We start from the raw sequence: 110950 nt of genomic DNA, 5'->3' as shown, positions 1-110950 counted from the left end.
CCGATCAAGCGATGAAACCCGTACACGTCGTCGGCGGCGGCATGGCCGGCTCCGAAACCACCTGGCAGCTCGTCAGCCAGGGTGTCCCCGTCATCCTGCACGAAATGCGCGGCGTGAAGGAAACCGACGCCCACAAGACCGATGGTCTGGCCGAACTGGTCTGTTCCAACTCCTTCCGTTCCGACGATCACCGCACCAATGCGGTCGGTCTGTTGCACGAGGAGATGCGGCGTCTCGGCTCGATCATCCTGGAAGAGGGCGACAATAACCGCCTGCCCGCCGGCGGTGCCCTGGCGGTCGATCGCGACGCCTTCTCCCAGGCTGTCACGAAACGCCTGAGCGAGCATCCGCTGGTCACCATCGAACGCGGCGAGATTGCCGGCCTGCCGCCGGAAGACTGGGACAGTGTGATCATCGCCACCGGCCCCCTCACCTCGGACAGCCTGTCCAAGGCCATTCTGGACGAGACCGGCGAAGGCGAGCTGGCCTTCTTCGACGCCATCGCCCCGGTGATCCACCGCGAGAGCATCAGCCTGGAGAAGGCCTGGTTCCAGTCGCGCTACGACAAGGGCGAGACGGAGGCGGAGAAGAAAGCCTATCTCAACTGCCCGATGGACAAGGAGCAGTACGAGGCCTTCATCGACGCGCTGCTCGACGCGCCGAAGACCGAGTTCAAGGAATGGGAAGCCGACACGCCCTATTTCGACGGCTGCCTGCCGATCGAAGTGATGGCCGAACGCGGCCGCGAGACACTGCGCCACGGGCCGATGAAACCGGTCGGGCTGACCAATCCGCACAATCCCACCGTGAAGCCCTGGGCCATCGTGCAATTGCGCCAGGACAATGCCCTGGGCACGCTGTTCAACATGGTCGGCTTCCAGACCAAGATGAAATACGGCGCCCAGACCGATATTTTCCGCATGATCCCCGGCCTGGAAGAGGCCCAGTTCGCGCGCCTCGGCGGTATCCACCGCAACACCTTCCTCAACTCGCCGAAACTGCTCGACAGCCAGCTGCGTCTGAAGTCACAGCCGCGCCTGCGCTTCGCCGGCCAGCTGATCGGCGTGGAAGGGTATGTGGAGAGTGCCGCTATGGGGCTGCTGGCGGGGCGCTATGCTGCCGCTATGCGACACGGACGTCAGCTCGATGCACCGCCAGCGACCACCGCGCTGGGCGCGCTGATCGCTCACGTGACCGGCGGGCATCTGGACGGCGGCAAGGGTTCGTTCCAGCCGATGAACGTCAATTTCGGCCTCTTCCCGCCGATCACCCAGCCCACCCACGACGCCGACGGAAACCGCATCAAGGGCAAGGCCAAGACCCCGGCCCGCAAAATGGCCCTCAGCGCCCGCGCACTGGACGATCTCGCCAGCTGGGTCCGCGACAGCGAATAGTCTGCTCCCGTCTGCCTGTCTGGACTACCAGGGCAGGTCCTGGCCGGAGACGTGGAAGAAACGACCGGACATGGCCGGATTGCCATAGGCGCGGGCGATCAGGTCCAGCTGGCCTTCCACGCTTTCCTGCACCGTCAGCTGGCCATTCGGGCCCCCCATATCCGTGCGCACCCAGCCCGGGTGCAGGATCAGGACAACGATGCCACGGTCCGCCAGATCATGGCTCAACGACTTGCCGATGGCGTTCAGTGCCGCCTTGGACCCACGATAGCCATAACCCCCGCCGGACCCATTGTCGGCAATCGAGCCCATGCGCGAGGATTGCAGCGCGACAACCTTCATCTCCGAAGCGGCCACCTTGTCGGCGAACGCCTCGACCAGGGCCAGCGGCGCGATCGTGTTGACCCGGAATTCCAGCGCCATCGCCTCACCGCCCGCACTGCCGAAGCTGCGGGTTTCCGGCGACATCATGCCGGCATTGGCAAACAGGAGATCGACCGGGCTATCGATTTCGGCGGCCAGTCGTTTCGGCGATTCGAAATCCGTTGCGTCATAGGCGACCACGTCCAGCTTGCCCTCACCCTGCGGCAGGGCTTTCAGCTCGCTGGCCGCGTCCGGATCGCGCACCGCTGCCGTGACATGCCAGCCCCGCTCCAGCAATTGCCGGGCGTGCTCGAGGCCGAGACCGCGATTGGCACCGGTGATGAGGGCGTGAAACATGTCGTCTTCTCCGTTCTTCTCGATTCAGCGCTCCGTGATGAGCCATCCCGTGCGCCGCTTCAACTCTAGTGCTGCAGCCGGAAATGTCACCGTCCCGTCAGGGACAGCCAGGTCAGGCGCAATTGACGCGGCAAAAGCGGCCGTTCCGGCGCGATCAGGTAGGGGTTGTCCGGCAGGGTATCCAGATAGCCGCGCGCCAGAACCGCATAGCCGGTGGCCGGCAGCGCAGCAGCGGGTAAGGGGCCGGCGGCCTCGAGATCGGCCAGAGCCTGCTCGGCGGCGCGGCGCACCGGTATCACGGCGCGCTTCACCTTCTCCTCGCCCAGGCCCTGCGCCAGCATGGCCGGGGTCGCGCCTGCGTCCGACAGATCGTCGCCGCCGACCGGTGCGCGTCCGATCTTCGCACGAACCGGAAAGGCCCGCAGCAGGCCGGTCAGCCCCCAGGCGCGCCCGGCAGCCCGCAGCGTTTCGGGCGCGAGCTCCGCCTCGCACAGACGCAGCGCGAGGGCCATCAGCCGGCCGGCAGTCGCGTCGACATAATCCAGAATCGCATCCACCGACGCATAGGGCCGCGCGGAGATATCGTCGAAACGGGCGTCTATCAGCCCCTGCAGATCCTCAAGGGAAATCATGCCGGTCAGCCCGGCCAGCCCCTCGGTGACGGCGTGGCGGCGCACCTTCGGCGTATCGGCATACAGATCGGCGACCGCGTCATGCCACCATGTCAGCTTCATCTCGCCGATCATGCCTTCCGACGTGGATTCGGCGATCCGTCCGATCTCCTGATTGAAGGCATAAAGAGCGAAAAGGCGTGCGCGCACCTCTGCCGGCGCGAACAGCGCGGCAAGGCGCCGGTCCGGGTCCGAGGATTGCAGCATTTTGTCGAAATCAGTGTCCTGCATGCGACTTACCGGTAGACAGAGCCGCCGGCCACACCATATGTCCGGTCATAGAAAGACGGCCGAAAAGGCCACATAGTGTCCCACCACTGGTCCAACGAGAGGTTCTCATGGCTTTCACCCTGCCCGATCTGCCCTACGCAAAAGATGCGCTGGCCCCCCATATCTCGTCTGAGACGCTGGATTTCCACCATGGCAAACACCACAACGCCTATGTGAACAATCTGAACGGCCTCGTCGAGGGGACCGACATGGCATCCAAGTCGCTCGAGGACATCATCCAGGACACGGCCGGCAAGGCCGACAAGGCCGGCATTTTCAACAATGCCGCCCAGATCTGGAACCATACCTTCTACTGGCAGTCCATGCGCCCCAATGGCGGTGGCGCCCCGACGGGCAAGCTGGCCGAGATGATCGATCGTGATTTCGGCTCGTTCGACGCCTTCAAGGACGCCTTTGCCAAGGCAGGCGCAACGCAGTTCGGCTCCGGCTGGGCCTGGCTGGTCCTGGCTGACGGCAAGCTGGATGTGCGCAAGACGCTGAATGCGGAAACGCCGCTCACCGAAGCCGGTGTCACGCCGCTGCTGACGATGGATGTCTGGGAACACGCCTACTATCTGGACTTCCAGAACCGCCGTCCGGACTACATCTCCACCTTCCTCGATCACCTGGTGAACTGGGAGTTCGCGGCCGAGAACCTCGCCGCTGCCTGATCTGTAATTTCCAGGCGAATTCGGGGTCGCCAACCTGGCGGCCCCGCCCTAACCTCCCCCTCGGTCGATAATCATCATCCCGAGGGGGAGTTTTTAATGGCGTTCCGCACCGCTACCGCCGCGCTGGCCCTTGCCGCTTGCGGCTTCACCGCCCATGCTCAAACTGCCGAAGCGGTATCCGATCCGCGGGCGCTCGGCTTCGATCCTGCCGCCTTCGAAGCGCTGGATGCGCGGCTTGATGCCCTCGCCGCAGAACAGGCCCGGCCGGGCTATGCCGCGATCATCGCGCGCGGCGACCGGATTGCACATATCAGCGAAGCCGGCTTCATCAATATCGAGACTGGCGCCCCCTTCACGATCGACAGCCCGGTCCGCATCGCCTCGATGAGCAAGCCGGTAACGGCGGTGGCGACGATGATGCTCGTCGAAGACGGCACGATCGGGCTGGATGATCCGGTCAGCGATTACATTCCGGCTTTCGCCGATGTCGAGGTCGCCGTCAGCCTGATGGCAGACGAAGCCAGCGAGATACAGACACGGCCTCCCGAGACCGTCATGACGGTCCGCCACCTTCTCACCCACACGTCGGGCCTGGGCTATATCTTCGAGAACCAGAGCGATCTGGGCCGGCTCTACATCGAGAACTCGCTCTATTCCGGCGAAGGCAATCTGGAAGCGCGCATGGAGCAGCTGGCTGCCCTGCCGCTCTACAATGATCCCGGCGATACCTGGCAGTATTCCTACGCCAATGACGTGCTGGGCCGCGTCGTCGAGGTCGCCTCGGGCATGCCGTTCGAAGACTTCATGGAGACCGAGATTTTCGAGCCGCTGGGCATGCACGCGACCGGTTTCTTCTTCGATGATGTCAATTTTGACGAAGCCGACATGTCGCCGCTCTACGTCCATGCCGGGGACGGCGGCCTGGTCGAGCATGCCGAAGGCTTCATGCCGGACTGGGCATCCGGTGGCGGTGGCCTGGTCTCGACGGCCAGCGACTATATCCGCTTTGCGATGATGCTCGCCAATGACGGAGCCCTGGGCGATGTGCGGATCCTGGAGCCGGAAACGCTCGCCCTCATGGCGAGCCCGCAGGTCACGGCTGAACAGCTGGGCGAGGGCTGGCAGGGGCGCAGCTATGGCTTCGGTGTCGATGTGGTCCTGCCGCCGGCCGACGGCGCCAGTCCGGCCGGTGTCCCCGGAGATTTCAGCTGGAGCGGAATGTTCGATACCGACTTTTTCATCAGCCCGGCCACCGATGTCAGCGCTGTGATCATGACGCAGATCCAGCCGGGGCCGCACCGCGCAGAGCCGCGCACCAGCGCCGTCTTCCGCCCGATGGCCTATGCGAGCTTCGCCTTCGACTGACAAATTGCAGGACCGGGCGACGGAGTTTCCGGACAGCGGCGTTGAACAGGCGAGACGGACGCCCCTCCCTGTTCCCCTGTCCGTCTCGCTCACATGTCCCCCCTGACATGTCACAGGGCCCGCCATTGGCGGGCCCTGTTTGTGTCCGGATGATGCGAAAGAGGGGACGCTTTACTGGCCGGAGCTCTCGCCGCTGTCGCGTTGCACCTGGGTGAACAGCAGAAGCGGCGCAGCCACGAAGATCGAGGAATAGGTGCCGATCACGATGCCCCAGATCATCGCGAAGGCGAAGCCTTCCAGCGACGCCCCGCCGATCAGGTAGAGCGAGATCAGCGCCACCAGCGTGGTGGCCGAGGTCAGGATGGTACGCGACAGCGTGTCGTTGATCGACAGGTTGAGCACTTCCGGAAGCGGCATCTTCTTGTACTTGCGAAGATTCTCGCGGATCCGGTCATACACGACCACGGTGTCGTTCATCGAGTAGCCGACAATGGTCAGGATCGCCGCAACCGTAGCCAGGTCGAAGGTCATCTGAGTGACCGAGAACATGCCGACCGTCGCGATGACGTCGTGGACCAGGGCAACGATGGCGCCGACCGAATACTGCCACTCGAACCGGAACCAGATGTAGATCAGCATCAGGAAGAGCGCGACGCCGATCGCGGTAAAACCGGTCACCACCAGCTCGCCCGATACGGCACCGCCGATGACGGTCGTTCCGCGCAGCTGCGCATCCGGGAAGTTCTCGGCAATAGCGGCTTCCAGCGTCTCGCGCGCGGCCTGGTTGGCGCGCTCTGCTTCTGCACCCTCGCCCGGCTGCAGCGGCAAGGCGATCAGGATCGTGTGGCGCGACTCCAGCGAATTGCCGGCCTCCTGGATACGCGGTTCACCGAGCTCAAGCGCCGACACAATAGTCCGCACATCCTCGATCGAGGTTTCCGGTGCTGTTTCCACTTCGGTCTGGATACCGCCGCGGAAATCGATACCGAAATTGATGCCGACATTGGCGAACTCGAACAGCGAGAACAGCAATACGAGCGCCGACAGGCCAAGCGCGATGAAGCGCATGCGGATGAAGGGAACATTGCCGGTGACCGGCAGGTATTTGACGAGAGCAAGCGACATCTCAGCCTCCCTTACAGCGGCAGCGACTTGGGCTTGAACGCCCGAAGCCAGAGAACCGCCAGCAGGCGGGAGAACACGAAGGCGGTGAAGACCGAAGTCACGATGCCGACGCCCAGCGTCACGGCGAAGCCGCGCACCGGTCCCGCACCGAGCATGAACAGCACGGCCGCCGCGATGAAGGTGGTGATGTTGGCGTCGAGGATCGCGGCCAGGGCCCGCTCATAACCGGCCTGGATGGCATTGGCCGGTGTCCGCCCGTGCCGGCTCTCCTCGCGTATGCGTTCGAAGATAAGCACGTTGGCGTCGACCGCCATACCGATCGTCAGGATGATACCGGCGATACCCGGAAGGGTGAGTGTCATGCCCAGCCCGGACAGGCCGCCGAGGATGAGCACCACATTGACCAGCAGGGCCAGCGTCGAAAAGATGCCGAAAATGCCATAGGCGGCCAGCATGAAGACGATCACGGCTGCAAAGCCGATGATGATGGCCAACGTGCCACTCTCGATCTGGTCTTGGCCCAGGCTGGCGCTGACGGTCCGCTGTTCCACAGGCGTGAGCGTGGCGGGCAAGGCGCCGGCATTCAGCAGGATAACCAGCTGCGACGCCGTCTCATAGGTATAGCCACCGCCAATGACCCCGGAACCGCCAAGGATCGGCTCGTTGATGCGCGGCGCCGTGATGATCTCATTGTCCAGCACGATCGCGAACTGGCGCCCGCGATTATTGCGGGTGATGTCGCCAAAGATCAGCGCGCCTTGCGTGTCCAGACGGAAGCCGACCACCGGGCCGACATAGCTGGGATGGTTGGTGACGTTCGACTGGGTGAGGTTCTCACCAGTCAGCAGCTGCCGTGTCTCTACTGCGAGATACTGCACCGGCTGGGTATTGGCGACCGGATAGATCGTCCGTCCCGGCGGCGTACGGGCCTGACCATTCGGTCCCGGATTGATGGTGTTATCAACGAGGTGGAAGCTCAGCGCAGCCTGCGTACCGACCAGATCGATGATTTCCTGCGGATCGTCGGCGCCGGGCACCTGAACCATGACGCGATCGGCGCCGGAACGCGCAATCGTCGGATCGGTCGTGCCCAGACCGTCGAGACGGCGGCGGATAACGGTGATCGACTGGCTCAGTGTGCGCTGGCGGATCGCGGTGAACTGTTCGTCCGTCACGGAAATGCGGATCGCGCTGGGATCCTCGCCATCACGGCGCATGTCGTACATCTGCGCCAGGCCGGGCTGGCCCAGCTCGGTGGTCACCGGGCCGTTCAGTTCGCGCAGGCGTTCGAATGCCTCGTCGCGCTGTTCCTCGCGGATCATCAGCACGACGACCTCCTCGCCCACCACCGCGACGGAACGCGGCAGGAGCGGCGGATCGTTGCGCAGCGTCTGGCGCACATCGGCAGCCAGGCTTTCCAGCTGGGCCGTGCGCACCTCGTTCATGTCAACTTCAAAGACGATGTAGGAACCGCCCTGAAGGTCGAGACCGAGATTGATGGTGCTGCTGGGGATATAGCGCCAGATCCCGCGCGGTTCGCGACTGCCGTCCGCCTCGTTGATCTGGTAGCGCACCGTTTCAGGCACCAGGTTCGGCAGGGTGTACAGCGCCCCGGCAAGAACCACGAGAAAAATGGTGAGGAGTTTCCAGCGCCCGAAATGCAGCATGGCAGCACGGCCTTTTCAGCTAGACGGTCTGAAGGTCAGTCGGACTTGGCGTCGTTGGCCGGCTTGGGCTCGGGACGTCCGCGCACCGTGGCGATAGTCTGGCGAACCACGCGCACTTTCACGCCCTCGGACAGCTCGATCGTGACTTCCTCGTCGGCGACCTTGGAGATCTTGCCGATCAGGCCGCCCTGGGTGATGACTTCGTCACCACGCTTGAGACCTTCCACCATTTCCCGATGCTCCTTGGCACGCTTTTGCTGCGGGCGGATGAGAAGGAAATAGAACACCAGGCCCATGAGGATGAGCATGGGAATCGGAGAGGCGAGAAAGGATTCCATGATAACGCGAAGACCCCGGATTGCTCGGCGACGGGGACCGGCTGGACCACCCGCGCCAGGAAAAGATTAGCGCGGGACTATATCGGTGCAGGGCTGTGTTGCAACAAGGCCTGACTGTAACCTTTCAGACCGGCACTCACTGCAGGTAGTTCATCGGGTCCACGGGATTGACGCCATTGCGGATCTCGAAATGCACCTGCGGCCTGTCGACCGAGCCGGTCGAGCCGGCTTCGGCGATCACCTGCCCCTGGCTGACCTGGTCGCCCTCGCTGACCAACAGCCGCGAATTGTGGGCATAGGCTGTCACGAAACCGTCGGTGTGGCGCACCAGAACGAGCTGGCCATAGCCGGCCAGTTCACTGCCGGCATAAACGACCTGACCCGCCGCCGAAGCACGGACGCTTTCACCGGCTCGTGCCGTGATGTTGATACCGTCATTGCGGCCACCATCGGGCTTGTTGCCGAAGCTGGAGAGGACCGCCCCGCGTACCGGCCAATCAAAACGCGGCGCACCAGAGGCCGCCGGCGGACGGCGTTGCTCGGGCGGCGGTGAAGACGCGGTCGAACGGGAACTGGCGGACGGGTCGCGGCTGGCCAGATTGACCACCGTCGCCCCCTGCGGCAGCCGGATCTGCTGACCGACTTCCAGATTGTAAGGCGCGGAAATACCGTTGTGGGCGGCCAGCTGCTGGAACGGAATGCCGTAGCGCAGGCCGATCCGGTAGAGGTTCTCGCCGCGCTGCACGACATGCATCTGCGGCCGCGGCATCGACAGGACCTGCCCGACATTCAGCGTGTAGGGCCGGTACAGACTGTTGGCTGCCGCCAGCTCCTCCATCGGCACGCTGCACACAACGGCGATCTCGGACAAGGTGTCACCGCGTTGCACGGTATAGGCGCTGCCACAGTCTCGCGGCGTCACCCGTGCCGGCGGCGTCGGACGCGTGTCGGCGCTGGTCGGATAGCGGTTCTCGACCCGTGCCGGTTCGCGCGGCGTCGTCGCGCAGGCGGCGAGCCCCGCACACAGGGCCGCAATCAGGCAAATCAATGTCGAAAGACGCATGGCGAGAATCCAGCTTCTGAAGCGAACCGTCGCCAACAATCCACGACAACGCTTAACCGGCAGTTATCCAAAGCTTCGGTTCAACCCCTGACGGCAACTATTATGGACGCCCCATCGCGAGCGTCCAGACTTGCCGGAAAATGGGGCAAAAAAACGGGCATCACTGTGGTCGCCCGGCCCTGAGGTCAGAGCGCCCTCGCCTCGCCCTTCACCAGCGGCACGAAACGCACATCCATGATGTCGGTCTCGACGATATCGTCGCCCTCGCGCACATAGCGCACCAGCACCTGCTTGATGTCACGATCAACCGGCGCCACGGCGATACCGCCATCCTTGAGCTGTTGGAGGATCGCGTCCGGACGCTGCGGTGCGGATGCGGTCAGGATGATGCGATCGAACGGCGCCTGTTCCGGCCAGCCGGCCGTGCCGTCGCCGATCCGCGTAACGATATTGGTCAGCCGCAGTGTCTCGAACCGGGCCTCGGCCTCGCGCGACAGCGTGCGATAGCGCTCGACCGTATAGACCCGGCGCGCCAGCCGGGCGAGCACGGCGGCCTGATAGCCTGACCCCGTTCCGATTTCCAGCACCTTGCAGCGATCGTCCAGCTTCAGGGCCTGGGTCATCAGGGCGACGATCAACGGCTGGGAGATGGTCTGCCCGCAATCGATCGGCAGCGCCCGGTCGTCATAGGCCTGGTCGCCGAAGCGGTCGGGCACGAAGAGATGACGCGGCGTGCGCTCGAGCGCGCCCATTACCTTCGCGTCGGTCACACCACCGCCACGCAGGCTCATGACCAGCTGGATCATGCGCGGGTCGGGCAGGTTCATCGGATCGTCCCTTCGATGCCGTGCGGTTACGCGCTGGCGGCTCAGCTCTTCGGCGGAACGCCGCCGAGCATCCGCTTCAGATTGCCCAGAGTTTCGCCGTGCGTGAGGTCCATGTGAAGGGGGGTGACGGAAATCTTGCCGTCGTAAACCGCCTTCAGGTCCACCCCTTCAGGCGGATTGGACAGGATGCCCTTGAAGGCGAGCCAGTAGTAATCCATTCCGCGCGGGTCGGTACGATGCTCGGCGTGCAGTATGTGCTGGTCGCGACGGCCCTGGCGGGTCACCTCGACCTCGGTCACATCCTCCGGCTTGCGGTCTGGGAAATTGATATTGATCAGTACGTCCTCGGGCCATTTCAGGTCGAACAGGCGGCGCAGGATCGGCGCGCCGTAAAGCTCGGCCGTCTCCCATTCGATCGGATCGCCCTTCTTGAAGCCATAGGCCTGCGACAGCGCAACCGACGGAATACCCAGCTGCATGCCCTGCATCGCACCGGCAACCGTTCCGGAGAAAGTCACGTCCTCGGCGATATTCTGGCCGCGATTGACGCCGGACAGCACGAGGTCCGGCTTCTTGCCCGGGATGATGTCCTGAACGCCCATCAACACGCAGTCGGTCGGCGTACCGGAAACGGAGAAACGCCGCTCATCGTACTGGCGCACGCGCAGCGGCGAATGCAGGGTCAGCGAACGCCCGGCCCCGGACTGTTCCTCGGCCGGCGCCACAATCCAAACATCGTCCGACAGATCCCGCGCGATCTTCTCCAGCACTTTGAGCCCGTGGGCCCGGATGCCATCATCATTGGTGAGCAGAATACGCGGATTGTCAGGGATCATGGGCTGGGCGTCCTTCGGCTTTCCTCCGGTCGCTTCTAGGGGGTTCCCGGCAAGGCGGCAATCAATGCATCAGTTCCGCGATCACATCCCCGCCAGACGGAACGTTTCACGAACGCATATTTCGTGATATCAAAAGCAGAGATATTCAGGAGTCGATCATGGGCCAGCCCCGGGAGCACTTTTCCGCAGATTTGGACGCCAGTCTTCTGGCCGAACTGAAAACGCTGGCCGAAGCAGAAGGCCGAGAGTTGCGGGTGCTGATCGACGAAGCGATCGCCGGGCTACTCAAAGCCAAGAAGGCGCCGAAAGTTCGTGATCATGTGATGGCCACCTACAAAGCAACCCATGATGAATATGCCGACGTGTACAAGAAGCTGGCCGAATGAGCTTCGACTACCTGACCCTCGAAGAGGTTCTTGCGATCCATGTCAATCAGATCGAAACCTACGGCGGATCACACGGTGTTCGGGATTGGGGCCAGCTAGAGTCGGCCCTCGCTCGTCCCAGGACCGGTTACTATCCCGACCCCATCGCCGAGGCAGCGGCGCTGTGGGAAAGTCTGGCACAAAATCACCCATTCGTTGACGGCAACAAGCGCACCAGTTTCGCCTGCACGACTACCTTCCTGCGTATCAATGGAGCCAACTTCGCTCCCGGCAAGCAGGACGTCATCGAATTCATCCTCGGCCTCTACGACACCGGGGAGTTCCGCTTCGGGAAGCTGGAGCCCTGGCTGCGTGCCAATAGTGCCGGACGCTAGGCGCCCAGCACTTCGAGCCCGCCCATGTAGGGGCGCAGCACGTCCGGCACGGTGATCGAACCGTCAGCGTTCTGGTAGTTCTCCATCACCGCCAGCAGGGCACGGCCCGTCGCCACGCCGGAGCCATTGAGCGTGTGCAGGAAGAGCGGACGCTTTTCGCCCTCCTTGCGGAAGCGGGCATTCATGCGCCGGGCCTGGAAGTCGCCGCAGTTCGAACAAGACGAAATCTCGCGATAATTCTTCTGGCTCGGCACCCAGACTTCCAGGTCGTAGGTGCGCTTGGCCGAGAAACCCATATCGCCTGAACACAGCAGCATCACGCGGTAGGGCAACCCCAGCAGCTGCAACACTTTTTCCGCACAGCCCGTCATGCGGTCCAGCTCGCCCGCGCTTTCGTCGGGTGTCGTGATGGCCACCATCTCCACCTTGTGGAACTGGTGCATGCGGATCATGCCGCGCGTATCCCGGCCGGCCGAACCGGCCTCGGCCCTAAAGCACGGCGTGTGCGCCGTCATGCGCATTGGCAGCGCACTTTCCGGATGGATCGCCTCACGCGCCAGATTGGTCAGCGGCACTTCGGCCGTCGGGATCAGCCAGCGATGGTCGGTCGTGCGGAAGAGATCGTCGGCGAATTTGGGCAACTGCCCGGTGCCGAACATCGCCTCATCGCGCACCATGTAGGGCGGCGAGACTTCCAGATAGCCATGCTCGGACGTATGCAGGTCGAGCATGAATTGTGCGAGTGCACGCTCGAGACGCGCCAAAGGCCCTTTCAGTGCCACGAAGCGCGCGCCCGACAGGGCGGCTGCGCCCTCGAAGTCCATCTGGCCGAGCCCCTCACCCAGATCGACATGGTCCTTCGGCTCGAAGTCGAATTCGCGCGGATCGCCCCAGCGGCGCTGTTCGACATTGCCCGCCTCGTCTTCGCCGGCCGGTACGCTCTCTTCCGGCAAGTTCGGCAGCGCGGCGAGGTGCTGGTTCAAGGTCTCGTCGAAATGGCGCGCCTGCTGACCGGCTTCTTCCAGCACGGTCTTCAGGCGGTCGACTTCCGCGCGCAAACGATTGAACGCGTCCTCATCGCCCGAGGCCTTTGCCTTGCCGATCTGCTTGGACAGCGCATTGCGTTCCGTCTCGGCTTCCTGCTGCTTGGTCAGAGCCTCGCGGCGCTGCGTGTCGAGGGCGATCAGCTGGGAGGATTGAGGTTCCAGGCCGCGCAGGGCGAGGCCCTGGTCGAAAGCTTCGGGATTGTCGCGAACGAGCTTGATATCGTGCATGGCTGGAACCGTTGTCTGGAACAGGTGAAAACGCGGCTATAGCCGCGCCCGGGCGCGGCGTAAACCGGATCAGGAGGCAGAGGCGTCTTCGTCCTCGCCGCGCTCTTTCGGTTCCATCAGGTGCATCGCCCCGATCGATACGAAATAGAGCAGCAGGAGCGCACCGCCGAGCATGATCTGGCTGATCGGATCGGGCGGCGTCGCAAAGGCGGCGAACAGGGCGATACCGACCACCGCAAAACGCCACCCCTTCAGCAGGGTCTGCGCGCGCAGGATACCCGCCTTGGCCAGCAGCATCAGGAAGACCGGCATCTGGAAGGATATCCCGAATACCAGCATGAGCGTGGTGATCAGGTTCATGTAGTCAGATACGTTCAGCAGGAGCTCGATCCGTGTCCCTGCCAGTTCCGGTACCTGTTCCTGCCCCAGCGAGAACCGCATCACCATGGGCAGGACGAGATAGTAGACGAAAGCCACGCCGATACCGAACAGAAGCGGTGACAGCGCAAGGAAAGGCGCGAAGGCGCCGCGTTCGTTCTTGTAGAGGCCCGGCGCGACGAAGCTGTAAACCTGCCAGGCGATGACCGGGAAGATGACGATGATCGCGCCGACCAGCGAGAGCTTCAGGCGCACGAAGAAGAATTCAAGCGGCGCGAAGAAATTCGCTGTCAGGTTCAGCTCCTCCACCGGCACGCCGCGCACGGCCGCGGCAGCGTCACGATAGGGGATGAGCAGCAGCTGGTAGAGCTGGCTGGAGAAGATGAAACAGGTGATGAAGCCGACCGTCAGGCAGGCGATGATGATGATCAGCCGCGAGCGCAGTTCGATCAGGTGGTCGATCAGCGGCGCCCGGCTCGCCTCGACTTCATCATCCTCGACATGACCCATGGCGGCTAACCGTCACCCCGTTCCGGCAGGCTGGCCGGCTTGTCCGATTGCGCCGCGGCAATCTTCTGCTGGCGCACCTCGTCATCGCCGAAGCGCGCTTCATAGGCGACCTTGTCGATCTCACCGCGGATCTGCTCGACCGGGTTGGACTTTTTCAGCGCCTCGATTTCCTTGCGAAGCTCGGCGAGTTCGGTCTCGCGGCCGATTTCCTCAAAGGAGTGCTGGAACTCCTTCGCCATGGCGCGCATCTGGGCCATCACCTGGCCAACCTTGCGCATCATGACAGGCAGCTGTTGCGGCCCGACGACCACAAGCGCCAGGACCAGAACCACCATCAATTCCGGCATGCCGATGCCGGGGCTCATCGCCTAGCTCCCGGTCTTTTCGTCGTCGCGGGTTTCGCTGCCGATCGCGGACGCATCGTTCGAGGTCGACTCGCTGTCGTCGTCGTCCTTGAGGCCCTTGCGGAAGCTCGTGATCCCCTTGGCGAAATCACCCATCACCGAAGCGATCTTGCCGCGCCCGCCAAACAGCAGAACGGCGAGCAGGACGACCAGCAGGATTTGCCACATACCCGGAGCCATATGCCCCTCCGACTTGAAGAACTCGTTCTGATCTACTGCGTTTGCTGCGCTGCGTCCAATCCCGGCCTCAGGCGGCGCCGTCCGGATCGTCGTCGCTTTCCATGAAGTCGACATGGAAGGCGTGAATTTCCTCGTCGTCCAGCGGGTCCTCGATCAATTCGGGTTGTTCGACGCGTGACGGGTCCGGCACGGTGAAATCGGGCGGCAAGCGCGCATCGAGCAGGCCGGCAGCCTTGAGGTCGGCCATGCCGGGCAGATCGCCGATCGTCGACAGCGAGAAATATTCGAGAAACTGCGATGTCGTGCCGTAAGTGATCGGGCGCCCCGGCGTGCGGCGGCGGCCGCGCGGCCGTATCCAGCGCAGTTCGAACAGGAGGTCCAGCGTGCCCTTGGACACGGCAACACCGCGGATCTCCTCGATCTCGGCGCGCGTCACCGGTTGGTGATAGGCGATAATCGACAGCGTCTCCAGCGCCGCTTGGGACAGTTTGCGCGGTTCCTGGCGGACCTCAACCAGTACTTCGGCGAGATCCGGCGCGGTTTCGAAACGCCAGCGCCCGCCGACTTCCGTCAGGCGTACACCGCGCTCCTCATACTCCGCGGCCAGCGTTGCCAGCAAAGCCTGGATATTCGCCTCGAGCGGCAGACGCCCGATCAGGGTTTCCTCGTCCAGCGGCTCGTTGGCGGCAAACAGGAGCGCCTCGAGAATACGCAGGTTCTGACGTTCGGTATTCACGGCCAGATGCACACCCAGCGCCTTGGAGGCCTCGTCATCCGCCAGCACGGACGGCCCCTGCCGGTCCGCGCGTTCGCGCAGCGCCGCGATCGCATCGGAAATTGCGTCGCCGGTCTTGCCGTCTTCCTCGTCAGTCATGCTCTGCGTTGTCCCCGGCAGCCCGAACGTAGAGCGGGGCATAGGCCTCGCGCTGACACAATCGTGCATGGCCTTCCTTGGTGATTTCAAGGGCGGCCAGCATCGAACTGGCCCGAACCGAGCGCAGAGGCGGCGGATTGGCGCCCAGCTCGCCCATGTCCGGCAGCAGGGTATCGAGGTCCCGCCAGTCGCGGATTTCCGGCATCAGCTTGTCCAGCCGCTGGCGGGCCGTATCGAGCTGGTAGACACGCGGCGAAGGCGGCCGGTAGGACGAGCGCGCCTGCCGGATCCGGCGGCGCGAATAGGCCGACAGAAGGTCGTGCAGGTCGGCCTCATAGATCACCGACCGGGTGGAGCGGACACCGTCCGGCTGCCCGCCGGGGTGCACATCGGTGTGCAAAAGCGGCTGGGCAAACAGGGCTTCCCCGGCGGCGCGCATGGCTTCCAGGCGCCGAAGACGGAAGGCCAGCGCCGCAGCCATCACCTCGGCCGGCGCCTCGTCCTCATCCTTCTTCGGCTTGGGCAAGAGCATTTTCGATTTCAGGAAGGCCAGCCAGGCCGCCATCACCAGATAGTCGGCCGCCAGATCGAGCCGGCGGCGGCGCGCGGCCTCCATAAATTGCAAATACTGTTCGGCCAGCTCCAGGATCGAGATCCGGGCCAGATCGACCTTGCGTTTGCGGGCGAGAGCCAGGAGCAGGTGGAGCGGGCCTTCGAAACCGTCCAGATCGACGATCAGGGCGTCGGCTTCCGCCTCTTCGGCGGCTTCAAACCGGACGTCCTCCTCGAACTCCTCAATCAAGTTTCGCTCCGACACGTGAGCGCCCCGCTAGCCAGTGACAGGTTCAAGCATGGCAGTCAGCCGCGATTCGGCGTCCTGCGGGTCAAATTCTTCGATCGTTGCACGCACCGCGGCGGCAGCATCAGCCCGCTCCAGGCGCTTGCCATCCAGCCGTGCAGCCCCTTCGGCGACGGCCTTCATCTCCGCCATATCGCCATTGCAGTGAAGCAGCATATCACATCCGGCCTTCAAGGACCGTTCGCCACGCTCGCGGAACGTCCCCTGCAGCGCTTTCATCGACAGATCGTCGGTCATCAGGAGACCGTCAAAACCGATCTCGTCGCGGATCACCTTTTCTACGACTTCGCGTGACTGGGTCGCCGGGGCGCTGTCATCGATATCGGCGTAGACGATGTGCGCCGTCATCGCCATCGGTGCGTCGTTCAGGGCCTTGAAGGGCGCAAAATCGGTTTCGGACAGAAGGCCATGCTCCTCCGGCACGACCGGCAATTCCAGATGGCTGTCGGCTTTCGCCCGGCCATGACCGGGAATATGTTTGATGATCGGAGCAACACCACCGGCCATCAGCCCTTCCATGGCGGCGCGTCCGAGATGGGCGATAGGTTCCGGCGTGGTCCCGAAGGCACGATCGCCGATAATCGCGTCAGCCCCCTCGATGCGCAGGTCGGCGACGGGCGCACAATCGACATCGATCCCGACCGCACGCAGCTCGTGCGCGAGCAGGCGATGATTGAGCCGTGTCGCCTCGATCGCGGCTTCCTCGTCCTTCAGATAGAGATCGGCAAAACGCTGGGCCGCAGGTGCCGCTCGCCAGGTCGGTGGCTTGAGGCGTGCCACGCGCCCGCCTTCCTGGTCGATCAGGATCGGCACATCGCGGCCCACACAGTCGCGCAATTCCAGCGTCAGGCGCGACAGCTGGCGCACGCCTTCGACATTGCGGGCGAACAGGATGAAGCCCCAGGGATCGGCATCGCGGAAGAAGGCCTTTTCTTCCGGATCGAGCGTCAGACCGGACAGACCATAGATCGCCGAAGACACACCGCTCATCGGCGCGCCACCAGACAGTCCTGACCGCGGCCCTGCAGGGTCGAGCAGAAGCTGACCGCGTCATCGCGCGTCTCGAAGGCCGCGATGCGCAGGCGGTGATAGGTGCCGCGATTGGGAATCTCGACTTGCGCCACATCCGGCGCGAGGCCTGAGGCGATATCGGCAAAGCGTGTGCGGAAGGCGACCCAGGCCGCTTCGGCATCGGCTTCGCTGCGGAAGGCGGCAATCTGGACCACCCAGTCGCCATTGCGGTTCACTGCCGGAGCCGGCTGGGCCGGTGCGGGATCGGGCCGGGTTTCCACCGGGGCGGGTTCAGGCTCGGGATCGCGCGTGACGGGCGCGGGCTCTGGCTCGCTCTGCGCCGGTGTTGTTTCCTGCGGCTCGGGATCGGGCTGGGTCTCGGCCGGACGCTCGGGCGCGGGGCGCGGCGTGACGTCCTCGCCGGTCTCGTCGGCATCGACCGTCTCGACCCGCAGGGCCGGACGGCTGTCCTCGATCGGTTCTTCCGGCGCCGGGCGCAGGGAGACCGGACCGTCCCCCTCATCGCTGTCACCGGTCAGGCGGTCATAGACTTCCAGATCAGTATCCGGCGTCTCCTCGCCGCCCGGATCGGCCGGACGTTCGCGATAGGGTTCTTCGTTCGGAACAAGGCGCGGTGCGCCGTCACGGCCGCTTTCGCGCAGACCCTGATTATAGGCGCTCCAGACGACACCGAGGAACAGGATGAAGACCGCCAGCGCTGCCGTGAGCAGCAACGGTCCGCGGCGCGCATCTTCCTCGCGCGCATCGAAAGTGGAGAACTCGTCCGCCGGCGGGGCATAGGCGCCGATGCGGCTGTCATCATCCTTGTCGGTCATCGTGCTCTGGCGTCTCACAGCTCTTGCGGCAAGCGAATCGCTTCCCGCGCGAAAAACGATAGCACCGGATGGCGCCGCAATTCATGCGCCGGTGCAGCCCGGTGCGGCCACATCCGGCAGCCTGGCTCAGAAATATCCCTGAACCGTGAACAGGCGGCGGTGTTCCTCAACGGCGAACCGGTCGGTCATGCCGGCGATATAGTCGCAGACATGGCGCGCCGACTCCGCCGTGCCGGCGCCCTGCATCCCCGCCTGAACATCGGTCGGCAAGACACCGGGATCGTTGAGATAAAGATCAAACAGATCACGCATCACACGACCCGCCTGGCTCATCATCCGGTTCACCTTGTAGTGCCGGTACATGTGGGCAAAGAGATGGCGGCGCAGCGCGGCCAGGTGCAGCACCATCTCCTCGGAGAAGGCCACGACGGGCTGGTCGAGCCGGCGGAGATCCTCCGCCGTCTCCGGCCGGGCCGCATCGAGCCGCCGGCGCGTCTCTTCCAGTACATCGCCGACCATCACCCCGATCAGGTCGCGCACCGCCTCGTGGATGACGATGGTGCGCGGCTGGCCCGGCCAGCGTTTTTCGACACGGCGGAAGATTTCACCGACCAGCGGCAGTTCCAGCAGGGGCTCTAGCTGAAGAAGGCCCGAGCGCAGACCGTCATCGATATCGTGATTATTGTAGGCGATGTCGTCGGACAGGGCCGCTATCTGCGCTTCCAGGCCGGCATGCGTGTCGAGTTCCAGATCGCGCCAGCCGTCATAATCGGTGAAAGCCCAGGCCAGGTCCGCCTCGCCCGAAGCCTCGGTGAGCAGCGGCCCGTTATGCTTGACCACGCCTTCCAGCGTCTCCCAGGTCAGGTTCAGCCCCTCGAACTGCGGATAGCGCACTTCCAGCTTTGTCACGACGCGCAGGGTCTGGGCGTTGTGGTCGAAGCCGCCATAGTCTTTCATGCGCTGGGCGAGAACGCGCTCGCCCTCATGACCGAAAGGCGGATGGCCCAGATCGTGCGCCAGGGCCAGCGCCTCAGCGAGATCCTCGTCGGCCCCCAGCGTGCGGGCGAGGGTGCGGGCGATCTGGGCGACTTCCAGGGAATGGGTCAGACGGGTGCGGTACTGATCACCCTCATGCGCCACGAAGACCTGGGTCTTTTCCTTCAGGCGGCGGAAAGCGGCCGAGTGGATGATGCGATCGCGGTCGCGCTGGAAGGCATTCCGCATGGCGCTGTCGGGCTGGTCGAACCGGCGGCCGCGGGATCGCGACGGGTGGCAGGCAAAGGAGGCTCGGCTTCGGTCGGTCGCCGCAATCGTCATATCGGGGCCTTTCATCGGCGCACTTGGCGGTCCATATACGGTATGACGTTGCGAAACTGAATGCCCCAACGGGTTTTGCCATGACAGCCAATGTGACCCTCTCGGCCTCCGCGGCCAAACAGATCAACGCCATCCTCGCCGGCCAGACGGCGGGCACGTTGCTGCGCGTGGGCGTGGAAGGCGGCGGCTGCTCCGGTTTTTCCTACACATTTGCCCTCGATGCCGATGTCCGCGAAGACGATCAGCTGATCGAGCGCGACGGCGCGAAAGTCGTGATCGACGAAGCCTCCCTGCCCTTCCTGGACGGCTCGGAAATCGATTATGTCGACGAGCTGATCGGCGCCGCCTTCAAGATCCACAACCCGAACGCCACGGCGGCGTGCGGCTGCGGAACCAGCTTCTCGATCTGATTTAGGCTTTCTCTTCCCCACACCGTTGGGAGAAAAGGCGCTCAGCCCGGCTTTGGCGCGGTATCCGGCATCGGGAAACATCCGGGCAGGCTTTCGGCCAGCAACCGGTCGCCCGAAACCGTCATCGCCCCGTCCGCTTCCAGCTGATCCAGCGGCACGCCGCCATAGATGAGGCCGGCCAGCGCCTGGCTGCCGGCCGTCAGCACGACATCGGCGTCAGGGTTTTTGCCCGGCTCGATCTCCAGCCGCCCCTGCCCGATCCGGCAGGTCAGACGGATATCGCCAATGACAAAATCCAGCGTACCGGTCAGCGCGCCGGCGCATGCGCCGTCGAACATGGTGCGCAGGGACATCATGAAGGAGGCGGCGCTGAAATTCTGCCCGTCCTTCCAGGGGGAGCGCACGGCCCAGCGGCCCAGCGCCTCGAAGAGCGGCCGGGTCTCCCAGCCCCATTCCGTCAGTTCGTAAACCCGTACGGCTGCCGGCGGCGGCAATTCCCGGCGCCGGACCACACCGGCGGCCTCGAGCCCTTCCAGCCGCTGGGTCAACACATTCGCGCTGAGCCCCGGCAGGGCGGCACGGATGTCAGTAAAGCGCTTGGGCCCGGTGTGCAGTTCACGCACGACCAGCAGTGCCCAGCGCTCACCCAGAATCTCCATGGCATGGGCGGCCGCACAGGCATCGTCATACCGCTTGGGCGGACCGGCACTGCCGATTTTAGTTATTTTTTGTGACTTCATGGTTGCTTTTTATAATCTCGTTCGGCAAGGTCGCCAAGACCAAGGCAAGAGGGACCTCTATGACCCAGATGATATTCGTCAACCTTCCCGTGACCGATCTGGATCGCTCGATCCGCTTTTACGAGGGCGTGGGCGCCAGCCGGGACCCGCGTTTTTGCGATGACAGTGCCGCCATGGTGCGATTCTCGGACACGATCTGCGTCATGCTGCTCACGCATGAGCGCTTCGCCAGCTTCACCGACCGCGACATCATTGACGCGCACTCCAGCGCCCAGGTTCTCAACTGCCTGTCCCGCGAGAGCCGCGACCAGGTCGACGAGACCGTCACCCGGGCCGTGACCGCTGGCGGGGGGGCCGACCCGTCGCCCGTTCAGGAGCACGGCTTCATGTATGGCCGCAGCTTCGCCGACCCGGATGGCCACATCTGGGAGCTGGCCTGGATGGATATCGAAGCCGCGCTCGCCCAGAGCGAGATGGCCGACGCCTGATCAACAAACCCACCCTGATCGACTCAATCCACACAGTAAAAAGGACAGACATTTCATGACCTATGTAAGCGGAATGGTGGCCCCGGTTCCCAACAGCCAGCGCGACGCCTTTATCGCCCATGCCCGCCAAGCGGCCGAGCACTTCAAGAAGCACGGCGCCCTGAGCATCATGGAGACCTGGGGCGATGACGTGCCGGACGGCGAACTCACCTCCTTCCCGATGGCAGTAAAGCTCAAGGATGACGAGACCGTGGTCTTCTCGTGGATCGTCTGGCCCTCCAAAGACGCCGCCGACGCGGCCTTCCAGGCCATGATGGAAGACCCGGCCTTCAGCGAAGAGAGCAATCCGATGCCCTTCGACGGCAAGCGCCTGATCTTCGGCGGTTTCGAGCCCGTGTTCGAGGCGTAAGGCACCGGCTGGCCGCAACGGGCAATTGCCTCATTGCGGCCGGCCGCTAGTCTGGCCCGGGACACTTCCTGCGAGGCCAGAATGACCGACAAGACGACCGGCGTTGCCGATGCGCTCCGCCACCGCATCTCCACCCGCGCCTTTCTCGACACCCCGGTGAGCGAAGCGGACGTGCGCCGCCTGCTGGAACTGGCCAGCCGCGCGCCATCGGGCGGAAATCTCCAGCCCTGGCAGGTCCATGTCGTCGCCGGTGAGGCGCGCCAGCGTGTCATCGACGCGGTGAAGCAGAGCCAGGCCACGCATTTCAAGGGCGAGCCGGAGCTGGAATATCGCGTCTATCCCAAACCGCTGGAAGAACCCTGGTATTCCCGGCGTTTTGCCTGCGGCGAGGCCATGTATGCCTCGATCGGCATCGAGCGCGAGGACAAGACCGGCCGGCTGATGCAGTTCGCCCGCAATTTCGAATTCTTCGACGCGCCGGTCGGCCTGTTTGTCTCCCTGCACACCTCCATGCAGCCGGGCCAATGGTCCGATTGCGGCATGTTCATCCAGTCCTTCCTGCTCGCCGCCGACGAGGCCGGCCTGGCGACCTGCTGCCAGGAATTCTGGGCGGCCTTCCCGAAGGCGGTCAAAGGCGCGGTCGGCATTTCTGACGACTACACGCTGTTCTGCGGCATCGCCCTGGGCCATGCCGACCCCGACGCACCGGTCAACACGACCCGGACCGACCGGGCGGGCGTGGACGAATTTGCCAGCTTTACCGGATTTGACGGGTGAGCACCGCCCTCGCCGCTTTCATCGTCCGCAAAACGCCTTAAGCTGCGGCCGCACCCCAACAGAACCGGTATCGCCATGCCTCTCACAGTCGCTTCCTGGAACGTCAACTCGATCAAGGCGCGCCTGCCCAACGTGCTGGAATGGCTGGAGGAAGCGGCTCCGGACGTCGTCTGCCTGCAGGAGATCAAGACGGTCGACGAAAACTTCCCGCGCGAGGAAATCGAGCGGCTCGGCTATAATATCGAGACCCATGGCCAGAAGACCTATAACGGCGTCGCCATCCTCTCCAAATACCCGTTCGAAGAGGTGACGCCGCGGCTTCCCGGCGACGACGAGGACGAGCAGGCGCGCTATCTGGAAGCCGTGATCGCCGCCGAGAGCGGGCCGGTCCGGATCGCATCGATCTACCTGCCGAACGGCAATCCGGCGCCGGGACCCAAATACGACTACAAGCTCGCCTGGATGGAACGCCTGCGCCGCCATGCAGAAGGCCTGCTCGCCTTCGAGGAACCGCTCATCCTGGCCGGCGACTATAACTGCATCCCGCGCGACAGCGATTGCTGGGATCCGGCGGTGTGGGCCGACGATGCCCTCGCCCTGCCGGACACACGTGCCGCCTTCCGCGCTCTGAAATGGCTCGGCTTCACCGAGGCCTTCGAACAGGTCGACGGGCGTGGTCACCAATACACCTTCTACGACTACCAGGCGGGCCGCTGGCAAAAGGGCCATGGCATCCGGATCGACCATCTCCTGTGCTCACCGCAGGCCGCAGACCGGCTGGAAGGCGTGGAAATCCACACAAAGACGCGCGGCAAGGAAAAGGCCTCCGACCACATCCCGATCGTCGGCAGTTTCGCGCTCTAGACGCGCCCTTCAGTCAACATTGACGCCAGTCGGACCGGCTTCCATCGCGCCGATCACAGCGGCATCCGTATGACCGTGCTGGCGGAAGACCTCCAGCACGGCATCGGCGCTGTCCGGAGCACAGGAGACCAGCAGACCGCCACTGGTCTGCGGGTCGCACAGCAGGGCGCGCTCGACATCGCCGAGGCGGGCGGCGAGCGTCACACCGTCTGCCACGGCAGACCAGTTGCGTCCCGATGCCCCGGTCTTGATTCCCTCGCCCGCCAGTGCGCGCGCCGCATCGAAGACCGGCACGCGGTCCCAGTCGATCCGGGCTTTGAGGCCGCTTCCCTGTGCCATCTCCGTCAGGTGCCCCAACAGGCCGAAGCCGGTGACATCCGTGGCCGCGTGGACACCGGCCATACAGGACAGCGCAGCGCCTGGCGTATTGAGCCGCGTGGTCGAGGCGATCATCTCGGCATAGGCGTCTTCGGCCAGGAGGCCGCGCTTGAGCGCCGCGGAATAAATGCCGATCCCCAGGGGTTTGCCGAGGATGAGGACATCGCCAGCCTTTGCCCTCGCATTCGCCAGCAGGCGGTCGGGATGCACAAGGCCCAGCGCCACGAGACCATAGATCGGCTCAGCCGCATCGATGGAATGACCGCCGGCGACCGGCGCGCCCGCAGCCTCGGCGACCGAGCGGCCGCCCTCCAGGATCAGGCGCACGGTCTCGCGCGGCAGCGCATTCACAGGCATGCCGACAATGGCGAGGCAGAAGATCGGCGTTGCGCCCATGGCATAGACGTCCGACAGCGCATTGGTCGCCGCGATGCGACCGAAGTCGAAAGGGTCGTCCACGATCGGGGTGAAGAAGTCGGTCGTCGCAACCAGCGCCGTCTCGTCATTGACGCGCCAGACCGCGGCATCGTCGCGCGTGGCCGCATCGACGAGTAGATCCTTCGGCATGGGAAAGCCCGACGGTGCACCCAGGATATCGGTCAGGACGGCCGGATCGAGCTTGCAGCCACAGCCGCCGCCATGCGCCAACGAAGTCAGCCGCACTGCCTGTGTGTCATCCATCATCCCGAACCGCTCCGTTTTCGCTAGTCTGCACCCCGAACAGGGGATCGACGCCACATGCCGCGCCTTGCCTACACAGATGACCTATCGGCGGAGGAATTGGAACGCTTCGATATCATCATCGATGTGCGCTCCCCGTCCGAGTTTGCCGAAGACCACCTGCCCGGCGCCATCAACCTGCCCGTCCTGGACGATGCCGAACGCGCCCGCGTCGGCACCCACTATACCCAGGTCTCCGCCTTCGAGGCGCGGCGCATGGGCGCAGCCCTGGTCTCGCGCAATATCGCCCGGCACCTGGAGACGGCGCTGGCAGACAGGCCCAAAGAGTTCAAGCCGCTGATCTATTGCTGGCGCGGCGGCATGCGGTCTCAATCCATGGGACTGGTACTGGCATCGGTGGGCTGGAAGGTGACGCTGATCGAGGGCGGTTATCGCACCTGGCGGCGCCAGGTCGTCGCGGCGCTGGAGACCGGCAATGCCCCGCGCGTCGTATTGATCGACGGTCAGACGGGGACCGGCAAGACGGCCCTGCTGCACGCGCTCGCCACCGAGGGTGAACAGGTGATCGATCTGGAAGGCCTGGCCCATCATCGCGGCTCGATCTTCGGCGATTTCGCCGGCACGCCCCAGCCCGGTCAGAAAGCTTTCGAAACCGCCCTGTACGACCAGCTGCGCCATATGGACCCGTCACGCCCGGTCTTCGTGGAGGCCGAGTCTCGCCAGGTCGGGCACCGCCGCGTTCCGCCGCAACTGTGGGACGCCATGCAGGCCGCACCACGCATCACCGTCACCGTTCCGGTCGACGAACGCGCCCGCTATCTCGTCAAGGCCTATCCGGACCTGCTGGCGGATGCGGGCAAGCTGGAGGCCGCTTTCGAGGGGCTCAAATCCTTTCACGCCAAAACCCGCATCGCCGAATGGCGGGCACTCGCTCAGGCCGGCGACTGGCACGCCCTCGCCCGGGCGCTGGTCACACAGCACTACGACCCCGCCTATAACCGTGCCCGCAAGCGCCAGGAGCCCGGCAGCGGCCCGGTCAAAGTGGAGGTTGAGCGCCTCGACGAGGCAGGTCTCACGGCCGCGGCGACGCGCATCATAGCGATCGCGAAAACGCTCTGACCTCTTTCCTCTTCCCCACATCATGGGCGTGGAAATTTCAGCCCTGACGCTCCGGCGTGTCTTCCACCAGACTCGGCTCGCCTGCGCTGGCGGGGCGGACGAGGAGGTCGATCAGGCCGAGCACCTGGGTCAGTTCGCCCACCAGGGCCTGCACGCGCGACTGGTCGGCGAGCGGTTTGCTCATCGAGCCGATCTCGAACAGATTGCCCGTCTCGGCCGCAATCAGCAGCTCGCCCTCGCCGCTGTGCGCGTCGAACATGGCGCGCACGCGCTTGCCGCGCAGGTCTTCTTCCAGCTTCAACAGGCGTTCCATGAAGGACGGGGTGAGCATGTAGCGCGCCAGCACCTGGTCGTCGCCATAGACCTCGAAAATGCGCTCGAACTTGGGATCGACGAGGCCGATCCGCTTGAGATCATGCCCGCCCATCGACCGGCCCAGTGCCGCCAAGCCGTTGAACCAGCCATTGTCGCGGGTGATCACGGTGACGCCCTCGACCTTGCGCGGGAAGGTGATGCGGATGATCACACCGCGAAAGACAGTGACGTAGTAAGTGCGCTTGTTGGACCGGCGACGCTGTTCCAGATGCGCCTCGTAGAGCTCGAAATCGCAACCCTGCCGTTCGCCGGAGAAACAGTCCTCGAAGTGGCGGCGGTTATAGGATGGCAGCAAGTCGTAGTCGCGCAGGGTCTGGAACCGCGCCGGCTCGGCCGGCTTTTCCATGTAGGACAGGTCCAGCGCCTCGGCGACGGCAGTGTTGAGCTTGGTCTTCACCTGCTTGGCCAGCCGGGCCACCCGCTGATTGCCGGCAACGCCACCAATCACCGTGCTGACGAACAGGCCGAAGAAGAAGAACACCCCGTCGCCGGCCCACAGATACAGCAATCCACCGACCGCAAAGCCAGCGGCAAAGCCGCCGGCCAGACAATAGAGCCGGTGACGCAATGCCTTCTTGCGCTCGATCTCCAGCTCGTCGAGCCAGGGTTTGAGCGTATTGGTCCACAGATCGTCCCAGCGCTCGTCCATCAGGCCTCCTGCAGGCGCTCCAGCGCCTCGGCCAGCTTGGCCTTCTGCGTGGAATAATCCGCCAGTTTCTCACGCTGTTCCGCGACGACATCGGCCGGCGCATTGGCGACGAATTTCTCGTTGCCCAGCTTCTTCTCAAGCCGGCCGATCTCGCCGTCCAGCTTGGTGAGCTCCTTGGAGAGGCGCTCGCGTTCGGCGGCGAAATCGATGACGCCTTCCAGCGGCAGGGCCAGCGTCGCCTCGCCCAGCACGGTCTGGGCCGACGCCGGCGGCACGCTGTCGGAAACGCCGATATCGGCCAGGCGCGCCATGCGCTTGATCAGCGCTTCATGGCGCTCCAGCCTGGCCTGGGTTTCGGCGCTGGCCCCAACGGCGATCAGCGGCACCTGGGCACCAGCCGGCACATTCATCTCGGCCCGCAGGCGGCGGATATCGGTGATGAGATCGATCAGCCAGCCCATTTCACTGGTAGCGGCCGCATCGTCGAGCCCGTCCAGCACCGGCCAGTCGGCGACGATCAGCTGGGTGTCGCGCGTGCCCGTTTCCTGCCACAGCGCCTCGGTGACGAAGGGCATGAAGGGGTGGAGCATTTTCAGCGCCTGGTCGAGCACATAGGCGGTCGTCGCCCGCGTCTCGGCCTTGGCCGCCTCGTCATCGCCGTTGAACAGCGGCTTGGCAAATTCCAGGTGCCAGTCGCAGAACACGTTCCAGACAAATTTATAGGCCGCAGCGGCCGCCTCGTTGAAGCGGTAGCCATCGAGCCCGGCATTGATCGCCTCGACCGCGCGGGCAGCTTCGGACAGGATCCACTTGTTGACCGTCTGCTCGACCGATTTCGGATCGAAACCGGCCACCGGGCGGCACTCATTCATTTCGCAGAAGCGCGCGGCATTCCACAGCTTGGTGCCGAAATTCCGGTAGCCCTCGACGCGTTCCTTGGACATGCGGATATCACGCCCCTGCCCGGCCTGGGCAGCCAGCGAGAAACGCACGGCGTCGGCGCCGTATTCGTCGATCAGCTCCAGCGGGTCGATCACATTGCCCTTGGACTTGGACATCTTCTGGCCCTTCTCGTCGCGGACGAGGGCGTGGATATAGACGTCCTTGAAGGGCACTTGGGACTGGCCGTTTTCATCCTTCATGAAATGCAGGCCCTGCATCATCATGCGGGCGACCCAGAAGAAGATGATGTCAAAGGCCGTCACCAGGACCGAGGTCGGATAGAAGCGCTCCAGCTCGGCGGTGTCCTGCGGCCAGCCAAGCGTGGAGAAGGGCCACAGGGCGGAGGAGAACCAGGTGTCGAGCACGTCCTCATCCTGGGTCAGCGGCTTGCCGCCGGCCTTGGCGCTGGCTGCCTCTTCGCTCTCGGCGACATAGACATTGCCGTCTTCGTCATACCAGGCCGGAATGCGATGGCCCCACCACAGCTGGCGTGAGACGCACCAGGGCTGAATGTTGCGCATCCATTCGAAATAGGTCTTTTCCCAATTCTTCGGATGGAAAGTCGTGCGCCCGTCCTCGACGGCCGCGATCGCGTCCTTGGCCAGCACATCCGCCTTCACGAACCACTGGTCGGTCAGCATCGGCTCGATCACGACATGAGAGCGGTCGCCGAAGGGCTGCTGAATCTTCTTGTTCTCGACCAGCGGGATGTCATTGCCCTCGTCGTCCTTGACGGTGACGGCCAGGCCTTCCGCAGTGATCGCCTCGACCACGCGCTTGCGGGCCTCGAACCGGTCGAGACCGCGATACTCTTCCGGCACGAGATTGATCGCATCAACTTCGGCCTCGCCGGGTACCGCGCCGCCCTTGGCGATGGCCATCGCCTGGGCCGCGCACTCGGCATAGGACGCGCCATCCGACCGCATCGCGGCCTGCACGTCCATCAGCCGATAGAGCGGAATGTCGTTCCGCTTGGCGACTTCGTAGTCGTTGAAATCATGCGCGCCAGTGATCTTCACCGCGCCCGAGCCGAATTCCGGATCGGGATATTCGTCGGCAATGATCGGGATCAGGCGGCGATGCTCCTTCGGTCCGACCGGGATCTCGCACAGCGCGCCGATGATGGACACATAACGCTCATCGTCCGGATGCACGGCCACCGCGCCATCGCCCAGCATGGTTTCCGGGCGTGTCGTGGCGATGGCGATATAGTCGCGCTCTTCTTCCAGCACGACAGTCCCGTCCGCATCCTTCTCGACATAGGTATAGGTCTTGCCGCCGGCGAGCGGATATTTGAAATGCCACATGAAGCCGTCGACTTCGACATTCTCCACTTCGAGGTCGGAGATGGCGGTCTCGAACTTGGGATCCCAGTTCACCAACCGCTTGCCGCGATAGATCAGGTCCTGCTCGTAGAGCTCGACGAATACTTTCAGCACGGCTTCGGACAGGCCGTCATCCAAGGTGAAGCGCTCGCGCGACCAGTCGCAGGACGCGCCCAGGCGCCGGATCTGCTGCTGGATCTGACCGCCGCTCTCTTCCTTCCATTCCCACACACGTTTGAGGAAGGCTTCGCGCCCCATCTCGCGGCGGGACATATTGCCCTCGGCCGCCAGCTGGCGCTCGACCACCATCTGCGTGGCGATGCCGGCATGGTCGGTCCCCGGCTGCCACAGCACCGAACAGCCCAGCATCCGCTTGTAACGCACCAGCACGTCCTGCAGCGTATCGTTCAACGCGTGACCGATATGCAAACGCCCGGTGACATTGGGTGGAGGGATCACGATCGAGAAAGGCTGCGCGTTCGGATCGTCCTTCGGCTGGAAAGCGCCGGACGTTTCCCAGGCTTCGTAGATCGAGGCCTCGGCTTGGGCAGGGTTGAAAGTCTTTTCCATCGTGGATCCGCTGGTGTTGAGTACGCCTGTCGCGTTTAGAGCGTTTTTGGGGCAAGCGCACGGCATTGTCAGCCCGGCAGCTGCGGATGGGTGGGCCACACGCCGGCCAAACCTCCCTCTCCCGGGGGGAGAGGGATCAAGGGAGAGGGGGAAAACACCGTCCCCCGTGCTCCAGGCGCCGGGACCGGGTTATCCCCCTCATCCGCCCTTCGGGCACCTTCTCCCCAGGGAGAAGGAGTGGAGTCGTCTCAGCCACAAAAGGAAAAGGCGCGCCCCGCAGGACGCGCCTTTCCAATTCCGTATGCGACAAAAGCCTAGCGGCGGCGGCGCGCGACGCGGTCGATTTCGGCCTGGACCTTCTCGTCGACAATGGACGGCAGGTTGGCATCCAGCCATTCCTTCAGCATCGGACGCAGGAGCGCGCGGACGACGCCTTCCAGCGTACGGCCTTCCTCGTCGGAGATGCGGATGTTTTCCGCCAGCGTGTGGAAGGAGCCCATCGCGGCCGAGGCGGCCGGTTCGGACATGATGCCGTCGGACACTTCGTCCTCCAGCGCGTCGAAATCGATCTCGGGTTCCGGCTCGGGCTCCGGTTCGGCAAAGGCTTCCGGCTCCTCTTCCCGGTCGATGATCATCAGATCGTCGTCCATGGACAGCGGATCCGTGCCGCCCTCCGGCTCGTCGACCTTGTCGGTCAACTCCAGCACATCGCCTGTATCGCCGGCCTCGTCGAACATGGCGTCGACATCGTCCTGGCTGTTCGGCTCGTCGGCCGCCGGTTCCGGCGCGGCTTCAGCCTCGGCCGGCGCGTCGTCGTCATCCTCATTGATGATCCGGCGGATCGAGGAGAGGATTTCCTCCATCGACGGTTCGTTCTCGGCTTGCTCTGCCATTACGCCAGGTCCCTAAGAAATTCGTTCAATTCTCTTCTAACGCGAATAAACCGGCCAAGACAAAGCCTGTCCAGTCCTTCACTGTTGGAAAGAGCCTAGTCCCAGGGCGTTAAGTCAAGGTTAGGAAAGCGTGATTGGCGCATATCCTGTTCAGCGGGATCGTAGACATTGACCGTCAGGCCAAGTTGCTCCGCAGAAACCAGCCCCATCGCCTGAAGCAATTGATAGCCTGCAACATAGGAATCTCGCTCCGCCGTCACGAGCGTGAGGCGCGAGTTCAGCAGTTCCTGTTCTGCATCAAGCACATCAAGCGTGGTCCGGATGCCGACATAGGCCTCTTGCTCCACCCCGTCGAGGGCGATCTCGTTGGCGCGGACGGCCTGTTGCGAGCTCTCGATCACGGCCAGCGAGGTGACGTAATTGCTCCAGGCATTGGTCACCCCCTCGGTCACCTGGCGGCGCGCCTGACGCACCTGGTGGCGGGCCTGTTCTTCCTGGGCAACGGCGGCGCGCACGCGCGAACGATTCAACCCGCCGGTGAAGATCGGGATGGAAACCCGGCCGGTCACCGAGGTCGAATCACGCTCATCGCCGGAAAAGCTCGAATCGCGGGCTGCCGAGGCGCTGGCGCTCAGCGTCACTTCCGGACGCAGATTGGAACGGGCGATGCGGATCGCGTGGCGGGCCGATTCCTCGCTGAACTGGGCCGCCAGCAATTGCGGGCTCGACCGGTAGGCGAACTCGGCCGCGTCGGCGAGGCTTTCGGGCATGCCCGGCAGCGCCGGCGGTTCTTCCAGCGTGGCCGGCGGCTGACCCGTAACGCGCTCATAAGCGGCGCGGCTGACAGCGAGCTGCGACTGGGCAGCAGACAGTTCGGCCTGGGCGCCGGACAGGCGCGCCTCGGCCTGTGCCACGTCGGTGCGGGTGATCTCGCCAACCTCGAACCGATCGCGCGCCGCCTGCAGGTGCTGCGCGAGCACTTCGGCATTGTTGCGGCGGATTTCCACGACGCGCGCATCGCGGCGCACATTCATGAAGGCGGTAACGGCATCCACCAGCACGGTCTGCTCGACCGAGCGAAGCGATTCGCGGCCGGCCATGATCTGGGCCGTGGCTTGATCGATCGCGCCGCGCACCTGGCCGCCACCATAGATCAACTGGCTGGCGGTGATGGAGTAATTCTTCGGAGTGGCGTCGCTGGTGCTGCTCGACGGCACCCGCTCGCCGGCAATCACGAAAGTGCTCTGGGATTCGACATGCTGGCGCGCGATGGAAGCATCGGCGGAAACGCTCGGCAGCCGCCCGGCCATCGCCTGGACACGCCCCTCGTCAATCGCACGCAGGCTGGCCCGTTCCGCCTGCAGCGTCGGGTTGGAATTATACGCCATGACCAGCGTGTCTTCGAGCGACTGGCCCCAAGCCGGTGCCGCCATTGCAATCAGGGATACGCTCCCTGCGAGTACGGCCCCGAAAAGCCCCTTCGGTCCCAGTGTCGAACGCGTCATCTACGCACCCCTTGTCGCGCGGACCGGCCCAGCCCGTCCCTCGTGAAATCTTATACTGCCGACAGGCCGGATGGCCAGCGACGCAATGTCGCCTGCATATAGGAAGCCCGTCCAGCAAAGTGAACGATGTTTGCCAAACTTTTAGCCCCTCGTCATGCGCAAGTCATCAATCGTTGACTTCACAGACCGAGAAATCCGGCCATGCAGAAATGCAGCGACGGAATCCTGTCAGTACGGAATCAGAAGGTAAAACCAGGCTCGGCTTCGAAGCCCGGCAGCACAGAGGCGTTGGCATCGAACACGATACGTTCGCCGATCCCCGCTTCAGACTTGGTAAAAACCGTCGCCTTGCCCACCGGGCCCTTGCGCACGATCACGGCCAGGCGGCCACCATTGGCCAGCTGGTCGAACCAGGCATCCGGCACGATATCGACCGAACCATTGACGAAGATGACGTCGTAAGGCCCCTGGCCCGGCACGCCTTCTTTCGGATCGCCCTCGATCACCACGGCATTGTCAGCTCCGATGTCCGACAGCAGGCCGGCGGAACGGGACAGGCCGTCCTCGTCATTCTCCACGCCCACAACCGTTTCGGCCATGCGCGCCAGAATGCCCGTGGAATAGCCGCGGCCGGCGGCAATATCGAGCACCAGCTCGGTCGGCTCGATCTGGGCGGCGTGAATGAGTTTGGACAGGTCGCGCGGCCGCATCATCGTGCGGTTCTCGCTCGTCGCCACTTGGGCATCGGCATAGGCGGCAGCCCGCCGCGCGCGCGGCACGAAGAGATGGCGCGGCGTGTCCAGGAAGGCCGCGATCAGGCGGCGATCGGTAACGTCGGCCGGGCGGATCTGGCTGTCCACCATGTGCTTGCGCGCCTGTTCGAATTCGCTCACGGGCATCTCCCTGGATGAACTGCCGTCCCATCGGCCTGCGGCCAGTCATGTGAGCGCTGATATATCCTGCCCCGCGAGGGATCGGCAACCGCCCTGCTGCGCGAGAGGCCATTCGCCGCATCTGCTTCGTCACGGCACGCAATGCAGATCGCTGTGAACTGGTCCATTGCCCCGCCCGCACACTCCGGTTATAGCTCCCGGCTCGCAAGTGCGGCACCGTGGCGGAGTGGTTACGCAGAGGACTGCAAATCCTTGTACCCCGGTTCGATTCCGGGCGGTGCCTCCACCCTTCGCCCTGCGGGCTTCGGGTGGCAAGCCACCCGCAGCGCGCCCCCGGGCGAAGCGGTGCCCTCCGAAGCCTTGGCGTAGGGGGGCTGTTGGCGACACGCGCGATTTCATCCTTTGCCATCGAGCTCCTGGCCCACCGCTGGGCGGACTGCTCGCAACCGGTCCCCTCAATACGCCACCCGCTCTCCCTTATGATCGAAGAAGCCGCCGCTGTCGGCCGGTGTCAGCGAGTCGATCACGACGAGTATCTCCTCCGCCGCCACACCCGGTGATCGTACGGCCAGGCCGGACCGGGCGAAGGGCTGCGACAGCGGCGTGTCCACTGTGCCCGGATGCAACGCCACACAGACCGCCTCGCGACGCTTGCGGCCCATCTCGATCGCGGCGCCGCGCACCAGCTGGTTCAGCGCGGCCTTGGACGCGCGATAGGCGTGCCAACCGCCCAGCCTGTTATCGCCGATCGAGCCGACCCGCGCGGACAGGGTGGCGAACACGCTGCGGCCCTCGCGCGGCAGGAGCGGCAGGAAATGCTTCATCAGGAGGGCCGGTCCCGTCGCATTGATCGCAAAGGCTTTGGCCATGTGGTCCGGATCGATCTCGGCCAGGGCCCGCTCGGGCCGGAACTTCTCATCGTGCAGGAAGCCGGTCGCATCGATGACCAGGCGGAGGACGACATCTTCTGCCTTCAGCCACGCCGCCGCCCGCCCGATCGAGGCCTCGTCACAAACATCCACCACCGGGTCCGAACGGCGCGACAGCCGCACCACGCGCTCGCAAGTGCCCCGTGCCTTCAGCGCATCGGCCAGCGCCCGGCCGATCCCGCCCGTCGCCCCGATGATCAGCGCCGCCTGCGTCATGGATGCACCTTTCGCGCCCTTTAACTGGTCCTTCTCATCGTCTCCTACGTATCTCCCATGAAAGCGGATCGGATTGACGATGAAAGACCTTGTCCTTGTTCTGGGCGACCAGCTGAGCCCCGGCCTGCCCAGCCTGCGCCAGCGACAGCCTGGCGATGCCGACATCCTGATGGCCGAGGTCACAGCCGAGACGGAGTATGTCTGGCATCACCGCAAGAAAATCGCCTTCATCTTCTCCGCCATGCGCCATTTCGCCGGTGAGCTGCGCGAAGCCGGGCGGCGGGTGATCTACCGCGCCTTCGACGAGACCCCGCCCTGTCCCGATCTGGCGAGTGCCGTCGCCGATGCGCTGGCGGCGGGTGACTACAAACGCCTCATCCTGACCGAACCCGGCGAATGGCGGCTGCGCGCGGAAATGGAAAGCTGGGAGGAGCGCTTCGGCCTGCCGGTCATCATCCTGGAGGACGACCGCTTCATCTGCTCCCGCGAGGATTTCAACCGCTGGGCCGACGGGCGCAAACAGCTGCGCATGGAGTATTTCTATCGCGAGATGCGCCAGCGCACCGGCCTTCTGATGGAGGGTGGCAAGCCGGCCGGCGGGCGCTGGAATTTTGACAGCGAGAACCGCAAGCCCGCCAGCGGCGACCTGTTCATGCCGCGCCCCTTCGGCACCGAGCCCGACACGATCACGCGCGACGTGCTGGACCTGGTCGAGGCGCGCTTCCCGGACGGGTTCGGCGATCTGCGCCCCTTCCGCTTCGCGGTGAGCCGGGCCGATGCCGAAAAGGCGCTCGACCATTTCATCAGCACGGCCCTAAAAGGTTTCGGCGACTACCAGGACGCCATGCTGCAAGGCGAGGCCTTCCTCTATCACTCGGTGCTGTCGGCCTACATCAATGCCGGCCTGCTCGATCCGCTGGATGTGTGCCGCCGCGCCGAAGCCGCCTGGCAGGCCGGCGAAGCCCCGCTAAACGCTGTCGAGGGCTTCATCCGCCAGATCATCGGCTGGCGTGAGTATGTGCGCGGCATCTACTGGCGCGAGGGACCGGACTATGTCCGCCGCAATGAACTCGAGGCCACACGCCCCCTGCCGGACTTCTACTGGAGCGGCGAAACGGACATGGCGTGCCTGGCCGCCGCCATCGGCCAGACCCGGCGCGAGGCCTATGCCCACCACATCCAGCGCCTGATGGTCACCGGCACATTCGCCCTGATCGCCGGCATTGATCCGCACGCCCTGCATGAATGGTATCTGGCCGTCTATATCGACGCCTTCGAATGGGTGGAGGCGCCCAACACGATCGGCATGTCTCAATTTGCCGATGGCGGCCTTCTCGGGTCGAAACCCTATGCCGCCAGCGGCGCCTATATCGACCGCATGTCGGATTATTGCGCCGGCTGCCGCTACGACGTGAAGGACAAGACGGGACCCAGATCCTGCCCCTTCAATTCCCTCTACTGGGACTTCCTCGACCGCAATGCCGATCGCCTGCGCGGCAATCCGCGCCTCGGCCCGGTCTACAAGAACTGGGACCGGATGGACGAGACAAAACGCCAAGCCTATCGCGACCGGGCGGAGGCTGTACTGAAGGGGCTTTAGACACGACGGCCTTGACTCCCCCTCTCCCCGCCCCTCTCCCCAGGGAGAGGGAGTTCCAACGGAGCGGACCTCGAAGAAAACCCCGGAACCGGCGAGCGCCCCTACCCCCGCCGGCAGCGCTGGGAACAGTACTTCACCTCATCCCACACCAGCGCCCACTTCCGGCGCCAGCTGAAAGGACGGCCGCAACGAGCGCAGATTTTTTGCGGTTTCGGATTCTTCGAGACGTGACGGGCCATGGAGCAGACATAGTCCGCGCCGGCCCGCCGGGAAGATCAGGCGTGTTCCGCTTCGACCGTGCCGTCCGGACGCACACCAGCCTTCTCCAGCTCGCCGTCGAGGCGGCCCGTCAGGAAGAGACCGAACATGCGGTAGTCGCTGATCAGCGACCAGAGCGGATAGGTAAAGGTCGCCGGCTTGTTGCGCTCGACAAAAGCATGGCTCACCCAGGCAAAGAAATAGCCCGCGACCGGAACGGCCAGCAGGCCCCACCAGGTTTGTGTCGCCAGCGCCGCGATCAGCACCAGAATCGCCAGGGTAGACCCGACATAATGCCAGTTGCGCGTCGCCGGACGGGCGTGCTCGCGCAGGTAATAGGGCCAGAAAGAGCTGAAGGTCGTGTGTTCGCGCATCGTCACCTCCCCGTGTCGAATTCGCGTATCGGCAGCCCGAATCACTAGCACGGCCGGGCCCGGAACCGGAAACCGCAAAAAACATGGCTAACGAAAAATCTTCAAAAAGCTGCCCATTTCCATGAATCCATTAGGGACCCGGCAAGGACGGTGAACCATTTTCCCAATTTTCCCGACCCCGTTAACTCCGCCTTAAGGGTTCTCAACCAAATCTGTACGCGTCTTCCCGTGAAGACACCCCACCATCCACCCAATGCCTTTTCGGGAGCCTTCGCGGCTCCCGATTTTTTTTGCAGGAAACCGGCAGGTCTTGAGCAGCAGGGTGCTTGCGCCCTGAACAAAAGCTCTGATAAAAGCCGGTCCTCGCTTGAGAGAACGGTATTCCCCGGTAGCTCAGTTGGTAGAGCAGGTGACTGTTAATCACCGGGTCGGCGGTTCGAGCCCGTCCCGGGGAGCCATTCTTCTCCTGAAAGCGAAGTTGCCCACGACTGCAGGCCAATCCCGGGCCGGTCTAGCGAACGCCCTGCGCGTTCCGGTTTCGCACACCTGCACCAGGCTGCCTCTCCCGGCATGAAACTCGCATGAGACCTCCCCGCCGGGCGGATGGTTCCCGCGCCGGCACACGAGGGGTGACCGATGCGCGAGACATTCCAGCTTGTCGAGGCTGCCGCACTGAGCGAGCGAGGCTGGCAGTCCATCGCCCGCCTGCGCATGCGCTGCCCCGGCTGTCACAGCCCCTTTCTCGATCCCGGTTTCGCCCGTGCCGTCGCGCAGGTTCGCTCCGACACTTTCATCGGCCTTGCCTTCGAGGACGAGGCGCTGGTCGCCGCCTGGCCATTGCATGTGGCCCGCGATGACTGGACGCGCCCGGCCGGTGCGCCCTTTGCCGACTGGAATGGCCCCCTGATCGCACCGGGCAGCACGCTGACCCCGGCCCGCCTGATCGACGCGCTGGGCCTGGCCGGCCATACGGGCTCGAACATGACCTGTCGTCCCGGCGGTCCGGCCCTGCACGAGGAAACCACGCGCTCGCTGGTCACCGACCTGACCGGCGGCGCCCAGGCTACGCTTGACGGCCTTGCCCGCCGTCACCCGCGCCATTTCAAAAAACTGCGCCGCCTTGGCCGCAAGCTTGCCGCCGATCATGGCCCGGTCACCCTGACCCGCGCCGGACCGGACAGCGAGGCGCTGGGCCGGCTGCTCGACCTCAAGCGCGCCCAGCTGGTGCGCTCGGGTCTGCACGACGTGCTGTCGCCAGCCTGGGTGCGCGCCTTGCTGGAAAGCCTGCACCAGCCGCGCGACGGCAGCGATTTCGGGGCCGAGCTCTTTGTACTGGAGGCGGGCGGGGAATTCGTCGCGGCCGAGTTCAATTTGCGCTCCGGCCCGGTCATGCATGGCTGGCTCGCCGCATATGAACCGCGCTTTGCCGCCTATTCGCCCGGCCATTTGCTGGTGATGCATCTTCTGCCCGAGATCGCTGCGGGCGGGATCGTGGAGTACGACGCCGGCACGGCCGAGCATGGCTATAAGGACTATTTCGCCAATGGCGAGCGCACGGGCGTCTCAGCGACCCTGTTCGCGGAAAGCCGCCGCAATGCCTTCCGGCCCGTTCACCGCACGCTGCACCGGCTGGAGCATGCCGGTCCGGGAGTGCTGGCCCGCCTGATCGGCCGCACCCGTCGCCGGCTCGACCAGATCTGCGCCGCAGAAACCAGCCTGCGCGGCCGCACCCGCGGGACACTCAGCGCCATGCGTCGCTTTTTTCCAGCGGGATAGGCTTGTGCGCTACCGCATCAAACGCGGCGGGGTGCGGTAGGCAAAGAAGTAGTCGGCATCGCCGGGGCGCGGTGTCCAGAACTGGCGCATCGCATCGTCGCGGAACTGGACATGACAGGGGTCATAGTCGAGCTGGCGCGTCAGGCACCAGCCACCGGCCTGCGTAACCGCCTCGGGGACAGCGCGGGGAAAATGCAGCCGCACCTTGGCCACACCCGCCCGCCGAGCACGCGACAGGATATGGCGCAAGACTGCGATCTGGGCGGCAATGCCATCCTCATCGTCCACGCCGAGCCAGTCGACGATCTCGACATGCTCCAACCCGTCGGCCGAGGGCTTGGTCAACAGTGTTCCGGCCAGCAAGGCCGGCGCACCATCGATGCGCGCAAGGAGATAGTCCAACCCGCCGGTCCGGTCGGGATCACCGCAGCGATATTCCAGCCGCTCGCGATCGAACATACGCACCGCCTCGCCCGTCTCAACAAGCCGCCTGGTCAAGCGGGAGAGATCGGCATCATCCATCCGGTCCACTGGCTCGAGCGTCACCCGCGGCGCCAGACGTTTGGCGGTATCGAGACCCAGCTCGAAAACGCGGCTGAAGCATTCCGTGCCAGCCGGTTCGCGACCCAGCGTCTTTTTCAGGCGAGACAAGACGATACGCAGGGGGGCGGTCGGCCACTCCAGCCATTCCCGTCCGGCCTTGCCCAGCCAGGGCGCAGCACCGATACGCGGCAACATACGGGCCGACAGGGCATTATTATTGAGAGTGGAATAGACATCCACCCCGGTCTGGCGCAGCCCGTGGCGTGCCAAGACGATCCCGGCCTGACGCCCCGCACCGGACAAGTCAGTCACCAGCGTGTGACCGATGGCAGCGCGCAGCGTGCGGTTACCGATCCGGTAGCGTGAGGCGAAATTGCCTATGAAGCCGACCACAGCGCCCGCGCGCTCGAGCACCCAGCCCGATGGTATCCCATCCTGGTCGGGGTTTTCAAACAACACCCAGTGCCAGCCCGCTTCAGAGCGTTCGGGAAAGCCGCAATCGCGGACGATGCGGGTGATCGCCGGAATATCGTCCGGCATAACCGGACGGATGTCGCCGCGTGCCATGGCCCTCCCCTCCGGTCCGCGCACTCAGGGTCCGGACGGTGCCGTCCGGTTGTTGTGCGCCAGAATGCGCCGCGAAAGTGAGCAAGCGCTTAAGCTGGCCGCTATTTTGCCAGGCGGCTGTCCAACGCCCGGGCAGACTCGAAGAAGCGGCGGCGCAGATCGGCCGCATGTGGATTGTGCCGCTCGATGGCGCGGAACAGCGCGTCACTGTCCTGGGAAACCAGCCGCGCGGCTTCCGCCAGCAGGTCGAAGGAACGCGTCGTATAGGGCGCGGGCGGCAGATCGAGATCGGTGATCACCTTGGAGACCAGATGGGTCAGCGCCTGTACGGCCGCCATGGTGCGGTCGTGTGTGTCGGCGTCGGACAGGTGCACGTCCAGCGCCAGGCGCTCGCGCAGGAAGCGGGTCACACACTCCGGATCCACGCCCGGTTCCGGGCACAGTACGATCGACTGGCCGGCCACACCCTTCGCTGCACTTTGCGGACCGAAGAGCGGGTGGGTGCCCAATATGCGGGTGCCGGCCGGCAGGGTCTCGCGCAGGACACGCATCGGCTCCAGCTTCACCGAGGCCACATCGATCACCAGCGCGCCGGGCTGGATATGCGGCGCAATGGCGGCCGCCACTTCGGCCAGCGCCTGAACAGGCACGGCCAGAATGACGACCGGCTGCGATGCCGCCCCGGCCAGCGTCCCGGCCTGCACGCCGTCCGGCATGGGGGCGTGCGGATCATGTCCCGTCAGATCGACGTGGGGCGCCAGATGCTGCGCGGCCAGCTGTCCGAACGCACCCAGACCGATGAGGCCAATGGCGGGACGCCCGTCAGACACTGTTTGCGGGGCACTGGCCATGGCGACTCCGTGGGACCGTTCAAAGCGTGATCGGGATTCTGCTCCAGCGTCCGATTATGCACGCCGGCGCAGGCGTGTGAACGCGGCGGCGCTGCGCGAGCCCGGACGGGAGAAATGCTTCGCCCCGGCCACGCACAGCACGATCCCGGCTGCTGTGGCGAGCATCGCGCCACTGATATGTTCGTGCAGCAGCAAGGCCGCCAGCATGAGGCCGAAGAAGGGCATCAGCAATTGCAGCTGGCTGACCGCCGCAATGCCGCCCTGGGCGAGGCCGCGATACCAGAAGATAAAACCGATCAGCATGGAGAAAACCGACACATAGCCCACGCTCAGCCAGACCGGCAGGGCGATGCCGTCGAAGCTGGCCGGCGCTGTGAACACCGAGAGGGCGAGCATGGCCGGCAGGGCCAGCACCAGCGCCCAGGAGATCACCTGCCAGCCGCCCAGATGCCGGGACAGGCGCGCGCCCTCGGCATAGGCCATGCCGCACAGGATCAGTCCCGCCATCATCATGCCGTCGGCGATCAGGTCGGAACTGCCGCCGCGGCCGAGGGCGAAACCGGCGACCAGCGCCGCGCCGAGGCCTGAGAATATCCAGAAGACCGGATGCGGACGCTCGCCGCCCCGCAGAAAGCCGAAGATCGCCGTGATCAGCGGCAGGAGGCCAAGAAAGACCAGCGAGCGGGCGGCATCCACCCGTTCCAGCGCCAGGGCCGAGAGCAGCGGAAAGCCGATCACGACGCCCACCGCTGTCGCGGCCAGCGGCACGAGATCGCTCCGCGCCGGCCGCCGTTCGCGCAGCACCACGAGCAGCAGAAGACCCAGCACGCCCGCAATACTGCCGCGCATCGCGGTCAGGAAGACCGGGTCGAAGCCCGATACCGCAATCCGCGTCGCCGGCATGGATCCGCTGAAGATCAACATTCCGGCAAATCCGCTGGCCCAGCCCCGATACGCTTCACGCATGACAATCTCCTGTCTGTAACCGCGCCATGAGAGCGGCGGCGGGCTGGAAAGACGAGAGACACTCCGATACAATTTGGCAAAACCGTACTGATACAAAGAGCAATACAGATGGCCGATGGCAGCTCCCTCTCCCACGCTTCAGACACCTCCCTCGTGGGCAAGGTCATGGCGACGATCGAAAGCCGGATCGCCACGCGCAGCCTGACGCCCGGCGCCCGTCTGCCCTCGATCCGCGCGCTGGCGGAAACGCTGGGCGTGTCCAAATCCACCGTTGTGACCGCCTATGACCGGCTCGCCGCAGAGGGCACGATTCAGTCGCGCCCCGGCTCCGGCTTCTATGTCGCAGCCCCGCTGGCACCGCTCGCCGTTGCCGACCTCGGCCCGAAACTGGACCGCGAGGTCGATCCGTTCTGGATTTCGCGGCAGGCGCTGGAAGCCGGTCCGGAGATGCGTATGCCCGGCTGCGGCTGGCTGCCGGACAGCTGGATGCCGCACGCGGATATCCGCCGGGCGCTGCGATCGCTGGCCCGGGCCGATACCAGCTCGCTGGTCGAATACGGCTCACCGCGCGGCCTGCCCGCCTTGCGCCAGATCGTGGCCCGGCGCCTCGCCGAGCGCGGGATCGAGACCTCACCGGACCATGTCGTGCTCACCGATTCCGGCACCCAGGCGATCGATCTCGTCTGCCGCTTCCTGGTCGAGCCGGGCGATACCGTGCTGCTGGACGATCCAGGCTATTTCAACTTCCAGACCCTGTTGCGCTCGCACCGGGTGAAGATTGTCGGCGTGCCCTATACCCCCGCGGGCCCGGACGTGACAGCCTTTGCCGAAATCCTCGAGCGCGAGAAGCCGCGCCTCTACATCACCAATTCCGGCCTGCACAATCCGACCGGCGTCACCCTGTCACCGACTGTGGTGCACCAGGTGCTCAAACTGGCCGAGCGCGCCGGGCTGACCATTCTGGAAGACGATGTCTATGCCGATCTGGAAGTGAACCCCGGTCCGCGCCTGGCGACCTATGACGGGCTGGAAAACGTCATCCATCTGGGCAGTTTTTCCAAGACACTCACTGCCGCCGGCCGCTGCGGCTTCATCGCGGCGCGGCCGGATTGGATCGAGGCGCTCGTCGACCTGCGCATCTCCACCACATTCGGCGGCGGGCGGATGACGTCGGAAGTTGTCCTCCACCTCCTGCGCAGCGCCGCCTATCGCAAGCACGTCGAGGGCGTGCGCACGCGTCTGGCCGAAGCCATGGCGCGCACCGCCGACCGGCTCGCCCGCATCGGTATCGATCTCTGGGCGCGACCGGCTGCCGGCATGTTCCTGTGGTGCCGCCTGCCCGGCGATACCGACGCCGCCGACCTAGCCCGCTTTGCCCTGAAACACCAGGTCGTGCTGGCCCCGGGCAACACATTCAGCCCGTCGCAGACGGCCCGCAACTTCCTGCGCTTCAACGTCGCCCAGTGCGACGATCCGCACATCTATGATGTGCTGCAAAGGGGGTTGGAGCGCGCCTAATTCGTTGCCGTCTCTTCAGTGTTCACCGGAAACGGCACGACACCGCCCTCGCCAGCCTCGCTCTGGCGGCGCCACATGGCGGCGTAGAGACCGTCGCGGGCCAGCAATTCGTCATGCGTCCCGCTTTCCGCAACCCGGCCATCGTCGAGCACGAAGATCCGGTCCGCCCCGGCAATCGTCGACAGCCGGTGCGCGACGGCAATCGTGGTCCGCCCTCGCGCGGCTTCGGCCAGGGCCGCCTGGACCTCTTTTTCGGTCTGGCTGTCCAGCGCCGATGTCGCCTCGTCGAGCACCAGGATGGCCGGGTTCTTCAGGATGGCCCGCGCCACACCGACGCGTTGTTTCTCGCCGCCGGAGAGTTTCAGCCCGCGCTCGCCCACCCGGGTTTCCAGACCGCCCGGCAGGCCGCGCACGAAGGCGGCCAGATGAGCGCGTTCCAGCACCTGCCAGATCTCGGCCTCCGACGCGTCCGGACGGCCATAGACGATATTGGAGCGCAGCGTGTCGTTGAACAGGACCACATCCTGCGGCACCAGACCCAGCGCCTCGCGCAGGCTTTCCTGGGTGACATGGGCGATGTCCTGGCCGTCAATCTCCACCCGGCCGCTGTCGGGATCGTAGAAGCGGAACAGGAGGCGCAGCACGGTCGACTTGCCGGCGCCGGACGGTCCGCAAATGCCGACAAAACCGCCGGCCGGCACGTCAAGTTCGACCCCGTTGACCGAGCGCGACCGGCCATCATGAGTGAAGGTCACATCGTGCAGCCGCACGCCCCCGCCTGAAAGACGCAAATCCTGCGCATCCGGTGCGTCGGCAACTTCCGGACGGAGCGCCAGCGTGTCGAACACCCGCTCCATGTCGATCGCGCCCTGCTTGATCTCGCGATAGGCCCAGCCAAGAATGTTGAGCGGCTGGTACATATTCATCAGCATCATGGTGACAGCGGCGATATCGCCCGGCTGCAGAACACCGTTCCAGGCCTTCCAGCCGGCCATCAGCGCCATCGCCAGAAGACCGCCATTCATCACGAAGGCCTGGGCCCCGTTGAGCAGGGCCAGTGAGGATTGCGACCGCGCCGCGGCATGGGCATAGCGCGTCATCGCATCGTCGAAAGCGTCGGACTCGCGCCGCTCGGCGGCAAAGGCCTTCACCGTCTCGAAATTGATCAGGCTGTCGACCGCCCGCGCCGAGGCCTCATTGTCGGCCTCGTTCATCTGGCGGCGGATTCGCACCCGCCACTCGGTCACCGACCAGGTCAGCACCATGTAGATGGCGACCGTCACCACGGCGATGGCCGCAAACTCCCAGCCATAGTTCACGCTCAGCACAATCGCCGCCAGACCCAGTTCCAGCAGGGTCGGCGCGATGTTGAAGATGAGGAAGCGCATCAGGAAATCGACGGCCCGCGCACCGCGCTCGATAATGCGGTTGAGCGCGCCGGTGCGCTTGGTCTGGTGATAGCCGATCGACAGGGTCTGCACATGGGCAAAGGCGTTCACGGCCGTCAGGCGCTGGGCGTCCTGGCTGACCGGCGCGAACAGGGCATCGCGCAATTGCGGTGCCCCGACCGACATGAAGCGCGCCACGGCATAGGCGAAGAAGGCCATACCGAATGTGCCCGCGAGGCCGGACAGCAGGCCCGTCGCCGCATCGTTGCTCTCGCCTGCGCCCGCTCCGCCCTCGCTTACCCGGGCGGAAATCAGGTTGATGCCGTCACCGAAAAAGACCGGCGCCGCCACCGCGAACAGTTTCGCGACCACGGTCAGCGCGAGCGCCACGCCCATTCGGAAACGCCATTTCGCCATGTCCGGCGAGGCCAGCAGCGCGAACAGGCGCACCATGGTCGTGCCCAGCGAGCCCTGGGGCGCGGATTTCGCTTCGTCTTCGGTATCGCCGGGAAGAGGTCTCATCGCGCCATGACATAGGGCGTCGCGCAGGCCTGCGCCAGTGCGCGAGCGGACATTGCCCGTCCGCAGGTCAATGCATGCCTGTGGCCGGCGAAGCGCGGCGCGCCTGCCAGTCGCGCCGCAATTCCGTGACACCGGAGATCACACCCCAGCCGGCAAATACGGCCATGGCCAGCTTCATGTATTCATTGGCCGGTTCGGCCGCAAAGACATCGCCGGCCAGGACAATCTGGTACAGGATCGCGCTGAGCAGAAGCGTCAGCCCCGCCTCGACGCGCCGCTGCAGCGGGGTGATGCGGCCGGTAACAGCCTGCCAGCCCACAATGGCGATGGACAGTCCCAGCATGGCCCACAGGTAGGGCGCGCGCTCGGCGGCAAAGGCCGGGTCATAGCGGAAGGCGGCCAGCAGGGCCGAGGGGGCCGCGCCGCCGGAGATCATGTGCATTACCGTCGCAGGACCGATCACCAGCACGCCGAGGCCTGCCGCCCAGAACACGATGGACACACCCGCCAGCGGGCGGCTCACCGCATCGGGATCCCGCACAGCCGGCAGCGCGGAGGCGGACCAACGCCCGCGCGCGCCGTGGCGGCGCACCATGCCGACGACCCAGAACACCACCAGCAACAGACCCAGACCCTGCAAGCCCACGACGAAAGCCTCGTCAGCAATCCGCCCGGCAAAGTCCGCTTCGACTTGCGCGGCCGGGTCCGACAGCGCCGTGCCCAGCGCGAGTACGGCGAGCGCTGCCAGAAAGCTGACAGCGAGCGTACGGAACAGGCGCACATCACGCGCGTCAATCAGCGCCGCAGGTGTGTGATAGCGCAGCGCCACGGCATCGGGATGGCCGAAGGCCTCCAGCATCTCACGAGCCATCCGCGCATCCGGGTCTTGTCCCTGCGACCGCTCTTGCAGCATCTCACCAAGAAGCACCGACAACTCGGTGCCGATATCAGCGCGTTGCGCGTGCGGCAGACGGCGCGTCACCGCGTGTACATAGCGGGCAATCATGTCTTGTGGCGTCATTGTCCTGATCCGTCCTTCACCAACCCGTCCATGACCGCGCCGAGCGCCTGCCAGGAGTTTGCCAATTTTGCGTAGAGCGCCTGACCGCTTTCGCTGAGCTGATAGTAGCGGCGCGGCGAGCCCTCCCCTGTCCGCCACTCGCTGACCAGAACGCCCTGTGCCTCCAGCCGTCGCAGCAAGGGGTAGAGCGTGCCCTCCTCGATCTCCATGCCCCGGGCCGCCAGGGCCTGTCGCAGCGAATAGCCGTATTGGGCCTGTGTCAGCTGGGACAGGGCTGCCAGCACGATCGCACCGCGACGCAGTTCGAGCTCGAGTTTCGGAAACGGATCTTCGATTTTACCCATGCAGCACACTATACTGTTTGTCGCACAGTAGTCAATCGAGCGCGGGACATGGCGGTACATGGGTCACGCTGTGCTGTCAGGATTCGTGCAGGCGTGCGTCTGAGCCGCCGCGCGCCCCTACCCGTTCGACGGGTCAGGGTCCTGCGGGGCCTGGAAGACCTGGCCGGGATAGATCAGGTCGGGATCGCGGATCTGGCTGCGATTGGCCTCATAGATCACCGTGTACTGGATACCCTCGCCATAGAGACGGCGTGCCAGGCGCCACAGCGAATTGCCCGGCTGGACCACAACGGAATCCGGGCCCAGATTGAGCGCTTCCGGTGCCACGCGCTCGAAGGGCAGCACGATCACGGCCGAGACATTGCCGTCCGGTTCGACCTGGTCGATCTGGAGGTCATAAACGCCCGGAGCCAGGAGGGCCCCGGCCTGCATGTCCCAGCGGCCGTCGCGGCCGACCTGGGTCTCGCCGACCAGCGCGCCATTGGCGAAGATGCGGACAGTGGTGCCGGTCTCGGCCCGGCCGGAGAAGATCACGGCGCCGGTGGAATCATAGTCGACGGTTTCCAGTACCAGCGTGCCCATTTCCGCATCGAGGCAGGACGGGCATTGCCAGACGCGGCTGGCCTCGCCGGGACGCCCCACAACAACCAGCGGCGTCGGGCCGCGCTGTTCCGGAATGGACACGACGACGACCTGTTCGGACATCATTTCCCGCCCGTCCGGTGCCACCATGCGCAGCGACAGTTCGACCGCGCCGGAGGGCAGCGGTTCGTCAGGAATGATGACCCATTCGCCGCGTTCATTGATGGTCTGGATATCGGTACGCTCGCCGGCCTCGCCGGTGAACACCAGAGGTTCACCATCAGCCAGGAGCTGGATTGTTGCGCCGGGTTCGCCGCGGCCAGCCGTGACGGCAGAGCCGACCGGCGCCACGCGCACGATATCGAAGACGGGCGGCGCGATCATGGCGGCGGGTGCGGTGCTGCGGTCACTTCCGGCCTCACCGGACTGGACGGTTTCGGCAGGTTGTTGCGGCACGCCCTCGTCGGCAGCGGGCCGGTACATGATGAAGGCCATCGCGGCAGCGATCGCCAGGGCGGCGAGTACGGCGGCTATGATGAAAGACCGCGTTGCGGTCATGGCGGACCTCCTGTCATCGGCCGGCGGCTCTGAGCCGGCTTTCATGGTGTGCCGGCACGGGCATTCCGTCAGACTGCTTGCCCGGATGCAAGACCCGCGCCGCCGAAGCTGCGCGGGTCCCAAATCCCGGACTTGCAGTATGAGCGATGTTCGATGGCAAAAGTAAGGTCTGCTTGTGCATTTTGCCATTCACATCCGGCGCGATAGCCCTAATCCGGCTCGCCATGCGGGTCGAACACGTCCTCGATTGTCAGTTCGAAGGCGTGCGCCAGGGCAAAGGCGAGGGTCAGCGAAGGGTCGTGCTTGCCGGTTTCGACCGCATTGATCGCCTGGCGCGACACACCGACCCGCTCGCCCAGCTCGGCCTGGCTCCAGCGGCGCTCCGCCCGCAGCACGCGCAACCGGTTCCTCACCGGTTTTCCCGCCAGTAGACATAGCACTGGGCGAGGCCGAACGTGCCAGCCAGGGCCGGCAGCACCCAGATCAGGCTGATCTCGGGCACCTCGACCGCACCGGCCAGAAAGCCATAGCCGAAGCTGGCAAAGCCGACGATGCCAGCCGCCCACAGGATGGCCTCAGTCGCAACGCGCCGCTGGTATTCGTCCATCTCGCGGATGCGCACGATAAAGGCCCTGAGGGCATAGAAGGCCGGGATCATCGGTGTCAGCGAAGCGAGTCCCGCCGACCAGCCCGACAGTTCGCCATTATTGATCGCTGTGATCGAGCCGAACAGGACCAGCATGTAGGCGAGCATCGCAACGCCGAAATGAATGACATAGCGCCTGTTCGCGGACGGTTTCCTGTCACCCGGCATCATTCACCCTCCCCGTTACCGATCACTGCCGCCAAGCGTTCGGCGAACGCCTCCGGCTGGTCGAGCATGATGAAGTGACGCGATCCGTCGATCACATCGACCTCCACCGATTCCAGGCCAGCGTACTGGCTGGCATAAACACCGGCCAGCGCCTCCGCCCCCACCGGCGCACCCGGTGCCCAGGCGACCAGGACCGTCACATCGGCCGCCACATCGGCGAGCACGGGCGAGAAGTCGTTGCCCGCTACTTCCCCGAATGCCGTCGCGACGGTGGCCTGGTCGGAGGCTTCCATCCAGGCCATCACCTGCGCCTGGCCTTCGGCCGAGATCGACTGGATGGGCAGGCCCATGCGGGACTGGGCGAGATAGGTGTCGCGATCCATTGCCGCCATCTGGGCCGCGGTCGCCTGACCGAAGGCCGCGGCCTGATCGGCCGTGATGGCGGGATTGAACAGGCGGGCGAAGAAGGGCGCGCTGTCGACGACGACCACGTCGCCAACAGCATCCGGCCGGGCGGCGGCAAGTTGCAGCGCGATCTGGCCGCCCATCGAGTGTCCGACGATCACGGCGTCGGTCAGCCCCTCTTGATCGATCAGTGCGGCCAGGTCGGCAACCGCTGTCTCGATCACACCGGCAGAACGCTCGGCCGGAGCCGCACCGCCAAACCCGGCCAGGGTGACGACATGCATATCCGCCGTGTTTTCGAACTGCGCGACCGTGCCGTCCCACACCGCGCCCGGCGTCGCCAGGCCCGGAACCAGGATCACCGTACGCGCACCGCCCGTACCGGCCCGCTCGACCTGCAGCGTCTCCTGACCGCTGGCCTCGGCCGCCATCACGGCGGCCAGCGCGGTCACCGTGGCAATCAGGGCACCGACGGCCGGTGGCACGGGTTTGAACTTGAACATGGAAAGCTCCATCAGGTTGATATGACTTATTGTAATGCAAACCTGACATGCCGAAACGCGAATGTCAAGACAACCTGACTTAAAGACATAAACTCACGACTTCCAAGCAGGCACAAGGCTTCCCCTGCGCCAGCGGGGGAAGTGGCCGAGCCCGGCCAGTAGGCCGGGTGAGGTCGATGGGGGTGTGTCGGTTGCGCGCCAACGCGCTGTGCGGTGCTCTCGCACCGCCCCCTCAGTCCGCTGACGCGGACAGCTCCCCCGCAAGCGGGGCGAGCCCTTGGCGCAGCCTAGGCCGTTTCGCCCTGCAGGCGCTTGAGGACCGTGTCGCGGCCCAGCAGCGGCAGGAGGACGGCCATTTCCGGACCGCGCGGTTCGCCGGTCAGCATCAGGCGCAGCGGCATGAAGAGGTCCTTGCCCTTGCGGCCTGTCGCGGCCTTGAGCGCATTGGTCCACTCGCCCCAGCTCGCCTCGGTGAGTGTGCCCGCCGGCAGGTGTTCGGCCGCGGCGGCGGCATAGCCGGCATCCTCGATCACCGGCGTCACCGGTCCCTCGACCAGCCTCATCCAGGCCTTGGCATCGTTCAGGCGTTCCAGATTGGGGCGCACCGCATTCCAGAAGGCCTCGCCACCATCAGCGCCCAGCATGGCCAGGCGCGGCTGCGCCTCGGCATAGGGCATGGTGTGCAGCAGTTTGGCATTCACGCGCTTGAGCTCTTCGGGATCGAAACGCGCCGGCGAGCGCGACAGCTTGCCCAGGTCGAAGCCTTCCAGCAGACCGTCGACATCGGCGAAGGCGTCGACCGGATCCGACGTGCCGATCTTGGAGAGGAGCGACATGATCGCCATCGGCTCGATGCCCTCCTCGTCGCGCAGCTCGGCGATCCCCAGCGAACCGGTCCGCTTGGACAGCTTCCCGCCATCGGCACCCACCAGCAGCGCCTGGTGACCGAATTTCGGGGCCGCACCGCCCAGCGCCTCGAAGATCTCGATCTGGGCGCCGGAATTCGTGGTGTGGTCCTCGCCGCGGATGATGTGGGTGATCTCCGCCTCGATATCGTCGACCACGCTCGGCAGGGTGTAGAGATAGGATCCGTCCTCGCGGATCAGGATCGGGTCGGACAGCGACGAGGTCTCGATCGACACATGGCCGCGTACCATGTCGTCCCATTCCACCGGATTGCCGGACAGTTTGAAGCGCCAGTGCGGCTTGCGGCCCTCGGCTTCCAGCTTCGCGCGGTCGGCATCGGTCAGTTCCAGCGCAGCGCGGTCATAGACCGGCGGGCGTCCATTCGCCATTTGCAGGCGGCGCTTGCGCTCCAGCTCGTCACCGGTCTCGTAGCAGGGATAGAGCAGGCCCTTCGCCTTCAGCGTCTCCGCTGCCGCGCCATAGCGCTCGAAGCGCTCGGACTGCTTGAACGTGTCGTCCCAGGTGATGCCCAGCCAGGTCAGGTCGGTGCGGATGCCGTCCTCATAGGCCTGCGTCGAGCGTTCCGTATCCGTATCGTCGATACGCAGCAGGAAAGTCCCGCCCGCCTTTCGCGCGAACAGATAGTTGAAGATCGCGGTGCGGACATTGCCGACATGAAGCTTGCCGGTCGGGCTGGGCGCAAAACGGACTTTGGTCATCGGTGCAGGCCTTGGCTCGAAGATGAGCCGCAGGGCTTAGCGCCGCGCGCGCGCCGGGGCAAGCGGGGGTTCAGTACGGCTTGTCCATCAACCGCGCCCGAAGCCCTTCATCCGGCAGGGCGCACATGTCGCTTCGCCCGAAGAGGCGGTAGCGGTTGCGTGCGAGTTTGACATAGAGCCAGTCCTGAACGCCGCGGGGCAGAAGGCGCAGCGGCTGCAGCAGCCAACCCGGACCGCCCATGCGGCGCCCGGCACGGATGATGCCATCCAGCGAGATGTAGGCCTGCCCATCTTCCAGATAGAGCCAGCTTTCAGGATCTTCCGGATCCATGCCGTAGTGGGCGAGCAGCGCCTGCCCCAGCTCGGTCTGGAGGCGGCAGATGCGAAACTCGCCGCGGCGATCGAACCGGGCGATCAGCCGCGCGCCCGTCGAGCACACTGCACAATTCCCGTCCATCAACGTGACCGGACCGCTATCATCAAAATCAGGCACACGCGGATCGCTGCGGTAGGAGTAGCGCGATCTGTCGAGACCTTCGGCCATTGAACTCTCCCGTCACGGATGGATCAGCCTAACCCTTCCCCGCCACCAGCCGGTACACGCTCCCGCCGACCAGGCCGACACAGAAGACCAGGACCATGAGCGGGACGAATTCGGCGCCGTGCTGCAGGGGGAAGCCGAAAACCTGGACACAAAGAATGCCCGTGACACCGCCCAGCAGCGCGCTGGTATAGATTTTCTTCCAGCCCTGGCTGTGCATCAACCAGGCGAAGGCGAGTGTCGGCAGGGCCGTCAGCACGATCATGAACACGCCGATATAGAGCGTGCCGGGGATGATCGCCGCGGCGAACCCGGCGACCTCCTGCGCGCTCGGCACGCCCTCGGCCAGCCCCATCACACCGAAAGTCCCGAACATGGCCGCGCCGCTGGCAAGGCAGGCCGCCAGCCAGGCGCCGACCGGGCGTATCCAGGTATCGGCAAAACGACGTTCGGCATCGGCACGGATAATATCGCGCATGGCGACCTCCCTTGAGCACTCCCGTTTCGTTGATTTCTGTTTTGACAGAAATTTCGGAACAAAGGGATGGGACGGGGTGTCGCAGGGGCGAAGATCGCACCACCTCTCCCCGACCGGGGAGAGGTCCGAGCGCAGCGAGGGGTGAGGGGCGCGTCCGTCAGGACGCAATCAAAGGGCTTCCGTGGCCGCTGCGCGGCGCCCCTCATCCGGCCCTCCGGGCCGCCTTCTCCCCGGCCGGGGGGAGAAGGGGAGATGGTCCGCTCTTTTTCTTCCCCACACCGTGGGGAAGTGGGCCGATGCGCGGCATCGGGTCGAAGGGGTCGCGGCCGCAGGCCGTGAACGGCACTGGGCGTCACGATTCCGCCGCGCGCAGCGCGGCGGCCCCTCCTCTGCTTCGCGGGTCCCCCTCCCCATGAAATGGGGAGGAAAGCTAATCCCCCGACTTGAACCGGTTGGTGATGGGGTAGCGGCGGTCGCGGCCGAAATTCTTGGAGCCGATCTTTACGCCCGGCGGGGCCTGGCGGCGCTTGTATTCGGCGCGGTAGAGCAGGTTCTCGATACGGCGCACCGTCGCCTCGTCCTGGCCTTCAGCGACGAGGTCGCGCACAGAGCGCTCCTCCTCGACCAGAGCGAAGAGAATGCTGTCCAGCACATCATAGGGCGGCAGGCTGTCCTGGTCGGTCTGGTCTTCACGCAGCTCGGCCGAGGGCGGTTTGGTGATGATGCGTTCGGGAATGACCTGGCCGACAGGGCCGAGACCGGTCGCGCGCGGATGGGCATTGCGCCACCAGGCCAGCTCGAAGACTTCCGTCTTGTAGACGTCCTTGAGCGCGTTATAGCCGCCATTCATGTCGCCATAGAGCGTGGCATAGCCGACGGCCATTTCCGACTTGTTGCCGGTGGACAGCACCATCGGACCGAACTTGTTGGACAGCGCCATCAGCACGACACCGCGGGCGCGCGACTGGATGTTCTCCTCGGTCGTGTCGGGATCCTTGCCGGCAAACACTTCGGCCAGGGTCGATCCGAACGCTTCAATGGTCGGTTCGACATCGATGATGTCGTAGCGGATGCCCAGCATCTGCGCGCATTCGCGGGCATCCTCGAGGCTTTCCTGCGAGGTGTATTTCGACGGCATCATCACCGCCCACACCCGTTCCGGCCCCAGCGCATCGACGGCAATCGCCGCCGAGATCGCGCTGTCGATCCCGCCGGACATGCCCAGCACGACGCCGGGGAAACCCGCCTTGTCGACATAGTCGCGCAGGGCCAGCACCATCGCCTTCCAGTCGGCCTCAAGCCCGGACACCACCGGCGCCCGCGCCTCGCTGTCACAGGACCAGCCGGTTTCCGTGCGTTGCCAGACGGCGAGATCCATCGCTTCCTCGAACGCGGGCAAGCGCTGGACCATCTCACCGGCGCTGTCACGGGCAAAGCCGGCGCCGTCGAAGACCAGCTCGTCCTGACCGCCGACCTGGTTGACGAAGATCATCGCCTTGCGGCCCTGCCAGCGGTCGAACCAGACGGAAAAGGCGGTCTTGCGCTCGCGTTCGATCGTGCGGCGCCAGGGCGAGCCATTGATGACGATCATCATCTCGGCGCCCTGGTCGATCAGCGCCTGCGGCACGGTCTCGCGCCAGATATCCTCGCAGATCGGCAGGCCGAGGCGGATGCCGCGCCATTTGACGATCTCCGGCACCGGTCCGGGCTGGAAGACACGCATCTCGTCGAACACGGCGTAATTGGGCAGTTCATGCTTGAAGCGCAGGGCGACGAGATGGCCCTCATCGATCAATGCGACGGCATTGTGCAGCTTTCGGCCCTGGCGCCAGGGCAGGCCGACCAGCACGGCCGGACCGGACCTGGTGTCCTCGACCAGGCTGTCCAGCGCACGCTTGCAGGCCTCGACGGCCGCCGGCTTGAGCACCAGATCCTCGGGCGGATAGCCCAAAAGGAACATTTCGGGGAAGACGACAAGGTCGGCGCCACGGATGCGGCCGTCGGCAATCGCGGCACGCGCCTTGGCCAGATTGCCCGACACATCCCCGACCACGGGGTTGAGCTGGGCCGTCAGAATGGAAATCCGGTCCGTCATGAGGGCGACTTAGACCGCGCCGTGCCCCGCCGCAAGAGGCTCACGATCCGTAGACACGCGCCCCGTCGATCGCCCGGGCCGCATCCAGCGCGCGCAGGCCGGCAATGCCCGGCACCGCGACCGGCTCGCCATCCAGCACGGAGGCGATGAAGGCGTTGACATTGGCGCCCAGGGAATCGCGTGCAACCGGTGTATCGGCAAAATCGGCATTGAGTGCGTAGGGCGTGGAATTCTCGAACGTCTTGGCGACGAAATCGATCTCCAGCACGCCCGTCTCGTATTCCACCCGCATCTTGCGGTCGCGCTCGTGATGGACGCGGCTGGCTTCCAGCTCGGCGACACAGCCACTGTCGAACACCAGTTTCGCCTTGGCTGTATCCGGCGTGCCGAAACGGCCCTTGTCGACCTCGCCCTCGACGGATGTCACCGCCCCGCCCGCCAGCGCAATGGCCAGATCGAGATCGTGCACCATCAGGTCCAGCGTCACCGACACGTCGAGACAGCGCTCGGACGGCGGGCCCATGCGGCTGGCGACAATGCGTTTGGGACGGTCCGGCACCGCAAACAGACCCATCGCGTTGAACACGAAGCGTTCCTGGTGACCCACCTGCAGCACGCGGCCATGCGTGGCGGCCAGCTGGATCAGCTCACGCGCTTCCTCGACGCTGGACGCAATCGGCTTTTCGACCAGGACGTGACGGCCGTTTGCCAGCGCTGCCGCTGCAGCCTCGAAATGGTGAACCGCCGGCGAGGCGACTGTAATGGCGTCGCAATCGGCGATCAGGCGGGCCAGATTGTCATAGGCCTTCGCATCATGCTTCTGGGCCAGCGCCCGTGCCCGCTCGATATCGGGCTCGTAGATGCCGACCAGATCGGCCCGCTCATGCGCCGCATATTTCGAGGCGTGAAAACCGCCGAACACGCCTGCACCGACAACACCGGCCCGCAGGCGCTTGTTTTCCGAAACCATGATACGTCCTTGTCCGTCTGCCGGGCTGAATACCCCGCCCGCCCCCGCGATCAAGCCGCTCCTGCATCAAGAGGTGTTTCCGCGCATTGCAGCGCACCGGCGCCATACCGGGACGTCGAACCGGCTTGCACGTGCATCGAAGCGCACTACCATGCCGGACGAGGGGAGGATGCAGACTTGGATACCGAGGAAAAACCCAGGGCGACGGCGAAGCCGAACGACATTCTCGACTCCGTGTCGATTGCCGCCTTCGATCTGGATGGCCGCATCTTCCGCACCCTCTGGCATTCGCTGATCCGGACGCCGGATGTCGCGCTGGCCGGCGCGAAAGGCGATTTCAGCGAGTATCTCTCGCCGATCCGCGTCTTCGTCGCCTTGTTCTCCTTCCAGTTTGTTGTCGCCTCGCTGTTCGGCACGCCGCTCGCAGGCTCGCTGGACCAGCTCACGGTGAGTCTTGAGCCGGAGGCGGTCGAGGCCTGGCTTGCGACCGGCCTCAATTCCGACGGCGAGGTGCCGACAGCAAGAGAGGTCAACCAGACGATCGAGAGCTGGGGCGCCATTCTCCTGTGGCCGATCACCATCATCACCTCCCTGCCCTATCTCTTGCTGCTCAAACTCTACCGGCCCGGCGTGCCGCTGTGGGGACATCTGCAATTCTACCTCGCCGCAACGAATGCCTCCTTTGTCGTAATGATCGCGACCATTCCGCTGATGCTTCTGGGGCTTGGCTGGTTCTTCCTGGGAATGGTCCTCGCCATGATCGTCTATTTTTTCTGCACCGGCCGCATCATCGTCCGGTTCTACAGCCATAGTGCGGGCGGCACGGCTCTGCGCCTGCTGGGCCTGTTACTGATCCTGCCGGTCACCCTCCTGATGACAGGGATCGGCCAGATCCTCGGCACCGCCTTCACGCTCGACATGAATTTCGATCTCAGCCTGATCCGGCTCTACGCGCCGGATCTCCAATAACCCTCCCCCAACCCTGAAAAAGGAGAGACCGCCATGAAGTCTCGCGAAATCCACCTTCTGGAATATCTCAAGGGCGACCCGAAGCCGGAGAACTACACGCTCGTTGAAGCCGACGTTCCGGCTCCGGGCGAAGGCGAAGTGACGGTGAAAAACCACTACATCTCGGTCGACCCCTATATGCGCGGCCGGATGAGCGGAATCCGCACCTATGTCGACCCGTTCGAAACCGGCAAGGTCATGCAGGGGGGCGCTGTCGGCGAAGTGGTCGAGAGCAAGTTTGAGGGCCTCAAACCCGGCGATTTCGTCAACTCCATGTTCGGCTGGCGCGAAGCCTATACCGCACCGGGCAAAGTCCTGCAGAAGATCGACACCTCCATCCTGCCGCCGCAGGCCTATCTGGGCATTGCCGGTCTGACAGGCCTGACCGCCTATGTCGGTATCAAGCGGATCATCGACCTGCAGGAAGGCGAGACGATGTGGATGTCCGCCGGTGCGGGCGCTGTCGGCTCGGCCGGTATCCAGTTTGCCAAGGCGATGGGCGCCACGGTGATCGCCACGGCCGGCGGCCGGGAGAAGTGCGACTTCGTGAAATCGATCGGCGCCGACGCCGTGGTCGACTACAAGGCGACCGACAATCTCACCGCCGCCATCCAGGACGCCGCCCCCAAGGGCATTGACGGCTATTTCGAGAATGTCGGCGGCACGCATTTCACCGCCGCGCTCAACACGCTGAAACCCAAGGGGCGCATCGCCGCCTGCGGCATGATCCAGCGTTATAACGACGCCCAGCCGGCGACGATCACCGACAATCTCACCTTCATCGTCGGCAAGTCGCTGAAGATCCAGGGCTTCATTGTCACCGATCACGCCGACATGATGGACGGTTTCGTGCGCGACCTGTCGGCCTGGATGGCCGCCGGCAAGATCAAGCCGGCCGAGACGATCATCGAGGGCATCGAGAACGCGCCGGACGCCTTCATGGGCCTCTTCTCCGGCCGCAATACCGGCAAGATGCTGGTCAAGATCTGATGAGCGGCGTCCCCCGCGGCAAACGGCAAGGGCCGGTCCTTCGGGGCCGGCCTTTTTCGGTTTTGCCGGCCTAGCGCCGCATCAGGCGGCCCAGCGTCCAGCCGGCCGCGCAGGCCGCGATAACCGGCGACCAAGTCTCTCCCGCACCCGCGAAAAAAGCGAGCAGATAAGCGGCCAGACCTGCTGCAAGTGCGAACGGCAGCAGGCGAATCGGGCGATTCGTCGTGGTTCCGTTAGAAGTTGGTTCACCCTGATACATGCTGAGAAATGTACGCAAAGCAGGGGCCGAAGGCGAGAAATGGGACTTGTCCCAAGGAAATTGCAGTGAATCCGGCCCGATTCACCTGTTATGGCTTGCAAAGACGCCCGGTTCTCGGCCTTGATGAGGCGTCCACGAACACGCGGCACACCGGCCGGACACGATGACCGTGTCTGCCGGCGCCGCGACTAAACGGGGGGAACCCTATGAACAAGTCTGATCTCGCCAAAGCCGTCAGCGACAAGACCGGCCTGTCCCGCGCTCAAGCGGGCGATGCGGTTGACGCCGCGATCGAAGCCGTCATCGCTTCGGTCAAGGACAATGACAGCGTCCAGCTCGCCGGCTTCGGCACCTTCTATGCCAAGCACCGCGAAGCGCGCGAAGTCCGCAATCCGCGCACTGGCGAAAAAATGATGTCCAAGGCTCGCACCCAGGCGGCTTTCCGTCCGGCTGCTGCCCTGAAGGACATCTAATCAGTCCAACGGGTTCTGATTACACGAACGCCGCCCGGAGCCATCCGGGCGGCGTTTTTCTTTGGGCGGAGGAGCCCATCAGGAGCGAGGAGCTGGCCTACCCTGCTTCCCTGAACACCGTCATCCCACGGTCGGTGCGCAGCAGCGATCCGGGGGACCTCAGCCATCCTGCCGACAGGTGAGCGCAGGTCCCCCGGATGCCCTGCGGGCACCGTGGGATGACGGAGGGGTGAGAGGCGGGAAGACAAAAAAGGCGGAGCCCGGAGGCCCCGCCTGTGTTCGTTTCGCTGTCAGCGCGCCTGTCAGGCTGCAGCAGCGGAATTGTTGCGCCGCACGCGCTTGAGCGATTCCGAGATGCGGAAGGCCATGTCGAGCGCCTGGTCGGCATTGAGGCGCGGGTCGCACTGGGTGTGGTAGCGTGCCGCCAGATCGGCCTCGGTGACCGGTTTTGCACCGCCGGTGCATTCGGTCACATCGCGGCCGGTCATCTCGAAATGCACACCGCCCGGATAGGCGCCCTCGGCGTAAAGCACGTCCATGAAGCCTTCCAGCTCGGTCAGGATGCGGTCGAAATTCCGCGTCTTGTAACCGCTGGACGCCTTGACGGTATTGCCGTGCATCGGATCGGACGACCAGACCACCTTGCGGCCCGCCTCGGTCACCGCCCGCGCCAGCGCCGGCAGATTATTGCCGACATTGTCGGCCCCCATCCGCACGATCAGCACCAGGCGGCCGGCCTCATTGTCCGGATTGATGGTGTCGATCAGCGGCAGGAGCTCGTCCGCCGTCATGGTGGGACCGCACTTCACGCCGACCGGATTGGCGATACCGCGGGCATATTCCAGATGCGCCCCGTCGAGCTGGCGGGTGCGCTCGCCGACCCAGATCATGTGGGCGGAGGTGGCATACCACTGCCCGGTATTCGGATCGCGGCGCGTCAGCGCCTCCTCGAAGGGCAGGTGCAGGGCTTCGTGGCTGGTGAAGAAGTCGACGGCTTCCAGCGACGGGGCAGAGTCCCGGCCGATACCGCAGGCCTTCATGAAGTCCAGCGCCTCGGAGATGCGCGCCGCGGTTTCCGCATAGCGTTCCGCCGCCGGGCTGTCCTTGACGAAATCCTGGGTCCACTGGTGGACATTGTGCAGGTCAGCATAACCGCCGGACGCAAAGGCGCGCAGCAGGTTGAGCGTCGAGGCCGACTGATCATAGGCGCGGATCAGGCGTTTCGGGTCCGGCTCGCGGGCCTCGGGCGTGAAGTCCACACCATTGACGCTGTCGCCGCGATAGCTGGGCAGGGTGACCCCGTCGATCGTTTCGGTGTCGGAGGAGCGCGGCTTGGCAAACTGCCCCGCCATACGGCCGACCTTCACCACCGGTTTGGAGGCGGCGAAGGTGAGCACCACCGCCATCTGCAGCAGGACGCGGAAGGTGTCGCGCACGCCTTCGGTGGAGAATTCGGTGAAGCTTTCCGCGCAATCGCCGCCCTGCAGGAGGAAGGCATTGCCGGCCGACACATCGGCCAGCTGGCGCCGCAGCTTGCGGGCCTCGCCGGCAAAGACGAGCGCGGGACGGGCGGAGAGCTCGTCAATCGCGCCGGCCAGGGCGGCTTCATCCTTGTAGGTCGGCATTTGCTTGACGGGAAAGTCCCGCCAGGATTTCGGAGACCAGGTCATATCACTCAGCTGCTTTCAACTCGGGCGGTGTCCACTTCTCCTTCATGGTCACCAGTTCTTCGGCACTCGTCGGATGCACCGCACAGGCGGCATCGAATTGCGTCTTGGTCAGCTTCGCCTTCACGGCGATACCGGCCAGCTGGATCATCTCTGGCGCATCCGGCCCGACAATATGCACGCCCAACACCCGGTCTGTCTCCCCGTCGACAACAAGTTTCATCATCATGCGGGACGCGTCATTGGAGAAGGACGCTTTCATCGGGCGGAAGGAGGTCTTGTAAATATCGACCTTGTCGAAGCTTTTCCGGGCCAGCGCCTCGGACAGACCGACCGATCCGACCGGCGGTTGGGTGAACACCGCCGAGGCGATATCCTCGTGATCATAGGCCAGCGGCTGGCCGCCAAACACGGTCTGGGCGAAGGCCGCGCCCTCGCGGATCGCCACCGGCGTCAGATTGACCCGGTTGGTCACATCGCCCACGGCATGGATATTGTCGGCCGTGGTCTTCGAATACGCATCCACCTTGATGGCGCCCGCCTCGTCGAGTTCGACCCCGGCCTTGTCCAGGCCCAGATCGGCGACATGGGGGGTGCGGCCGATGGCATACATCACGATGTCGGTATCGATATGCTGGCCATTGTCGAGGTGCACCCGTTTGCGGCCATCCTCGAGCTGTTCGATCTTTTCGAAGACGGTGTGGGTGATCACCCGCACGCCGGACCGCACCAATTCCTCGTGCACGCTGGCGCGGATATCGTCGTCAAACCCGCGCAGCACGGTTTCGCCGCGATAGACCTGGCAGACCTCTGACCCCAGCCCGGCGAAGATCTGGGCGAACTCGCAGGCGATATAACCGCCGCCGGCGATCACGACATGTTTGGGCAGTTCTTCCAGATGGAAAGCCTCGTTCGAGGTGATGCCCAGCTCGGCGCCCTCGATATCCGGCACGAAGGGCGTACCGCCGACCGCGATCAGGATCTTGTCGGCGGTGACCGTGCGGTCCGACTTCACCAGGCGGATCGTGTGCGCGTCTTCCAGCACAGCCCGGTCCTCGATCGTGTCGACGCCGGAATTGTTGAGATTGCGCTCATAGATGCCCGACAGGCGGTCGATCTCATTGTCCTTGGCGGCGATCAGCTTTTGCCAGCTGAATTCGGTCTCGCCGACCGTCCAGCCATAGCCCTCGGCCAGTTTGAACGTCTTGGAAAACTCGCTGGCATAGACCAGGAGTTTCTTGGGCACACAGCCGCGGATCACGCAGGTGCCGCCGAACCGGTATTCCTCGGCGATCGCCACCTTGCCGGCGCCATGCTGCTTGGCCATCCGCGCCGCACGCACACCGCCGGACCCGGCACCGATGACAAAAAGATCGTAGTCGTAATTGCTCATGGGTCAGCGCCCTTGTCTTGCTGTCCATCCGGGGCGCTGTGCCCCGATCTGTTGTGTCTGCGGCCATCTGTTCGACGACCGATAACGCCTGTCATCCCGGACGCATGCCCGGCCTTGAGCCGGGCGTAGATCCGGGACCCATATTCCCGGTGTGAAACCAGCTTCCGCCAAAGCCGAGCCTGCTTTCGGCCAGCATCGATGCGTATGGGTCCCGGCTCTGCGCCCCGCTTTCGCGGGGCATTCGGCCGGGATGACAACACATCAATGGATGACCTAGAGCTCCATCACCCGTGCTTCATTGTCCTCGCCGACGATCACCACCCGCGCAAGGCCCAGGAAGAGACCGTGTTCGACCACGCCCGGGATTTCCTTGAGATACCGGTCGGCCAGAGCCGCGTCGGGAATGGCGCTGCAGGCGCAATCGAGAATGTAGTGACCGCCATCCGTGATCAAAGGGGCCAGACCGTCCCCCTTGCGGCGCAATTGCACATCCGGCGCCGCCACACCGGCCTTCTTCAGCGCGTCATAGATCTGCTTCGCGGTCAGCGAGAAGCCGAAGGGATCGACCTCGACCGGCAAGGCGAACTTGCCCAGCGTGTCGACCAGCTTGCTCTCGTCGACCATGACCACCATCAGGTCGGAGGCATGGGCGATGATTTTCTCGCGCAGCAGGCAGGCGCCGCCGCCCTTGATCAGCTGGAAACGGCCATCGACCTCGTCGGCCCCGTCAATGGTGACAGCGAGATGATCGACATGATCGACCTCGATCAGCGGCACACCGTTCTCGCGGGCGACCTCGGCGGTGCGCTGTGACGTCGGCACACCGCGCACATCGAGACCGTCCTTGATGCGCTCGCCCAGCAGGCGCAGGAAAATCTCCGCCGTCGAGCCGGAACCGAGCCCCAGCGTCATGCCGGTTTCGACATAGCCCAGCGCCGCCGCTGCGGCGTGGGCCTTCTGGCGTTCTGCGCCCATCAGCCAACCCCGCCGAGCAGCACGTATTTGAGCTCGGTGAACTCTTCCACGCCCCACTTGCCACCTTCACGGCCGATGCCGCTTTCCTTCACACCGCCGAACGGGGTGGAGGCGGCGCCGACCATCGGCGCATTGACGCCGATCATGCCGTATTCGATGCCTTCGGTGAGCCGGTGCACGCGGTTGACGTCCTGGGTATAGATATAGGCCGCCAGCCCGTAGGGCGTATCATTGGCGAGCTTGATGATGTCGGCCTCGCGCTCGACGCGGTAGACCGAGGCAACCGGGCCGAAGATCTCGTTGCAGGCGACATCCATTTTCGGGTCGCCGCCATCAATCAGGGTCGGCGCATAGAAAGCCCCGCCCAGCTCATCATCCAGACGCTTGCCGCCGGTGACGATGCGGGCGCCGGCTTCGCGGGCCTGCTGCACCAGTTTGTCGACGCGGGTCACGGCTTCCATGTGCACGAGCGGGCCCAGATCGCTGTCCTCGGCGAAACCGTCACCGGCCTTCAGCTTGGACACGCGCGCGTCCAGCGCCGCGACGAGTTTGTCGGCAATCGCCGGCTGGGCGATGATCCGGTTGGCCGAGACGCAGGTCTGGCCGGAGACGCGGAATTTCGAGGCGATCACGCCATCGGCGGCCTTCTCGATGTCGGCATCGTCCATGACGATGAAGGGCGCATTGCCGCCCAGCTCCAGGGCGACGCGCTTCACGCCGTCGGCGGCTTGGCGCATCAGCAGCTTGCCCACCTGGGTAGAGCCGGTGAAGCCGATCATGCGCACCTCCGGCGAACCGGTCAGCACCGGGCCGATCTTCTGGGCATCGCCGCACACCACATTGAACACGCCATCGGGAATGCCGGCACGCTTGGCCAGCTCGGCCAGGGCGAGCGCGGAGAGCGGCGTTTCCGGGGCCGGCTTGATCACCATGGTGCAGCCGGCCGCCAGGGCAGGCGCACACTTGCGGGTGATCATGGCGTTGGGGAAATTCCACGGCGTGATACAGCCGACCACGCCGATGGGCTGGCGGATCGTCCAGCCGCGCGAGCCCGGGAAGGGCGTGGCGAGCGTTTCACCATGGATGCGCTTGGCCTCTTCGGCCGACCATTCGATGAAGCCGGCGCCATACACCACCTCGCCCATTGCCTCGCGGTAGGTCTTGCCCATTTCCAGCGTGATCAGCTTGGCCAGGTCGGACTGGTTGGCGAGGATGAGGTCGTGCCATTTCATCAGCAGTTTGGCGCGCTCGAAGGGCGAGACCTTTTTCCAGGTCTCGAAGGCTTCCGCGGCCTTGGCGACGGCCTGGCGGGCACCGGCCTCGCCGACATCGCCAACGGTCGCGATAACCTGGTTATTGGCCGGATTGGTGACCTCGAAACTGGACGCACCAGCCACCCACTCACCGCCGATAAAGCTCTCGCTGCGGAAGAGGCTCTTGTCCGTCAGGCGGTCCGAGACGGTTTCGGGGCGGTCGGTTACGGTCATCACAGGCTCTCCTTCTTGGCCTTGCGGGCTTGCTTGGCGGCGCGGAAACGGGCCGCCCACCCGGATTTGGTGGTCATCGGCGTGCGCGCAAGGGCCAGCGCATCCGCCTCCACATTCTCGGTCACGATGGTCCCGGTGCCCGTGAAGGCGCCGGCACCGACGGTGACAGGCGCCACCAGGCAGGTATTGGAGCCGATAAAGGCGCCCTCACCCACCACGGTGCGGTGCTTGTCGTATCCGTCGTAATTACAGGTGATCGTGCCCGCTCCGATATTGGCGTTCGCGCCGATGCTCGCATCCCCGATATAGGTGAGATGCGAGACCTTGGCGCCCTCGCCCAGCTGCGACTTTTTCACTTCCACGAAATTGCCGACCTTGGCACCGGCCCCCAGCTCGGCCCCCGGGCGCAGGCGGGCATAGGGACCGACACTGGCGCCCTGCGCCACGCTGGCGCCTTCCAGATGTGAGAAGGCGTGGATGACGGCGTCCTCGCCGATCGTCACACCCGGACCGAACACGACATTCGGTTCGACGATCACATCGCGGGCAATCTGCGTGTCGTGGGAGAAGAAGACCGTCTCCGGCGCCACCAGCGTCACCCCGTCCGCCATGGCTTGTTTGCGCATGCGCGCCTGGAAGGCGGCCTCGGCCTCGGCGAGGTCGCCGCGCGAATTCACGCCCAGCACTTCACCCGCTTCGGCCTTCACCACGACGGCTTTCAGACCGCGCCCGCGGGCCAGGCCCACAACGTCGGTAAGATAATATTCGCCATTGGCATTGTCATTGCCGACCTCGGCCAGGAGTTCCAGCAACAGCGGCGCCGGAGCGGCCAGCACGCCGGAATTGACCAGGCGCACGGCGCGTTCGGCCTCGCTGGCATCCTTGTATTCGACGATGCGGTCGAGATTGCCCTCGTCATCCGTGATCAGGCGTCCATAGGCAGCCGGATCCTCCGGCTCGAAGCCCAGCACCGCCACCGAGGCACCGCCTTCCAGCGCCGCGAAGACCTTCGCCACCGTGTCCGGCGTGATCAGCGGTGTGTCGGCATAGAGCACGATCGCTGCGCCCTCGACATCCGCCAGCACCTCGCGCGCGGCGAGCACGGCGTGACCGGTCCCCTTGGGCGGGTCCTGCAGCGCGGTCTGCGTGCCCAGCGCCTCGGCGGCGGCCTGTACGGCCGGCGAGTGCGCGCCATAGACGGTGACGATCCGGTCCGCCCCGCTCTTGCGGGCCAGATCCACCGACCAGTCCAGCATCGGCCGTCCGCCGACGCTGTGCAGCACTTTCACCGTCTTGGATTTCATCCGCGTGCCCTGACCGGCAGCGAGAATGATGGCGGCACGGGAATGAGACATGGATCATCCTGTCGCGAGAATCTGCACCTGTGTCTGTCAGGCGCTATAGCCTATCGAGCCCAGGCACGTAACCATGCTTGCGAGCCTGTGAGGGGCAGAAGGATGCAGATCATGCTGGAGACAGGCCAGGCCGCCCTGTTCGACAATGCCGCCATTGCCTTCGACCTCGACGGCACGCTGGTCGATACGGCACCCGATCTGGTGCGCGCCCTCAATGCCGTGATCGTGCCGCGCGGCCTGCCGGCCGTGCCGCTGGCGGATGTGCGGGCCATGGTCGGCCGCGGCGCGCGCGTGCTGCTGGAACGCGCGCATGCGCGCAGCGGCGCCGCGATGCCGGATGGCGACGCGCTGGTCGCGGAATTCATCGAGATCTACAAGGCCGATGTCGCCGCCGAGAGCCGGGCCTTTCCCGGCGTCGAGGAGACGCTGGCCTGGCTGAAGGATGCCGGAGCGCGCCTGTCGGTGTGCACCAACAAACCCTCCGTCCTGTCAGACCTTCTGATCGCGGAACTGGGGCTGGCGGACTATTTCGAGCGGATTGTCGGGCCGGAGCGCACCGCGGCGAAGAAGCCGGATGCGGCGCATCTGCGCGATTCGCTCGGAGAGGGGTACGCGCGGGCGGCGCTGATCGGCGACAGCGCGCCCGATGTCGGCTCGGCCCGGGCGGCGGGCCTGCCCGTCATCGTGATGAGCTATGGCTATAGCGAAAACCCGGCCGGCTCGCTGGGAGCCGACCGGGTCCTTCATGCATTTGGCGATGTACCGCGGGCGCTGGCCGAGATCTGGCAGCGCGCCAGCTGATTACGCCGTGCGACGCTCGCGGCCGGTATCATTGGCCGGACGGGTCGGCATGCCGTTGACGAGGTTGGACCGGACGTCGGTACGCGCGGAGCGCATGGCCGGCATAAAGCCCGCATCGACGAGGTCGACACTTACATCATAGCCGCGCTCGGCCCAGTAGGCTTCAATTCGCGCTTTGAGACGGCGAGCGCCTTCGGGCGTGCACAGATCGTTGCTCATTAACAAAACCTCCTAGTCGACCGAAGCTTCCCTCGGCCGGGAAATGTGTCCAATCGAGTGATTGACAGGACGGGCCGCAGTGGCCCCGAACCCAGCTTGGGGCAGGCTGATATATGGGCCGGGCGCATATGACGAGACCATGACGGTGTGGCAAGTTGTCGCACCTTTGGCGTATCCGATCTGCACTTCAACTTCCACATGTAGTTGACCGGCGCCAAGAGCCTGCTTATACGGCGCCCTCCGACTATGGATCGGGCGATTAGCTCAGCGGGAGAGCACCTCGTTCACACCGAGGGGGTCACTGGTTCAATCCCAGTATCGCCCACCACCCTTCGCCCTGCGGGCTTCGGGTGGCAAGCCGCCCGCAGCGCGCCCCCCGGGGCGAAGCGGTGTCCTCCGGAGCCTTGGCGAAGGCAGACTGTCGGCGACACACGCAATCTCCTTCGGCCATCGGCTCCCCTCCCCCTGCGTCACCCCACCGCACCGATTTCCTGCGGCAATAACTTGCGAAACATTCGCAAGAATGGCAGGGATGCAGAGACTGCAAGGAAAACGGGTGACTCATGAAATATGCCAAGCTCCTGGCCGCCGGCGCGCTCAGCGTCCTCGCCGCTGCCTGCTCCCAGCCTGACACCCCTGCCGATGCCGGCAGCGAGCAGGCCGACACGCCGCGCGTGGTCAATGTCTACAGCGCGCGCCACTATCGCAGCGATGCGGCGATCTATGCGGCCTTCACCGAGCAGACCGGCATCGAGATCAACCTGATCGAGGCCAATGGCGACCAGCTGATCGAGCGCGTGCGCGCCGACGGTCCGCGCAGCCCGGCCGATGTCATCATCACGGTCGACGCCGCCCGCCTGCACCGCGCCGAGGAAGCCGGCCTGTTCGCGCAGAGCGATTTCGCCGAATTCACGCCGGAGGTCGCGGACAATCTGATCGACCCGGACGGCTACTGGATCGCCATCGCCAAGCGCGCCCGCGTGCTGGCCTATTCCAACCAGCGCGTCCAGCCGGACGAGGTCACCACCTATGAGGACCTCGCCGATCCGCGCTGGGAAGGCCGGATCTGTGTGCGCGAGAGCGGCAATGCCTATAACCAGTCCCTGCTCGCCTCCATGGTCGCGCGCCTGGGCGAGGAAGAGGCCGCGGCCTGGGCCGCCGGCATCGTCGCCAACATGGCCCGCCCGCCCCAGGGCGGCGACATCACGCAGATCATCGGCGTGGCCGCCGGCGATTGCGACATCGCGATCACGAATCACTACTACTACCTGCTGATGCAGAATTCCGGCGAGGCCGCCAATCGCGCCGCCGCCGAGGCCGTCACCCTGTTCTTCCCGAACCAGGAGACCTCCGGCGCCCATGTGAATATTTCCGGGGCCGGCATCGCCGTGAACGCGCCGCATCCGGACGAGGCCCGCGAGCTGATCGCCTTCTTCCTGTCGGACGAGGCCCAGCGCATGTTCGCCGAGATGACCAATGAAATCCCGGTCGTCGAGGGCGTTGAGTGGGAAAATGAGCGCCTGGACGCCGTGATGCCCTTCACCGCGGACAGCCGCAATGTCTCCGAACTGGGCGACCACAACGCCACCGCCCAGCGCATCTTCGACCGCGTCGGCTGGCAGTGACGCCAGCCAGGCAGGGCGGCCGGCTGCCGGATCGCGCGACGGCTCTCGCGATCCTGGCAGCCCTGGTCTGTGCAGCGCCGGTGTTTGCCGTCGCCTGGATCGCCGTGACCGGTGAGACGGGCGACTATCTCGCCCATCTCGCGCGCACGCGCCTGCCTGTCTATCTGGTCAACTCCGCCCTCGTCGCGCTGATCGCAGCCGGCGGCGCGGGGCTGATCGGCACGGTGCTGGGCTGGCTGGTCGCGCGGACCGAGTTTCCCGGCCGCGCCCTGTTCAGCTGGGTGCTGATCCTGCCGCTGGCCGTGCCGGCCTATGTCGCGGCCTATGCCTGGCTCGATCTCAGCCAGGCCGGCGGACCGCTGCACGCAGCCACCGCCGGCCTCTTCCCCACGGTGCGCGGCGCCTGGGGGGCGGGGCTGATGTTTGCCCTCGTGCTCTACCCCTATGTCTACCTTCTGGCGCGCGACACGTTCACCGGCCAGTCCGCCGACGCCTACAACGCCGCGCGCACGCTGGGCGCGGGACCGTTCAGCGCCTTTGCCCGCACCTCGCTGCCGATGGCACGGCCGGCCCTCGCCGCCGGGCTCGCCCTGGTGATCATGGAAAGCCTGGCGGATTATGGCACCGTCTCCTATCTCGGCGCGCCGACGCTCTCGATCGGGCTGGTGCGCGCCTGGAGCGGGGCGGGATCGCTGGTCGATGCGGCCCGCCTCTCCCTCATCCTCGTCGCCGTCGCGCTGATCGTGTTCGGCCTGGAACGCGCCCAGCGCAGCCGCGCGCGCTCGCACGCCGCCTCGGGACGCCACCGTCCGGCGCCGCGCTTCCATCTCTCGCGGACCCAGGGCCTCGCCGCGGCCCTGGCCTGCCTCATCCCGCTCGCTTTGGGCCTGGTCATCCCGCTCGCCCGGCTGGGCTGGCTGGCGCTCAACGAGCTGCCGGCACCGGGCCTGCCCGCCGCCGCCTGGCACAGCCTCACCCTCGCCGCGACCAGCGCCGTCCTCGCCGCGGGCCTGGGCCTGTCGACCGCCTATGCGCTGCGCGGACGCACCCCGCTGGCCATCGCCTCGGCGCGCGCCGCGGGGCTGGGCTATGCCGTGCCCGGCGCCGTCGCGGCAGTCGGCGTGATCGCCATCCTCTCGGGCACCCAGGCGCTGATCGACCCGGCCTGGCAGTCCTTCACCGGCGAGGTCTTCCCCGTCCTGCTGACCGGCGGCGCCGCAGCCCTGATCTTCGCCTATCTCTCGCGCTTTGCCGCTGCCGCGATCGGACCGTCCGAAGCCGCCCTCGCCCGCGTCACGCCGGCGCTGGACGGGGCCGCGCGCACGCTGGGCGCCACGCGGGGCGAGACCGTGCGCCGCGTCCACTGGCCGCTGATCGCCGCGGGCATCACCTCGGCCGGCCTCCTGGTCTTTGTCGAAGTGCTCAAGGAATTGCCGGCGACGATGATCCTGCGCCCCTTCAATTACGACACGCTCGCCATCATCGCCCACAATTACGCCAGCGACGAACGCCTGGGCGAGGCGGCACTGCCCTCGCTCCTGATTCCGCTGGTCGCCCTGCTTCCCATGATCTTCGTCGCCCGCTACCTCTCCCGGGCACGCTCTTCTTCGGGCCAGGTCTAGGCGGGACGGCATGACGGATACGCACACGCGCAGGGGATTGAGCATACGCGGCGCCCAGCGCCGCTATGTGAAGGAGACGGCCGCCCTGGCCGGCGCCGATCTCGATCTCGAGCCGGGCCGCATCACCGCCCTTCTCGGCCCCTCGGGCAGCGGCAAGTCCACCCTGCTGCGCGCCATTGCCGGACTGGAACGCCTCGATGGCGGCGAGATCCGCCTGGGCGACACGCTGTGGGCCGGGCCCGGCCGCCACCTCGCCCCGGAACGCCGCCGCGTCGGCATGGTATTCCAGGACTATGCCCTCTTCCCGCATCTCGACGCCCTGGCCAATGTCGCCTTCGGCCTCAAAGGGCCCGACGCCAAATCCATCGCCATGGCCCAGCTGGAGGCCGCCGAACTGGGACACAAGGCGAAAGCCTTCCCGCACGAGCTCTCCGGCGGCGAGCAGCAGCGCGTCGCCCTGGCCCGCGCCCTCGCCCCCGCGCCCGCCATCGTCCTCCTGGACGAGCCCTTCTCCGGCCTCGACCGCCGCCTGCGCCAGGAATTGCGCGAGCGCACCGTCGACACGCTGCGCGAAGCCGGCGCCACCGCCCTCATGGTCACACACGATGCCGACGAGGCCATGGCCGTCGCCGACGCCCTCGCCCTGATGGACCAGGGCCGCGTCATCCAGACCGGCACGCCGGAACATGTCTGGACCCATCCGCACAGCGTCACCGCCGCCCGCCTTCTGGGCGATATCGAAGTGATCGAGGCCTTCATAAAGGCCGGCGCCGCCGAAACCCCGCTGGGCCAGATCGCCACGCCGGACTTCAAAAACGGCTGCACCGTCTACGTTCTGGTGAGACCCCAGGCCATCCGCCTCACGATGGCGGCTGACGGCCCCTTCACCGTGACCCGCCGCCGCTCCGCCGGCACACACCTCGCCTTCACGATCGAGAACGCCGAAGGGCAAAGCTTCACGACGCACACACCCGTGCCGTCCACGCTGGCTGTGGGGGACAAGGTGGGCGTGACGCTGGACGAGGCGTTTGTGACTGTGGTGGGGGCTTGAGGGGGGAGCGCCCCAAAGTGCGTATTAGCCGAGCGAAAATGAAATGCCAGCTATATCCAGTGAGCGGAGTACAGCGTCCGCGATGCGAAGACCGCAAGAAAGCTATTGAATGCTGCGTCCTTCACATCTTGAATCAAGATGTTTCTCCATCATCGACGCCTCGATTTCGATCGATGATCGCCCCTCTCTCAAGAAATTGACAATATTACCAATGCTTATTTGGTCCGCACGAAGTGTACATATGTCATCGATATGGTTGAGAACCGCAGAGAGCGCGTTGTCCTCGTGTCGCTTGGCTAAAGCTGAGTTTTTCTCAAGAAAATCACTGAATTCCAGTCTGACGGACTGATCCCTTTGAGTAAGCACTGATGGGTCAACGCGCAGGAAAACGACTGGCGTAGCGATCGACGACGACCCAGATAGCGTAGTCTGAAAGTGCGTACCAAACACATATGGCGGGTGCACCCCAGCGGGTGCGAATAGCGCATATATATGCAAAGAGTCTCGACCCCGGACTTTACCATACATAATAGCTTGGTTTGCCACACTAAGCACCACGCCATCGACAAAATAGCGTTCTCCAGGGCTATTTTCATCAAATGAACTAAATCGAACCTCATTCCGCTCGCAGTACACCTCATGAAGGTAGACGCAGATTTTCCCTTTCTTAGCATCACGTCTTATCGCGACCCAGTAACCTTCAAGCGGTTTCACTGCACCAGAAGCACTAGTATTTCTCGCTCGTTCGAAGAATAAATTGAAACTTGCAGATTGAGTTAATCTGATGTGTTCATCGGCTAGGCTTTCGAACCTTTTCATCATCGCCTCAACTGGCCCTATTATTTCTTGATGATCAACAAGACGCTCAGCTATCAACAAAAACACGATAGCAGCGCACGTCGAGAGCACAAAAGACTCAGAACTTCCAGCGCTCGCAACACCGAACAACGGAATTACAAATATAGAAACTATAAAAACCACTATAGCAACGAGCGAATACAACACCACCTTCATAACATTCCTCCCCACTCCAAATACGAATCGCAGCTTGCAAAACCCTGTTCGGCGACCTGACCCTACCCGAAAAGCACCCCATCCGCGCCTTCGATGGTTATTGTTACCAATTCGCCGCAAGCGCCGAATAAAAAGCCCGACCGGCACCAGGACCTAAATTTGGGATGAGATCGAACCTCAGCGGTACCGATACACAGGCGTAAAGATTCCCGACACTCCAGCACGCCCCCGATCTGTGAACATGCTCGGCGTGCGCGCACCGGGGAACCGAGACGCAATGCTCGCGGATGAGCACCCTACTCAGTTGGAGTTTCGCCAGCGCGCACAACCCGCTCCGCAATTGACGCTCCCCTCTATTGCCCAGGGCACCCTTGTCGCGACGCCTGTCGTGCAAAGCCTCCACCACCAGCACACGCCGTTGGCCACCATTTATTTGCGGCGTCAGTTTAGATTTCGAGAAACGTCACACACGAGACGACAGCTTGGCAGTAGAAACTCTGCGGACAAGATGGAGACGCGAGCCAATTAAACACCGCTCAGCGCTTGCTGTCCAAGCAGCTTTTGGGCGTAGGGCCGCGAACTGGGCTTCAAAACAGTGTGCGTCACCAATTTCACACGGTGGACGTGACGCTGGGCGAGGCATTTGAACTTTGGCGGAGGCCGAGGGAGGTGGGCATTTAGGCTGTCTGCGTCGGCGTAGATACGGGCATTAGAGCCAAGGCGGCACAAGGTCGCTGCATTCCGACATATCGATGGGACGGCCCTTTTCCCAAGGATGAAGCAGGCCTTCTGTCACCAACGTCTTGCGAGACATTGTCGCAATGTTAGCTTGCATAGCAGCAAGATTCGAAACAGGCACAATGCATGATTCACTTCGAAATAAACGGAAAGAGGGTAAAATCCGGCAATATCGGAGACACCCTCATGCAGGCGGCTCTCGAGAGCATTGAGGCGCAGATCAGGAGAATAATCGGAACAATCCGCGACCCTGAGACCGGAGAATTCCCGACCGTGGTCATGCGCGGCGATAGCCTCGAGAACCTGCACATGCACGTTGAAGGTTCTCCTGAATTGATCGCGCTGGTTCGTGAGCGCATGGGCAAGGAGGAAGACGCAGTGAATGCAGAAGAGCCCGCGCGAAGCGTACCGTCCGCGTTTCTGTCTTACGCATCCGAAGATGCCGAACTTGCCGAACGTATAGCAACCGCATTGCAGGCACATGGCATCGAGACGTGGTGGGACAAGTGGTGCATAGCTACCGGCGACAGCCTGCGCCAGAAAATCGACGAAGGCCTCGGCAACTGCACGCATTTTCTGGTCCTGCTCACGCCGCAGTCAATTGGAAAGCCGTGGGTCAATCAGGAAATAGACGCCGGCCTCGTTCGCAAACTCAGCGACAAATGCCGGTTCCTCCCCATACGCCACAAGCTTCCTCCGGAGGACTTGTCCCCTTTGCTTTCCGGCATGCTTGCACCGGAGATCGGCGCCGATGAAGATATCACGCAACTCATCAGCGACATCCACGGCATCACCCGCAAGCCGAAGCTAGGGCCAGCCCCACATACGCAAGCGACAGAAGCGACCACGAGGACCGGCTACTCGGCGGCGGCAAATATGGTCGCCCGATATTTCGTCGAACAAACGAAACATGGAACATTCGCCGATCCGAGGGTCGATATAGAAACTCTAGCGCAGGGTACCAGCCTGAATATCAACGATGCCAAGGACGCGCTTTACGAGCTTTCTGCCTTCTTCAAGGACACAAGCATTCACTCTCTTGTGAAGCCGTCGCTGTTCACCGAGTTCGACCGGTATTGGAAACCTTGGGACCCTCGCTCAGATGCCTTGAAACTCGCCGCCGATATCATGAATGACCCCGAGTTTCCCGCAGCGAGTAGGCAGATTGCTGAACGGTACAGTTGGGAGCCGCGCAGGCTGAATCCCGCTGTTAACTATCTAATCGAACGGGGTCTAGCTAAGCGCTACGAGGTCATGGGCGAGCCTCAGTTCGTGCAGCATCGCGTAATTGGCAAAATCGATGAATTGCGTCGTTTTCTAAAGAACAGGCCATAGCGTTCGGCATGTTGTGTCAACCAGAAAGCCCCTATCGGCAGCTAGCCGATTTCTTTTGCTTGGCCAGTCGACTATCCGTTGCGCTCACAGGTGTGTGCATTCGCAATAGCTCCAGCAAAGCACAAAAAATCTGCCGCACCCAGCGGGCGCGGCAGATCAAACTCTCAGCCTCACTTCCAGATACCCTCAGGCGCCCGGCGCTTGAAACCTAAGCCGCCTTGCCCAGCTTGGCGGCGCGCTTTTCCTCAATGCGCTGGCGGGCAATCTCGTCGGCGATGATGTTGGCGGGGCGGCCTTCATTGCTGGACTGGTCGAGGATCTCGCCCAGCGTGGCTTCCAGACCGTCCAGCTTGCCCTTCACCCATTCCGGATTGAAGTCGCCGGCGATCTCGCCCATCACATTGATGATACCGCCGGCATTGATGACATAGTCCGGCGCGTAGACGATGCCGCGCTTGAGGACTTCCGCGCCCATCTCGCGCGTGGCGAGCTGGTTGTTGGCGGCGCCGGCGATCACTTTCGCCTTGATGCGGTCGATCGTGTCCGGATTGATGATCGAGCCGAGGGCGCACGGGGCGAAGACGTCGACATCCTGGTCGTAGATCTCGTCGAGACCGACAATGGTGGCGCCGTATTCCGCCTTCAGCTTTTCCAGCCCGTCCTGGTTGATATCGGTGACGAAGAGCTCGGCACCGGCCTTCGCCAGATGGCCGGCCAGATAGGTGCCGACATGGCCGGCCGCGCCCTGGATGGCGATCTTGACGCCGGAAAGGTCGCGCTTGCCCAGGCCGCGTTCGGCAGACACCATGATGCCGCGATAGACGCCCTCGGCGGTGACCGGCGAGGGATCGCCCGAGGCCGCCTTGCCTTCCGGCAGGCCGACCACATGCTCGGTCGAACGGCGCACGGCCATCATGTCGTCCGGGCTGACGCCGACATCCTCGGCGGTGATGTACTGGCCGTTGAGGCTTTCCACCGCGCGGCCGAAGGCCTCGAACAGCGCCTTGCGGTCGAAGGCGCCTTCCGGCTTCATGATGACGGATTTGCCGCCGCCGATGGGCAGGTCGGCCATGATATTCTTGTAGCTCATGCCCTGGGACAGGCGGAGCACGTCGGTCAGGGCCGCGTCCGAATTGGGATAGGACCACATGCGGCAGCCGCCGCAGGCCGGGCCGGAGGCCGTGGAGTGCACACCGATGACCGCCTTGAGGCCGGTCGTCTCGTCGGTGGCGAACAGGACTTTTTCGTGATTGTCGAACGATACGTGCTCGAGAACACTCATTACGGGCATACCCTTTTCAACGGTGGCAGCCCGTCCGCGGGCTGCGAAGTCGGGCCGTGGAATACCTGTTCGCGAGCCGCCTTACAAGCGCGCGAAAACACCCCGAATGCCGCTCAGCGTAATAATTCTTTCATGCGGCAGCGCAACATGGGGAGAATTTTTTCTTCGAACCACGGATTTTTCTTCAGCCAGACATTATTTCGCCAGGAGGGATGGGGGAGCGGCAGAAATTCCGGCCCGTACTCCGCGCCACGGCGGACGGTTTCGGTCAGTGTTTGCTGCATCCGCGAACCCAGATGGAAGCGCTGGGCATACTGTCCCACCAGCAGGGTCAGGCGCACATCCGGCAGGGCCGCGCGCACCCGCGCCTGCCACAAGGGCGCGCATTCCCTGCGCGGCGGCAGGTCGCCGCCTTTGGCGTCGAGACCGGGAAAGCAGAAGCCCATCGGCACGATGGCGATGCGGGATGTGTCGTAGAAGGTCGCCTCGTCCACCCCAAGCCAGTCGCGCAGCCGGTCGCCGGACGGGTCGGTGAAAGGCTTGCCCGAGGCGTGCACCCGCGTGCCCGGCGCCTGGCCGATAATCATGATGCGGGCGGTGGGGGCCGCCCGGATCACCGGGCGCGGTTCATGCGGCATGGCCGCCGCGCACACGCGGCAGGCGCGGATCTCGTCCAGCAGCGGATCGAGATCAGGCGCGGCCAATCCGCCAGACTCCCTTGAAATTCTCCGGGTCCTCGACCGGCTTGCCCTTGCGCAATATCGTCACCTCGCCGCGCCGGGCCAGCCGGATCGCCGCCTGGCGCACATGGCCGAACTGGCGGTTGAAGCGCTCCGGATCGATCGCCTTGGCGACATCCGCCGGCGAGACCGAGCGCCCCTCGGGCGCGGCCGCCACGAGTTTCACGATGATCGCCTCGATCGGATCGCTGCCTTCGGTCTCGCTCATCTTGCTGTCCTTCGCTCGGTGCCGGTGCGCCTCGCTAGCGCGCAGGCGGGATGGAATAGGTCGCACTGGCCTGTGCGATCAAGTCGTCGCTGCCGTCCGCCGTGATGTCGCAATCGGTGACGACCAGCCGCTTGCCCAGTTTCAGGATGCGGCAGCGGGCAATGAGCTCGCCGGGGCCGGCCTTGGTCAGGAAGTTGATATTGAGATTGGTGGTCACCGCCAGCGCCTGCGGTCCGATATGGCCGAGGATCACCACATAGGCAGCAAAGTCGGCCAGGGAGAAGAGCGTCGGTCCGGAAACGGTGCCGCCGGGGCGCAGATGTGTCGCATCCGTGCGCGCCCGCACGATGGCGCGGCCGGGTTCGATGGCGTCGATGGTGAAGATCCGGCCCGCGCGGTTCATCTCCGGAAAAACCTCCTCCAGGAAGCCGGTCACCGCGTCGGCCGTCATGGCGACCTCATATGTCACTGGGCGTTACTCCCGTGTTGCGCTTATGGGGGTCTTATGTACCCGCTGCGAGACAAGTATGAAGCGGTATTGTCTCATGGGCGCCCAGACCGCGAAACGCCGTACACAGAACGCGCCGGATCGATATAGGGAGCGCTCGCACAAAATGAAACGGGACCACCGCCCCTACTGGATGCACCGCGCCTGGGAAGCGTTCGAAAACGCCTGGACGGGCCATTTCCTCGCCCCCCACTTTGCCGCGTTGGGCATCGAGCCGAAAGTCGTATGTCCTTGGCATGTTGAGGTTTTCGGCCCCAACATCACCGCCGGCGACCGCCTGCACATCGTCGCCAACAAGGCCGATCCCGTGCGCCTCACCGTCTGGTCGCCGCAGACCCAGGCCGGCCGGATCGCGATCGGCAACAATGTCTTCATGGCCGGCGGCACCCGCCTTCTCGCCGCCGGCGATATCGAGATCGGCGATGACTGCCTGATCGCCAACAAGGCCACGATCTCGGATTGCGACTGGCACTCCATCCACGACCGCGTCGACCCGGCGCCGGCCTGGAAACCCGTGAAACTTCAACGCAATGTCTGGATCGGCGACGGCGCCTTTATCGGCAAGGGCGTGACCATCGGCGCCCATTCCGTCGTCGGCGCCCGCTCGGTCGTCACCCGCGATGTCGACCCCTGGACCATCGTCGCCGGCAATCCGGCCAAAGTGGTCAAGCGCATCGATCCGGACGCGCCGATGAAGACCCGCAGCGATCTCTACGCCGACGCCGAAGGCCTGCACCGCTTTTTCGACACCGCCTATCGCCAGGCCCTGAAAGGCAATTCCACCCCCGGCTGGCTGCGCAGCCGTCTCTGGCCGAAACGCGGCGACTAGAGCAGGATCGTTTCTTGCAGGACCGCTCTTGCTCCTGATTCTTGAGTGGTCGCGCGATCGAACCGGTGAACCGGTTCCCACTTCACCTGATCACGCTTCAACCGAACAACCCCGACGGCAGAACGCCCACGGCGGCCCCCGTCATCAGGGTGGCCAGCGTGCCGGAGATCAGCGCCCGCGGGGCCAGCTGCAGGATGTCCTCGCGGCGCGACGGCGCAATCGCCACCAGGCCGCCGGTCAGGATGCCGACCGAGGAGAAATTGGCGAAACCGCACAGCGCATAGGTCATGATCAGGCGCGTGCGCTCGGACAGCTCACCGCCGACCCGGGACAGCTGGTCATAGGCATAGACCTCGTTCAGCGCCGTCTTCAGCCCCATCAGCGAACCGGCCTGGGTGGCCTCGCTCCAGGGAATACCCGCCAGCCAGACGACCGGCGCGAAGACCCAGCCCAGGATCCGGTCGGCCGAGAGCGGCGCACCGAACACGTCCGGGAAAAGCCCGAGCAGGACATTCACCAGCGCGACCAGGGCGGTGAACACCAGCAGCATGAAGATGATGTTGAAATACAGGCGGATACCGTCCGACACACCGGTCGTCAGCGCGTCCATCGAGGAATGGTAGATCGGTGTCGGGATCTTCTCTTTCTGCAGCGCTTCCTCGGAGACCGGCTCGGCCGGCATCATCAGGCGTGACAGGAGGACCGCCGCCGGGACCGAGATCAGCGAGGCGGTGAAGATATGCCCCGCCGCCCCGTCGATCACGCCGGTCAGCTGGCTGACATAGAGCGCCATCACCGATCCGGCGACGGTGGAAAAGCCCACCGTCATGATGAGGAAGAGGTCCGGCCGGGTCATCTCCGGCAGGCGCGGCCGGATCAGCACCGGGCTTTCCGTCATGCCCAGGAAGATATTCGCCGCGGCGCCCAGGCTGGCCGAACCGGACAGGTTCAACAGACGCCGGAAGGCCGCCGCGAAACCGCGCACCAGGAATTCAAGGAGCCGCCAGCGCCACAGAAGGGCTGACAGCGCCGACAGCACGATCACCATGGGCAAGGCCTGGAAGGCAAAGAGGAAACCGGAACCGCCAGCCGGGTCGGTCTCCCAGGGCGCCTCGCTGCCAGCCAGATAGCCGAACACGAATTGCGCGCCCTCATTCGTCACCTCCTGCAGCACGGCGACGACGCCGGTCAGCGATTGCAGGAAGGCGCGGAACGGCGCGACAGAGTAGAGCAGCCAGGCGATCAGCAATTGCAGAGCGATGGCACCAACCAGCAGGACAATGGAGATCTTCTTGCGCGGGCCCAGCAGCCACGCCACGCCCGCAAGAGCAAAAAGTCCCACAAAGCTGCGGGCCTGCAGCACCAGATCGTCCATGAATGTCCCCAAGCAGATAAAGGCGGGACAATATTCCGCCATCACCTGCAGCCGCAAGCTCTTGCCTCAATCCGCACTGCAGGAAATGCTGGCGGGAGATGGACCGTGAACCGATCAAAACACCCTGTGTGAAAGTCTGTTTCGTCGATCCCGGCAGTGGGATCTGTGTCGGATGTTTCCGCACGATGGAAGAATTGGGCCGCTGGACGCGCTATAGCGACGCCGAACGCGAAACCATCATGGCCGCGCTGCCCGGACGCGAGGCCGCCTACCGCAAGACGCGGCAACCGGGTTGAGCCCCGGCCGCCCGTGGAGACCGACATCATGGCCCATCTCCTCTCCCGGCTGGCCCGGCCCGCCCTTGCCCTCGCCCTCGGCCTTCTGGCGCTGAGGCTTGTGGTCTGGCCGGTCTGGGACGGCGTGCCTCCCGAACTCCGCCTCGGTCTCGCCGGCCTCGTCGTCATCCTGCTGATCGCGGCACTGATCAGCGCCGGTTTCGCTCCGCCGGGCGAACGCCACCGAAATCTGGTCGCCTGGGTCAGCGTGCTGGCCACCTTCGGCGTGACGCCTGTTCTGGAGCACGATTATCGCGACTGGCAGCACGCCCGGACCTGGGACCTGACCCTTGCGCAGGGCTCCCGGCCCCGAGCCCGGCCACCCGGCGACGGGGACATCGTGCTGAACCGGCAACGCGACGGGCATTACTATCTGACCGCCCGGATCAATGATGCGGGCGTCGAGTTCCTGGTCGATACCGGGGCCAGCGTCGTGGCTCTGGGCTGGGATGATGCGCGCCAGGTCGGCATCCGGATGGAGCGGCTGGACTTCATCCATCCGGTTTCCACGGCCGCCGGCCAGACCATGGCCGCCACGGTGATCATCCGGGAGCTGGATATCGGCGGGCATCGTTTCCGCGACGTGCCGGCCGTGGTCCTGCGCGACAGCGAACGCTCGCTCATGGGCATGTCGGTACTGAACCGCTTCTCCTCCCTGGAAATCCGGGAAGATCGGCTGATCCTGCGCCCCTAGCCGCCGAGGACTGCTTCGCGGACCAGCATGATACCGACGATCACCAGACCGATGGCAAACAGGCGTTTGAGCGTCCGCTCCGGCAGATCGTGCGCCAGCTTGGCGCCCACCGGCGCAACAAAAAAGGCGCAGCTCGCCAGAAGTGCAAAACCGGGCCCGTTCACATAACCCAGCGACCAGGGCACGACTTCATGCCCCCAGCCATTGACGATGAAGCCGATCGCACCGGGAGCCCCGATCGCAACACCGAAACCGGCGGCTGTGGCGACCGCCTGGCGGATCGGCTTGCCGCACAGCGTCATCAGGGTGACCCCCATGACGCCGCCGCCAATACCCATCAGCGCCGAAAACGCCCCGATCGTGCCGCCCAGGCCGATGCGGATGATCCCGCCGGGCATATCCTCGCGCAGGGTCCAGTCGGGCCGGCCGAAGAAGAATTGCAGCGAGAGCAGCATCGCCATGCCGCCGAAAATGCCGGTCAGCATGCGGCCGGAAAGATAGTGCGCGATGACTGTACCGATAAGCGTGCCCGCGACGATCCAGGGCGCCCATTCGCGCAGAACCTTGAAGTCCACCGCGCCACGCTTGGCATGGGCAGAGACGCTGCGCAGCGAGGTCGCGACAATCACCGCCAGCGAGGTCCCGACCGCGACATGCATCACCCGCGGGTCCTCATAGCCCAGCGAGTTGAACGCGAAATAGAGCGCCGGCACCATGACGATACCGCCGCCAATGCCGAACATGCCCGCGATCAAACCCGCAAACGCGCCCGTGGCGGCCATCGCCAGGACCAGAATCCAGATATCCTGCATCGCTATGCCGCCTCGTTATGCGGCACAACCGCCGCCAGTGCCTCGTCGATCACTTCAAGTCCCGCGCCACGCTTGGGCGCCTTTTCCGACAGGATACGCCGCCACAAACGGGCCCCGGGCTGGCCGGTGAAAAGGCCCAGCATGTGGCGCGTCATGTCGTGCAGCCGCGTCCCCTTGTCCAGCTGGCTTTCCAGATAGGGCCGGTAGGCGTCGACCGCCTCGACACGGCTGGCAACCGGATCGGCCTTGCCGAACAGCCGGCTGTCAGCCTCGGCCAGGATCCAGGGCGTGTGATAGGCGGCGCGGCCGAGCATCATTCCGTCCAGCGGCACCGTTTCCGCGAGCCCCTGATCGAGGGTTTCCAGACCGCCATTGAGGATGATCTCGAGCTCCGGGCGCCGCGCCTTCAGGCGGCGCACCAGATCATAATCGAGCGGCGGAACCGTGCGGTTTTCCTTCGGGCTCAAGCCTTTCAGCCAGGCCTTGCGGGCGTGCACGGTGAAACTCGTCACCCCGGCCGCAGCGACCGTCTCGACGAAATCGAACAGGGCCACTTCGGGATCCTGCTCGTCAACGCCGATCCGGCACTTCACCGTGACCGGCACCGACACCGCATCCTGCATCGCCTTCACGCAGTCGGCGACCAGCGCCGGTTCCTGCATCAGACAGGCCCCGAACCGGCCCGACTGCACGCGGTCGGATGGACAGCCGACATTGAGATTGATCTCGATATAGCCGAAGCCCTCAGCAATCCGGCTGGCTTTTGCAAGGTCGGCCGGATCGGATCCGCCCAGCTGGATGGCCACGGGATGCTCGGCGGGATCGAAGCCGATCAGCTTGTCCCGGTCGCCATGGATCACCGCCTTGTCGACAGCCATTTCCGTATAAAGCAGCGCGCTATTCGTCAGGACACGGTGGAACGCCCGGCAATGCCGGTCGGTCCAGTCCATCATCGGAGCCACCGAAAGGCGGCGGTCAGGCGTACGGGCTGCAATCATGCGCGCCATTTAGCGCGGACCGCCCGCTGAACCAAGTCACGGCAGCGCACAAACCGTTCAGTGACGCGTCACCTCAGCGATCAAAACGTTCAAATTCGATCTGTTCGCTTCACGTCATTTCAATTCGGGCCTGTTTTCCTGCAGCGGCGAGGGAGGCGTTTCATGGCCAAGGCAATCTATCACAAGCATCAGCGCGTATTTGTCCGCCCGGTGGGAACCTGGGCGCTTGTCGAACAGGTCAAGCCGCAATGGGTGAAGGATGTCGAGGAGCCCGTGCGGGTCTATTACGACTGCGGCCTCGGCCGCGACTTCGTGGCTGACGAGCTCGCTGCCGAGCAGGCCGACGAGATCGACACGGCAAGCTGGCGGGTCTTGCGCGCCCGCAACAAGTGGCAGCCCGTCGAGGAATGCGGCCACCACCCCTATCCCGGCACCTTCCCGGTCGTGGTCACCGAGAGCATGGACTGGGGTGGCTGGCGTGTACCGGCTGCGGAGTATGACCGCGACCCGTCGCGGATCGAGGGCCAAGCGCGGCTGATCGCCAATGCGTCACATTTGATGGCCATCGCAGAAGAGCTGGCCAGGCTGGCCGGCGAAGACGGCGACCTGCCTCCGTCACTCGCCGAACTCAGCCACAAGGCAAGCAAAACACTTCGTGAAATCAACACGAAACCTGCCAGCAAGGATAACAGCAAATCCCGTCACGCGGCCTAGACGCGCATAAAAATTTAATCGCCTTCTAACGATTATCTGTGAATCTGGACGATCAGTCTTGAACGGGTCGAGCCGCCATCATGTCGCTTGTCGAACAACGCAATCGCTTCCTGTCCTTCGCCTTTGCCTCGGCCGATATTCTTGTCGAAACAGATCCCTCCTGCCGCATCACCTACACGGCTGGCGCTGTCGCTGCCCTCGGGTCCAGTCCCGCCGGCGCCGACAGCGACGGTGTGGGCGATCCGCTTGAAAGCCGCATCGACCGCACCTCGCGGCCAATCCTCAAGGCGCTGGTCCGCCGGCTGAAGCCCGGCCACCGGCTCGGACCTGTCCGTATCACGATCGACGGACGCGAAGCCCAGCTTTGCGGCTGGTCGCTGGGCGATGACGAGCGCATCCGCTGGTCGATCTCCTTCAGCGCCATGCATGCACCTGACGATGTCGATCCCCAGGCCTTCGAGCGCAGTGCAGAAAGCGCGATTGCCTCAGCCCGCAATGTTGGCACCGACATGGCCATGTCGGTCCTGCGCATCGAGGCCGGCGACGATGTTGACCGTCTGATCGGCCCGGCCAATGCCGAACAATTGCGCACATCGGTTGCGGCGTCCTGCGCCCTGGCCATCGGCAATGACGGCGTTGCCCGGCAGATCGACGCCGCGCGCACAGCCCTGATCCACGCCCGGTCCGTCGATCTGGCAGCATTGCGCGACGAAGTCGCGGCGACACTCAAGGGCTTTGACCTCGGCGAGGCCGATGTGCGGATCGAATCGGTCTGCGACGCGCCCGAACTGGAGCCGGAAATTGCCGTTCAGGCCTTCCTGCATGCGATCAATGAAGCCGCCGACAGCGGCAGGGCCCTCGACGTGATCTCGCTGCAGGAGACCGCCGATCACCTGATGAACGAAACCCGCAAACGCATGACCGAGCTGCGCACGACGATTGCCGGCCGCGTGATCGAACCGCACGCCCAGCCGATCATCGACCTGGAAACCGGCAAGGTGCACCACTACGAGCTGCTGCTGCGCCTGCCCGGCGGGCGGCCGGTCGAGGAAAGCGTGGGTTTCGCCGAGAGCACCGGGCTGATCCATGAAATCGACTATGCGATGACCGAGATCGCGGCGCAGTTCCTGCGCGAAGATTTCGACCGCCCTGCCCTGGCCGTCAACCTGTCCGGCAAGTCCCTGACCAACATGGCCTGGGCGAAGAAATTCCTGGCCCTTCTCGCCGATCTGAAGATCGATCGCAGCCGGCTCATGTTCGAGCTCACCGAGACGGCCTCCGTGAAGAACATCAAGGCCGCCAACAATGTCATCGCCAAAATCCGCGAGCGCGGCCACGCGGTCTGCCTGGACGATTTCGGCGCCGGTGCCGCAGGCTTCCACTATCTGCGCGACTTCCCGGCCGATATCGTGAAAATCGACGGCTCCTATGTCCGCAACGCCTCGCGCTCTGAACGCGATACCATTCTGCTGCGCGGGATGATCGACCTCTGCAACGCCCTGGGGACGGAAACCGTTGCGGAAATGATCGAAAGCGAAGCCTCGGCCAAACTGATGCGCAAGCTTGGCGTTCGCTACGGACAGGGTTTCTTTTTCGGTAAGCCTGTGGCGCTAAAAGAACTCAAGAATCCGCGAATCAACAAAACGCGGGCTGCTTGAACCAAACCACGAGACCGCCGCCATGGCCGCAGATTTCAGCCGAGTCAGGACGCTGATCGTCGACGACAACACGTACATGCTGACTATCCTGCGGACGATTCTGCACGGCTTCGGGATCAAGCAGATCTACGAATCGCGTGATCCCGCAGAAGCCTTTGACATGGTGCGCTCGGACTCGATCGACATCATCATCACCGACTATCAGATGGACATTCTGGACGGGCTCGACTTCGTGCGGCTGGTGCGTACGGCCGACGACAGTCCCAATCCGCTGGTGCCCATCATCATGCTGAGCGCCTATTCCGAGCGCTCCAAGGTCATGGCGGCCCGTGATGCCGGTGTGACGGAGTTCTGCTGCAAACCGATTACCGCAAAGGAGATGTTCTCCAAGATCGCGGCGGTCATCAACGAGCCCCGTCCCTTCATCCGGAACCGCCACTATTTCGGGCCTGACAGACGCCGGAACGATCCGGACAAGTCGGCCTACAAGGGACCGGAAAGACGCAAGAGCCGCCAGAAGGCGGCCGCGAAAGACGAAGGTGGGGAAACAGAAGGACAGAAGCCGGCGCAGACCGGCTCGTGACGCCAATCCCGGTGTCGACAGCACAGGCCGACACACCCTAGTTTGAGACCATGAATCACATGCGGTTCGATACGCGCCCGTCCACGGACAAGGCGACCCGCGCCCCTTCGCCGGGCGAGACGGGGAAGGTGCGTGCGTCGAAACGCGGATCGGGCGCACTGTGGATCGTCATCGCAGTGCTGCTCTTCACCCTCGCCTATGGCGGCATCCTGCTGGTCAAGATCCAGCAAGAGCGCGAAACGCTGATCACCGAGGCAGAACGCTCACAGGCCAATGCTGCCGGCTATCTGGCCGAACGCGTCACCGCCCGCATCGCCGAAGCCCGCTATGCGCTCGCCTTTGCCAGCGCGGACCTGCGCGACACGCCTATCGACGAAATCGTGCCGGCTGCGCGCGCGCGGCTGATGGCGATCGGCGACTCCGACATCGTCCAGGATGTCGCCATCCTGCTGCCGGACGGCCGCACTATCGCGGCAGCCAATCCGGGCGACGGGCTGCGCGAAATGGCTGGCCAGGCGCTCGACGCACCGTCGGGCCTGACGGCGGAAATCGTCGACGGCCAGCCTGCGCATCTGGTGCTCGCCGTGCCGGTACAACTGTCTGACGGTACGGTCGGCGCTTTCGTGGCCCGGCTCGTAACCGATCTCGTGCTGCCGGACTGGGGTGATGAACGCGTGGTCGCGCTCGCCGACAGCAATGGCGGCATGCTGGCCATCCGTCCGCAGATGCGCAGTGTGCGCGCCGGGACGCCGCTGGCCTCACGCTTCGGCCTGGACGATGCCTTTGTCGAACGTCTGGCCGGCGAAGGTGGCGGTGCGACCTCCGACGCCCGCTTCGGCGAGGAGCGCGTGACCTTCGCCGTCGCGCCGATCGCCGGCACCGAACTGCGCGTCTATGCGCTCGGCGCGATGCGGATCAACCAGAACGCCTGGTACCGCACCATCTCCTTTTACGGCCTGATGTTCATCGCACCGATCTTCGTCGCCATGGGGCTCAGCGCACTCGTCTTCACGCAGATGGGCCGCCTGCGCTCGACCCGCCAGCAGCTCGAGGACAATGAGCAGCGCTTCCGCGTGGCTATCGAGGGCGCACGATGCGGTGTCTGGGACTGGAATCCCGATGCCGACACCGTCTTCGTTACCGACAGTCTTGCGCGGATACTCGGCATGGACACCGCTCTGGAATGCAGCGGCAGCGAATTCCTGCGCCTGTTCTCCAAACCCGACCGTGAACGCGTGCGCGCCGCCATGCGCGGTGCACCGGCCGGCGGTGAAGTTGATCTGGAAGTGCTCGCCGCGCACGCCGCCGTGTGGCTGCAGATGCGCGGACGCATCCTGCCCGGCGCCGTCGGCAGCGACCAGGCCCGCATTGTCGGTGTCGCCATCGACATCACGGATCGCAAGGGCGCCCAAGCCCGCGTCGTCGCCGCTGAAAGCCGGCTGCGCGCAGCGCTGGAATCCATGTCCGAGAGCTTCGTGCTCTGGGACTCGCGCCACCGCCTGGTGCTGTGGAACCGCAAATTCCGTGACGCCTTCGATTTTTCGGACGGCATGCTCAAGCCGGGCATGAGCTATGCCGCGGTTGAACAGGCCGCCGCGCGGGCCATCAAGACCGTTCACGGCGGCACGGAAAACAAGGCGGCCTACGAAATCGAGCTCGCCGACGGGCGCTGGCTGCACTATTCCGACCGCGCCACGGCGGATGGCGGCATGGTGAGCGTCGGCGCCGACATCACCGATCTCAAGCACCACGAAGCCGCCCTGACCGAGAACCAGGCCCAGCTGCGCAAGACCGTCGAGGACGTGAAGCGCTCGCAGGCCCGTATCGCCGATCTCGCCCGCAAGTACGAGGCCGAGAAGATCCGCGCCGAGGAAGCCAACCGCTCCAAGTCGGAATTCCTGGCCAATATGAGCCACGAGCTGCGCACACCGCTGAACGCCATCAACGGCTTCTCCGAAATCATGCTGAAGGAGATGTTCGGGCCTTTGGGCGACGAGCGCTACACAGGCTACATGAAGGACATCCTGACGTCCGGCCAGCACCTGCTCGAACTGATCAACGACATTCTCGACATGTCGAAGATCGAGGCCGGCAAGATGCAGCTTCAGCCGGAACCGACCGATGCGAGCGAGCTGATCGGGCAATGCGTGCGCATCGTCCGCGGCCGCGCCGAAGAGAAGCGCCTCCAGCTGCGCGCCGATGTCTCGGACCTGCCGGAAATGGAGCTCGATCCGCGTGCCTTCAAACAGGTGATGATCAACCTGATCTCCAACGCGGTGAAATTCACGCCGGAAGGCGGGCGCGTCACGGTGCGCGGCTTCCTGTCGGGCGTCGGTGTCGCCTTCCAGGTCTCCGATACGGGTATCGGGATCGCCAAGGAAGACCTGCCCCGCCTCGGCCGGCCGTTCGAGCAGATCGAGAACCAGCACTCCAAGAGCCACCAGGGCTCGGGCCTCGGCCTGGCGCTGTCCAAGTCGCTGATCGAGCTGCATGGCGGCACGCTGACCATCGACTCGGTGCTGGGTGAAGGCACGACGGTGAATGTCGTGATGCCGATCAGCCAGGACCAGCCGGTCGACCTGGACGCGCTCGCCGAGATCGAGGCCGACGCCTATTCCGACATCGACGACAATGACGACATCAACCGTGTCGAAGCGTTGTTGTCCGAAGCGATGGAAGACGGTTTCGATGCCGATGACGAGTTCGTCGACAGCGCCACGACGGCCCGGCTCGCTGCAGGCGAATAGCGACGGCGCTGTGCCCGGGCTGGCTGCCTAATCCGGACGCGGGCCGTCGGGCGGCGGCGGGCCATCCCCTTGCGGACCGTCACCCCGGTTATCACGACGGCGCCTGTGCCTTCGACCGTCCCGCTCCCGGGTTACCTCGAGCATGCCGGACCGGGTCTCTGCATCAAGCTCGGTCATGAGATCAAGCATGACACCCTGAAGCCCCAGCTCCAGCGCTTCGCGGGAATTGCGCAGACGCTCGAGTGCATCAGCGGCAGCATCACGATCGAAGGTTTCCGCGCGCACCGCCGCCTCGAAATCTTCCTTGGCCTGGCGGCTCTGGGCGAACAGGGCCCGGATCTCGTCGATATTGTCGCGCGTGCGCTGACGCGCCTCCTCGCGAGCCTCGTCAGGCAGGGCGAACAGCAAGTCGCGCATGTCAAAGCCTGCGCGGCGGGAATCGTGATGCCGGCGCTCACCGCGTCCGCGGTCTTCGCCTTCCGCCTGCCGCCAGTCCGGGCCTTCCGTCGTGCGGTGCAGAAGGAAGCCGGCGAGCACGCCATTAGCGAGAACAGAGACCAGAAGGGCGGCGATCCAGGGTGTGGACGGTTTCAAACGTCTTCTCCCAGCCAGGTGATCCAGTCTTCATCCAGACCGGCATAGGCATCGGCCGCGGCATACAGTGTCGGGGTCACGGGCTCGGTGACCGTCAGGGCGCCGCTGGCAAAGCCGATAAAGGCCCCCACCAACAGGGCCGCCGCAGCGGCAGCCGGCATCTGCCAGCGCATAGCCGGCGCCGCCGCCGGAAAGCGGTTGAGGATCCGGCGTTCCAGCAATTCGGAGGGTTGAGCGTCGGGCCCGCCAAGCCAGTCATCCAGCAGGGCCTCGGCCTGCAAGGCGGCGTCGGCGGCATCCGGGTGTGCGTCCGCAAAGGCCATGGCGGCGGCTCGTTCATCCTCGGGCCAGCGGGCCGGATTGGCCCCGTAGGCCTCCACGATCTGGATAAAGCGTTCTTCGGTCATTGCGTTGCACCGTAGCGGGCATCTCTCTGCCCTGTATAGCTGGCCATCAGATCCGGGGCATCCCCGGTCAGAATGGCCTTCAGTTTGCGCCGGCCGCGGGCCAGCAGGGATTCCATCGCCTCGACAGAGACCGACATGATGTCCGCCGCGTCGATATTACTCATGTCCTGGAAGTGGACGAGTTCGAGCGCCTGACGCTGCCGGTCCGGCAGTTGCGCCATCGCTGCGGCAATCCGGTCGCCGCTTTGCGCCCGGGTCATCGCCGTCTCCGCATCCGGCGTCTCATCGACCTGCTCGGGCGGCGTATCCGTCAGCACTTCGCGCCGCCGGCGCAGCCGGTCATAACAGAGATTGATCGCAATCCGGCACATCCAGGTCGAAACCCGGGCCGAGCCGGGCCGCCAGCGCGGCGCAGCTTTCCAGACCCGTATGAAGGTCTCCTGCGCGATATCCTCGGCCTCCATCTCGTCATTCAGCATGCGACGAGCGAGACCGAGAATACGCGGCAGGTTGCGCGACATGAGCAGGCGGGCGGCCGACCGGTCTCCCCGGCCGACGCGGACGATCAGGTCCGCATCGTCCGGTTCGCCGGCCGGATCACGGACACGGCTTGAAGCCTGGCTTTCTCCAGCCACCGTGTCGTCGTCCATGCCGCGCCCGTCAAACATCGCGATGGCGCTTAGTCGCGCCACCAGAAGCGGCGATCCTGACGGCGCTCGACCGAGGCGTCCAGCTCTGCCGGCGTCACGACACCGTCTTCGTCAGCGTCGAGACGGTTGAACAGACGGTTCTCGCGTTCCAGGAATTCGGCGCGGGAGATCCGGCCATCCTCGTCAGCATCGGCGCGCATATGGCGCGGTCCGCCTTCGGAACCACCGCCCCGGCGGCCCCAGCGGCGGCCTTCGCCGTCTCCGGCCCGCTCGGCACGTTCCTCAGCCCGGATGGCACGCATGCGGGCGTGGACGGGCGACTGGTCGGCCTCGTCGAGATAGCCGTCGGAATTGCGATCCATCCAGGCGAACATCTCCGCCTGCAGGCTTTCCACTTCGGCCCGAGTGATGGAATTGTCGCCATTGGCGTCGGCTGCGCGCAGCACCATCATGGCATTGCCATGACCGCCATCGCGGCCACCGCCTTGTCCACGCATTCCGCCGGGGCCGGCAGCCTCGGCCGCAGCACCGGCCAGCATCAGGGTCGAACCGGCGAGCAGAACGATCATTTTGGTGTGTTTCATGACTGAATTTCCTTGTCCTTGATCACCTCGCTGACCTTTCAACGCCGGCGGCAGGAAATTCCGTCGCGGACCTGTCGTCAGATTTTTCCGACATGGTGGCGGAAGAATTTGCGCACCCGTCCGGCCCGGCTCTCGAGCGCCGTCTCGAGCTCTGGCAGACTGCCCACACCGGCGAGTCCGGCAAGGCGCTCGGCAAAACCGGCACTCGCCGCCGACGGATCGAAGCCGGAGCCGTGTGCACTTCTCATCAGCTGCAGCAGTCCGAGATAGAGATCCAGCGACGCGGTGAGAAATTCCGCATCCTCGCCCGGCAGTGCACCGCAATCCGCCAGGACCGCCAGCGCAGCGCGGGTCGACGGCCGCAGCACGTCCTTTTTCGATGCATGCACCAGCTGCAGGGTCTGGGCGATAAATTCGATGTCCTGGATGCCGCCGGCCCGCGTCTTGAGATCCCAGGGCCCGCGCGCCGGCCTGGCCTCCTCCAGGCGTTTGCGCATGGCCAGCGCATCCTCGCGCACCCCCCGGCTGTCGCGCGGCTGGGTCAGCGCGTCGCGTATTGCCTTGCTCACCCGCCCGGACAGGGCCGCATCACCCGTGACGACCCGCGCCCGGGTCAGCGCCATCATCTCCCAGGTCCAGGCTTCGCCGGGATAATAGGTCTCGAAACGCGCAATACTGACCGCAACGGGCCCGGCCTTGCCCGACGGCCGCAATTGCATGTCGACCTCGAACAGCTCGCCCTCTTCGGTCGGCGCCGAAAGCGCCGAGATCACTCGCTGGGCAAAGCGGCCGAACCAGGACTGGGCATCACCCTCGCCTTCATAGACGATCATGATGTCCAGATCGCTGTCCGAGGCGAGTTCGCAGCCGCCCAGCTTGCCCATGCCCAGCACCACGAATGTGCCCGGCATCGCGCCGAAACGGCGCTCGGTTTCCGCCTGCGCCGCCTGCGCCATCGCGGCCAGGGAAATTTCCGCCATCGACGAGAAGGCGGCACCGGCCTGCTCGGCACTGACTTTGCCGCGAAGGACCTGGGCGCCGATCCGGAAGCGTTCCTCACGGACCAGCCGGCGCGCAATATTGAGAGCGTCTTCGTAGCCGCTGGCCCGCGACAGCGCCTCCGACAGCAGCGTGCCGAACGCATCGGGCCCCTCATCTGCCAGCGGGGCGGTGAAACGCCGGTCGAGCATGGCATCGAGCAGGTTGGGCCGGCGGGCCAGGTCGGTCGCCATGCGTGGCGCCAGCGTGATGATCGATACGAGATCGGCCGCCAGTCCGGGCTCGTTGGACAGGAGGGAAAGCGGCTGCACACCCATGGGCAGGTTTTCAAAGAAGCCCGCAAACCGCACCAGCGCCGCGTCCGGCTCCCCGGTTGCGGCCATGCGGTCGACGAGTTGCGGTGCGATGCGGGCAAAGAGCGATCGGGCCCGCGCCGTGCGGACGGCGCGCACGCGTCCGGCGGCCCAGCCATTGAGACGCTTCCAGACCGCCTCGGGCTCGGCGAAGCCCAGCCGCTCGAGCGTGACCAGCGTGTCCGGTGTCGGCTCGACACCGGTCAGGATCAGCGATCCGGCTTCCGATGCCAGCGGTTCGTCATCCTCGAACTGGTCGGAAAAATGCCCGTGTACCCGCCGCAGGCAGGCCTCCACTGCACCGTCAAAGGCCGTCAGGTCGTCATACCCGGCCATGGCAGCGATGGCGGCACGATCCGCGTCGCTTTCGGGCAGGGTCTGGCTGGCCTCGTCCTGGCGCATCTGCACGCGATGTTCCCACGCCCGGAGCCGGCGATAGTCGGCGGTCAGGGCATCGACCACGCCGGCCTCGACCACATCCGCCTCGCACAGCGCCCGCAGCGCATCCAGTGTTGCGGACATGCGCAGCGCCTCGTTTCGTCCGCCGAATACGAGCTGCGGGATCTGGGCGTAGAACTCGATCTCGCGGATCCCGCCCCGCCCGAGCTTGAGATCATGTCCCGCGGGCCGCACCTCGGCCCGGCGGCCGACAGTCTGGATCTGACGCGCAAGGCCGCGGATATCGTCGACGGCGGCAAAGTCCAGCGAACGGCGCCAGATGAAGGGCTGCATGAAGCGCAAGAAGGCCTCCGCCGCCGCGAAATCGCCGGCACAGGCGCGCGCCTTGATCCAGGCCGCCCGCTCCCAGGTCTGGCCGAAGCTCTCGTAATAATTCAGCGCCGCTTCGGTCGAGATCACCACCGGCGTGGCACCCGGGTCCGGCCGCAGTCGCAGGTCGACGCGGAAGACATAGCCGTCTGCCGTGATCTCCTGCAGCGTACGCGTCACAGCCTGCACGAGGCGGGGCAGGCGCTTGCGCGGCTCCTGGTCCTCCGGCAGCACCAGGGCGTCAGCGTCGTAGAGCACGACCAGGTCGATATCGGAGGAGTAGTTCAGATCGCCCGTGCCCATCTTGCCCAGCGCCAGTACAAAAAGACCGGGCAGCGGGTTGTCGGCGGCTTCCGGCGGAAAGGCCCGTCCCTGTCCGGCCAGCAGCCGGACATGCCCCGCAAGCGCGCCCGCGACGGCCGCATCGGCAAATCGGGTCATTGCCGCGGTGACCTGCTCGACGGACCAGATGCCCGCCAGGTCTGCCAGGCCGATCACCAGATGGGCATCGGACTTGGCCTGACGCAGCGCCCGGTCGAGCGCGTCAGCATCCGGCGCGGCTTCACCGGCGATGCGGGCGTTGTCGATCGCGTGATCGATCAGGCTGTCCGGCGGCTCGACCGCGCAAGCGGCCAGTGTCGCCGGACGCCGCTGCGCGAGGCGTGCCAGATAGGGCGCGGCGTCAAAAACCGTATCCAGAAAGGCCCGGGCTGGCGCGACGCGTGAGCGGACGTCTTCGGGAAGTCCATCGAAGACATGGGCACACCGTCCGCGCTTGCAGCCTGGCAGAGGCTTGCGCTGTGCGTCGAGAATAGGAGTCGTGTGCGTCATCACAGGCAAACTGGCGCGATCCGCCCTGAAGGTGAAGTCCCGCTTGGCGCTGTGAGTTAGCGCGTCCCCGGCGGCGCCTTGGGAAAGCAGAGCGAAGCCCTTAACCCCGGACCGTGACCGCCCGCCACAACACCCGGGCCTTCATTCAGCTCGAAACGGCCATTGTGAACATCGGCAATCGCCTGCACCAGCGACAGACCCAGGCCGGAACCCGGCTGGGAGCGCGAATTATCCAGACGCACAAAGCGCTGCACCACGCGTTCGCGATCGACATCGGGAATGCCCGGACCCGTATCGGTCACGGAAAACTCGATCATGCCCTCGCCCGTCTCGCGCAACCGCAGGGTCACGGCACCGCCAGCCGGCGTGTATTTCACGGCGTTGTCGAGAATATTGGCAAGCGCCTGAGACAGAAGACCGCGATCGCCCAGCATTGCGAGGCCGGGCTGGATCTCGCTGGCGAAGGACAGGCCGTCATCCTCGCAAACCGGCTCGTACAGCTCGGCCATGTCTGTGGCGATCTCGGCCGGATCCAGCCGCACGATCGAGGCCCGGCTCTCACCGGCTTCCAGGCGCGACAGCGACAGGATCGCATTGAAGATGCCCAGCAGCTCGTCGGTATCCGCCACGGCCCGCTCGAGCGCCTGTTCGCGCGCATCGAGATCGCCGTCGTCGCGCAGCGCTTCGTCGAGCCGGTTGCGCATACGCGTCAGCGGCGTGCGCAAATCGTGGGCGATACTGTCGCCGGTGTGGCGCATGCGATGCATCAACGCCTCGACCCGGTCGAGCATGTTGTTGAAGTTCTCGGACAGCTCGTCCAGTTCGTCGCCGGTATAGTTGCGCGGTGCCCGCGGCTGCAAATCCCCGGCTCGTACCCGGCGGGCGACATTGTTGATCTTGTCGAGACGCCGCACGAACCGCCGGCTGACAAAAATCCCCGCCGCCACGCCCAGCGCCAGCGCCAGCGCCGAAGCCGCCAGGATGGTGTTGAGCATGCGCGAGATCAGACGCGTCTCGTCGTCCACATCCAGACCGACGAACAGGCGATAGCCGGACGGAAGTTCCACGATCTGGCCGCGGACAATCCGGTCTTCCTTTTCGTTGTCGTCGTCCACACCGCCTGCAGGAGGCCGCCGGTAGGTGAACTGGACACGGCCCTCCTCGTCCGGCGGGACTTCGGGCAGAAAACTCAGATTGCCCAGGGTTCGCCCTGACGGATGGATGAGCAGGTAAAGGTAATCGCCACCGCCGACTGTGCGTTGGAGAATGTAAAGGCGGATATTATCGATGCCACCGGACTGGAAGCGACCATCGAGGACCTCGACCTCTTCGTTCACGACAGCGTCGGCACGGCGCACAACCATCCCCGCCGAAGCCGCATAGACGAAACCCAGAATGACGAAGCTGGACAGGGCGAACAGCGCTGCCGACAGGAGGGTCTGCCGGAACGCTGTCGTCCTGAGAAAGGCGGCTCTGCGCTGGGTCACGCCCGATCAGGCCTGGAGGCGGTAGCCGGCCCCTCGCACGGTGTGCAGAAGCGCCCGCGGGAAGGGTTTGTCGATCTTCGAGCGCAGTCGTGAAATGTGCACGTCGATCACATTCGTCTGGGGGTCGAAATGGTAGTCCCAGACTTTTTCCAGCAGCATGGTGCGTGTCACCACCTGGCCGGAATGCTTCATGAGGAATTCCAGCAAGCGGAATTCACGCGGCTGAAGCAGGATTTCCTCGCCGTCCCGGACAACCGTGCGGGCAAGGAGATCCATTTCCAGATCGCCCACCACCAGCTTGGTGCGGACGGTCTCCGGGTCCCGGCGCCGGGCGAGTGCCTCGACCCGGGCCAGAAGTTCGGCGAAGGCGTAGGGCTTGACCAGATAGTCATCGCCGCCGGCCTTGAGGCCTTCGACGCGGTCATCGACCTCGCCGAGGGCGGAGAGGATGAGGACCGGTGTGCGATCCTCCTCCCCGCGCAGGGTTTCAACCATGGACAGCCCGTCCATGCGCGGCATCATGCGGTCGACGACGAGCACGTCGTAGTCCGCGGCGCGGGCCATTTCCAGACCCTCATCGCCGTCGCCGGCGTGGTCGGCCACATGGCCGCTCTCACGCAGGCCCTTGCGGATATAGCTCGCGGCTTCGCGATCGTCTTCGACTATCAGGATGCGCACCCGGGTCTCTCCTATTCGTCTTCTTCGTCCAGCTCGAGGGCGACATAGCGTTGACCGCCACGCGTCTCGACCAGGAGCAGAACGGCCGTACGGCCATCTTCGCGGGCGCGGGTCACGGCAGCCCGGAATTCGTCAGGCGACGCAACCGGCGACCCGCCGGCTTCCAGAATGATGTCGCCGGTCATCATGCCCTTGCGGGCCGGTTCGGCGTCACGCGCGAGCGCGGTAACCACAAGACCGTTATCGCTGGCCGAAAGCCCGGCACGCTCGCGGTCCTCGTCCGTCATCGGGACGAGGGTCATGCCGAAATAGGATGCCTCTGCTTCGGGCTGACCGACATTCTGCATCGCATTGAGATCGGTTTCGCTGGGACGTTCACCGAGGCGCACGCGCAGCGTCCGCTCCCGTCCATCGCGCATGACAAGGAAGCGAACCTCTTCGTCGGCGGCGAAGGACCCGACCCGGCGGGTGAGGTCGCGTGAGCCTTCGACGGGCTCGCCATTCACTTCCAGGATGACGTCTTCGCGCTCGAACCCGGCGTCAGCAGCCGGACCGCCCGCCGTGATGGAGCTGACGATCGCGCCACGCGCTTCCTCCAGCCCCATGGCACCGGCGATATCGTCGGTGACATTCTGGATCGAAACACCCAGCCAGCCGCGCGCAACGCGTCCATCGCTCTTGAGCTGCTCGACGATCCGGGCGGCGACATCGGAGGGGATGGCGAAGCCGATACCCACATTGCCGCCGGTCGGCGAGAAGATCTGCGAGTTCACGCCGATCACATTGCCAGCGAGATCGAAGGTCGGGCCGCCGGAATTACCGCGATTGATCGGGGCATCGACCTGGATGAAGTCGTTATAGGTCGCATTGCCGATCGGGCGGCCGATGGCGGAGATGATACCGGCCGTTGCCGTGCCGCCGAGGCCGAAAGGATTGCCGACAGCGACAACCCAGTCACCGACCCGGTAGTTCGCGTTTTCCTCGAGCGTCACGAAGGGAAAGTCGACATCGGCGTCGACCTTCAAAAGCGCCAGGTCGGTCTGCTCGTCGAGCCCGACGATACGTGCCTGGTATTCGCTGCCATCGCTCAAGCCGACCGTGATCTCCTCGGCGCCGGCAACGACGTGATTATTGGTCACGATATGACCGTCGGCATCGATGAAGAAGCCCGAGCCCAGCGATTCCCGGCCATTGCGCGGAAGCGCAGGCCCGTTATCGCCAAACCGCTCGAAGAACTCACGGAATTGCGGCGGCAGACGCTCCAGATCCGGTGAGAGATCGGAGGTCGGCTCAGACGGCGGCGTGCTGGCGCGAATCGTCACCACGGCCGGGCTGACCGTTTCGATCAGGTCGGCGAAGGACATCGGCGCGCCATTGGGCACTGCGGCAGCAAAAGGCGGACGGATTTCCGTTTCCTGGGCCATGGCGGGAGCGCCGAACGGGAGCGCCAGAGAGGCAGCCGCCACGGTGGACAGGGCCAGAAGCGAGACACCGCCAAGGCGGCGCATGCGATCAACAGAAATCATGGACAGAACAACCTTCCTCGTTGCGAATGTGTGCTGTGTACGAGCACGAACTTCACGCGTTCCGGTTATCCGGCGCGTTTCTCGAACATTACAATAACATTACTTCCGGTAAGATACCGGACATGTTTCACCCAACGCCCAGCGCCTGCAGGCGGTTTCGTGTCAATCACACCGGGCGGGTGCGGATCACGACCGGGTCGTTCAGGGTGCGGTGAACCGGGCATTTGTCGGCAATTTCCATCAACCGGGCGCGCTGCTCCTCGTCCAGATCGCCCTCGATCCGGATCGAGCGTTCGATGATGTCGACCTTGCGGGCCTCGCCATCGACAGTCGCCTCGCCATCCTCGGCATGGCCCTTCGCGTGGTGCAACGTCACCGTCACCCGCTCGAGCGGCCAGTCCTTGCGCTCGGCATACATGCGCATCGTCATCGAGGTGCATGCGCCCAGCGCAGCCTGAAGGTACTGGTAGGGCGACGGGCCGGAATCATGACCGCCCACATGTTCGGGCTCATCGGCCAGCATCACATGATCGCCGATCACGACATGGTTTTCATAACGCCCCTGTCCGGTCTCGGAGACCACGACGCCGCCCTCGCCGGCCGGTTCCGGCACCCGGTCATCCCGGTCGTCGGCGACATAGCGTGCGGCCCAGGCGGCGATCACATCGGCGATATAGGCGGCATCCCGGCGATCCCCGATCAGGTGACCGGCATGGTCCAGGCTGACGAAGCTCTTGGGGTGGCGGGCTTCCAGAAAGAGGCGCGAAGCGTTGTCGATCCCGACCACATCATCGACCGGCGAGTGCGCGATCAACAGCGGCCGTTCGAGCGACCGGGCCGCAGCTTCGACATTCTGGTCGGCGATATCGTCAAGAAACTGGCGCGTGACGGTGAAGGTCCGCCCGCCCAGTGTCGCCTCGGCCTGACCGTCGCGCTCGATGGCATCCGTATCAACGCCCATCGACTTGACGACATGGCTGGCATCGGCCGGCGCGGCGAGCGTGGCGACGGCCTTAACCGACGCGATCCGTCCGGCCGCGACAATCGCCGCCGCCCCGCCCAGGCTGTGTCCGACCAGCAGGGCTGGCGCATCGTATTCGCGCTTCAGAAATTCGGCAGCCTTTTCGATATCGGCGACGTTCGAGGAAAAGCTGGTCTCGGAGAATTCGCCTTCCGACTCACCCAGGCCGGTAAAATCGAAGCGCAGAACCGCGAAACCGCGATCCGCCAGCTGGCGGGAAATCCGGCTGGCTGCGAAATAATCCTTCGAACAGGTGAAACAGTGCGCGAACAGCGCATAGGCCCGCGGCGGTCCGCTCGGCATTTCCAGACGCGCGTCCAGCCGGTCGCCGCCGGATCCTTCGAAACTCACACTCTGTGTATGGGCCATGCTGCGCCTCCGGTTCACGTCCTCAACAGGTAGAGCCTGTGCGCCGGATCGCAAGCACCGGTTCGGGCCGGTCAGTCAGTCCCGGGCCCGCCCGCAGCCGTTTCACCCTCGCCTTCCCCCTGCCACACGCCCGCCTCGCGCAACGCTTCGGCCACTTCGGGCGGCATGTAGGTTTCATCGTGCTTGGCCAGCACTGTCTCGGCAGACAGAAGCCCATGCTCGACAAACCGGCCCTGTACGATCACGCCCTGCCCCTCGCGGAACAGGTCGGGCAGGATGCCGGCATAACGCACGGTCACATTTGCGGCACCATCGGTCACGACGAAGCGGATCGTGCCGTCGCTCTCCTCGTCGACACTTCCGGTCTCGACCAATCCGCCGACACGCACGCGTTCATCGAAGGCGGGATGCTCGGCCATCACCTCACTGGGCGAATAAAAGTAGACGATGGCACTGCGCATCGCGGTGAGCCCCAGGCCGACAGCGGCTATCAGCACGATCCCGGCCGCAGCAATCGTGGCCAGACGGCGGTTACGGTGACGCATCACGAAGCCTCGCGCTTGCGGAAAACCAGGGAGAGATTATTGGCCGGCATCTCGGTCCGGCTTTCCAGATCGAAACCGGCCCGGTCGAAAACCGCGACAACCTCAGACAGCGCCCGCACACCCCATTCCGGGTTGCGGCTCTTCAGCGACCGGTCGAAATCGAGATTCGACGGCGCCGTGGCCCCGCCTTCCTGATAGGGGCCATAGAGATAGACCGGGGCACCGGCCGCCAGCAGCGCGGCGGCGCCGGCTGCGAGGTGTTCGGTCACGATCCAGGGCGAGATGTGAATCACATTGATGCAGACGAGCGCATCGGCATTCCCGGCGGCCGCGAACCAGTCCGGATCGCGCAGGTCCAGCGTCAGCGGCGCGCTGATCCGCCCGTCCGCCTCGCGTGCCCAGGCGGCCTGGCTGCGGCGCGACGTTTCGTCGGGATCGCTGGGCTGCCAGCGGATATCCGGGCGGTGCTGACAGGCAGCGACGGCGTGTTCGCCGGTGCCCGAACCGATCTCCAGAACCTGTGCGTTTTCCGGAAGAATGCCCGCCAGCATTTCTGCAATGGGCGCACGATTGCGCGCCGCGCTGGGCGACGTCAGGCGATCGGCATCTCTGCCCCGAGTCTCGAGCGCGATCGCCTGAGACGTGGGTGGAGATGAGGAGAGGGAAGAGGACGGCGTCTTCATATCCGTCGAGGTAGTCCGGCCGGGCGTGCCGTGCAAGCCGGGAATGGCGGACGGGACGCTATGCCGCGGCGGCAAGGGCGCGCCGGCGCAGGATATCGGCGAGGTCTTCACGGCCGGCGGCATCGAGCAGGCGTGCGGTGATTTCCAGGCCATCCTGGGCGGCGGTCCTGTTCTGCCCCTCGCTGTTGGCGATCAGGTCCACCAGCATGGCTCCGGCATCCTGGAGACGCTTCTCGGCTGCATCGGCGACACGCTTCTGGGTGCTGGCAATGGCCGCGGCCGTCGCATGGGTCCGGCAGTTGGACAGGAAGTAAAGCAGGCCCTCGGCCCGGTCGATCGCCTGTTCCGGCGGCAATTGCGCGGGGATGGTCCGCCCGCTGCGCCCGCGGCGTGGTTCCGGCAAGCCGGTATCGAGCGATAGCGGCACCTTGTTGAGGGTTTTCTCGACGTTCGAAGACGCCTCGGCCCGCAGGCTGAACAGGACCTGCCCCCAGCGTCCGGCCTTGCGAATGCCGAACTCCTTGGTCATCCCGATGGAGTAAGCCACGAAACGGTCGAACAGGTCGAAGGCCGCCTTGGCCTCTTCCAGGGTCTGGGGCGGCTGTTTCAGCTTCGCGGCGAAATAGCCCGTATCGGCCAGCACGGCGTCGCCGACGGCAGCCATGTCGGTCTTGGAAACCACAAGATCATCCTCGCGATTGCCGATCTTTGCGACGGCACGGAAGATCTGCCAGGGGTAGTCCAGCCGCCCGATCGTCAGCAGCAGCGTCCACAGGGCCGCTTCCGCGTTTTCTGCCGACAGGCGTTCGTAATTGTCCGTGAGCGTGTAGACGAGCTCTTCGTCAAGTTCCTCGATCCGATCGGGAATATCGATCATCGCCTCGGCGATTTCCTGCGAACAGCTCAGCAGCGTTGCCGCGTCGGCCAGCATGCCCTTTGCATCCGGACCGAAGCGCTTGGTCAGCGCTGTCATGTCCTTGGGGACACGGTCGGCAGCCAGGATAGCGGCTTTCAGGGCCTGACCGGCCTCGCGGCGGAATTCGAACCAGACCGGATCCTTCTCCGGCTTGCGGCATTTCCTGGCGCGCTCGACCATATCCATGGCGAGCTCCCGCGCCAGCCAGCCCCAGATCTTGGACAGATCATCCGGAGTAAAGCGGAATCGCGAGGGCGGCGTGTCGCCGGACTTGCCAACCATCGGGCGCAGCGGTGCCAGAATGAAAGGTTTCGCCAGCTCGCCGGCGGGCTTGCCGACACTGTCTTCCAGACTGGTCAGGATATCATGGAGTGCGGCCGATTGCGGATCGGAATCCTTGCCGGCCTCAACCGCCGAGCACAGGGCAGCCCGCGTGTTCGCAGGCATCCTGCGCCACAATTCTTCGAGCTGCGCCCGTTTGCTTGGCGACAAATTCACCATAGGCCAAATTAAATCCGCCTTACCCGTCGCATATTTTTGAACATACAAGGTTAAAGACAGTTTATCGACTGGTTGCGGGCAAGTCGATACGGACGGAGAGACCGCCGAGTCCTGAACGCGACAGGGTCAGCTCTCCGCCATAGGCGTGGGCGAGATCCGACACGATTGCCAGCCCCAACCCCGATCCCGGCGCCTGTTCATCCAGCCGGACACCCCGCTGCAGGGCGGCCTGTGCCTCACCCTCGTCCAGCCCGGGCCCGTCATCCTCGATCAGGATTGCCAGATTGCGCTCATCCGTGCGTTCAGCGCTGACCCGCACGGTTCCGCGCGCCCACTTGCAGGCATTGTCCATGAGGTTCCCGACCATTTCCTCGAGATCCTGCCGCTCGCCGCGAAAGCGAAGCTCCTCAGGAACATCTGCAGTGATCGTCAGGGCGCGGGCTGCATTGATCTTGCCCAGCGTGCGCACGAGATCGTCGACCGTCGGGGCGACATCGGTGCGCGCACCGACCGCCTTCGCATGGGCGGCAGCCCGGGCCCGGCGCAAATGGTGCTCGACCTGCTCTGCCATGATCCCGGTCTGCCGTTCCACCAGATCGGCCAGCGCCCCCTGCGAGGAGCGCGCCTCATTGGTCAGCACGGCGATGGGCGTCTTGAGTGCATGCGCCAGATTGCCGACATGGGTTCGCGAGCGTTCGACAAGCTCACGCGAGTGATCGAGCATGGCATTGAGCTCGTCGGCCAGGGGCTGGAGCTCGGCCGGGAAGGTCCCGTCGACCCGTTCCGCCTGGCCTTCGCGCACCTCGGCGACCCGGTCCCGCATGCGCAGCACCGGTGCCAGACCGATCCGCACCTGGAAGAAGACACCGGCGGCGATTGCCGTCGCAAAGCCCAGGAACATCAGGCCGGAGGTAATTGCGAATGTCCGGACATCGCGGTCCGCCGGCCGCCGGTCCTCGGCCGCCATGAAAACGACCAACCCCGGACGGCCCGACAGCTGAACCGCCTGGCCGGTAACGCGCAGAGGCTCTCCGCTCGGCCCCTTCGCGTCGATGCTGACAACCGATCCAGGCTCTGCCCGCAAGCGGTTGAGCAAAGCATCGCCAGGAAGCAGGACCTCGTCCCAGAGCGAACGGGATACGGCCAGCACCTCGCCTCCATCCGCGCTGCCGTCATCATCGAAGATCTGCCAGTAGCGGCCGGAAAAAACCCGCCCGTAAGCCGGATCAGACGGCCGGCGCGCCAACAGCACATCATCAGCGGGATCGGTCTCTACAGCTGCCACCAGCGCGCCGACGACACTGGTCAACCGGTCATCCAGCGTGCGCAGCACGGAGCGCTGATAGAGCGTCGTCAATGCGATGGCACCGAGCAGCAGCAGGACAAGGGCCCAGGCCGCTGCGCCGGCGAACAGTCTGAATGCCAGGGATGACGGCCGCTCCGTCACGAAACCGGCCGGGCCTCCGGGTCAACCAGGCGATAGCCCAGCCCGCGCACCGTCTCGATCCGGTCATTGCCGATCTTCTTGCGCAAACGGCCGACAAAGACCTCGATCGTATTGCTGTCGCGGTCGAAATCCTGGTCGTAGATGTGCTCGACCAGCTCGGTGCGAGAGATCACCCGGTCCTGATGATGGGCCAGGTAGGACAGCATGCGGAATTCGTGCGACGTTACCTTCACCGGCGCGCCGTCGATAAAGACCCGCGCACCACGCGTGTCGATCGACAGGTCGCCGCATTCGATGGTCGAGGTGGTGTGACCGGCGGCCCGGCGGGTCAGCGCGCGCAGGCGGGCCAGCAATTCCTCGGTATGGAAAGGCTTGGTGAGATAATCGTCCGCGCCCGCGTCGAAGCCGGCGACCTTTTCCGACCAGCGGTCACGTGCCGTCAGAATCAGCACGGGAAAGCCCTTGCCGCCCTGGCGCCAGCGCTCCAGCACCGTCACACCGTCCATCTTGGGCAGGCCCAGATCCAGCACGACAACATCATAGGGTTCGGTATCGCCCAGGAAATGGCCATCCTCGCCATCCAGCGCGACATCCACGGCATAGCCGGCATCCTCAAGGGCACGCCCAAGCTGGCGATTCAGGTCCGGATCGTCTTCAACGACAAGCGCACGCATCTCTTCCCCCTAGCGTTCGTAGAGAATTTGCCCGGTGCGGGCATCGGCCACGACATCCACTCGTTCGCCACCGCTCGTCAGGATCTTGATGACGTAACGCGGCGCCGCCCCGCCCTCGAGCTCTACATCGACCACGTCGGCACCGGGATAACGTTGACGCACGGCACCGATCACGCGCAGGGCCGGCACGATATTGCCCTGCTGACGCTCGTCGCGCGCCTCGTTAGGCGTATAGCGGCCCCGCGGATCCTGACCCTGATTCTGCACCAGCGCGACCGATGCATCGGCATCGGACACCGTGGCCAGAGGCACCAGAACGCTTGCGAAAGCGCCGACAGTTATCAGCAGATGTCTCATCATGGCCCTTACTCTCGCAGACATCCCCTGAACCCGCGCTGAACAGGATACTACCAAATCGTTCAAGTCACGACCGCATGCCCTTGCGCGGATCATAGCCGGAGGGCGGTGTCCAGGTTTCCAGGAAGTCCCGGAGTGCCTTGTCACTCGCCGGCAAGGCCACCATCAACCGCACCAGCTGATCGCCGCGCTTGCCCTTGGCTGTTGCAAATCCGCGGCCGCGCAGCCGCAGCAGCGTGCCGGACGACGAGCCCGCAGGCACCTGCAGATCGACAGGCCCGTCGATCGTCGGCACACGCACTTTGGCGCCCAGAGCGGCTTCCTTGACGGAGATCGGCAGTTCCAGCCGCACATCATCGCCCTCGCGGGAGAAGTATTTGTGCTCGGAGACCTTCACCTCGATATACGCATCACCCGCCGGACCGCCCGCCGCCGACGCCTCGCCCTGCCCGCGCAGACGCAGCACCTGGCCGTCTGCCGCGCCGGCCGGCACGGCGACTTCCAGCTTGCGACCATCGGGCAGCACGACGCGATGCTTGCCGCCCTGGGCGGCCTGCATGAAATCCACCGTCAGCGAATAGCGCACATCGGCCCCCTTGCGCGGTGGAGGCTGACGCGTCTGTGTGCCGAAATCGGTGAACAGGTCGGAAAAGATATCGCTGAAATCGGCGCCCTGGTTGCGCGACTGGCGGAAATTGAACGGACGCCGCCCGCCGGCACCGGCCGCCCCGCCCATACCGGCCCCGAATCCGGCTCGCGCTGCCGCATCGTATTCGGCGCGCTTTTCCGCATCGGACAGGAGTTTGAAGGCCTGCGAGACCTTCTTGAAACGCTCTTCGGCGTCCTTGTTGCCCGGATTGGCATCGGGGTGCAGCTCCTTGGCGAGCTTGCGGTAGGCCTTGCGAATCTCCTCGGCCGAAGCGGTCTTGGAGACGCCCAGCGTCTTGTAGGGATCGTCCATGCTTCCTGTTACCACACCGGTCGGGGTCTACACGCCTTTCATGTAAGCGGGTTTGCCCCGGTTCGCAAAGCCACCTCACAGGTCGAGGCTCAGCGACACCGTCTCGCCGGGGCCATATCGGTCCGACACCTGTGCCAGTTCGACGGTGAGGGCGTCGGGACGCCCGCCGAAAGCGTCATCAATGGCTGTCAGCGGCACTGACAGGAGGGGCGCGCCGGCGTCCAGGTCCAGCGCGGTTTCGCCATCTGCCGACAGCGTGATGCGGTAGCGTTCGAATGTCTCCCCCAGCGGCACATCGCCAGCCGCCCAGCTGTCCCCGCCGATACGCGTCTGCCGGATCCAGGTCAGCTCGAGTGCATCATCCGTTCGGCGCGCGCGCAGATGCACCGGCGCCAGGGGCCGCAGATGCCGCTGCTGCGGCACGAACTCCACAGTTCGGGCCTGGCTGTGATGTACCGGCAGCCCGTCAGGCACGGCGGTGACGGACAGCGGCGCACCGGTTTCATGTATCGCGACAGGCAGGACATCGCTCACGCCGGCCAGCACGACCACCTGACTGCCCGCCGCATGATCCCGGCACCGGCTTCCGTCGAGACCGCGCAACAAGTTGCGCACTTGCCAGGTCTGCGGTGCGACGAGTTCGGCATCGGCAAAAGCGAGAATTTCCCATGCCCCGCCCGCCCCTGCGATGGCGACCCGGTTGCCGCCGGACAGCACGGTGTCGCGCGGCAGCGCGGCGAGCGCGCCCGAATAGAGTTCAATCCCCGCCACGTTCGCCCGGTCCCAGCGCGCAGGCGGCCCGCCCGGCAAATCGTCGGTAAGCACACCGATCCGCGCCGGCTGGCGGCTTTCTGCCCGCGCGGCACCGCCGGCATGATAGACGATCCGCCCCGGCCAGGGTTCGGCATGGGCCGCCAGCAAAGGCCCGGCCCGCGTCTCGGCACCGGCGGCGAGCGGGATATCCAGCACCGCGACCAGCGGCCGCGAGGGCAGCAGCGGACCGGGTGTATCGACACCGCTCGCCGCACCGCTCACCGCCGCCCGGCGCAGGGAGGGCGCGCAGGCCCGGGTCTGGCGAACATCGCCGCCATCGAGCGAAAGCACCTGCAAGGCCTGCGCGTCGAGCCGAACCGTATCGCCCGCTTCAACAGCCAGCGCCGAGGGCGGCAGGCTGAAACCGGTCACCGGTGCCTGATGCGCGAGATCGGCCAGCACCGCGCTGCACCAGCTGCGCGCCAGTCCGGGATCGGCAACAACGCAGACCTGCTGCGACAGGGTCGTCACCGTGCCGAAAGCCTCGCGCACCGAGACCCGGCCCGGCCGGTAGGCAGCCGTGTCGTCGAAAAAGCCCAGCGCCACATCGCGCGGCAGCTCGGCCGGTGGAAGCGCGGTCCATTGCCGGTGACCGTCCGGTCCGGCCACAGGCTCGGCCAGCGCGAAGACCGGAGCGGAGCGCCCGGCCGACACGAAATGCACCCCGTCCGCGCGCTCGAACACGCCAAAGCCCAGAAGACCGGCGAGCGGCTCCAGCGCCGCCCGCACGCTCATCGGCCGGTCGAGCGTATAGCCGGAGACCAGATCGTCCAGCGCCGACACGTCGGGCGCCGGCATGCCGGCACTTTCCGCCAGCTCGGTGACGATGCCCGCTACCGGCACCTGGCCGGCGCGCCCGTTCAGCCAGTGCCCGCGCTGCCAGTTGGGACCGTCCGACCAGATATCGGTGCGCGTCGGGAAATCCGGCCACGGCCGGGCATCCCAGGTCCACACATGGATCAGGTCCGGATCGACCATCGGCCCGCCATAGACGGGCGAGACAGGATTGTTTGCCCCCGCCTCCCAGTGCGACAGCAACGCTTCCAGATAGCGGCGCTGCATCAGATCGTCGCGCGTGCCGGTGGAGTGCCAGGGCAACGCGCTTTCATCGCTCTTGGGATCGAGAAAGACATTGGGCCGGTTGGCACCGAGATCGACGGCCGGACACCCCACCTCCGTCAGCCAGATTGGTTTGGAGCGCGGCACCCAGCCGGTCGCGGCCGCCGCCCGCACGCCGCCGGGCCGGTCATGATGCGCATTCGACCACCAGCCATGCAGATCCTTGACGCGCCAGATCCAGTCCTCGCCATGGGCGCCATCGGCGATCGGCGTGCGAATCTGGTTTTCGCGATCCGTGTCCGCGGCATAATACCAGTCATACCCCTCCCCGCCGGCCACGCCCGCGGCGAGATAGGCCGGATCGTGCGGACCGGTCGCGACAGCGGCATCCGCCTCCTCCCCGCTACCGGTCCAGTCGCTCAGCGGCACATACCAGTCGATCGCCACGGCATCGATGGCCGGGTCGCTCCACAACGGATCCAGATGGAAAACCTTTGCGCCGCCACCGGGCTGGTGACCGTGATACTCGGTCCAGTCGGCCGCATAGGACAGGCGCACACCATCGCCCAGCAGGCTGCGCGCCTCGCCCGCCAGATCGCACAGCGCATCGACGGCGGGATAGGTGTCGGCGGCGTCGCGCAGCGTGGTGAGCCCGACCATTTCCGACCCGATCAGGAAGCCGTCCACCCCGCCGGCCGCCTTGGCCAGAGCGGCGCAATGCAGGATGAAGCGCCGGAAACGCCACTCGGCCGGCCCGGCATAGCTCACCACCTCCCCCGAGACCGCATGATCCCCCGCCGCCGCCGTGCCGAAGAAAGCGGCGACGTCGTCGGCAGCATCAGCACTGCCATCGGGCCCGGATATCCGGCCGCGCCAGGGATAGCCGGGCATGTCCATCAGAATGAAGGGATAAAGGGTGACGGCATAGCCGCGCTCTTTGAGATGCCGGATGGCGGCAATGACGGAGGCATCGTCCGGCGTGCCGCCATAAACCGGACGGCCATCGGCCTGCGAGATCAGGTGCGCGCCAGCCCGTCCGGTCCCGGCGACCGACCAGTCCAGCGGCCGCGTGACCTTGTCGCGCGTCTCCACACCCGGACGGATCTCGCAGACACCGCAGTCCAGGCTGGTGCCAAACCAGGCGACGACCAGCTGCACAGACCGGCAGGCCGGCAGGTCCCGCTCCAGATCGTCCAGCGCGGCGACGATGTCGGTCAGGCCGCGGCCATTATGGGCGTTCTCGGCGGCCTCATGGCCCGGGCCCAATTCGCGCATCACCGGCTCGACCGCATAGGCGAACTCGCCCGATCCGGGGATGAGATTCACTGCCCGCACCTGCCGCTCCAGCCCGGCACCACGCACGGGACGGAACACCTCGAAAGAAAGATTGGGGATGCGATTGCCGAACGCGTCGAGCGGCCAGTCCTCCATCACCGCATAGGCGGTGCCCCGGAAAGCCGGCGCCCCCGCGCCCTCAATGGTCTGGATCAGCGCATCGGGTGCCTGGTCCTCTGCCCCGGTGTGCACACGGACCGGATAGCGCGACCGGTCCAGCAGGGCGCCATTGGCCCAGATCCGGCCAATGCCGGAAATCTCGCCCTCACACAGGCCGACGGCAAAGGAGATGGAATAGCTGTAGTCGGTGCGCGACGGACCGCCCTTGCCGCCACCGCTCTCGCTACGGTGCTCTGAAAAGCGCGACGCCCAGATCACCTGACCGGCGATCCGTCCCCGCCCCCAGATCCGCGCCATCGGCGCACCGTCGGTCGAGGTCTGCACCGGCAGCTCGCTCAGCCGCGGCCCTTCGCGATGCGGGGCGAACAGCGCGCCCACCGCCGCATTCGCCGCCGTCGAAGCGAGCGCTGGCGCCAGCGCCTGCACCCCGTTCAGCGCGGCCTGCCCGGCCGTCACAACAAGTTGCGCCATGGGTTTTGTGTCCTGTGCTTTTGCGAGATTGCGTGCTGCCGCGCTCTGCGCCGCTTTGCGCCGCCCTCTCAGTCCGCTGACGCGGACAGCTCCCCCGCAAGCGGGGCGAGCCCTTGCCTGATCCCGTACTATTCCGGGCCCCTGCCAACCTTGGCCTCAATCCAGAAGAGTTCGGAGAAGAACAGACGGAGAGGAAGCTCCATGCAGTCTCAAAAAACCCTGATAAATCTCTTCTCAGACGCGGCAAGGTAGATTCGGCTGTAATATTGAGTGGGCACCGCCATCCACATCACCCTTGAATTAAGCGCCCTTTATGAAAAAATCCGAAAAACTCTAAACGTCAACAAAAAAGACACTAACCATAGATTAGAAATCTCGAAAAAGAAAATATATCTAATGAAATACCAACACGCAATAAACTAAACAATTGCAAAAATAGACTGCATCTTTAACATACAATCAGCTACTCTTGGCCGAAAACATCCGAGCGGAGATGAATGGGTTTTCGAAGGACTGTTTTCCACTCCGCCTCGCGAGTTCGCAGCTCGACGATAAATTCGCTGTCTCGCTCCACTTTCATGGCGATTGATGGCAACGCGATCTGAGTTGGACCAATAGGTAGGTCGTCGGAGACTTTCTCTAGTATAGCCCCTAGCTCACCTAGAATTAGATCGTCGTCGGGCCCTTGACGAATTCGGATAGAAAAATCTTCGGGTTCTGTTCCGACCTCAGCCACCAGATCAAGCCAGACTTGGAGCGACAAGTTGGTAGGGTAACGCGCCACCAATATATCGCCGGTATAGACACCAACGAATAGCAGCTTGCCATTGTCCTCTTGGCGAATGCTATCGCAAACAAGCGCATACCGAGCCTCTATCGACACAGCTCATTTTCCCTTTTTTGAAATTCGTGAGTGTTAAGCTTGACACGCGAAACGGGAGCCGATGAAGCGGTCCGGGTTTCCTCTCTTGGTGTATCCTTAAGATGAACCACCGCCGGGGAGCCCTTCGTTTCTCTATGATCGGGGATCACTAAAATCGCATTGGTTCGCCGTTCATGCGGTTCGAATATGTCGACAGAGATGCATTGACCGAGCGCCCAGACCATGTCCGCAACAGTCTCTATCGTCATATTCTGGCCGCCCGTCAGTCGCCGAGTTATAACCGACCGATGTACATTGAGCTTCCGCGCGAGATCCGCCCTCGTGGCTTGATGCTCTTCGCTCAAACGCTCATATGCTTCACGCAATTGAGATTCGATCGAGCTAACTAGGTTTAGGTAGACTGCGCGCCGGTTATCCGTTTTGTCCGTGAATGACCGCACGAAGGTCTCCTTTCATCATGGTGTCTATCAATTTATGGTTTTCAGCAAAGGCCTCAACGGCCTTTCTCTTGGTTTCATTCAATTTTGTGCCCCCTTTTGTGTCTTCGACGATCGCGCCCTCGACAGCTACAAAAACGCCAACCTGGCAGAACCAGCCATAGATCCGCAGCCCTTGAGGATGTAGTTTCCACACTCGGGTACGTGTCGGCTGAAGCCGCCTGAGGTCGGATCCTCTAAGCGGGTCGTCACAACGCATGTCGTTGAAAAACTGTTCGAGGTGTTCGCCACGATAACGACCACCAATGCGCAACTTCCGATCATGAAGACGCCGCTCGTCGTTGTACCACTCGAACAGCGAAGGCGCGGCGTAGAGCGGACGGACCGGATGCCTGCTTTCCCAATCTGGTAGCGCATATTCTTCAAGAACCTGATCTCGCAGAGCGTCACTGATGGTTGACATATAATGCAACACCATGGGTCGTTAAAGGTCGGTTTCACTCGGAGCAACTGTTAAATGATCGACTCAGATCGTTTCGCAGGCGCCACCAATACAACCTAGCGCAGCATAACAGCGTCGAAAAGAAACAAGTCTGGCCTCGATCTAGCAGCCGAGTTTGGCCTAAGTCGCCCTCTTTTATTTGGTATAGAAACTGCTGGAGCTATTGCACATTCATCCTGCTCCAAAACTCTGCCGTTGGCCTACCACCGGTCATATGCCCCTGCCAGCGACCGTGCGGGCCCCTCAGCTTCGCATTCGGGAAAGGCGAAGGCCGCCACGCAGCGCCGCTGCCACCAGGGCGACAGCGCGGTCTCGGCGACCGCCCGCCCCCAATAGGCATGGATGATCCGCTCGCGGGCGGAGAGGATGGCGCAATGCTTGGCGGGGCCGGCCAGGTCGGGCCGGAAGAGGAGAACATCGCCGGGCCGCGCGGCGGCGCGGTCGATCTCCACGAGATGCCGCATCGCCGCATCGCGCAGCGTTTCCGCGCCCGCCACCTCGGCCCAGTCCGGCGTATAGGCTGGCACGCTTTCCGGCTCGGCGCCATACAGCGCCCGCCAGATGCCGCGGATCAGGCCCAGACAATCGCACCCCGCCCCGCGGCGGCTGGCCTGATGGCAATAGGGCGTGCCCAGCCAGGTCCGCGCCTCCTTGAGCACCTGCGCCCGGCTCATGACACGAGCCCCCGCGATCCGCCATCGCGGACCGGTTCGCTGGCTGGCGAAGCCTGCAGCATGTCATTGCCGACCATGTAGGGAAAACCGCGGAAGTTCAGCGTATTGGCAAACCGGTCGCGGCAGGTGGCAAAGCGCTTGTCACAGCCCAGCGCGAAACCGCCATGCCCCGCATCGACACCGCAGCGCACATCGCCCAGTTCCGCATCGCAGCGGCGGGCAAACACCCGGCCCGTCATTGTCTCCAGCCGGTGAGCCGGACCCAGCAGGTCCGCCTCGAACCGGCCGTCGCGGCAGCGGATCTCGCCCAGCTCACCCTGAGCGGTACGCACGAAACTCTCCGGCGCCGACCAGTCCACCCGCAGGATCTTCACCTGCGCCCCGGACCACAGCCCGGCTTCCAGGTCAGCCTGCGTCACCGTCTCCGCATCCAGCGCACCGGCCAGGCCTGTCTGCCCCGGCGCAAACCCGGCCGCACACTCGCGGTCCGCCCCGCCAAAACCGGACCCGGCCATGAAAATCAACCCGTCCACGGCCAGGTCGCGATCGTGATCGGTAAAGCCGAACACCGCCCCGTCCCGGCGCGTCACCCGCCAGCACCAGCACAGCGTCGTCACCCCCGAAGCCAGAGCGGCCTCGAGCGCAGGGGAAAGCGTGAGCATGGGATGTCCTTTCGGAATGGTCCGCGGCGGTGCCTCCCCCCTCATCCGCCCCTTCGGGGCACCTTCTCCCCGGGGAGAAGGGATTTTTGATGCCGGACACGGATGGGACTCCCTCTCCCCCGGGAGAGGGTTGGGGAGAGGGGGAAAACACAGCCGCCGGCGATGACGCCCTAAATCAGCTCCACCAGCGGCACATGCGGCACGGCCCCGGCCCCGACTGTGTCGAGGGCGATGTCGAGGCGGTCGGTGTCGAAGCGGACCGGGCAGTCGAAGGCGAAGCCGGCGGTGATCACGGCGCCCGGTGCGGGCGGGGTGTCGAAGGTGACGAGGCCGGTCGTGTGATCGGTGGTGACGGGCGTTTCCGCACCGTCGATGGCAGCGCGCACCGATCCCTCGACCGGTTTGGCGATGATGCGGGTCCAGCTCTGCGCACCGCTGGCATAATGCTTGACCAGCTGGAAGCCCGTCCGTTCGCCATCGCCCGTTCCCAGAATCTGGTCCGCCGGGGATGGCTGGACCGAGGGCGCACAGGAGCGGTTGTCCAGCGGATCGCGGAAGCGGAAACCGTGCAACCGGCCCCGCCGCGCCTCGAAGAAGGCCAAGAGGGTGTGGATATCGTCCAGCGAGGCGATACCCGGCCCGGCATCCCAGCGGCGGCGGGAATTCGCCCAGGGCGAATTGCGCTCCTCGCGGCCGGAGACCAGGGTGACGATCTCGGTGCGCCGCTCCGGACCACCCGACGCGCCCAGCCCGATGGCGAAGGGAAAGCGGATCTCGTGAAACGCGCTCATGACCAGCGGCTCCCGCGGGCAACAGCCCGGGCCAGTGCCCGCGCAATGCGGGTCTGCGAGCCTTCGACGGCGCGGGCGTCACCGCCCGGCGGCAGGACGAGATTGACGGTGACATTCGGCGCGCCGGCCGGACCGATCTCACCAGCACTGGCGGGCGTGAACAGCTCCGGTCCCCGCTCGCCCACCAGATAGGCGCCACCGGGTGTCACCGGTCCGCCCCCGGCGCGCGCGCCGAACAGGTCGAGACCGGACAGGGCGCGATTGATGGCGCCTTCCAGCGGTTTCTCGATCAGCTGTTCGGCGGCGAGCCGCGCCAGATCGCGCAGGATGGCATCGGTCATGCGGGAAAAACTGGTCTCGCCCGAGCGCGCCGCCCGGCCCAGCGCCTGTTCGATGGTCTCGCCGGTGCGCTCGAAAGCGGCGGAGATGGCATCGGCCGCCTGGCGGGCGGGACCGTCGGCCAGCGTCTGCAGGGCCTCGCCGGCCCGGTCGGAATAATCGGTCATGAGGATGGGTCCGGATAGCGTTGAAGAAGGGCATCGAGCGCCGCGCGGTCGAGCGCGGGAGCGCTGCCGCCGGTCAGGGCGCGCCACTCGCAAAGGCTCAATTGCCAGAAGGCGTGCGGGGTCAGGCCCAGCCGCACGGCCAGGCGCAGGGCAGCCGGCCAGTCCATGGCGCCGGTCACGCGCCCGCCCGTTCGAAACAGGCCGCGACGGCACCGGCGGCGGTCTCCATGTCCAGCGGCAGGGCGCGGATCTCGCGGGCCGTGAGGCTCGAACCACCGCCACGCATCAGCGCCTCCAGCACGGCGAGAAGGCGGGTCGCCGTCATCGGTGCACCATCGGCGCAGATCGTCTCGATCTCGGCGAGCGCACCCAGTGTCAGACACAGGACATGCGTCTCGCCGCCGGCCACCAGTTCCACCTCGCCGCGCACGGGATTGGCCATCAGAGTGCCTCGAAGGTCAGCGCCCCGGCCGAAGCCAGCGTCATCGCCCAGGCCGCCTCGCCATCATGACGGCCGGAATAGTCCAGGCTCGCCACCAGGAAGGGGCCGGTAATCGTGCCGAAGCCCGGGATCACCAATTGCCAGTCGCGCGCCGCCTGATCGAAGAACGCCTGGCGCACCTGGGCATCGGCAGCCGCATCGATGAAGACGCCCGCGCCGGAGACCGAACAGGATTTCACCCCCGCCCCGGCCAGCAATTCGCGCCAGCCATCGGCACTGTCGGCATGGGTGACATCCACCGTCCGCGCATTCAGCGAGATCGTCTTCATGCGCAGCCCGGCCGCCGCGGCAAAGGCCGGCGGCTCACCGCCATCGCCGATCCGCAACAGGACATCGCGCCCGGATTGGAGGGTCATGATGGATTTCCTTGTCTTGAATTTTGGAGTGCAAACATCCTTCCCCTTGACGCGGAAGGTGGGCCGGCGCGCAGCGCCGGGTCGGAAGGGGTGAATCCCGGCGTTCGCCCTTTCAAACGCCTCGCCCCCACCCCCTCCACCACGGCTACGCCGTGGTCCCCCTCCCCCATCAAGGGGGGGG

General features: G+C 64.9%; 111 protein-coding genes and 3 tRNA genes (1 of these 114 cut by a window edge). 32 read left to right on the top strand and 82 right to left on the bottom strand.

Annotated elements, in window-relative coordinates:
* On the top strand, positions 1–1394 hold the 3' portion of the coding sequence (gene trmFO / locus ACXAJV_RS08625) for a methylenetetrahydrofolate--tRNA-(uracil(54)-C(5))-methyltransferase (FADH(2)-oxidizing) TrmFO (RefSeq protein WP_475084245.1). The gene continues 13 nt to the left of window position 1, outside the view; the window shows 1394 of its 1407 coding nt (coding positions 14–1407); its start codon lies beyond the left edge, outside the window; it ends in the stop codon at positions 1392–1394.
* A gap of 24 nt (positions 1395–1418) precedes the next feature.
* On the opposite strand, the gene ACXAJV_RS08620 is transcribed toward trmFO, so the two are convergent.
* Together ACXAJV_RS08620 and ACXAJV_RS08615 are read right to left on the bottom strand one after the other, a co-directional pair.
* A complete protein-coding gene (locus ACXAJV_RS08620) occupies positions 1419–2114 on the bottom strand; it encodes an SDR family oxidoreductase (protein ID WP_475084242.1) in 696 nt (231 codons plus the stop codon).
* Between the two features lie 86 nt (positions 2115–2200).
* Positions 2201–3016 (bottom strand): squalene/phytoene synthase family protein, encoded by an 816-nt coding sequence (locus tag ACXAJV_RS08615; protein ID WP_475084239.1) that lies wholly within the window; start codon positions 3014–3016, stop codon positions 2201–2203.
* 107 nt (positions 3017–3123) lie between these two features.
* Between ACXAJV_RS08615 and ACXAJV_RS08610 the strand changes: the two genes are divergently transcribed.
* Together ACXAJV_RS08610 and ACXAJV_RS08605 are read left to right on the top strand one after the other, a co-directional pair.
* A complete protein-coding gene (locus ACXAJV_RS08610) occupies positions 3124–3726 on the top strand; it encodes a superoxide dismutase (RefSeq protein ID WP_348506954.1) in 603 nt (200 codons plus the stop codon).
* A gap of 96 nt (positions 3727–3822) precedes the next feature.
* Positions 3823–5091 carry a serine hydrolase domain-containing protein gene (locus ACXAJV_RS08605; protein WP_475084237.1) on the top strand — a complete coding sequence of 423 codons (1269 nt, stop codon included), beginning with the start codon at positions 3823–3825 and terminating at the stop codon, positions 5089–5091.
* A gap of 171 nt (positions 5092–5262) precedes the next feature.
* Here ACXAJV_RS08605 and secF read toward each other — a convergent pair whose 3' ends face one another.
* From secF to surE, 6 genes are all read right to left on the bottom strand, one after another.
* On the bottom strand, positions 5263–6216 hold the full coding sequence (gene secF / locus ACXAJV_RS08600) for a protein translocase subunit SecF (protein ID WP_475084235.1): 954 nt from the start codon (positions 6214–6216) through the stop codon (positions 5263–5265).
* A gap of 11 nt (positions 6217–6227) precedes the next feature.
* Entirely contained in the window at positions 6228–7883 is a 1656-nt protein-coding gene (secD, locus tag ACXAJV_RS08595; protein WP_475084233.1) for a protein translocase subunit SecD, read from the bottom strand.
* A gap of 35 nt (positions 7884–7918) precedes the next feature.
* On the bottom strand, positions 7919–8221 hold the full coding sequence (yajC, locus tag ACXAJV_RS08590) for a preprotein translocase subunit YajC (RefSeq protein ID WP_475084231.1): 303 nt from the start codon (positions 8219–8221) through the stop codon (positions 7919–7921).
* Between the two features lie 136 nt (positions 8222–8357).
* Positions 8358–9284, bottom strand: coding sequence for a peptidoglycan DD-metalloendopeptidase family protein (locus ACXAJV_RS08585; RefSeq protein ID WP_475084229.1), 927 nt, complete (start codon positions 9282–9284; stop codon positions 8358–8360).
* A 185-nt stretch (positions 9285–9469) separates the two neighbouring features.
* Positions 9470–10111 (bottom strand): protein-L-isoaspartate(D-aspartate) O-methyltransferase, encoded by a 642-nt coding sequence (locus tag ACXAJV_RS08580; protein WP_475084227.1) that lies wholly within the window; start codon positions 10109–10111, stop codon positions 9470–9472.
* Between the two features lie 41 nt (positions 10112–10152).
* Positions 10153–10947 carry a 5'/3'-nucleotidase SurE gene (gene surE / locus ACXAJV_RS08575; protein ID WP_271185197.1) on the bottom strand — a complete coding sequence of 265 codons (795 nt, stop codon included), beginning with the start codon at positions 10945–10947 and terminating at the stop codon, positions 10153–10155.
* 158 nt (positions 10948–11105) lie between these two features.
* Between surE and ACXAJV_RS08570 the strand changes: the two genes are divergently transcribed.
* Together ACXAJV_RS08570 and ACXAJV_RS08565 are read left to right on the top strand one after the other, a co-directional pair.
* A complete protein-coding gene (locus tag ACXAJV_RS08570) occupies positions 11106–11333 on the top strand; it encodes a hypothetical protein (protein ID WP_475084224.1) in 228 nt (75 codons plus the stop codon).
* The gene (locus ACXAJV_RS08565) at positions 11330–11707 is read left to right on the top strand and encodes a type II toxin-antitoxin system death-on-curing family toxin (protein WP_475084222.1); all 378 of its coding nucleotides are present in this window, start codon (positions 11330–11332) and stop codon (positions 11705–11707) included. Before ACXAJV_RS08570 ends, ACXAJV_RS08565 begins: the two co-directional genes overlap by 4 nt.
* Here the strand turns inward: ACXAJV_RS08565 and serS are convergent.
* The 9 genes from serS to ACXAJV_RS08520 all read right to left on the bottom strand — a co-directional run bounded on the left by serS (position 11704) and on the right by ACXAJV_RS08520 (position 19365).
* Positions 11704–12981: a serine--tRNA ligase gene (gene serS, locus ACXAJV_RS08560; RefSeq protein WP_475084220.1), complete on the bottom strand. Its 1278-nt coding sequence runs from the start codon at positions 12979–12981 to the stop codon at positions 11704–11706. The two genes, ACXAJV_RS08565 and serS, sit on opposite strands and share 4 nt — an antisense overlap.
* A gap of 69 nt (positions 12982–13050) precedes the next feature.
* Positions 13051–13869, bottom strand: coding sequence for a twin-arginine translocase subunit TatC (gene tatC, locus ACXAJV_RS08555; RefSeq protein WP_475084217.1), 819 nt, complete (start codon positions 13867–13869; stop codon positions 13051–13053).
* A 5-nt stretch (positions 13870–13874) separates the two neighbouring features.
* Positions 13875–14234: a Sec-independent protein translocase protein TatB gene (gene tatB / locus ACXAJV_RS08550; protein ID WP_475084215.1), complete on the bottom strand. Its 360-nt coding sequence runs from the start codon at positions 14232–14234 to the stop codon at positions 13875–13877.
* 3 nt (positions 14235–14237) lie between these two features.
* Positions 14238–14453 (bottom strand): twin-arginine translocase TatA/TatE family subunit, encoded by a 216-nt coding sequence (locus tag ACXAJV_RS08545; protein WP_475084212.1) that lies wholly within the window; start codon positions 14451–14453, stop codon positions 14238–14240.
* A gap of 67 nt (positions 14454–14520) precedes the next feature.
* Positions 14521–15327: an SMC-Scp complex subunit ScpB gene (gene scpB / locus ACXAJV_RS08540; RefSeq protein ID WP_475084210.1), complete on the bottom strand. Its 807-nt coding sequence runs from the start codon at positions 15325–15327 to the stop codon at positions 14521–14523.
* On the bottom strand, positions 15320–16129 hold the full coding sequence (locus ACXAJV_RS08535) for a segregation and condensation protein A (protein WP_475084208.1): 810 nt from the start codon (positions 16127–16129) through the stop codon (positions 15320–15322). The genes scpB and ACXAJV_RS08535 overlap by 8 nt, the downstream gene beginning before the upstream one ends.
* A gap of 27 nt (positions 16130–16156) precedes the next feature.
* A complete protein-coding gene (nagZ, locus tag ACXAJV_RS08530) occupies positions 16157–17176 on the bottom strand; it encodes a beta-N-acetylhexosaminidase (protein ID WP_475084206.1) in 1020 nt (339 codons plus the stop codon).
* Positions 17173–18033, bottom strand: a complete 861-nt coding sequence (locus tag ACXAJV_RS08525; RefSeq protein ID WP_475084204.1) for an SPOR domain-containing protein — start codon at positions 18031–18033, stop codon at positions 17173–17175. Before ACXAJV_RS08525 ends, nagZ begins: the two co-directional genes overlap by 4 nt.
* 126 nt (positions 18034–18159) lie before the next feature.
* Positions 18160–19365: a deoxyguanosinetriphosphate triphosphohydrolase gene (locus ACXAJV_RS08520; RefSeq protein ID WP_475084202.1), complete on the bottom strand. Its 1206-nt coding sequence runs from the start codon at positions 19363–19365 to the stop codon at positions 18160–18162.
* Positions 19366–19430: 65 nt separating this feature from the next.
* On the opposite strand from ACXAJV_RS08520, the gene erpA reads away from it, so the two are divergent.
* Entirely contained in the window at positions 19431–19760 is a 330-nt protein-coding gene (gene erpA / locus ACXAJV_RS08515) for an iron-sulfur cluster insertion protein ErpA (RefSeq protein ID WP_475084200.1), read from the top strand.
* 41 nt (positions 19761–19801) lie between these two features.
* On the opposite strand, the gene ACXAJV_RS08510 is transcribed toward erpA, so the two are convergent.
* Entirely contained in the window at positions 19802–20500 is a 699-nt protein-coding gene (locus tag ACXAJV_RS08510; protein ID WP_475084198.1) for a winged helix-turn-helix transcriptional regulator, read from the bottom strand.
* Positions 20501–20559: 59 nt separating this feature from the next.
* On the opposite strand from ACXAJV_RS08510, the gene ACXAJV_RS08505 reads away from it, so the two are divergent.
* The 4 genes from ACXAJV_RS08505 to ACXAJV_RS08490 all read left to right on the top strand — a co-directional run bounded on the left by ACXAJV_RS08505 (position 20560) and on the right by ACXAJV_RS08490 (position 23038).
* Positions 20560–20988, top strand: coding sequence for a VOC family protein (locus ACXAJV_RS08505; RefSeq protein ID WP_475084196.1), 429 nt, complete (start codon positions 20560–20562; stop codon positions 20986–20988).
* A 55-nt stretch (positions 20989–21043) separates the two neighbouring features.
* Positions 21044–21397, top strand: coding sequence for a DUF1428 domain-containing protein (locus tag ACXAJV_RS08500; RefSeq protein ID WP_475084193.1), 354 nt, complete (start codon positions 21044–21046; stop codon positions 21395–21397).
* An 81-nt stretch (positions 21398–21478) separates the two neighbouring features.
* Positions 21479–22174 carry a nitroreductase gene (locus tag ACXAJV_RS08495; RefSeq protein WP_475084191.1) on the top strand — a complete coding sequence of 232 codons (696 nt, stop codon included), beginning with the start codon at positions 21479–21481 and terminating at the stop codon, positions 22172–22174.
* A 75-nt stretch (positions 22175–22249) separates the two neighbouring features.
* The gene (locus ACXAJV_RS08490) at positions 22250–23038 is read left to right on the top strand and encodes an exodeoxyribonuclease III (protein WP_475084189.1); all 789 of its coding nucleotides are present in this window, start codon (positions 22250–22252) and stop codon (positions 23036–23038) included.
* A gap of 9 nt (positions 23039–23047) precedes the next feature.
* Here ACXAJV_RS08490 and selD read toward each other — a convergent pair whose 3' ends face one another.
* The gene (selD, locus tag ACXAJV_RS08485) at positions 23048–24100 is read right to left on the bottom strand and encodes a selenide, water dikinase SelD (protein WP_475084187.1); all 1053 of its coding nucleotides are present in this window, start codon (positions 24098–24100) and stop codon (positions 23048–23050) included.
* A 54-nt stretch (positions 24101–24154) separates the two neighbouring features.
* On the opposite strand from selD, the gene mnmH reads away from it, so the two are divergent.
* The gene (mnmH, locus tag ACXAJV_RS08480) at positions 24155–25216 is read left to right on the top strand and encodes a tRNA 2-selenouridine(34) synthase MnmH (RefSeq protein ID WP_475084186.1); all 1062 of its coding nucleotides are present in this window, start codon (positions 24155–24157) and stop codon (positions 25214–25216) included.
* A 37-nt stretch (positions 25217–25253) separates the two neighbouring features.
* Here the strand turns inward: mnmH and ACXAJV_RS08475 are convergent, their stop codons facing one another.
* The 5 genes from ACXAJV_RS08475 to ACXAJV_RS08455 form a co-directional block, all read right to left on the bottom strand.
* Positions 25254–26240 (bottom strand): DUF3137 domain-containing protein, encoded by a 987-nt coding sequence (locus tag ACXAJV_RS08475; RefSeq protein WP_475084183.1) that lies wholly within the window; start codon positions 26238–26240, stop codon positions 25254–25256.
* Complete coding sequence (locus tag ACXAJV_RS08470; RefSeq protein WP_475084181.1) at positions 26240–29077, bottom strand: valine--tRNA ligase; 2838 nt, start codon at positions 29075–29077, stop codon at positions 26240–26242. The genes ACXAJV_RS08475 and ACXAJV_RS08470 overlap by 1 nt, the downstream gene beginning before the upstream one ends.
* Before the next feature lie 314 nt (positions 29078–29391).
* A complete protein-coding gene (locus ACXAJV_RS08465; RefSeq protein WP_475084178.1) occupies positions 29392–29970 on the bottom strand; it encodes a DUF2497 domain-containing protein in 579 nt (192 codons plus the stop codon).
* A 95-nt stretch (positions 29971–30065) separates the two neighbouring features.
* Complete coding sequence (locus tag ACXAJV_RS08460) at positions 30066–31475, bottom strand: TolC family outer membrane protein (RefSeq protein WP_475084176.1); 1410 nt, start codon at positions 31473–31475, stop codon at positions 30066–30068.
* Between the two features lie 239 nt (positions 31476–31714).
* Positions 31715–32374 (bottom strand): protein-L-isoaspartate O-methyltransferase family protein, encoded by a 660-nt coding sequence (locus tag ACXAJV_RS08455; protein ID WP_475084175.1) that lies wholly within the window; start codon positions 32372–32374, stop codon positions 31715–31717.
* Positions 32375–32580: 206 nt separating this feature from the next.
* Between ACXAJV_RS08455 and ACXAJV_RS08450 the strand changes: the two genes are divergently transcribed.
* Positions 32581–32654: transfer RNA gene (locus ACXAJV_RS08450), tRNA-Cys, on the top strand.
* A gap of 169 nt (positions 32655–32823) precedes the next feature.
* Here ACXAJV_RS08450 and ACXAJV_RS08445 read toward each other — a convergent pair.
* Positions 32824–33513, bottom strand: coding sequence for an SDR family oxidoreductase (locus ACXAJV_RS08445; protein WP_475084172.1), 690 nt, complete (start codon positions 33511–33513; stop codon positions 32824–32826).
* 79 nt (positions 33514–33592) lie between these two features.
* On the opposite strand from ACXAJV_RS08445, the gene ACXAJV_RS08440 reads away from it, so the two are divergent.
* Positions 33593–35113, top strand: a complete 1521-nt coding sequence (locus tag ACXAJV_RS08440; protein WP_475084170.1) for a cryptochrome/photolyase family protein — start codon at positions 33593–33595, stop codon at positions 35111–35113.
* A 101-nt stretch (positions 35114–35214) separates the two neighbouring features.
* On the opposite strand, the gene ACXAJV_RS08435 is transcribed toward ACXAJV_RS08440, so the two are convergent.
* Positions 35215–35352: a DUF2256 domain-containing protein gene (locus ACXAJV_RS08435; RefSeq protein ID WP_475084167.1), complete on the bottom strand. Its 138-nt coding sequence runs from the start codon at positions 35350–35352 to the stop codon at positions 35215–35217.
* 36 nt (positions 35353–35388) lie between these two features.
* A complete protein-coding gene (locus tag ACXAJV_RS08430) occupies positions 35389–35745 on the bottom strand; it encodes an Mpo1-like protein (protein WP_348507038.1) in 357 nt (118 codons plus the stop codon).
* A 382-nt stretch (positions 35746–36127) separates the two neighbouring features.
* On the opposite strand from ACXAJV_RS08430, the gene ACXAJV_RS08425 reads away from it, so the two are divergent.
* Positions 36128–36203 (top strand) — tRNA-Asn (locus tag ACXAJV_RS08425).
* Positions 36204–36381: 178 nt separating this feature from the next.
* Positions 36382–37521, top strand: a complete 1140-nt coding sequence (locus tag ACXAJV_RS08420) for a GNAT family N-acetyltransferase (RefSeq protein ID WP_475084165.1) — start codon at positions 36382–36384, stop codon at positions 37519–37521.
* A gap of 9 nt (positions 37522–37530) precedes the next feature.
* Here the strand turns inward: ACXAJV_RS08420 and ACXAJV_RS08415 are convergent, their stop codons facing one another.
* The 3 genes from ACXAJV_RS08415 to ACXAJV_RS08405 form a co-directional block, all read right to left on the bottom strand.
* Positions 37531–38631 carry a hypothetical protein gene (locus tag ACXAJV_RS08415; RefSeq protein WP_475084163.1) on the bottom strand — a complete coding sequence of 367 codons (1101 nt, stop codon included), beginning with the start codon at positions 38629–38631 and terminating at the stop codon, positions 37531–37533.
* Between the two features lie 101 nt (positions 38632–38732).
* Entirely contained in the window at positions 38733–39482 is a 750-nt protein-coding gene (locus tag ACXAJV_RS08410; RefSeq protein WP_475084162.1) for a prephenate dehydrogenase/arogenate dehydrogenase family protein, read from the bottom strand.
* A gap of 54 nt (positions 39483–39536) precedes the next feature.
* Positions 39537–40448 carry a DMT family transporter gene (locus ACXAJV_RS08405; protein ID WP_475084160.1) on the bottom strand — a complete coding sequence of 304 codons (912 nt, stop codon included), beginning with the start codon at positions 40446–40448 and terminating at the stop codon, positions 39537–39539.
* Between the two features lie 87 nt (positions 40449–40535).
* On the opposite strand from ACXAJV_RS08405, the gene ACXAJV_RS08400 reads away from it, so the two are divergent.
* Positions 40536–41966: an aminotransferase-like domain-containing protein gene (locus ACXAJV_RS08400; RefSeq protein ID WP_475084435.1), complete on the top strand. Its 1431-nt coding sequence runs from the start codon at positions 40536–40538 to the stop codon at positions 41964–41966.
* Here the strand turns inward: ACXAJV_RS08400 and ACXAJV_RS08395 are convergent.
* The 12 genes from ACXAJV_RS08395 to ACXAJV_RS08340 all read right to left on the bottom strand — a co-directional run bounded on the left by ACXAJV_RS08395 (position 41963) and on the right by ACXAJV_RS08340 (position 53812).
* On the bottom strand, positions 41963–43876 hold the full coding sequence (locus ACXAJV_RS08395; protein WP_475084157.1) for an ABCB family ABC transporter ATP-binding protein/permease: 1914 nt from the start codon (positions 43874–43876) through the stop codon (positions 41963–41965). The two genes, ACXAJV_RS08400 and ACXAJV_RS08395, sit on opposite strands and share 4 nt — an antisense overlap.
* A 67-nt stretch (positions 43877–43943) precedes the next feature.
* Positions 43944–44897 (bottom strand): hypothetical protein, encoded by a 954-nt coding sequence (locus tag ACXAJV_RS08390; RefSeq protein WP_475084155.1) that lies wholly within the window; start codon positions 44895–44897, stop codon positions 43944–43946.
* Complete coding sequence (locus ACXAJV_RS08385) at positions 44894–45241, bottom strand: PadR family transcriptional regulator (protein WP_475084154.1); 348 nt, start codon at positions 45239–45241, stop codon at positions 44894–44896. The genes ACXAJV_RS08390 and ACXAJV_RS08385 overlap by 4 nt, the downstream gene beginning before the upstream one ends.
* Before the next feature lie 117 nt (positions 45242–45358).
* The gene (locus ACXAJV_RS08380) at positions 45359–46381 is read right to left on the bottom strand and encodes a LysM peptidoglycan-binding domain-containing protein (RefSeq protein ID WP_475084152.1); all 1023 of its coding nucleotides are present in this window, start codon (positions 46379–46381) and stop codon (positions 45359–45361) included.
* Between the two features lie 209 nt (positions 46382–46590).
* The gene (locus ACXAJV_RS08375) at positions 46591–46794 is read right to left on the bottom strand and encodes a helix-turn-helix transcriptional regulator (RefSeq protein ID WP_291887988.1); all 204 of its coding nucleotides are present in this window, start codon (positions 46792–46794) and stop codon (positions 46591–46593) included.
* Complete coding sequence (locus ACXAJV_RS08370; protein ID WP_475084150.1) at positions 46791–47198, bottom strand: hypothetical protein; 408 nt, start codon at positions 47196–47198, stop codon at positions 46791–46793. The genes ACXAJV_RS08375 and ACXAJV_RS08370 overlap by 4 nt, the downstream gene beginning before the upstream one ends.
* Entirely contained in the window at positions 47195–48103 is a 909-nt protein-coding gene (locus ACXAJV_RS08365) for an alpha/beta fold hydrolase (protein WP_475084147.1), read from the bottom strand. Before ACXAJV_RS08365 ends, ACXAJV_RS08370 begins: the two co-directional genes overlap by 4 nt.
* 287 nt (positions 48104–48390) lie before the next feature.
* A complete protein-coding gene (gene gltX / locus ACXAJV_RS08360) occupies positions 48391–49728 on the bottom strand; it encodes a glutamate--tRNA ligase (protein WP_475084145.1) in 1338 nt (445 codons plus the stop codon).
* 70 nt (positions 49729–49798) lie between these two features.
* Positions 49799–50272 (bottom strand): thiol-disulfide oxidoreductase DCC family protein, encoded by a 474-nt coding sequence (locus tag ACXAJV_RS08355; RefSeq protein WP_475084143.1) that lies wholly within the window; start codon positions 50270–50272, stop codon positions 49799–49801.
* Positions 50273–50300: 28 nt separating this feature from the next.
* The gene (locus ACXAJV_RS08350; protein ID WP_475084141.1) at positions 50301–50747 is read right to left on the bottom strand and encodes a hypothetical protein; all 447 of its coding nucleotides are present in this window, start codon (positions 50745–50747) and stop codon (positions 50301–50303) included.
* Positions 50748–51177: 430 nt separating this feature from the next.
* A complete protein-coding gene (locus ACXAJV_RS08345) occupies positions 51178–52842 on the bottom strand; it encodes an NAD+ synthase (RefSeq protein WP_475084139.1) in 1665 nt (554 codons plus the stop codon).
* A gap of 40 nt (positions 52843–52882) precedes the next feature.
* Complete coding sequence (locus ACXAJV_RS08340) at positions 52883–53812, bottom strand: Gfo/Idh/MocA family protein (protein WP_475084136.1); 930 nt, start codon at positions 53810–53812, stop codon at positions 52883–52885.
* A 177-nt stretch (positions 53813–53989) separates the two neighbouring features.
* Here ACXAJV_RS08340 and ACXAJV_RS08335 point away from each other — a divergent pair, with 177 nt between their 5' ends.
* From ACXAJV_RS08335 to ACXAJV_RS08325, 3 genes are all read left to right on the top strand, one after another.
* Positions 53990–54781, top strand: coding sequence for a hypothetical protein (locus ACXAJV_RS08335; protein WP_475084134.1), 792 nt, complete (start codon positions 53990–53992; stop codon positions 54779–54781).
* A 33-nt stretch (positions 54782–54814) separates the two neighbouring features.
* Complete coding sequence (locus ACXAJV_RS08330) at positions 54815–55810, top strand: NADP-dependent oxidoreductase (RefSeq protein ID WP_475084131.1); 996 nt, start codon at positions 54815–54817, stop codon at positions 55808–55810.
* 465 nt (positions 55811–56275) lie between these two features.
* The gene (locus ACXAJV_RS08325) at positions 56276–56542 is read left to right on the top strand and encodes an HU family DNA-binding protein (protein ID WP_475084129.1); all 267 of its coding nucleotides are present in this window, start codon (positions 56276–56278) and stop codon (positions 56540–56542) included.
* A 302-nt stretch (positions 56543–56844) separates the two neighbouring features.
* Here ACXAJV_RS08325 and ACXAJV_RS08320 read toward each other — a convergent pair whose 3' ends face one another.
* The 5 genes from ACXAJV_RS08320 to glmU form a co-directional block, all read right to left on the bottom strand.
* On the bottom strand, positions 56845–58212 hold the full coding sequence (locus ACXAJV_RS08320) for a class II 3-deoxy-7-phosphoheptulonate synthase (protein ID WP_475084127.1): 1368 nt from the start codon (positions 58210–58212) through the stop codon (positions 56845–56847).
* A gap of 1 nt (position 58213) precedes the next feature.
* Positions 58214–59602, bottom strand: coding sequence for a glutathione-disulfide reductase (gene gor, locus ACXAJV_RS08315; RefSeq protein WP_475084124.1), 1389 nt, complete (start codon positions 59600–59602; stop codon positions 58214–58216).
* A gap of 273 nt (positions 59603–59875) precedes the next feature.
* Positions 59876–60577, bottom strand: coding sequence for a ribose-5-phosphate isomerase RpiA (gene rpiA / locus ACXAJV_RS08310; protein ID WP_475084122.1), 702 nt, complete (start codon positions 60575–60577; stop codon positions 59876–59878).
* Positions 60577–62064 carry an NAD-dependent succinate-semialdehyde dehydrogenase gene (locus ACXAJV_RS08305; protein ID WP_475084120.1) on the bottom strand — a complete coding sequence of 496 codons (1488 nt, stop codon included), beginning with the start codon at positions 62062–62064 and terminating at the stop codon, positions 60577–60579. Before ACXAJV_RS08305 ends, rpiA begins: the two co-directional genes overlap by 1 nt.
* Positions 62064–63419 carry a bifunctional UDP-N-acetylglucosamine diphosphorylase/glucosamine-1-phosphate N-acetyltransferase GlmU gene (gene glmU, locus ACXAJV_RS08300; protein WP_475084118.1) on the bottom strand — a complete coding sequence of 452 codons (1356 nt, stop codon included), beginning with the start codon at positions 63417–63419 and terminating at the stop codon, positions 62064–62066. The genes ACXAJV_RS08305 and glmU overlap by 1 nt, the downstream gene beginning before the upstream one ends.
* Before the next feature lie 111 nt (positions 63420–63530).
* Here glmU and ACXAJV_RS08295 point away from each other — a divergent pair, with 111 nt between their 5' ends.
* Entirely contained in the window at positions 63531–64220 is a 690-nt protein-coding gene (locus ACXAJV_RS08295) for an HAD hydrolase-like protein (RefSeq protein WP_475084116.1), read from the top strand.
* Here the strand turns inward: ACXAJV_RS08295 and ACXAJV_RS08290 are convergent, their stop codons facing one another.
* The gene (locus ACXAJV_RS08290) at positions 64221–64439 is read right to left on the bottom strand and encodes a phosphoglycolate phosphatase (RefSeq protein WP_138513255.1); all 219 of its coding nucleotides are present in this window, start codon (positions 64437–64439) and stop codon (positions 64221–64223) included.
* 253 nt (positions 64440–64692) lie between these two features.
* Here ACXAJV_RS08290 and ACXAJV_RS08285 point away from each other — a divergent pair.
* From ACXAJV_RS08285 to ACXAJV_RS08270, 4 genes are all read left to right on the top strand, one after another.
* Positions 64693–64767: transfer RNA gene (locus ACXAJV_RS08285), tRNA-Val, on the top strand.
* 235 nt (positions 64768–65002) lie between these two features.
* Positions 65003–66064 (top strand): extracellular solute-binding protein, encoded by a 1062-nt coding sequence (locus tag ACXAJV_RS08280; protein WP_475084113.1) that lies wholly within the window; start codon positions 65003–65005, stop codon positions 66062–66064.
* Positions 66061–67686: an ABC transporter permease gene (locus tag ACXAJV_RS08275; protein ID WP_475084111.1), complete on the top strand. Its 1626-nt coding sequence runs from the start codon at positions 66061–66063 to the stop codon at positions 67684–67686. Before ACXAJV_RS08280 ends, ACXAJV_RS08275 begins: the two co-directional genes overlap by 4 nt.
* A gap of 10 nt (positions 67687–67696) precedes the next feature.
* Positions 67697–68737, top strand: coding sequence for an ABC transporter ATP-binding protein (locus tag ACXAJV_RS08270; protein ID WP_475084108.1), 1041 nt, complete (start codon positions 67697–67699; stop codon positions 68735–68737).
* 102 nt (positions 68738–68839) lie between these two features.
* On the opposite strand, the gene ACXAJV_RS08265 is transcribed toward ACXAJV_RS08270, so the two are convergent.
* Positions 68840–69751, bottom strand: a complete 912-nt coding sequence (locus ACXAJV_RS08265) for a hypothetical protein (RefSeq protein ID WP_475084106.1) — start codon at positions 69749–69751, stop codon at positions 68840–68842.
* Positions 69752–70615: 864 nt separating this feature from the next.
* Here ACXAJV_RS08265 and ACXAJV_RS08260 point away from each other — a divergent pair.
* Positions 70616–71824, top strand: coding sequence for a toll/interleukin-1 receptor domain-containing protein (locus ACXAJV_RS08260; protein ID WP_475084103.1), 1209 nt, complete (start codon positions 70616–70618; stop codon positions 71822–71824).
* A 208-nt stretch (positions 71825–72032) separates the two neighbouring features.
* Here the strand turns inward: ACXAJV_RS08260 and ACXAJV_RS08255 are convergent, their stop codons facing one another.
* The 4 genes from ACXAJV_RS08255 to ACXAJV_RS08240 form a co-directional block, all read right to left on the bottom strand.
* Positions 72033–73106: a Leu/Phe/Val dehydrogenase gene (locus tag ACXAJV_RS08255; RefSeq protein ID WP_475084100.1), complete on the bottom strand. Its 1074-nt coding sequence runs from the start codon at positions 73104–73106 to the stop codon at positions 72033–72035.
* Positions 73107–73219: 113 nt separating this feature from the next.
* Complete coding sequence (locus ACXAJV_RS08250) at positions 73220–73810, bottom strand: uracil-DNA glycosylase family protein (RefSeq protein WP_475084097.1); 591 nt, start codon at positions 73808–73810, stop codon at positions 73220–73222.
* Entirely contained in the window at positions 73797–74054 is a 258-nt protein-coding gene (locus ACXAJV_RS08245) for a DUF3253 domain-containing protein (RefSeq protein WP_271185138.1), read from the bottom strand. The genes ACXAJV_RS08250 and ACXAJV_RS08245 overlap by 14 nt, the downstream gene beginning before the upstream one ends.
* Positions 74055–74088: 34 nt before the next feature.
* Positions 74089–74523 carry a PaaI family thioesterase gene (locus ACXAJV_RS08240; RefSeq protein ID WP_475084094.1) on the bottom strand — a complete coding sequence of 145 codons (435 nt, stop codon included), beginning with the start codon at positions 74521–74523 and terminating at the stop codon, positions 74089–74091.
* A gap of 145 nt (positions 74524–74668) precedes the next feature.
* On the opposite strand from ACXAJV_RS08240, the gene ACXAJV_RS08235 reads away from it, so the two are divergent.
* Positions 74669–75391 (top strand): acyltransferase, encoded by a 723-nt coding sequence (locus ACXAJV_RS08235; RefSeq protein WP_475084091.1) that lies wholly within the window; start codon positions 74669–74671, stop codon positions 75389–75391.
* A 97-nt stretch (positions 75392–75488) separates the two neighbouring features.
* Here the strand turns inward: ACXAJV_RS08235 and ACXAJV_RS08230 are convergent, their stop codons facing one another.
* Positions 75489–76766, bottom strand: a complete 1278-nt coding sequence (locus ACXAJV_RS08230) for a NupC/NupG family nucleoside CNT transporter (RefSeq protein ID WP_475084088.1) — start codon at positions 76764–76766, stop codon at positions 75489–75491.
* 98 nt (positions 76767–76864) lie between these two features.
* Here ACXAJV_RS08230 and ACXAJV_RS08225 point away from each other — a divergent pair, with 98 nt between their 5' ends.
* Positions 76865–77062, top strand: a complete 198-nt coding sequence (locus tag ACXAJV_RS08225; RefSeq protein ID WP_475084085.1) for a DUF1289 domain-containing protein — start codon at positions 76865–76867, stop codon at positions 77060–77062.
* Between the two features lie 28 nt (positions 77063–77090).
* Entirely contained in the window at positions 77091–77795 is a 705-nt protein-coding gene (locus ACXAJV_RS08220; protein ID WP_475084082.1) for a retropepsin-like aspartic protease family protein, read from the top strand.
* Here the strand turns inward: ACXAJV_RS08220 and ACXAJV_RS08215 are convergent.
* Positions 77792–78607 (bottom strand): sulfite exporter TauE/SafE family protein, encoded by an 816-nt coding sequence (locus tag ACXAJV_RS08215; protein WP_475084079.1) that lies wholly within the window; start codon positions 78605–78607, stop codon positions 77792–77794. The genes ACXAJV_RS08220 and ACXAJV_RS08215 overlap by 4 nt on opposite strands.
* A 2-nt stretch (positions 78608–78609) precedes the next feature.
* Entirely contained in the window at positions 78610–79605 is a 996-nt protein-coding gene (dusA, locus tag ACXAJV_RS08210) for a tRNA dihydrouridine(20/20a) synthase DusA (protein WP_475084432.1), read from the bottom strand.
* Between the two features lie 162 nt (positions 79606–79767).
* On the opposite strand from dusA, the gene ACXAJV_RS08205 reads away from it, so the two are divergent.
* The 4 genes from ACXAJV_RS08205 to ACXAJV_RS08190 all read left to right on the top strand — a co-directional run bounded on the left by ACXAJV_RS08205 (position 79768) and on the right by ACXAJV_RS08190 (position 85307).
* Positions 79768–80319: a hypothetical protein gene (locus ACXAJV_RS08205; RefSeq protein ID WP_475084077.1), complete on the top strand. Its 552-nt coding sequence runs from the start codon at positions 79768–79770 to the stop codon at positions 80317–80319.
* 80 nt (positions 80320–80399) lie between these two features.
* The gene (locus ACXAJV_RS08200; protein ID WP_475084074.1) at positions 80400–81977 is read left to right on the top strand and encodes an EAL domain-containing protein; all 1578 of its coding nucleotides are present in this window, start codon (positions 80400–80402) and stop codon (positions 81975–81977) included.
* Between the two features lie 22 nt (positions 81978–81999).
* A complete protein-coding gene (locus ACXAJV_RS08195; protein ID WP_475084072.1) occupies positions 82000–82560 on the top strand; it encodes a response regulator in 561 nt (186 codons plus the stop codon).
* A gap of 59 nt (positions 82561–82619) precedes the next feature.
* Positions 82620–85307 carry a PAS domain-containing sensor histidine kinase gene (locus ACXAJV_RS08190; protein WP_475084071.1) on the top strand — a complete coding sequence of 896 codons (2688 nt, stop codon included), beginning with the start codon at positions 82620–82622 and terminating at the stop codon, positions 85305–85307.
* 27 nt (positions 85308–85334) lie between these two features.
* On the opposite strand, the gene ACXAJV_RS08185 is transcribed toward ACXAJV_RS08190, so the two are convergent.
* The 26 genes from ACXAJV_RS08185 to ACXAJV_RS08060 form a co-directional block, all read right to left on the bottom strand.
* Positions 85335–85901, bottom strand: coding sequence for a periplasmic heavy metal sensor (locus ACXAJV_RS08185; protein ID WP_475084068.1), 567 nt, complete (start codon positions 85899–85901; stop codon positions 85335–85337).
* Positions 85898–86308, bottom strand: coding sequence for a hypothetical protein (locus tag ACXAJV_RS08180; RefSeq protein WP_475084066.1), 411 nt, complete (start codon positions 86306–86308; stop codon positions 85898–85900). The genes ACXAJV_RS08185 and ACXAJV_RS08180 overlap by 4 nt, the downstream gene beginning before the upstream one ends.
* Entirely contained in the window at positions 86305–87003 is a 699-nt protein-coding gene (locus ACXAJV_RS08175) for an RNA polymerase sigma factor (RefSeq protein WP_475084429.1), read from the bottom strand. The genes ACXAJV_RS08180 and ACXAJV_RS08175 overlap by 4 nt, the downstream gene beginning before the upstream one ends.
* Positions 86988–87542: an EF-hand domain-containing protein gene (locus ACXAJV_RS08170; RefSeq protein WP_475084063.1), complete on the bottom strand. Its 555-nt coding sequence runs from the start codon at positions 87540–87542 to the stop codon at positions 86988–86990. The genes ACXAJV_RS08175 and ACXAJV_RS08170 overlap by 16 nt, the downstream gene beginning before the upstream one ends.
* Positions 87543–87619: 77 nt before the next feature.
* Positions 87620–90493, bottom strand: coding sequence for a bifunctional [glutamine synthetase] adenylyltransferase/[glutamine synthetase]-adenylyl-L-tyrosine phosphorylase (locus ACXAJV_RS08165; protein WP_475084060.1), 2874 nt, complete (start codon positions 90491–90493; stop codon positions 87620–87622).
* Positions 90494–90549: 56 nt separating this feature from the next.
* On the bottom strand, positions 90550–91980 hold the full coding sequence (locus ACXAJV_RS08160; RefSeq protein ID WP_475084058.1) for a sensor histidine kinase: 1431 nt from the start codon (positions 91978–91980) through the stop codon (positions 90550–90552).
* A 6-nt stretch (positions 91981–91986) separates the two neighbouring features.
* A complete protein-coding gene (locus tag ACXAJV_RS08155; protein WP_475084056.1) occupies positions 91987–92658 on the bottom strand; it encodes a response regulator transcription factor in 672 nt (223 codons plus the stop codon).
* Between the two features lie 11 nt (positions 92659–92669).
* The gene (locus ACXAJV_RS08150; RefSeq protein WP_475084053.1) at positions 92670–94184 is read right to left on the bottom strand and encodes a Do family serine endopeptidase; all 1515 of its coding nucleotides are present in this window, start codon (positions 94182–94184) and stop codon (positions 92670–92672) included.
* Positions 94185–94350: 166 nt separating this feature from the next.
* A complete protein-coding gene (locus tag ACXAJV_RS08145; protein ID WP_475084051.1) occupies positions 94351–95574 on the bottom strand; it encodes a bifunctional alpha/beta hydrolase/OsmC family protein in 1224 nt (407 codons plus the stop codon).
* Between the two features lie 71 nt (positions 95575–95645).
* On the bottom strand, positions 95646–96119 hold the full coding sequence (gene ccmE / locus ACXAJV_RS08140) for a cytochrome c maturation protein CcmE (protein ID WP_475084049.1): 474 nt from the start codon (positions 96117–96119) through the stop codon (positions 95646–95648).
* The gene (locus tag ACXAJV_RS08135) at positions 96119–96802 is read right to left on the bottom strand and encodes a DUF938 domain-containing protein (RefSeq protein WP_475084046.1); all 684 of its coding nucleotides are present in this window, start codon (positions 96800–96802) and stop codon (positions 96119–96121) included. Before ACXAJV_RS08135 ends, ccmE begins: the two co-directional genes overlap by 1 nt.
* A gap of 58 nt (positions 96803–96860) precedes the next feature.
* A complete protein-coding gene (locus ACXAJV_RS08130) occupies positions 96861–98165 on the bottom strand; it encodes a hypothetical protein (protein ID WP_475084044.1) in 1305 nt (434 codons plus the stop codon).
* 115 nt (positions 98166–98280) lie between these two features.
* A complete protein-coding gene (locus ACXAJV_RS08125) occupies positions 98281–99666 on the bottom strand; it encodes a sensor histidine kinase (RefSeq protein WP_475084042.1) in 1386 nt (461 codons plus the stop codon).
* Positions 99663–100340 carry a response regulator transcription factor gene (locus ACXAJV_RS08120; protein ID WP_475084039.1) on the bottom strand — a complete coding sequence of 226 codons (678 nt, stop codon included), beginning with the start codon at positions 100338–100340 and terminating at the stop codon, positions 99663–99665. The genes ACXAJV_RS08125 and ACXAJV_RS08120 overlap by 4 nt, the downstream gene beginning before the upstream one ends.
* A gap of 9 nt (positions 100341–100349) precedes the next feature.
* Positions 100350–100700 carry a PepSY domain-containing protein gene (locus ACXAJV_RS08115; RefSeq protein ID WP_475084037.1) on the bottom strand — a complete coding sequence of 117 codons (351 nt, stop codon included), beginning with the start codon at positions 100698–100700 and terminating at the stop codon, positions 100350–100352.
* Positions 100701–100764: 64 nt separating this feature from the next.
* The gene (locus tag ACXAJV_RS08110) at positions 100765–101658 is read right to left on the bottom strand and encodes a J domain-containing protein (protein WP_348515764.1); all 894 of its coding nucleotides are present in this window, start codon (positions 101656–101658) and stop codon (positions 100765–100767) included.
* A 75-nt stretch (positions 101659–101733) separates the two neighbouring features.
* On the bottom strand, positions 101734–105456 hold the full coding sequence (locus tag ACXAJV_RS08105; RefSeq protein WP_475084034.1) for a baseplate multidomain protein megatron: 3723 nt from the start codon (positions 105454–105456) through the stop codon (positions 101734–101736).
* Positions 105457–105919: 463 nt separating this feature from the next.
* Complete coding sequence (locus tag ACXAJV_RS08100) at positions 105920–106339, bottom strand: hypothetical protein (RefSeq protein WP_475084031.1); 420 nt, start codon at positions 106337–106339, stop codon at positions 105920–105922.
* 411 nt (positions 106340–106750) lie between these two features.
* Positions 106751–107239, bottom strand: a complete 489-nt coding sequence (locus ACXAJV_RS08095) for a hypothetical protein (RefSeq protein ID WP_475084029.1) — start codon at positions 107237–107239, stop codon at positions 106751–106753.
* A 239-nt stretch (positions 107240–107478) separates the two neighbouring features.
* Positions 107479–107952 (bottom strand): NlpC/P60 family protein, encoded by a 474-nt coding sequence (locus ACXAJV_RS08090; protein ID WP_475084027.1) that lies wholly within the window; start codon positions 107950–107952, stop codon positions 107479–107481.
* Complete coding sequence (locus ACXAJV_RS08085) at positions 107949–108614, bottom strand: DUF2163 domain-containing protein (RefSeq protein ID WP_475084026.1); 666 nt, start codon at positions 108612–108614, stop codon at positions 107949–107951. The genes ACXAJV_RS08090 and ACXAJV_RS08085 overlap by 4 nt, the downstream gene beginning before the upstream one ends.
* A 170-nt stretch (positions 108615–108784) precedes the next feature.
* On the bottom strand, positions 108785–109405 hold the full coding sequence (locus tag ACXAJV_RS08080) for a phage distal tail protein, Rcc01695 family (RefSeq protein WP_475084024.1): 621 nt from the start codon (positions 109403–109405) through the stop codon (positions 108785–108787).
* On the bottom strand, positions 109402–109911 hold the full coding sequence (locus ACXAJV_RS08075) for a phage tail tape measure C-terminal domain-containing protein (RefSeq protein WP_475084021.1): 510 nt from the start codon (positions 109909–109911) through the stop codon (positions 109402–109404). Before ACXAJV_RS08075 ends, ACXAJV_RS08080 begins: the two co-directional genes overlap by 4 nt.
* Entirely contained in the window at positions 109908–110078 is a 171-nt protein-coding gene (locus ACXAJV_RS08070) for a phage tail assembly chaperone (protein ID WP_475084019.1), read from the bottom strand. Before ACXAJV_RS08070 ends, ACXAJV_RS08075 begins: the two co-directional genes overlap by 4 nt.
* An 8-nt stretch (positions 110079–110086) precedes the next feature.
* Complete coding sequence (locus ACXAJV_RS08065; RefSeq protein ID WP_475084018.1) at positions 110087–110353, bottom strand: GTA-gp10 family protein; 267 nt, start codon at positions 110351–110353, stop codon at positions 110087–110089.
* Positions 110353–110769, bottom strand: a complete 417-nt coding sequence (locus ACXAJV_RS08060) for a phage major tail protein, TP901-1 family (protein ID WP_475084016.1) — start codon at positions 110767–110769, stop codon at positions 110353–110355. The genes ACXAJV_RS08065 and ACXAJV_RS08060 overlap by 1 nt, the downstream gene beginning before the upstream one ends.
* Positions 110770–110950 lie beyond the last annotated feature (181 nt).

Source organism: Maricaulis sp. ABE4_448 (assembly GCF_056160825.1).
This window is presented reverse-complemented; position numbering and strand designations above follow the sequence as displayed.

Excerpts from the sequence above, each read along its gene's own strand:
- ACXAJV_RS08620 (WP_475084242.1), bottom strand. The coding sequence starts at position 2,114 with ATGTTTCACGCCCTCATCACCGGTGCCAATCGCGGTCTCGGCCTCGAG.
- ACXAJV_RS08615 (WP_475084239.1), bottom strand. The coding sequence starts at position 3,016 with ATGCAGGACACTGATTTCGACAAAATGCTGCAATCCTCGGACCCGGAC.
- ACXAJV_RS08610 (WP_348506954.1), top strand. The coding sequence starts at position 3,124 with ATGGCTTTCACCCTGCCCGATCTGCCCTACGCAAAAGATGCGCTGGCC.
- ACXAJV_RS08605 (WP_475084237.1), top strand. The coding sequence starts at position 3,823 with ATGGCGTTCCGCACCGCTACCGCCGCGCTGGCCCTTGCCGCTTGCGGC.
- secF (WP_475084235.1), bottom strand. The coding sequence starts at position 6,216 with ATGTCGCTTGCTCTCGTCAAATACCTGCCGGTCACCGGCAATGTTCCC.
- secD (WP_475084233.1), bottom strand. The coding sequence starts at position 7,883 with ATGCTGCATTTCGGGCGCTGGAAACTCCTCACCATTTTTCTCGTGGTT.
- yajC (WP_475084231.1), bottom strand. The coding sequence starts at position 8,221 with ATGGAATCCTTTCTCGCCTCTCCGATTCCCATGCTCATCCTCATGGGC.
- ACXAJV_RS08585 (WP_475084229.1), bottom strand. The coding sequence starts at position 9,284 with ATGCGTCTTTCGACATTGATTTGCCTGATTGCGGCCCTGTGTGCGGGG.
- ACXAJV_RS08580 (WP_475084227.1), bottom strand. The coding sequence starts at position 10,111 with ATGAACCTGCCCGACCCGCGCATGATCCAGCTGGTCATGAGCCTGCGT.
- surE (WP_271185197.1), bottom strand. The coding sequence starts at position 10,947 with ATGATCCCTGACAATCCGCGTATTCTGCTCACCAATGATGATGGCATC.
- ACXAJV_RS08570 (WP_475084224.1), top strand. The coding sequence starts at position 11,106 with ATGGGCCAGCCCCGGGAGCACTTTTCCGCAGATTTGGACGCCAGTCTT.
- ACXAJV_RS08565 (WP_475084222.1), top strand. The coding sequence starts at position 11,330 with ATGAGCTTCGACTACCTGACCCTCGAAGAGGTTCTTGCGATCCATGTC.
- serS (WP_475084220.1), bottom strand. The coding sequence starts at position 12,981 with ATGCACGATATCAAGCTCGTTCGCGACAATCCCGAAGCTTTCGACCAG.
- tatC (WP_475084217.1), bottom strand. The coding sequence starts at position 13,869 with ATGGGTCATGTCGAGGATGATGAAGTCGAGGCGAGCCGGGCGCCGCTG.
- tatB (WP_475084215.1), bottom strand. The coding sequence starts at position 14,234 with ATGAGCCCCGGCATCGGCATGCCGGAATTGATGGTGGTTCTGGTCCTG.
- ACXAJV_RS08545 (WP_475084212.1), bottom strand. The coding sequence starts at position 14,453 with ATGGCTCCGGGTATGTGGCAAATCCTGCTGGTCGTCCTGCTCGCCGTT.
- scpB (WP_475084210.1), bottom strand. The coding sequence starts at position 15,327 with ATGACTGACGAGGAAGACGGCAAGACCGGCGACGCAATTTCCGATGCG.
- nagZ (WP_475084206.1), bottom strand. The coding sequence starts at position 17,176 with ATGAGCGGTGTGTCTTCGGCGATCTATGGTCTGTCCGGTCTGACGCTC.
- ACXAJV_RS08525 (WP_475084204.1), bottom strand. The coding sequence starts at position 18,033 with ATGACCGACAAGGATGATGACAGCCGCATCGGCGCCTATGCCCCGCCG.
- ACXAJV_RS08520 (WP_475084202.1), bottom strand. The coding sequence starts at position 19,365 with ATGAAAGGCCCCGATATGACGATTGCGGCGACCGACCGAAGCCGAGCC.
- erpA (WP_475084200.1), top strand. The coding sequence starts at position 19,431 with ATGACAGCCAATGTGACCCTCTCGGCCTCCGCGGCCAAACAGATCAAC.
- ACXAJV_RS08510 (WP_475084198.1), bottom strand. The coding sequence starts at position 20,500 with ATGAAGTCACAAAAAATAACTAAAATCGGCAGTGCCGGTCCGCCCAAG.
- ACXAJV_RS08505 (WP_475084196.1), top strand. The coding sequence starts at position 20,560 with ATGACCCAGATGATATTCGTCAACCTTCCCGTGACCGATCTGGATCGC.
- ACXAJV_RS08500 (WP_475084193.1), top strand. The coding sequence starts at position 21,044 with ATGACCTATGTAAGCGGAATGGTGGCCCCGGTTCCCAACAGCCAGCGC.
- ACXAJV_RS08495 (WP_475084191.1), top strand. The coding sequence starts at position 21,479 with ATGACCGACAAGACGACCGGCGTTGCCGATGCGCTCCGCCACCGCATC.
- ACXAJV_RS08490 (WP_475084189.1), top strand. The coding sequence starts at position 22,250 with ATGCCTCTCACAGTCGCTTCCTGGAACGTCAACTCGATCAAGGCGCGC.
- selD (WP_475084187.1), bottom strand. The coding sequence starts at position 24,100 with ATGATGGATGACACACAGGCAGTGCGGCTGACTTCGTTGGCGCATGGC.
- mnmH (WP_475084186.1), top strand. The coding sequence starts at position 24,155 with ATGCCGCGCCTTGCCTACACAGATGACCTATCGGCGGAGGAATTGGAA.
- ACXAJV_RS08475 (WP_475084183.1), bottom strand. The coding sequence starts at position 26,240 with ATGGACGAGCGCTGGGACGATCTGTGGACCAATACGCTCAAACCCTGG.
- ACXAJV_RS08470 (WP_475084181.1), bottom strand. The coding sequence starts at position 29,077 with ATGGAAAAGACTTTCAACCCTGCCCAAGCCGAGGCCTCGATCTACGAA.
- ACXAJV_RS08465 (WP_475084178.1), bottom strand. The coding sequence starts at position 29,970 with ATGGCAGAGCAAGCCGAGAACGAACCGTCGATGGAGGAAATCCTCTCC.
- ACXAJV_RS08460 (WP_475084176.1), bottom strand. The coding sequence starts at position 31,475 with ATGACGCGTTCGACACTGGGACCGAAGGGGCTTTTCGGGGCCGTACTC.
- ACXAJV_RS08455 (WP_475084175.1), bottom strand. The coding sequence starts at position 32,374 with ATGCCCGTGAGCGAATTCGAACAGGCGCGCAAGCACATGGTGGACAGC.
- ACXAJV_RS08445 (WP_475084172.1), bottom strand. The coding sequence starts at position 33,513 with ATGACGCAGGCGGCGCTGATCATCGGGGCGACGGGCGGGATCGGCCGG.
- ACXAJV_RS08440 (WP_475084170.1), top strand. The coding sequence starts at position 33,593 with ATGAAAGACCTTGTCCTTGTTCTGGGCGACCAGCTGAGCCCCGGCCTG.
- ACXAJV_RS08435 (WP_475084167.1), bottom strand. The coding sequence starts at position 35,352 with ATGGCCCGTCACGTCTCGAAGAATCCGAAACCGCAAAAAATCTGCGCT.
- ACXAJV_RS08430 (WP_348507038.1), bottom strand. The coding sequence starts at position 35,745 with ATGCGCGAACACACGACCTTCAGCTCTTTCTGGCCCTATTACCTGCGC.
- ACXAJV_RS08420 (WP_475084165.1), top strand. The coding sequence starts at position 36,382 with ATGCGCGAGACATTCCAGCTTGTCGAGGCTGCCGCACTGAGCGAGCGA.
- ACXAJV_RS08415 (WP_475084163.1), bottom strand. The coding sequence starts at position 38,631 with ATGGCACGCGGCGACATCCGTCCGGTTATGCCGGACGATATTCCGGCG.
- ACXAJV_RS08410 (WP_475084162.1), bottom strand. The coding sequence starts at position 39,482 with ATGGCCAGTGCCCCGCAAACAGTGTCTGACGGGCGTCCCGCCATTGGC.
- ACXAJV_RS08405 (WP_475084160.1), bottom strand. The coding sequence starts at position 40,448 with ATGCGTGAAGCGTATCGGGGCTGGGCCAGCGGATTTGCCGGAATGTTG.
- ACXAJV_RS08395 (WP_475084157.1), bottom strand. The coding sequence starts at position 43,876 with ATGAGACCTCTTCCCGGCGATACCGAAGACGAAGCGAAATCCGCGCCC.
- ACXAJV_RS08390 (WP_475084155.1), bottom strand. The coding sequence starts at position 44,897 with ATGACGCCACAAGACATGATTGCCCGCTATGTACACGCGGTGACGCGC.
- ACXAJV_RS08385 (WP_475084154.1), bottom strand. The coding sequence starts at position 45,241 with ATGGGTAAAATCGAAGATCCGTTTCCGAAACTCGAGCTCGAACTGCGT.
- ACXAJV_RS08380 (WP_475084152.1), bottom strand. The coding sequence starts at position 46,381 with ATGACCGCAACGCGGTCTTTCATCATAGCCGCCGTACTCGCCGCCCTG.
- ACXAJV_RS08370 (WP_475084150.1), bottom strand. The coding sequence starts at position 47,198 with ATGATGCCGGGTGACAGGAAACCGTCCGCGAACAGGCGCTATGTCATT.
- ACXAJV_RS08365 (WP_475084147.1), bottom strand. The coding sequence starts at position 48,103 with ATGTTCAAGTTCAAACCCGTGCCACCGGCCGTCGGTGCCCTGATTGCC.
- gltX (WP_475084145.1), bottom strand. The coding sequence starts at position 49,728 with ATGACCAAAGTCCGTTTTGCGCCCAGCCCGACCGGCAAGCTTCATGTC.
- ACXAJV_RS08355 (WP_475084143.1), bottom strand. The coding sequence starts at position 50,272 with ATGGCCGAAGGTCTCGACAGATCGCGCTACTCCTACCGCAGCGATCCG.
- ACXAJV_RS08350 (WP_475084141.1), bottom strand. The coding sequence starts at position 50,747 with ATGCGCGATATTATCCGTGCCGATGCCGAACGTCGTTTTGCCGATACC.
- ACXAJV_RS08345 (WP_475084139.1), bottom strand. The coding sequence starts at position 52,842 with ATGACGGACCGGATTTCCATTCTGACGGCCCAGCTCAACCCCGTGGTC.
- ACXAJV_RS08340 (WP_475084136.1), bottom strand. The coding sequence starts at position 53,812 with ATGGTTTCGGAAAACAAGCGCCTGCGGGCCGGTGTTGTCGGTGCAGGC.
- ACXAJV_RS08330 (WP_475084131.1), top strand. The coding sequence starts at position 54,815 with ATGAAGTCTCGCGAAATCCACCTTCTGGAATATCTCAAGGGCGACCCG.
- ACXAJV_RS08325 (WP_475084129.1), top strand. The coding sequence starts at position 56,276 with ATGAACAAGTCTGATCTCGCCAAAGCCGTCAGCGACAAGACCGGCCTG.
- ACXAJV_RS08320 (WP_475084127.1), bottom strand. The coding sequence starts at position 58,212 with ATGACCTGGTCTCCGAAATCCTGGCGGGACTTTCCCGTCAAGCAAATG.
- gor (WP_475084124.1), bottom strand. The coding sequence starts at position 59,602 with ATGAGCAATTACGACTACGATCTTTTTGTCATCGGTGCCGGGTCCGGC.
- rpiA (WP_475084122.1), bottom strand. The coding sequence starts at position 60,577 with ATGGGCGCAGAACGCCAGAAGGCCCACGCCGCAGCGGCGGCGCTGGGC.
- ACXAJV_RS08305 (WP_475084120.1), bottom strand. The coding sequence starts at position 62,064 with ATGACCGTAACCGACCGCCCCGAAACCGTCTCGGACCGCCTGACGGAC.
- glmU (WP_475084118.1), bottom strand. The coding sequence starts at position 63,419 with ATGTCTCATTCCCGTGCCGCCATCATTCTCGCTGCCGGTCAGGGCACG.
- ACXAJV_RS08295 (WP_475084116.1), top strand. The coding sequence starts at position 63,531 with ATGCTGGAGACAGGCCAGGCCGCCCTGTTCGACAATGCCGCCATTGCC.
- ACXAJV_RS08290 (WP_138513255.1), bottom strand. The coding sequence starts at position 64,439 with ATGAGCAACGATCTGTGCACGCCCGAAGGCGCTCGCCGTCTCAAAGCG.
- ACXAJV_RS08280 (WP_475084113.1), top strand. The coding sequence starts at position 65,003 with ATGAAATATGCCAAGCTCCTGGCCGCCGGCGCGCTCAGCGTCCTCGCC.
- ACXAJV_RS08270 (WP_475084108.1), top strand. The coding sequence starts at position 67,697 with ATGACGGATACGCACACGCGCAGGGGATTGAGCATACGCGGCGCCCAG.
- ACXAJV_RS08265 (WP_475084106.1), bottom strand. The coding sequence starts at position 69,751 with ATGAAGGTGGTGTTGTATTCGCTCGTTGCTATAGTGGTTTTTATAGTT.
- ACXAJV_RS08260 (WP_475084103.1), top strand. The coding sequence starts at position 70,616 with ATGATTCACTTCGAAATAAACGGAAAGAGGGTAAAATCCGGCAATATC.
- ACXAJV_RS08255 (WP_475084100.1), bottom strand. The coding sequence starts at position 73,106 with ATGAGTGTTCTCGAGCACGTATCGTTCGACAATCACGAAAAAGTCCTG.
- ACXAJV_RS08245 (WP_271185138.1), bottom strand. The coding sequence starts at position 74,054 with ATGAGCGAGACCGAAGGCAGCGATCCGATCGAGGCGATCATCGTGAAA.
- ACXAJV_RS08235 (WP_475084091.1), top strand. The coding sequence starts at position 74,669 with ATGAAACGGGACCACCGCCCCTACTGGATGCACCGCGCCTGGGAAGCG.
- ACXAJV_RS08230 (WP_475084088.1), bottom strand. The coding sequence starts at position 76,766 with ATGGACGATCTGGTGCTGCAGGCCCGCAGCTTTGTGGGACTTTTTGCT.
- ACXAJV_RS08225 (WP_475084085.1), top strand. The coding sequence starts at position 76,865 with ATGGACCGTGAACCGATCAAAACACCCTGTGTGAAAGTCTGTTTCGTC.
- ACXAJV_RS08220 (WP_475084082.1), top strand. The coding sequence starts at position 77,091 with ATGGCCCATCTCCTCTCCCGGCTGGCCCGGCCCGCCCTTGCCCTCGCC.
- ACXAJV_RS08215 (WP_475084079.1), bottom strand. The coding sequence starts at position 78,607 with ATGCAGGATATCTGGATTCTGGTCCTGGCGATGGCCGCCACGGGCGCG.
- dusA (WP_475084432.1), bottom strand. The coding sequence starts at position 79,605 with ATGATTGCAGCCCGTACGCCTGACCGCCGCCTTTCGGTGGCTCCGATG.
- ACXAJV_RS08205 (WP_475084077.1), top strand. The coding sequence starts at position 79,768 with ATGGCCAAGGCAATCTATCACAAGCATCAGCGCGTATTTGTCCGCCCG.
- ACXAJV_RS08200 (WP_475084074.1), top strand. The coding sequence starts at position 80,400 with ATGTCGCTTGTCGAACAACGCAATCGCTTCCTGTCCTTCGCCTTTGCC.
- ACXAJV_RS08195 (WP_475084072.1), top strand. The coding sequence starts at position 82,000 with ATGGCCGCAGATTTCAGCCGAGTCAGGACGCTGATCGTCGACGACAAC.
- ACXAJV_RS08190 (WP_475084071.1), top strand. The coding sequence starts at position 82,620 with ATGCGGTTCGATACGCGCCCGTCCACGGACAAGGCGACCCGCGCCCCT.
- ACXAJV_RS08180 (WP_475084066.1), bottom strand. The coding sequence starts at position 86,308 with ATGACCGAAGAACGCTTTATCCAGATCGTGGAGGCCTACGGGGCCAAT.
- ACXAJV_RS08170 (WP_475084063.1), bottom strand. The coding sequence starts at position 87,542 with ATGAAACACACCAAAATGATCGTTCTGCTCGCCGGTTCGACCCTGATG.
- ACXAJV_RS08165 (WP_475084060.1), bottom strand. The coding sequence starts at position 90,493 with ATGACGCACACGACTCCTATTCTCGACGCACAGCGCAAGCCTCTGCCA.
- ACXAJV_RS08150 (WP_475084053.1), bottom strand. The coding sequence starts at position 94,184 with ATGATTTCTGTTGATCGCATGCGCCGCCTTGGCGGTGTCTCGCTTCTG.
- ACXAJV_RS08145 (WP_475084051.1), bottom strand. The coding sequence starts at position 95,574 with ATGGCCCATACACAGAGTGTGAGTTTCGAAGGATCCGGCGGCGACCGG.
- ccmE (WP_475084049.1), bottom strand. The coding sequence starts at position 96,119 with ATGCGTCACCGTAACCGCCGTCTGGCCACGATTGCTGCGGCCGGGATC.
- ACXAJV_RS08135 (WP_475084046.1), bottom strand. The coding sequence starts at position 96,802 with ATGAAGACGCCGTCCTCTTCCCTCTCCTCATCTCCACCCACGTCTCAG.
- ACXAJV_RS08130 (WP_475084044.1), bottom strand. The coding sequence starts at position 98,165 with ATGCCTGCGAACACGCGGGCTGCCCTGTGCTCGGCGGTTGAGGCCGGC.
- ACXAJV_RS08120 (WP_475084039.1), bottom strand. The coding sequence starts at position 100,340 with ATGCGTGCGCTTGTCGTTGAAGACGATCCGGACCTGAATCGCCAGCTT.
- ACXAJV_RS08115 (WP_475084037.1), bottom strand. The coding sequence starts at position 100,700 with ATGATGAGACATCTGCTGATAACTGTCGGCGCTTTCGCAAGCGTTCTG.
- ACXAJV_RS08110 (WP_348515764.1), bottom strand. The coding sequence starts at position 101,658 with ATGGACGATCCCTACAAGACGCTGGGCGTCTCCAAGACCGCTTCGGCC.
- ACXAJV_RS08105 (WP_475084034.1), bottom strand. The coding sequence starts at position 105,456 with ATGGCGCAACTTGTTGTGACGGCCGGGCAGGCCGCGCTGAACGGGGTG.
- ACXAJV_RS08095 (WP_475084029.1), bottom strand. The coding sequence starts at position 107,239 with ATGTCAACCATCAGTGACGCTCTGCGAGATCAGGTTCTTGAAGAATAT.
- ACXAJV_RS08090 (WP_475084027.1), bottom strand. The coding sequence starts at position 107,952 with ATGAGCCGGGCGCAGGTGCTCAAGGAGGCGCGGACCTGGCTGGGCACG.
- ACXAJV_RS08085 (WP_475084026.1), bottom strand. The coding sequence starts at position 108,614 with ATGCTCACGCTTTCCCCTGCGCTCGAGGCCGCTCTGGCTTCGGGGGTG.
- ACXAJV_RS08080 (WP_475084024.1), bottom strand. The coding sequence starts at position 109,405 with ATGAGCGCGTTTCACGAGATCCGCTTTCCCTTCGCCATCGGGCTGGGC.
- ACXAJV_RS08075 (WP_475084021.1), bottom strand. The coding sequence starts at position 109,911 with ATGACCGATTATTCCGACCGGGCCGGCGAGGCCCTGCAGACGCTGGCC.
- ACXAJV_RS08070 (WP_475084019.1), bottom strand. The coding sequence starts at position 110,078 with ATGGACTGGCCGGCTGCCCTGCGCCTGGCCGTGCGGCTGGGCCTGACC.
- ACXAJV_RS08065 (WP_475084018.1), bottom strand. The coding sequence starts at position 110,353 with ATGGCCAATCCCGTGCGCGGCGAGGTGGAACTGGTGGCCGGCGGCGAG.
- ACXAJV_RS08060 (WP_475084016.1), bottom strand. The coding sequence starts at position 110,769 with ATGACCCTCCAATCCGGGCGCGATGTCCTGTTGCGGATCGGCGATGGC.